The 114,083-nt window shown below is 72.6% G+C and carries 100 protein-coding genes and 1 tRNA gene (2 of these 101 cut by a window edge); 34 read left to right on the top strand and 67 right to left on the bottom strand.

All coding sequences use genetic code 11. The annotated features are described in order from the left end of the window. A protein-coding gene (locus AB0C84_RS06915) for an asparaginase (protein WP_258940695.1) crosses the window boundary here: on the bottom strand, nt 1-111 show its start. It extends 867 nt beyond the left edge of the window; the window shows 111 of its 978 coding nt (coding positions 1-111); its start codon is at nt 109-111; its stop codon lies off the left edge, out of view. A gap of 170 nt (nt 112-281) precedes the next feature. Next, nucleotides 282-1,109 (bottom strand): 3-keto-5-aminohexanoate cleavage protein, encoded by an 828-nt coding sequence (locus tag AB0C84_RS06910; RefSeq protein WP_361061984.1) that lies wholly within the window; start codon nt 1,107-1,109, stop codon nt 282-284. Nucleotides 1,110-1,129: 20 nt separating this feature from the next. Between AB0C84_RS06910 and dtd the strand changes: the two genes are divergently transcribed. After that, nucleotides 1,130-1,555, top strand: coding sequence for a D-aminoacyl-tRNA deacylase (gene dtd / locus AB0C84_RS06905; protein ID WP_361061981.1), 426 nt, complete (start codon nt 1,130-1,132; stop codon nt 1,553-1,555). Nucleotides 1,556-1,593: 38 nt separating this feature from the next. Here dtd and AB0C84_RS06900 read toward each other — a convergent pair whose 3' ends face one another. From AB0C84_RS06900 to AB0C84_RS06885, 4 genes are all read right to left on the bottom strand, one after another. Then, nucleotides 1,594-2,085: a hypothetical protein gene (locus AB0C84_RS06900; RefSeq protein ID WP_179844350.1), complete on the bottom strand. Its 492-nt coding sequence runs from the start codon at nt 2,083-2,085 to the stop codon at nt 1,594-1,596. A 79-nt stretch (nt 2,086-2,164) separates the two neighbouring features. After that, entirely contained in the window at nt 2,165-3,151 is a 987-nt protein-coding gene (locus tag AB0C84_RS06895) for a glycine cleavage T C-terminal barrel domain-containing protein (protein ID WP_361061977.1), read from the bottom strand. A 43-nt stretch (nt 3,152-3,194) separates the two neighbouring features. Next, entirely contained in the window at nt 3,195-3,611 is a 417-nt protein-coding gene (locus AB0C84_RS06890; protein ID WP_141578642.1) for a transcriptional repressor, read from the bottom strand. A 635-nt stretch (nt 3,612-4,246) separates the two neighbouring features. Beyond that, the gene (locus tag AB0C84_RS06885) at nt 4,247-4,732 is read right to left on the bottom strand and encodes an FABP family protein (RefSeq protein ID WP_179844352.1); all 486 of its coding nucleotides are present in this window, start codon (nt 4,730-4,732) and stop codon (nt 4,247-4,249) included. 111 nt (nt 4,733-4,843) lie between these two features. Here AB0C84_RS06885 and AB0C84_RS06880 point away from each other — a divergent pair, with 111 nt between their 5' ends. The 3 genes from AB0C84_RS06880 (at nt 4,844) to AB0C84_RS06870 (ending at nt 7,838) form a co-directional block, all read left to right on the top strand. Continuing rightward, complete coding sequence (locus AB0C84_RS06880) at nt 4,844-5,506, top strand: GIDE domain-containing protein (protein ID WP_361061972.1); 663 nt, start codon at nt 4,844-4,846, stop codon at nt 5,504-5,506. A gap of 150 nt (nt 5,507-5,656) precedes the next feature. Next, entirely contained in the window at nt 5,657-6,019 is a 363-nt protein-coding gene (locus AB0C84_RS06875; protein ID WP_179844354.1) for a DsrE family protein, read from the top strand. A 799-nt stretch (nt 6,020-6,818) separates the two neighbouring features. Continuing rightward, entirely contained in the window at nt 6,819-7,838 is a 1,020-nt protein-coding gene (locus AB0C84_RS06870; protein ID WP_361061969.1) for a TerC family protein, read from the top strand. A 7-nt stretch (nt 7,839-7,845) separates the two neighbouring features. Here AB0C84_RS06870 and AB0C84_RS06865 read toward each other — a convergent pair whose 3' ends face one another. Both AB0C84_RS06865 and AB0C84_RS06860 read right to left on the bottom strand, forming a co-directional pair. Then, entirely contained in the window at nt 7,846-8,376 is a 531-nt protein-coding gene (locus AB0C84_RS06865) for a DinB family protein (RefSeq protein ID WP_361061966.1), read from the bottom strand. A 104-nt stretch (nt 8,377-8,480) separates the two neighbouring features. Further along, nucleotides 8,481-11,168: a LuxR C-terminal-related transcriptional regulator gene (locus AB0C84_RS06860; RefSeq protein ID WP_361061963.1), complete on the bottom strand. Its 2,688-nt coding sequence runs from the start codon at nt 11,166-11,168 to the stop codon at nt 8,481-8,483. Between the two features lie 107 nt (nt 11,169-11,275). Between AB0C84_RS06860 and AB0C84_RS06855 the strand changes: the two genes are divergently transcribed. After that, nucleotides 11,276-11,821 carry a cysteine dioxygenase family protein gene (locus AB0C84_RS06855; RefSeq protein WP_361061960.1) on the top strand — a complete coding sequence of 182 codons (546 nt, stop codon included), beginning with the start codon at nt 11,276-11,278 and terminating at the stop codon, nt 11,819-11,821. A 12-nt stretch (nt 11,822-11,833) separates the two neighbouring features. On the opposite strand, the gene AB0C84_RS06850 is transcribed toward AB0C84_RS06855, so the two are convergent. Both AB0C84_RS06850 and AB0C84_RS06845 read right to left on the bottom strand, forming a co-directional pair. Beyond that, nucleotides 11,834-12,487, bottom strand: a complete 654-nt coding sequence (locus AB0C84_RS06850; RefSeq protein ID WP_179844359.1) for a maleylpyruvate isomerase N-terminal domain-containing protein — start codon at nt 12,485-12,487, stop codon at nt 11,834-11,836. A 53-nt stretch (nt 12,488-12,540) separates the two neighbouring features. Next, entirely contained in the window at nt 12,541-13,434 is an 894-nt protein-coding gene (locus AB0C84_RS06845; protein ID WP_361061956.1) for an NAD(P)-dependent oxidoreductase, read from the bottom strand. A gap of 98 nt (nt 13,435-13,532) precedes the next feature. Here AB0C84_RS06845 and AB0C84_RS06840 point away from each other — a divergent pair, with 98 nt between their 5' ends. After that, a complete protein-coding gene (locus AB0C84_RS06840) occupies nt 13,533-14,132 on the top strand; it encodes a TetR/AcrR family transcriptional regulator (RefSeq protein WP_361061953.1) in 600 nt (199 codons plus the stop codon). An 8-nt stretch (nt 14,133-14,140) separates the two neighbouring features. Here the strand turns inward: AB0C84_RS06840 and AB0C84_RS06835 are convergent, their stop codons facing one another. From AB0C84_RS06835 to AB0C84_RS06825, 3 genes are all read right to left on the bottom strand, one after another. Continuing rightward, a complete protein-coding gene (locus AB0C84_RS06835) occupies nt 14,141-14,635 on the bottom strand; it encodes a pyridoxamine 5'-phosphate oxidase (protein WP_361061950.1) in 495 nt (164 codons plus the stop codon). Nucleotides 14,636-14,707: 72 nt separating this feature from the next. Continuing rightward, complete coding sequence (locus AB0C84_RS06830) at nt 14,708-15,796, bottom strand: alkene reductase (protein WP_361061947.1); 1,089 nt, start codon at nt 15,794-15,796, stop codon at nt 14,708-14,710. Between the two features lie 44 nt (nt 15,797-15,840). Continuing rightward, the gene (locus tag AB0C84_RS06825; RefSeq protein ID WP_361061944.1) at nt 15,841-17,055 is read right to left on the bottom strand and encodes an MFS transporter; all 1,215 of its coding nucleotides are present in this window, start codon (nt 17,053-17,055) and stop codon (nt 15,841-15,843) included. A gap of 82 nt (nt 17,056-17,137) precedes the next feature. Between AB0C84_RS06825 and AB0C84_RS06820 the strand changes: the two genes are divergently transcribed. After that, nucleotides 17,138-20,269 carry a BTAD domain-containing putative transcriptional regulator gene (locus AB0C84_RS06820; RefSeq protein ID WP_361061941.1) on the top strand — a complete coding sequence of 1,044 codons (3,132 nt, stop codon included), beginning with the start codon at nt 17,138-17,140 and terminating at the stop codon, nt 20,267-20,269. Here the strand turns inward: AB0C84_RS06820 and AB0C84_RS06815 are convergent. The 3 genes from AB0C84_RS06815 to AB0C84_RS06805 form a co-directional block, all read right to left on the bottom strand. Continuing rightward, on the bottom strand, nt 20,238-21,674 hold the full coding sequence (locus tag AB0C84_RS06815) for a metallophosphoesterase family protein (RefSeq protein ID WP_361061938.1): 1,437 nt from the start codon (nt 21,672-21,674) through the stop codon (nt 20,238-20,240). The two genes, AB0C84_RS06820 and AB0C84_RS06815, sit on opposite strands and share 32 nt — an antisense overlap. Nucleotides 21,675-21,750: 76 nt before the next feature. Then, a complete protein-coding gene (locus AB0C84_RS06810; protein ID WP_258940710.1) occupies nt 21,751-22,467 on the bottom strand; it encodes a glutamine amidotransferase in 717 nt (238 codons plus the stop codon). Continuing rightward, nucleotides 22,457-23,707, bottom strand: coding sequence for a MurT ligase domain-containing protein (locus AB0C84_RS06805; protein ID WP_361061935.1), 1,251 nt, complete (start codon nt 23,705-23,707; stop codon nt 22,457-22,459). Before AB0C84_RS06805 ends, AB0C84_RS06810 begins: the two co-directional genes overlap by 11 nt. Nucleotides 23,708-24,064: 357 nt before the next feature. Between AB0C84_RS06805 and AB0C84_RS06800 the strand changes: the two genes are divergently transcribed. Together AB0C84_RS06800 and AB0C84_RS06795 are read left to right on the top strand one after the other, a co-directional pair. Beyond that, nucleotides 24,065-25,672, top strand: coding sequence for a hypothetical protein (locus tag AB0C84_RS06800; RefSeq protein WP_361061932.1), 1,608 nt, complete (start codon nt 24,065-24,067; stop codon nt 25,670-25,672). 55 nt (nt 25,673-25,727) lie between these two features. After that, nucleotides 25,728-27,068, top strand: coding sequence for a hypothetical protein (locus AB0C84_RS06795; RefSeq protein WP_361061929.1), 1,341 nt, complete (start codon nt 25,728-25,730; stop codon nt 27,066-27,068). Between the two features lies 1 nt (nt 27,069). On the opposite strand, the gene AB0C84_RS06790 is transcribed toward AB0C84_RS06795, so the two are convergent. Together AB0C84_RS06790 and AB0C84_RS06785 are read right to left on the bottom strand one after the other, a co-directional pair. Further along, a complete protein-coding gene (locus AB0C84_RS06790) occupies nt 27,070-29,973 on the bottom strand; it encodes an ATP-binding protein (RefSeq protein WP_361061926.1) in 2,904 nt (967 codons plus the stop codon). A gap of 283 nt (nt 29,974-30,256) precedes the next feature. Then, on the bottom strand, nt 30,257-30,973 hold the full coding sequence (locus AB0C84_RS06785) for a phosphotransferase (protein WP_361061923.1): 717 nt from the start codon (nt 30,971-30,973) through the stop codon (nt 30,257-30,259). Between the two features lie 161 nt (nt 30,974-31,134). Here AB0C84_RS06785 and AB0C84_RS06780 point away from each other — a divergent pair, with 161 nt between their 5' ends. Next, nucleotides 31,135-32,079 (top strand): LysR family transcriptional regulator, encoded by a 945-nt coding sequence (locus AB0C84_RS06780; RefSeq protein ID WP_361061920.1) that lies wholly within the window; start codon nt 31,135-31,137, stop codon nt 32,077-32,079. A 15-nt stretch (nt 32,080-32,094) separates the two neighbouring features. Here AB0C84_RS06780 and AB0C84_RS06775 read toward each other — a convergent pair whose 3' ends face one another. Then, nucleotides 32,095-32,490 (bottom strand): ATP-binding protein, encoded by a 396-nt coding sequence (locus tag AB0C84_RS06775; RefSeq protein ID WP_361061917.1) that lies wholly within the window; start codon nt 32,488-32,490, stop codon nt 32,095-32,097. Nucleotides 32,491-32,633: 143 nt separating this feature from the next. On the opposite strand from AB0C84_RS06775, the gene AB0C84_RS06770 reads away from it, so the two are divergent. Both AB0C84_RS06770 and AB0C84_RS06765 read left to right on the top strand, forming a co-directional pair. After that, entirely contained in the window at nt 32,634-33,443 is an 810-nt protein-coding gene (locus AB0C84_RS06770) for a helix-turn-helix transcriptional regulator (RefSeq protein WP_361061914.1), read from the top strand. Further along, complete coding sequence (locus tag AB0C84_RS06765) at nt 33,434-33,622, top strand: DUF397 domain-containing protein (protein ID WP_361061911.1); 189 nt, start codon at nt 33,434-33,436, stop codon at nt 33,620-33,622. Before AB0C84_RS06770 ends, AB0C84_RS06765 begins: the two co-directional genes overlap by 10 nt. Nucleotides 33,623-33,775: 153 nt before the next feature. On the opposite strand, the gene AB0C84_RS06760 is transcribed toward AB0C84_RS06765, so the two are convergent. From AB0C84_RS06760 to glf, 9 genes are all read right to left on the bottom strand, one after another. After that, entirely contained in the window at nt 33,776-34,696 is a 921-nt protein-coding gene (locus AB0C84_RS06760) for a hypothetical protein (protein ID WP_361061908.1), read from the bottom strand. A gap of 631 nt (nt 34,697-35,327) precedes the next feature. Then, nucleotides 35,328-37,361, bottom strand: a complete 2,034-nt coding sequence (locus AB0C84_RS06755) for a hypothetical protein (protein ID WP_361061905.1) — start codon at nt 37,359-37,361, stop codon at nt 35,328-35,330. 244 nt (nt 37,362-37,605) lie between these two features. Then, a complete protein-coding gene (locus AB0C84_RS06750; RefSeq protein ID WP_361061902.1) occupies nt 37,606-38,496 on the bottom strand; it encodes a class I SAM-dependent methyltransferase in 891 nt (296 codons plus the stop codon). 49 nt (nt 38,497-38,545) lie between these two features. Next, nucleotides 38,546-39,634 (bottom strand): class I SAM-dependent methyltransferase, encoded by a 1,089-nt coding sequence (locus tag AB0C84_RS06745; protein ID WP_361061899.1) that lies wholly within the window; start codon nt 39,632-39,634, stop codon nt 38,546-38,548. Beyond that, a complete protein-coding gene (locus tag AB0C84_RS06740; RefSeq protein WP_361061897.1) occupies nt 39,624-42,299 on the bottom strand; it encodes an HAD family hydrolase in 2,676 nt (891 codons plus the stop codon). The genes AB0C84_RS06745 and AB0C84_RS06740 overlap by 11 nt, the downstream gene beginning before the upstream one ends. Before the next feature lie 63 nt (nt 42,300-42,362). Beyond that, the gene (locus AB0C84_RS06735) at nt 42,363-43,193 is read right to left on the bottom strand and encodes an ABC transporter ATP-binding protein (RefSeq protein WP_258940727.1); all 831 of its coding nucleotides are present in this window, start codon (nt 43,191-43,193) and stop codon (nt 42,363-42,365) included. A 3-nt stretch (nt 43,194-43,196) separates the two neighbouring features. Beyond that, nucleotides 43,197-44,066 carry an ABC transporter permease gene (locus tag AB0C84_RS06730; protein ID WP_361061894.1) on the bottom strand — a complete coding sequence of 290 codons (870 nt, stop codon included), beginning with the start codon at nt 44,064-44,066 and terminating at the stop codon, nt 43,197-43,199. Continuing rightward, a complete protein-coding gene (locus AB0C84_RS06725) occupies nt 44,063-46,111 on the bottom strand; it encodes a glycosyltransferase (RefSeq protein WP_361061891.1) in 2,049 nt (682 codons plus the stop codon). The genes AB0C84_RS06730 and AB0C84_RS06725 overlap by 4 nt, the downstream gene beginning before the upstream one ends. Next, nucleotides 46,108-47,277 carry a UDP-galactopyranose mutase gene (glf, locus tag AB0C84_RS06720; protein WP_361061888.1) on the bottom strand — a complete coding sequence of 390 codons (1,170 nt, stop codon included), beginning with the start codon at nt 47,275-47,277 and terminating at the stop codon, nt 46,108-46,110. Before glf ends, AB0C84_RS06725 begins: the two co-directional genes overlap by 4 nt. Before the next feature lie 136 nt (nt 47,278-47,413). On the opposite strand from glf, the gene AB0C84_RS06715 reads away from it, so the two are divergent. From AB0C84_RS06715 to AB0C84_RS06700, 4 genes are read left to right on the top strand one after another with little or no spacing between them, the layout of a single operon-like run. Further along, entirely contained in the window at nt 47,414-48,739 is a 1,326-nt protein-coding gene (locus AB0C84_RS06715) for a hypothetical protein (protein WP_361061885.1), read from the top strand. Nucleotides 48,740-48,747: 8 nt separating this feature from the next. Next, entirely contained in the window at nt 48,748-49,965 is a 1,218-nt protein-coding gene (locus AB0C84_RS06710; protein ID WP_361061883.1) for a hypothetical protein, read from the top strand. Continuing rightward, nucleotides 49,962-50,960 (top strand): glycosyltransferase, encoded by a 999-nt coding sequence (locus AB0C84_RS06705; protein WP_361061880.1) that lies wholly within the window; start codon nt 49,962-49,964, stop codon nt 50,958-50,960. The genes AB0C84_RS06710 and AB0C84_RS06705 overlap by 4 nt, the downstream gene beginning before the upstream one ends. Next, nucleotides 50,944-52,482 carry a glycosyltransferase family 39 protein gene (locus AB0C84_RS06700; protein WP_361061877.1) on the top strand — a complete coding sequence of 513 codons (1,539 nt, stop codon included), beginning with the start codon at nt 50,944-50,946 and terminating at the stop codon, nt 52,480-52,482. The genes AB0C84_RS06705 and AB0C84_RS06700 overlap by 17 nt, the downstream gene beginning before the upstream one ends. On the opposite strand, the gene AB0C84_RS06695 is transcribed toward AB0C84_RS06700, so the two are convergent. Next, nucleotides 52,464-53,948, bottom strand: coding sequence for a family 43 glycosylhydrolase (locus AB0C84_RS06695; RefSeq protein ID WP_361061874.1), 1,485 nt, complete (start codon nt 53,946-53,948; stop codon nt 52,464-52,466). The two genes, AB0C84_RS06700 and AB0C84_RS06695, sit on opposite strands and share 19 nt — an antisense overlap. Before the next feature lie 166 nt (nt 53,949-54,114). On the opposite strand from AB0C84_RS06695, the gene AB0C84_RS06690 reads away from it, so the two are divergent. After that, complete coding sequence (locus AB0C84_RS06690) at nt 54,115-55,608, top strand: sulfatase (protein WP_361061871.1); 1,494 nt, start codon at nt 54,115-54,117, stop codon at nt 55,606-55,608. A 105-nt stretch (nt 55,609-55,713) separates the two neighbouring features. After that, nucleotides 55,714-59,172, top strand: coding sequence for a hypothetical protein (locus tag AB0C84_RS06685; RefSeq protein ID WP_361061868.1), 3,459 nt, complete (start codon nt 55,714-55,716; stop codon nt 59,170-59,172). A 68-nt stretch (nt 59,173-59,240) separates the two neighbouring features. On the opposite strand, the gene AB0C84_RS06680 is transcribed toward AB0C84_RS06685, so the two are convergent. Together AB0C84_RS06680 and AB0C84_RS06675 are read right to left on the bottom strand one after the other, a co-directional pair. Beyond that, complete coding sequence (locus AB0C84_RS06680) at nt 59,241-60,209, bottom strand: glycosyltransferase (RefSeq protein ID WP_339156498.1); 969 nt, start codon at nt 60,207-60,209, stop codon at nt 59,241-59,243. Between the two features lie 186 nt (nt 60,210-60,395). Next, entirely contained in the window at nt 60,396-61,829 is a 1,434-nt protein-coding gene (locus tag AB0C84_RS06675; protein WP_361061864.1) for an LCP family protein, read from the bottom strand. A 142-nt stretch (nt 61,830-61,971) separates the two neighbouring features. Here AB0C84_RS06675 and AB0C84_RS06670 point away from each other — a divergent pair, with 142 nt between their 5' ends. Together AB0C84_RS06670 and AB0C84_RS06665 are read left to right on the top strand one after the other, a co-directional pair. Beyond that, nucleotides 61,972-63,399 carry a DUF1266 domain-containing protein gene (locus AB0C84_RS06670; protein WP_179844393.1) on the top strand — a complete coding sequence of 476 codons (1,428 nt, stop codon included), beginning with the start codon at nt 61,972-61,974 and terminating at the stop codon, nt 63,397-63,399. Nucleotides 63,400-63,635: 236 nt separating this feature from the next. Continuing rightward, complete coding sequence (locus tag AB0C84_RS06665) at nt 63,636-64,460, top strand: hypothetical protein (protein WP_361061860.1); 825 nt, start codon at nt 63,636-63,638, stop codon at nt 64,458-64,460. Between the two features lie 81 nt (nt 64,461-64,541). On the opposite strand, the gene AB0C84_RS06660 is transcribed toward AB0C84_RS06665, so the two are convergent. The 10 genes from AB0C84_RS06660 to AB0C84_RS06615 form a co-directional block, all read right to left on the bottom strand. Next, on the bottom strand, nt 64,542-64,721 hold the full coding sequence (locus AB0C84_RS06660) for a hypothetical protein (RefSeq protein ID WP_339156496.1): 180 nt from the start codon (nt 64,719-64,721) through the stop codon (nt 64,542-64,544). A gap of 237 nt (nt 64,722-64,958) precedes the next feature. Continuing rightward, nucleotides 64,959-65,267, bottom strand: a complete 309-nt coding sequence (locus tag AB0C84_RS06655; protein ID WP_179844395.1) for a DUF1416 domain-containing protein — start codon at nt 65,265-65,267, stop codon at nt 64,959-64,961. A 28-nt stretch (nt 65,268-65,295) separates the two neighbouring features. Beyond that, nucleotides 65,296-66,135 carry a sulfurtransferase gene (locus AB0C84_RS06650; RefSeq protein WP_258940743.1) on the bottom strand — a complete coding sequence of 280 codons (840 nt, stop codon included), beginning with the start codon at nt 66,133-66,135 and terminating at the stop codon, nt 65,296-65,298. Next, on the bottom strand, nt 66,132-66,569 hold the full coding sequence (locus AB0C84_RS06645) for a DUF4395 domain-containing protein (protein ID WP_179844397.1): 438 nt from the start codon (nt 66,567-66,569) through the stop codon (nt 66,132-66,134). Before AB0C84_RS06645 ends, AB0C84_RS06650 begins: the two co-directional genes overlap by 4 nt. 77 nt (nt 66,570-66,646) lie before the next feature. Continuing rightward, nucleotides 66,647-66,712, bottom strand: coding sequence for a putative leader peptide (locus tag AB0C84_RS06640; RefSeq protein WP_353819285.1), 66 nt, complete (start codon nt 66,710-66,712; stop codon nt 66,647-66,649). A 129-nt stretch (nt 66,713-66,841) separates the two neighbouring features. Then, the gene (locus tag AB0C84_RS06635) at nt 66,842-67,129 is read right to left on the bottom strand and encodes a thioredoxin family protein (protein ID WP_307809103.1); all 288 of its coding nucleotides are present in this window, start codon (nt 67,127-67,129) and stop codon (nt 66,842-66,844) included. Nucleotides 67,130-67,382: 253 nt separating this feature from the next. Further along, nucleotides 67,383-68,117 (bottom strand): zf-HC2 domain-containing protein, encoded by a 735-nt coding sequence (locus AB0C84_RS06630; RefSeq protein ID WP_361061854.1) that lies wholly within the window; start codon nt 68,115-68,117, stop codon nt 67,383-67,385. Then, entirely contained in the window at nt 68,114-68,629 is a 516-nt protein-coding gene (locus AB0C84_RS06625; RefSeq protein ID WP_179844400.1) for a sigma-70 family RNA polymerase sigma factor, read from the bottom strand. The genes AB0C84_RS06630 and AB0C84_RS06625 overlap by 4 nt, the downstream gene beginning before the upstream one ends. A gap of 46 nt (nt 68,630-68,675) precedes the next feature. Next, complete coding sequence (locus AB0C84_RS06620; RefSeq protein WP_258940747.1) at nt 68,676-69,386, bottom strand: DUF2993 domain-containing protein; 711 nt, start codon at nt 69,384-69,386, stop codon at nt 68,676-68,678. A 112-nt stretch (nt 69,387-69,498) separates the two neighbouring features. Further along, the gene (locus AB0C84_RS06615; protein ID WP_179844402.1) at nt 69,499-69,753 is read right to left on the bottom strand and encodes a MoaD/ThiS family protein; all 255 of its coding nucleotides are present in this window, start codon (nt 69,751-69,753) and stop codon (nt 69,499-69,501) included. A 221-nt stretch (nt 69,754-69,974) separates the two neighbouring features. Here AB0C84_RS06615 and AB0C84_RS06610 point away from each other — a divergent pair, with 221 nt between their 5' ends. Then, complete coding sequence (locus AB0C84_RS06610; protein WP_179844403.1) at nt 69,975-70,691, top strand: response regulator transcription factor; 717 nt, start codon at nt 69,975-69,977, stop codon at nt 70,689-70,691. Here AB0C84_RS06610 and AB0C84_RS06605 read toward each other — a convergent pair. Further along, on the bottom strand, nt 70,628-71,830 hold the full coding sequence (locus AB0C84_RS06605; RefSeq protein WP_361061849.1) for an MFS transporter: 1,203 nt from the start codon (nt 71,828-71,830) through the stop codon (nt 70,628-70,630). The two genes, AB0C84_RS06610 and AB0C84_RS06605, sit on opposite strands and share 64 nt — an antisense overlap. 33 nt (nt 71,831-71,863) lie before the next feature. Here AB0C84_RS06605 and AB0C84_RS06600 point away from each other — a divergent pair, with 33 nt between their 5' ends. After that, complete coding sequence (locus tag AB0C84_RS06600) at nt 71,864-72,910, top strand: LacI family DNA-binding transcriptional regulator (protein ID WP_361061845.1); 1,047 nt, start codon at nt 71,864-71,866, stop codon at nt 72,908-72,910. Between the two features lie 9 nt (nt 72,911-72,919). On the opposite strand, the gene AB0C84_RS06595 is transcribed toward AB0C84_RS06600, so the two are convergent. The 7 genes from AB0C84_RS06595 to mshD form a co-directional block, all read right to left on the bottom strand. Continuing rightward, complete coding sequence (locus AB0C84_RS06595; RefSeq protein WP_361061842.1) at nt 72,920-73,726, bottom strand: hypothetical protein; 807 nt, start codon at nt 73,724-73,726, stop codon at nt 72,920-72,922. A gap of 156 nt (nt 73,727-73,882) precedes the next feature. Then, nucleotides 73,883-75,439, bottom strand: coding sequence for an alkaline phosphatase family protein (locus AB0C84_RS06590; RefSeq protein WP_361061839.1), 1,557 nt, complete (start codon nt 75,437-75,439; stop codon nt 73,883-73,885). A gap of 240 nt (nt 75,440-75,679) precedes the next feature. Then, nucleotides 75,680-76,456 (bottom strand): phosphate ABC transporter ATP-binding protein PstB, encoded by a 777-nt coding sequence (gene pstB / locus AB0C84_RS06585; protein ID WP_179832263.1) that lies wholly within the window; start codon nt 76,454-76,456, stop codon nt 75,680-75,682. Nucleotides 76,457-76,516: 60 nt separating this feature from the next. Further along, nucleotides 76,517-77,422 (bottom strand): phosphate ABC transporter permease PstA, encoded by a 906-nt coding sequence (pstA, locus tag AB0C84_RS06580; RefSeq protein WP_361061836.1) that lies wholly within the window; start codon nt 77,420-77,422, stop codon nt 76,517-76,519. Continuing rightward, entirely contained in the window at nt 77,419-78,399 is a 981-nt protein-coding gene (gene pstC, locus AB0C84_RS06575; RefSeq protein ID WP_258940754.1) for a phosphate ABC transporter permease subunit PstC, read from the bottom strand. The genes pstA and pstC overlap by 4 nt, the downstream gene beginning before the upstream one ends. A 92-nt stretch (nt 78,400-78,491) precedes the next feature. After that, nucleotides 78,492-79,595 carry a phosphate ABC transporter substrate-binding protein PstS gene (gene pstS, locus AB0C84_RS06570; RefSeq protein ID WP_179844410.1) on the bottom strand — a complete coding sequence of 368 codons (1,104 nt, stop codon included), beginning with the start codon at nt 79,593-79,595 and terminating at the stop codon, nt 78,492-78,494. A gap of 395 nt (nt 79,596-79,990) precedes the next feature. Next, on the bottom strand, nt 79,991-80,860 hold the full coding sequence (gene mshD / locus AB0C84_RS06565) for a mycothiol synthase (protein ID WP_361062001.1): 870 nt from the start codon (nt 80,858-80,860) through the stop codon (nt 79,991-79,993). A 184-nt stretch (nt 80,861-81,044) separates the two neighbouring features. Between mshD and AB0C84_RS06560 the strand changes: the two genes are divergently transcribed. Continuing rightward, on the top strand, nt 81,045-82,724 hold the full coding sequence (locus tag AB0C84_RS06560; protein ID WP_361061832.1) for a bifunctional metallophosphatase/5'-nucleotidase: 1,680 nt from the start codon (nt 81,045-81,047) through the stop codon (nt 82,722-82,724). A 119-nt stretch (nt 82,725-82,843) separates the two neighbouring features. On the opposite strand, the gene AB0C84_RS06555 is transcribed toward AB0C84_RS06560, so the two are convergent. The 5 genes from AB0C84_RS06555 to AB0C84_RS06535 form a co-directional block, all read right to left on the bottom strand. Beyond that, nucleotides 82,844-83,869, bottom strand: a complete 1,026-nt coding sequence (locus AB0C84_RS06555; RefSeq protein WP_258940803.1) for an inorganic phosphate transporter — start codon at nt 83,867-83,869, stop codon at nt 82,844-82,846. Nucleotides 83,870-84,000: 131 nt separating this feature from the next. Continuing rightward, complete coding sequence (locus AB0C84_RS06550) at nt 84,001-84,618, bottom strand: DUF47 family protein (protein ID WP_179844413.1); 618 nt, start codon at nt 84,616-84,618, stop codon at nt 84,001-84,003. A gap of 322 nt (nt 84,619-84,940) precedes the next feature. After that, the gene (locus AB0C84_RS06545; RefSeq protein ID WP_218907727.1) at nt 84,941-85,132 is read right to left on the bottom strand and encodes a hypothetical protein; all 192 of its coding nucleotides are present in this window, start codon (nt 85,130-85,132) and stop codon (nt 84,941-84,943) included. A gap of 234 nt (nt 85,133-85,366) precedes the next feature. Further along, a complete protein-coding gene (locus tag AB0C84_RS06540; RefSeq protein ID WP_361061827.1) occupies nt 85,367-89,494 on the bottom strand; it encodes an AAA family ATPase in 4,128 nt (1,375 codons plus the stop codon). Nucleotides 89,495-89,619: 125 nt separating this feature from the next. Next, the gene (locus AB0C84_RS06535) at nt 89,620-90,141 is read right to left on the bottom strand and encodes a gamma carbonic anhydrase family protein (RefSeq protein WP_179844415.1); all 522 of its coding nucleotides are present in this window, start codon (nt 90,139-90,141) and stop codon (nt 89,620-89,622) included. A 236-nt stretch (nt 90,142-90,377) separates the two neighbouring features. On the opposite strand from AB0C84_RS06535, the gene AB0C84_RS06530 reads away from it, so the two are divergent. The 5 genes from AB0C84_RS06530 (at nt 90,378) to AB0C84_RS06510 (ending at nt 95,823) form a co-directional block, all read left to right on the top strand. Next, nucleotides 90,378-91,502, top strand: coding sequence for a DivIVA domain-containing protein (locus AB0C84_RS06530; protein ID WP_361061824.1), 1,125 nt, complete (start codon nt 90,378-90,380; stop codon nt 91,500-91,502). Nucleotides 91,503-91,599: 97 nt separating this feature from the next. Further along, a complete protein-coding gene (gene def / locus AB0C84_RS06525; protein WP_258940760.1) occupies nt 91,600-92,127 on the top strand; it encodes a peptide deformylase in 528 nt (175 codons plus the stop codon). Nucleotides 92,128-92,270: 143 nt separating this feature from the next. Beyond that, on the top strand, nt 92,271-92,999 hold the full coding sequence (locus AB0C84_RS06520; protein ID WP_258940761.1) for a response regulator transcription factor: 729 nt from the start codon (nt 92,271-92,273) through the stop codon (nt 92,997-92,999). Then, complete coding sequence (locus AB0C84_RS06515; RefSeq protein ID WP_361061820.1) at nt 92,999-94,525, top strand: ATP-binding protein; 1,527 nt, start codon at nt 92,999-93,001, stop codon at nt 94,523-94,525. Before AB0C84_RS06520 ends, AB0C84_RS06515 begins: the two co-directional genes overlap by 1 nt. Before the next feature lie 431 nt (nt 94,526-94,956). Beyond that, nucleotides 94,957-95,823: a trypsin-like peptidase domain-containing protein gene (locus AB0C84_RS06510; RefSeq protein ID WP_361061817.1), complete on the top strand. Its 867-nt coding sequence runs from the start codon at nt 94,957-94,959 to the stop codon at nt 95,821-95,823. A gap of 154 nt (nt 95,824-95,977) precedes the next feature. Here AB0C84_RS06510 and AB0C84_RS06505 read toward each other — a convergent pair whose 3' ends face one another. Further along, the gene (locus AB0C84_RS06505) at nt 95,978-96,820 is read right to left on the bottom strand and encodes an oxygenase MpaB family protein (RefSeq protein WP_361061814.1); all 843 of its coding nucleotides are present in this window, start codon (nt 96,818-96,820) and stop codon (nt 95,978-95,980) included. 109 nt (nt 96,821-96,929) lie between these two features. Between AB0C84_RS06505 and arfB the strand changes: the two genes are divergently transcribed. Next, entirely contained in the window at nt 96,930-97,355 is a 426-nt protein-coding gene (gene arfB / locus AB0C84_RS06500) for an alternative ribosome rescue aminoacyl-tRNA hydrolase ArfB (RefSeq protein ID WP_361061811.1), read from the top strand. A 38-nt stretch (nt 97,356-97,393) separates the two neighbouring features. After that, a complete protein-coding gene (locus AB0C84_RS06495; protein ID WP_179844423.1) occupies nt 97,394-97,882 on the top strand; it encodes an isochorismatase family protein in 489 nt (162 codons plus the stop codon). Nucleotides 97,883-97,972: 90 nt separating this feature from the next. Here the strand turns inward: AB0C84_RS06495 and AB0C84_RS06490 are convergent, their stop codons facing one another. From AB0C84_RS06490 to AB0C84_RS06465, 6 genes are all read right to left on the bottom strand, one after another. Continuing rightward, nucleotides 97,973-99,790 (bottom strand): M4 family metallopeptidase, encoded by a 1,818-nt coding sequence (locus tag AB0C84_RS06490; protein WP_361061807.1) that lies wholly within the window; start codon nt 99,788-99,790, stop codon nt 97,973-97,975. Between the two features lie 225 nt (nt 99,791-100,015). After that, nucleotides 100,016-102,817, bottom strand: a complete 2,802-nt coding sequence (locus AB0C84_RS06485) for an AAA family ATPase (RefSeq protein ID WP_361061804.1) — start codon at nt 102,815-102,817, stop codon at nt 100,016-100,018. An 81-nt stretch (nt 102,818-102,898) separates the two neighbouring features. Continuing rightward, nucleotides 102,899-103,642, bottom strand: a complete 744-nt coding sequence (locus AB0C84_RS06480) for a L,D-transpeptidase family protein (RefSeq protein ID WP_361061801.1) — start codon at nt 103,640-103,642, stop codon at nt 102,899-102,901. Between the two features lie 112 nt (nt 103,643-103,754). Continuing rightward, nucleotides 103,755-104,255: a hypothetical protein gene (locus AB0C84_RS06475; RefSeq protein WP_361061799.1), complete on the bottom strand. Its 501-nt coding sequence runs from the start codon at nt 104,253-104,255 to the stop codon at nt 103,755-103,757. Between the two features lie 122 nt (nt 104,256-104,377). Next, nucleotides 104,378-105,190, bottom strand: a complete 813-nt coding sequence (locus AB0C84_RS06470; protein ID WP_361061796.1) for a crotonase/enoyl-CoA hydratase family protein — start codon at nt 105,188-105,190, stop codon at nt 104,378-104,380. Nucleotides 105,191-105,198: 8 nt separating this feature from the next. After that, on the bottom strand, nt 105,199-105,972 hold the full coding sequence (locus AB0C84_RS06465) for an SDR family oxidoreductase (protein ID WP_361061793.1): 774 nt from the start codon (nt 105,970-105,972) through the stop codon (nt 105,199-105,201). A gap of 161 nt (nt 105,973-106,133) precedes the next feature. Between AB0C84_RS06465 and AB0C84_RS06460 the strand changes: the two genes are divergently transcribed. Next, complete coding sequence (locus AB0C84_RS06460) at nt 106,134-106,982, top strand: SDR family oxidoreductase (RefSeq protein ID WP_361061790.1); 849 nt, start codon at nt 106,134-106,136, stop codon at nt 106,980-106,982. Nucleotides 106,983-107,026: 44 nt separating this feature from the next. On the opposite strand, the gene AB0C84_RS06455 is transcribed toward AB0C84_RS06460, so the two are convergent. Then, on the bottom strand, nt 107,027-108,418 hold the full coding sequence (locus AB0C84_RS06455) for a family 1 glycosylhydrolase (RefSeq protein ID WP_361061787.1): 1,392 nt from the start codon (nt 108,416-108,418) through the stop codon (nt 107,027-107,029). A 625-nt stretch (nt 108,419-109,043) separates the two neighbouring features. Between AB0C84_RS06455 and AB0C84_RS06450 the strand changes: the two genes are divergently transcribed. After that, complete coding sequence (locus AB0C84_RS06450; protein ID WP_361061784.1) at nt 109,044-109,574, top strand: C40 family peptidase; 531 nt, start codon at nt 109,044-109,046, stop codon at nt 109,572-109,574. A 55-nt stretch (nt 109,575-109,629) separates the two neighbouring features. Here AB0C84_RS06450 and AB0C84_RS06445 read toward each other — a convergent pair whose 3' ends face one another. Both AB0C84_RS06445 and AB0C84_RS06440 read right to left on the bottom strand, forming a co-directional pair. Next, nucleotides 109,630-110,316 carry a dienelactone hydrolase family protein gene (locus AB0C84_RS06445; RefSeq protein WP_258940771.1) on the bottom strand — a complete coding sequence of 229 codons (687 nt, stop codon included), beginning with the start codon at nt 110,314-110,316 and terminating at the stop codon, nt 109,630-109,632. Nucleotide 110,317: 1 nt separating this feature from the next. Next, nucleotides 110,318-110,716: a PaaI family thioesterase gene (locus tag AB0C84_RS06440; RefSeq protein ID WP_361061781.1), complete on the bottom strand. Its 399-nt coding sequence runs from the start codon at nt 110,714-110,716 to the stop codon at nt 110,318-110,320. Between the two features lie 6 nt (nt 110,717-110,722). Between AB0C84_RS06440 and AB0C84_RS06435 the strand changes: the two genes are divergently transcribed. Together AB0C84_RS06435 and AB0C84_RS06430 are read left to right on the top strand one after the other, a co-directional pair. Beyond that, nucleotides 110,723-112,027, top strand: coding sequence for a cytochrome P450 (locus AB0C84_RS06435; RefSeq protein ID WP_361061778.1), 1,305 nt, complete (start codon nt 110,723-110,725; stop codon nt 112,025-112,027). A 44-nt stretch (nt 112,028-112,071) separates the two neighbouring features. Then, nucleotides 112,072-112,147 (top strand) — tRNA-Lys (locus AB0C84_RS06430). Nucleotides 112,148-112,636: 489 nt separating this feature from the next. Here the strand turns inward: AB0C84_RS06430 and AB0C84_RS06425 are convergent. From AB0C84_RS06425 to AB0C84_RS06415, 3 genes are all read right to left on the bottom strand, one after another. Next, nucleotides 112,637-112,759, bottom strand: a complete 123-nt coding sequence (locus tag AB0C84_RS06425) for a hypothetical protein (protein ID WP_361061775.1) — start codon at nt 112,757-112,759, stop codon at nt 112,637-112,639. A gap of 78 nt (nt 112,760-112,837) precedes the next feature. Then, nucleotides 112,838-113,710, bottom strand: a complete 873-nt coding sequence (locus AB0C84_RS06420) for an aldo/keto reductase (RefSeq protein ID WP_361061772.1) — start codon at nt 113,708-113,710, stop codon at nt 112,838-112,840. Between the two features lie 47 nt (nt 113,711-113,757). Further along, nucleotides 113,758-114,083, bottom strand: the 3' end of a protein-coding gene (locus AB0C84_RS06415; protein ID WP_361061769.1) for an alcohol dehydrogenase catalytic domain-containing protein. It continues 718 nt past the right edge of the window; the window shows 326 of its 1,044 coding nt (coding positions 719-1,044); its start codon lies off the right edge, out of view — the gene reads right to left on this strand; it ends in the stop codon at nt 113,758-113,760.

Raw genomic sequence — 114,083 nt, 5'->3', positions numbered from 1 at the left:
CGCCCGGAAGGCGACGCCCCCGTCGGCGGCCAGCCCGATCGCCGCCCCCCGGTGCCGGGACTCCACGAACCCGGAACGCTCCACCTCGACCAGCACAGGATTGACGTCCACCGCACCCCTCCATCACCACGACACCGGAGCCACCGGTGCTCTTCCCGCCCCGAACGGCATCTCCGAAGGTCAAGTACCCGGCGTCCCCCATGAAAGCGGCACCCGGCCCCACGAAAGCGGCCAGGTTGCCCCATCCCGGCTTGACTCGCCCGGAGGGGTGCTCGCGCCGGTCAGCGTGGTCTGGTGGCGAGGAGGGCGCGGGCCTCGGCGGGGGCCATCGGCGGGCGCCCGGCCAGGTGCGCCGCCTGGGCCGCGCGTTCCACCAGCTCGACGTTCGCCGTGACCGGGCGGCCCTTGGCGAAGGTGACCGTGTCCTCCATGCCGACCCGCAGGTGGCCGCCGGCCGACAGGGCCGCGAACAGGACGGGCAGGGACGTCCGGCCGATGCCGGTGGCCGACCACGTGGCGCCTTCCGGGAGGGCCTCGACGGCGGCGACCAGGGTGCGGGCGTCGCCCGGCATTCCGCCCGGGACGCCCATCACCAGGTCGCAGTGGACGTGGCCGCCGTAGGGGAGCCCGTGCTTGTCCAGGAGGCGGTGCAGCGACGTGATGTGGCCGAGGTCGAACAGCTCGAACTCGGGGACGACCTCGAGTTCCCGGGTGCGCTCGTACAACTCCACCATGAACGACCACGGGTTCATGAACACGTCGTCGCCGAAGTTGACCGTCCCGCAGGTGAGCGAGCACATGTCGGGTCCGGCGTCCAGGACGCGGAGGCGGTCCTCGTACGGGTCGGTGACCGCGCCGCCCGTGGAGAGCTGGACGATCAGCCCCGTGCTCTCCCGCAGCGCCGTCACCGTGTCCCGCAACCGGGACGGGTCGAGCGTGGGCCGCGCGTCGTCGTCGCGGATGTGCACGTGGATCACGGCCGCGCCGGCCGCCTCGCACTCCTTGGCCGTCTGGACCAGTTCATCCAGGGTGACGGGCAGGGCCGGGACGTCCGCCTTCGCGGACTCCGCGCCCGTGGGCGCCACCGTGATGAGCGTCGTTGCTCCCATGTTCGGCAGAATGCATGGTCATGCGTGCTGTAGTCCAGAGGGTGAGCCAGGCCAGCGTGTCCGTGGACGGGCGCGTCGTCGGCGCGATCGAGGGGCCGGGACTGCTGGTCCTGGTCGGCGTGACGCACGACGACGGCGCGGAAAGCGCCCGCAGGCTGGCGTCCAAGCTGTGGGGGCTGCGGATCCTGGAGGGCGAGAAGTCGTGTTCCGACGTGAACGCGCCGCTGCTCGTCGTGAGCCAATTCACTCTCTACGGGGACGCGCGGAAGGGCCGCCGTCCGAGCTGGACGGCCGCCGCGCCCGGTCCCGTCGCCGAACCCCTGGTGGACGCGGTGGTCCGGGAGCTGCGCGAGCTGGGCGCGAAGGTCGAGACCGGGGAGTTCGGGGCGGACATGAAGGTCGCGCTGGTCAACGATGGGCCGATCACGCTGATCCTGGACGTCTGACCGCGCGGCCGGCCGGACGCGCGGCTCGATCGCGCGGCTCAGCGGAACCCGTAGACCATGCCGACGAGCGCGGTGACGGTCCCGGCGGCGGCGAGGAGGATGAGGACGCGGTCCTGCGGGACGAGGCGGCCGCGCACGCCCGAGGACACCACGACGGTCCCGGTGTCGCTCTCGTCCCCGACGGGCCCCTGCTCGAACGGGTTGCGGAGCCCGGCGAGCCGCCACAGCGCGTCGTTGCGGAGCCGCTGGTGGGCCGGGCCGCAGGCGAACAGCCGGCCTCTGGTGCGCTCGGTGCAGGCGGCGCCCTTCGGCGTCAGCACCCGGCACAGGGTGGGGACGAGCGCGAACTCGTACAGGCACCAGGCGAGCAGGCCGAGCAGCGCGACGCGCCATGAGTGCTGCCACCACGCGATCCCGGCGATCGCCGCGAACAGGGCCCACCAGGTCAGGGCGGACTCCCGGCGCGGGCGGCGCCGGGTCCCTCCCCTCCGCGCCGCAGGCGGCTCCCCTTTCCCCAGGTTCGGGACCATCGGTAGGAATCCACCTTCCCCGGGCGGCGGTCGGTCAGAAATCGTCTTATCAGACGATATTCGTCCCAGGGGCGGGCTGCTACCCGTGTTTCGCGGGCCGGCGGCGCAGAGCGATCTGCGCGTTCGCGCCCGTCTCCGGTGACACGACGACCTCCTGGGCCGCCGCGACGCCGCCCGCGAGCAGCTCGGCGTCCACCGGGACGTTCCGCTTGACCAGCGCCAGCGCGATCGGCCCCAGCTCGTGGTGCCGCGCCGCCGACCCGACGAACCCGACGGTCCGGCCCCCGGGGACCTCCACCGGGTCGCCGTGCGCGGGCAGCCGGTCGACGCTGCCGTCCAGGTGCAGGAACACCAGCCGGCGCGGGGGCCGCCCCAGGTTGTGGACGCGCGCGACGGTCTCCTGCCCCCGGTAGCAGCCCTTGTTCAGGTGGACGGCCGTCTCCACGTACCCGGCCTCGTGCGGGATCGTCCGGTGGTCGGTGTCGAGGCCGGCCCGGGGGCGGTGCTCGGCGATGCGCAGCGCCTCGTACGCCCAGATCCCCGCCGGCTTCAGGCCCTCCGGGAACTCGCCGCGCGGGACGATCCGCGTCGTCGTGCCAGCGACGTCCGGCCAGGCGGGACGGCCGTCGCCGGGGCCGCCCGGCCCGGTGACCACCATGAACTCGTCCGACACGTCGGCGACCTCGACGCGCAGCATGAACCGCATCCGGTCGAGAAACTCCACCAGCGCCGGGGCCGCCCCCGGCTCGACGTGGGCCCACACGGCCTCGCCGTCGTCGACGAGGAACAGGTGGTGCTCGATGTGCCCGTTCGGGCCAAGCAGCAGCGCCTCGGTCGGCTCCGCCGGCTTCAGCCCGTCCAGGTGCTGGCTCAGCAGGCTGTGCAGCCAGCTCAGCCGGTCGGGCCCCGAGACGCGGACGACGCCCCGGTTGCTCCGGTCGACGAACGCCGTCCCGTCCTCCAGGGCGCGTTGCTCCCGCGCCGGGTCCCCGTAGTGCGCGGCGACCTCCTGGTCGGGCGCGTCGGCGGCGACGGCTCCGGGCGACTGCAGCAGAGGGCTCTCCATGCCGTCCAGACTATGTCGCGGACCGGCGGATCGCGCCGCCCGGCTACGCCTCGCGGCAGTCCTTGCAGCGCCCGTAGACGGTCAGGTGGTGGACGTCGGTCTCGAAGCCGAAGTCGCGCGCCAGGACGTCGGCCAGGCCGGCCGCCGCGCGCGGGTCGACGTCCTCCACGGTGTGGCAGCCCCGGCAGACGAGGTGGATGTGCTCGGCCTCGGCGGCGAGATGGTAGTTCGGCGGGCCGTGCCCGAGATGGGCGTGCTTGACGAGCCCGAGCTCCTCCAGGAGTTCGAGCGTCCGGTACACGGTGGAGATGTTCACGCCGCGGGCCGTGCGCTGCACCTCGGTGCAGATCTCCTCGGGGGTCGCGTGCTCCAGGTTGGTGACCGCTTCGAGCACCAGCTGGCGTTGCGGGGTCACCCGGTAGCCCTTGGCCCGCAGCTCCTCCTGCCACGACTCGACCATGCACCGAGTCTAGGCCGTGCTTCCGAAGTCCCGGCCCACTTCGCTCGCCTGGCGGCTCGCTGTGTTCTCGAAGTCCCGGCCCACTTCGCTCGCCTGGCGGCTGTGTTTTCTCAGTCCCGGCCCACTTCGCTCGCCTGGCGGCTCGCTGCGTGACCTGGCCTGGGCGAACGCTGCATCGCTTCGCGATCTGCCCGGTTCCGCTCGCCTCCGGCTTCGCTCCACCGGGCAGCTCACGCGTTCGCGCGCTTGGCCGAGGTCGCTTTGAGACAGGTTCCAGATCCCGGGCGGCGCCGGTCCGGATGTCCGATTTCAGCTCACGGAAAACCCGCTTGCCTCCCCGCGCGGGCGTCGCATACGTTCGGGATACGCGCGAAAGGAGGTGGTCCTAACCAATGGTTGCTTGTAGGACTCGCGAGGTGACTGTCCGCTAGTCGCCGTTCCGCCTCGGATCCTCCGCCCGCTGGGCAGAGGTAGCCGGTCGCGACGGTGACCGGCGAATACCAGGCAGTTACCCGGTCCCCGGACCGATGGACCCGTCCTGTCCGTCGCCCCGCCACCCGGCGGGAAGGTCCGGGGATCGATCATGTCCGGGGCCCATCCGGGCGGTCACCTCCGGGACCGGCCCGCTCCGCCGCTCAGGAGACCTTCTTCAGCTGGGCCGACAGGTGCGACTGGAGCTCGTGCCCCATCGCCGCCATGTCGTACGCCCAGCCGAGGTCCTCGCCGATCAGCCCGTAGAGGCGGTGGCCGCCGGTGACCTCCTTGGCCGACTCCGTCCGCGCGACGACGTCCGTGTGCAGCTCCACGCGGTTGAACGCCACGTCCCCCACGTAGATCTCGACGATGCCCGTCGGGTGGGCCAGCGTGACCTCCACCTGGTGGTCGGGCCGCGGCCGCCAGTACCCCGTCTCCATGCCCAGCGGACGCCCTAGCGTGCCGTCCTCCTCGATCTTCCAGGTCCGGCTCGCGTAGATCAGGAACGGCTTCCCGACGTGCGTGAACGAGATCTCCTGGCCGAAGTTGAACGACTCGATCGTGGGATAGCCGCCCACGCCGGCGCCCTCCCAGGTGCCGAGGAGGAACTTCAGCGGCTCAAGGTCGGGGTGCAGCTCAACGTCCATGGGCACCGAGGGTAGCGGCGCGCGCCGCCGTACGCGTCCCCGTGCGCCGTCCCCTCACGTCCGGGACCGGCGTCCCTGTCCGGCGCCGGGCGGCGCCCCGACCATGGGGACGTGACGCCCCTCACCATGAGCATGGTGGTCCCGCTGATCATCGCCGCGGGCCTGCTGGCCGCGGGCTGGGTCTGGCGGATCCGGTTCCGTAACCTGCGCCGCGCCGTCCAGACCGACTGCGCCGGCCTCGCCGGGCTCCACGCCGGCGTCCCGTGCCAGGTCAGCGGGACGGCGCTCGCCGTCCGGCCCGCGCCGTTCTCGGGCCGCCCCTGCGCCTGGTACAAGACGAAGGCGACGGCCAGCACGAAGACGGGCAAGCGGGTCTTCATCGACGAGAAGTCGACGACGCCCTTCCCTCTGCGGGACGGGACGGGGCACGTCGTCATCGACCCCGCGACCGCGGCCGTCGACGGCGCCGTCCGGACGATGGACGAGCGCCGCCCCGCGAACGGGGACCTGCCCGGCGTGGACGGGGAGGTCGCGGAGTACCGGTACGAGGAGTGGATCCTGCCGGCCGACCAGCCGCTCTTCGTCCTCGGCACCGCGACCGGCGGCTCCGTCGGCAAGGACAAGGAGACCGGCCAGTACGCCATCAGCACGCGGACGCGCCGCGAGTACCGGCGCCGGGCCGTGATGTTCATGGGGATCGGGTACGGCGGCGGCGCGGCCGTCTTCCTCGCCTGCGCCGCCGTCGTCGCCCTCGACCACCTCTACCTCCGCTGAGGCGCCCGGCCTACCGGAGCCGGCCCAGCTTGATCACGAGGAGGACGGCGGCCACCGCCATCAGCCCCAGGACGACGACAAGGATTCCCGCGTTCACCAACCCGGCCACATCGCAGGATGCTACGCGGGACACCGGACTAGAGTGCCTTCATGGCAAGACCACTGGTCATCAAGGTGACGGCTGGCGCGGACGCCCCCGAGCGCTGCAACCAGGCGTTCACGGTCGCGGCTGCCGCCGCGGCGAGCGGGGTCCCGGTCTCCCTCTGGCTGACCGGGGAGTCCGCGTGGTTCGCGCTGCCGGGACGGGCCGCCGGGTTCTCACTGCCCCACGCCACTCCCCTGGACGACCTTCTCGGCGTCATCCTCGCGGCGGGCCGCGTCACGCTCTGCACCCAGTGCGCCGCCCGCCGCGAGATCGGCCCGGACGACGTCCTGCCCGGCGTCCGCATCGCCGGCGCCCCGACCTTCGTCGAGGAGATCACCCTTCCGGACGTCCAGGCCCTCGTGTACTGACACGAGGAGGACGTCCGGGCCCGGGTTCGCCGGGCCGCCCGCCCGGGGACGCGACGGCCGCGCGCTCCGCAGGCCGAGACCGAGCCCCGCGGCGGCCGAGCCGGCGAGGCCGAGCATGAGGTCGCCGATGGTGTCGCGGTAGATCGTGACGGTCTCGGGGGTGTCGAGGATGAAGACGCCGTACTCGAAGAACTCCCACAGGATGGCCGCGGCGGCGCCCAGACCGGTGCACATCAGGGCGAGCGTCCACGACCTGAGGCCCGCCCAGCGGCGCAGGGCGGCACCGGCGGCGGCGCTCAGCAGGGCCCAGTTCCCGAAGTGGCAGGCGTCGTCGAACCAGCCGACCGTGTCGTAGAGGTCGGCGGCGTTCCCCGCGACGTCCACGACGAAGGGGGCGGTGACGAGGAGGTCGACGTCCCAGGGGAAGGGCCGCTCCCGGCCGCGCAGCGCCCAGACCAGCGTGACGATCATGACGGCGGCGGGGTAGGCGGCCACCCGCACGCCCATCGCCTTGTCCGCGAACCGGTCCCATCCGGGGAAGGCGACGGCCAGCGCCAGCAGCGCGGCGAGGGCGGCCTTGGCGGCGAGGGCGGGCGGGCGCCAGCGGGAGGTGTGCATGGCCGAAGCATGGCCGCCCGCCAGGTCCGGCGGCATCGGTGCGGGTACTCAGGCCCGCCTGAGTGCTTTCGCCCTGCTCCGGAGGCCGGAGTCTCGCGGCCGGGGCCGCGGGCCATCGCGGTAGAACGGCCGGAGAACGGAAATAGGACTGCCGACGTTCCCCCGAGACTGGAGCCGCCGGATGGCCGACATACCCGCATGGGCCTGGGGCGCGACGATCGCACTGATCATCGCGCTCTTCGTGTTCGACCTGCTGGTCGCCGTCCGGCGTCCGCACGCGGTCCACATCCGGGAGGCGACGTTCTGGTCGGTGTTCTACATCGCGGTCGCGGTCCTGTTCGGCGGCGCGGTGTGGATGCTCGCCGGGTCGGCGGCGGGCACCGAGTACTTCTCCGGCTGGGTCGTGGAGAAGAGCCTGTCGGTCGACAACCTCTTCGTCTTCGTGATCATCATGGCGAAGTTCTCGGTGCCCGCCGAGTACCAGCAGAAGACGCTGCTGTTCGGCATCGCGGCGGCGCTGCTCCTGCGGGTGGTCCTGATCGCGGTCGGCGCCGCCGCGATCAACCTGTTCTCCTTCACGTTCCTGATCTTCGGGCTGATCCTGATCTGGACGGCGGTCCAGCTCATCCGGCACCGCAACGAGGAACCCGACGTGGAGGACACCTTCCTCGTCCGCCGCGCCCGCAGGATCCTGCCGGTGAGCCAGGACTTCCACGGCGGGCGGATGCTCGCCCACGAGGACGGCCAGCGCGTGATGACGCCGCTGCTGCTGGTCTTCGTCGCCATCGGCAGCACGGACGTGCTCTTCGCGCTGGACTCCATCCCGGCCGTGTTCGGCGTCACCGACGACCCGTTCATCGTCTTCACCGCCAACGCGTTCGCCCTGCTCGGGCTGCGCGCCCTCTACTTCCTCATCGAGGGCCTGCTCGAACGCCTCGTCTACCTGTCGATCGGCCTGTCGGTGATCCTCGCGTTCATCGGCTGCAAGCTGATCCTGGAGTTCCTGCACCAGGACGTCTCCACGTCCGTCCCCGAGATCCCGACGCCCCTCTCCCTGGGCGTGATCCTGGTGATCCTGCTGTTCACGACCGGCGCCAGCCTGGTCCGCGTCCACCGCCACCCGGAGGAGAGGGCCCACGCCGGCTCCCTGCGCGGCCGACGGGAGAAGAAGCCCCGCGAAGAGGAGCCGGCGGCCCGCTGACCGGGGCTCAGCCCATGCTCTTGGCGCCGTCCAGCGACTCCCGGATGATGTCGGCGTGGCCCGCGTGCTGGGCCGTCTCGGCCGTGATGTGCAGCAGCACCCGGCGGATCGACCAGTGCGTGTCGGTGTTCCACGGGGCCTTGGGCAGCTCGTGCTGGAGGTCCAGGTCGGGCAGGGTCGGGACGAGCTCGTCGGTCCGGTGGGCCACCTCGGCGTAGGCGTCCAGGACCCCGGCCAGCGTCTCGCCGGGGAGCATCGTGAACTCGTCCGCGCGGCGCTTCCAGTCCTCCTCGGTCATCTGGGTGAAGTCGCCCATCGCGGAGGCGCCTTCGAGGATGAAGTCCACCCAGCCCCGCTCGCAGGACGTGACGTGCTTGACGAGACCGCCGAGGCACAGCTCGCTCGCCGTGGTCCGCCGCCCGGCCTGCTCGTCGGTGAGGTCCCGCGTGGTGAACCGCAGGAAGTGCCGCGCCTTGGCGAGCTCCGCCAGCAGGTCCGCCCGCTCCCCGGTGACCGCCCGCGCATTGTCAACGTTCATGGTTCCCGCCTTCGTTGGTGTCGTTCACCTGCGAGACAACGGTAGAAATCAAGGCGGTCAGATCCTGGCCTCGATCGCCGGTCCGGAGAACTTCTTTGGCCGCGTTAGGGCTGGGCCAGTAGCTGTCGTGTGAAGTCCCGTTCCGCTCGGGCTCCGAGGGCGTCCCAGCTCTTGGCCGCTCGCGCGAGACCGTCGGCGTCGCCCTCGGCACGGGCGCGGGCACGTTCGAGGCACGCCGCCGCCCACCGGTTCTCCTCGCCGAGCGGACCGGCCTCGGCCAGCAGTTCCGCCGCGCCGGGCAGCCCGGCGGCCACGGCGAGTTCCGCGCCCGCCGCCCGCGCGTACGCCAGGTACGGGTCCAGCGGCGTCCCGGCGGCGAACGCCTCGCGGACGAGCGGCTCGGCGTCGTCGAAGCGCCCGTCGTGCAGGGCGAGACGGGCGTCCACGAAGGCCACCGGCGCCGCCGGGCCGCCGGCCGCCCGTGCGGCCCGGGCCCGCCACAGCGCCGCCGGTTCCCGGTCGCCGGACATCCCGCAGGCGAGGGCGGTCGCGCACACCGACGCCAGCATCCAGCGCGGCGCCGGCCGTCCGGCCCGCTCCCACCGGTCCCACATCCGCTCGCCGTGCCCGATCGCTTCGCGGAAGCGCCCGGTCAGCGCCAGCGGCTGGACGAGGCGGCCGGCGGTGATGTGCGTGTCGCGCAGGAGGTCGTCCTCCATGCCCGCCCGCGCCGCCTTCATCCCGCCGCGCAGGTCCCCGGCCATGATCGCGTAGATGCAGGCGCGGCCGTAGGTGTTGCAGACCTCCGGCGCGCAGTACGGGTCGTCGCGGTCCATGGACGCGAGCAGGCGCAGCCGCTCCCGGGTGATCCGGTTCGCCTCCCGCAGCCGCCCGGCGCGCAGCGCCGCGGTGCCCGCCGCGCACAGCGCGGAACTGGTCAGCACCGGGTCCCCCGCCGCCCGCGCGGCGGCGACGGCGGCCGCCGCGAGCCCGGCGTCCGGGACGGCCTCGCCCGGCCCGGCCAGCCAGGCCCGGGCCACGGCCACGCGCGCGGCCACCTCGGGGTCGCCGCCGTGCCCGGCCGCGGACGCCTCGGCGAACAGGTCGTGCAGGCGCTCGCGCGGCACGCGGGTCTCGAACGCCTCCGGGAAGCGGCACGCGGTCTCCACCGCCCGCGCCAGGTCGACCGCCCGGCCGCGCTCGTCCCCGGCCCGCCGCGCCCGCTCGGCCGCCTCCAGCAGCAGGTCGAACACGTGCTGGTTGGACGTGGTGCTGACGTGCGCGCATCCGGCCCCGGCCCGCAGCTCCCGCGCCGCCGAGCCGGGGTCCCGCGCGAGGGCGGCGGCCGTCCGGTAGTGCGCGAAGGACTCCAGCAGGTTGCGGCGGGCGAACGTCAGGTGCGCCAGCGCGCTCGCCAGCCGGTACGTCACCTCGCCCGCGCCGGCGTCGTCCGGCGGGGCGGGCGAGGCCAGCGCGGCCCGCAGGTCCGCGGCCATGGCGTCGAAGTCGTCCCGCCACCCCGGGTCGCCGAGCCGGTCCTCGGCGGCGGACGCCGCGGCCGCGGCCCACCGGAGGCGGCGGGCCCTCGTCCCGTCCTGCTCCCCGGCGTCGGACAGCCGGGCGAGCGCGAACGCCCGGACCGTCTCCAGCAGCCGCCACCGGCTGACCCGGCCGCGCACGTGCACGACGAGGCTCTTGTCCACCAGCCGGCCGAGCAGGTCGGCGACGCCCGCGCGGTCCCCGCCCACCGCGGCGGCGGCCTCCCCGCCCACCGACGCCGCCGCGTCGATGTCGAACGCCCCCGCGAACACCCCGAGCCGCCGGAACAGCGCCCGCTCCTCGTCCGCGAGCAGGTCGTGGCTCCAGGACAGCACCGCGTCGAGTGACCGGTGCCGCTCCTGGCCGCCCCGGCCGCCGGACAGCACCCGCAGCGCGTCCTCCAGCGCGGCGAGCAGCCCCGTCGCGCCGAGCGACGCCGCCCGGGCCGCGGCCAGCTCGATCGTCAGGGGCATGCCGTCCAGCCGTGCGCACAGCTCCGCGACCACCTCGGGCTCCGCCACGAACCGCGGATCGGCGGCGAGCGCGCGGTCGCGGAACAGCCGCTCGGCGTCCGAGCCCAGGGCCAGCGGCGCCACCGGCACGCAGCGCTCCCCCGGGACGCCGAGCCGCTCCCGGCTGGTCACGAGCACGCGGGTGCCCGGGCAGGCGGCGAGGAGGCGCCCGGCGAGCGCGGCGGCCTCGTCGATCAGGTGCTCGCAGTTGTCCAGGACGAGCAGCCAGTGCCCGGAGCCGAGCCGCGCGGCGACCGCCTCCTCCAGCGGCTGGTGCGAGCCCTCCGTCACCCCGAGCGCGGTCGCGACCGCCCTGGCCGCGAACCCGGCGCGCACGGGGACGAGGTCCACGAACGCGCCGCCGGACGGGAACAGCGCGGCGGCGTCGCCGGCGACCGCCGCCGCCAGCCGGGTCTTGCCCACGCCGCCCGGCCCGAGCAGCGTCACCAGCCGCGCCTCCTCCAGCGCGGCCAGCAGGGCGGCGCGCTCGGCGTCCCGGCCCACGAACGTCGTGGCGGACGCCGGAAGGCCCGCGACACGGCCGGGGTCCCGCGCCCCGGAGCCGGCCAGCTCCGCCAGCGCCCACCGGTCCGGTACGCGGTACTTGCGCAGCAGCGACGACACGTGGCTCTCCACCGTCCGCACCGAGATGTGCAGGCGGTGGGCGATCTGCGCGTTGGACATCCGCGCGCCCAGGGCGGCCAGCACCTCGGCCTCGCGCTCGGACACGTGCTCCGCCACCGCGGCCCCTTTCCGTGGCGGCATCCGTGGTGCTCCGCGGGGGCCACGGATGACGGCGAACCTCCCCGGCGACGAGGCTGGAGGCGACCCGGTACGAGGAGGACGACATGACCACCCTAACCGCGCGACCCGCCACCGACCTGGACATCCTGACCGCCGCCGTGCGCGCGGCGACCGCCCGCGGCGCCGACTGGCAGGACACCGCCGACCGCGTCGCTGGCGCGCTGCGCGAGCATCTCCCGTCCCCCGGGCAGCTGCTCCGTCCGGACCAGCTCGTCGGCGAGCACGGCACCTCCAGCGGCCACATGCTGCACGTGGAACCGGACGGCTCGTTCTCGATGTTGGCCATCGTGTGGCAGCCCGGTGCCGAGACCCGCGTCCACGACCACGTGACGTGGTGCGTGTTCGGCGTCCTGGCCGGGGCCGAGCACGAGGACCTCTACACCCTCTCCGACGACGGCACGGCCCTGATCGAGGCGGGCGCGAACCCGAACCCGGCGGGCGAGGTCAGCGGCTTCGCGCCGCCCGGCGACATCCACCGCGTGCGCAACCTCGGGGACGCCACCGCCGTCTCCCTGCACATCTACGGGACGGACCTCGACCGCGTCGGCTCCAGCGTCCGCCGCTTCTACGACCTGCCGATTCGGGGCTGAGCCCGGCTCCGCTCAGCCGAGGACGAAGGGAACCCTCGCGGCGAGGCCGCCCAGCTCGGCCACCTCCGCGCCGGTCGGCGCGCGGCGTCCGGTGCCGACCAGCAGCACGTCCTCGTCGGAGAACGAGGCGGGGAAGGAATCCCCGGCGATCCTCTCCAGCAGTTCCCGGGCGGCCGCGAGGGTCTCGGCGGGCGGCTCCGGGCCCTCCGGCAGGTGCGCGATCAGGTCGAGGTGGTGCAGCGTCCACTCGATCACGTAGGCGGACAGGTAGTCGCCGGCCGTCAGGACCTCGTCCTGGGTCTCGACGCGGGCGGCGGGATCGGCGAGGGTCGCGGCGCGGCCCGCCGCCGAACCCACGTCGTCGAGGTGGAACTTGAGCAGCCGCGGCTCCTCGTAGGCGGCGGCCAGCCGCGGGATGAGCGCGTCGAGCGGGTCGTCGCCGGTCGGCGGCTCGACGAGCTTCCAGTAGGTCGCCGCGTCCACGGTCGGTTCGCCGTCGGCGGGGGTGACCAGGGTGATCAGGACGTCCTGGGCGTCGATGACCAGGTGGCACACCAGGTCCCGGACGAGCCAGCCCGCGCAGCCGGACGGGCGCGCGAAGTCCTCGTCCGGGAGGCCGGCGACCGCCGCGAGCAGGGCCGTCCACGAGCGTGAGAAGTGATCCACTTTCGGCACGGTAATACCGCGCCGCGACGGCGGACAAGGGAATTCGGGCCGCACTAGACGGCGGTCGCCGGGGCGGCGGTCCGGGCCTCCAGAGCGCGCACGACCGCGGCCATGTCGGCCTCGCCGTGCCCCAGCGCCACGGTCTCGCCGTAGAGGGCGTGGCACACGTCCAGCAGGGGCGAGGCGAGCCGCGCGGCGCGGGCGGCCTCCGCGATGAGGCGGTTGTTGTCCAGGACGTTGGCGATGGACGCCTGCACGGCGAAGTCGCGGTCGAGGAGCTTGCGGCCCTTGGCGCGCGACACGGTGCTGGCCATCGGCCCGGCGTCGAGCACCTCCAGCAGGCGCCGCCGGTCCAGGCCGTGCCGCTCGGCGAAGTGGAAGGCCTCCGCCAGCCCGGTGACCATGGTGATCAGGTAGAGGTTGACGGCGAGCTTCATCTGGAGGGCCTGCGGAACCGGCCCGCAGACGAACACCTCGCCGCACATGGGGCCGACCAGGGGGCGGACGGCGTCCACGGCCGAAGGTTCCCCGGCCAGCATCGCGATGAGCTCCCCCGACTCGGCCGGACCCCGCGATCCGGACACGGGCGCCTCGACGTACCGTCCGCCGACGGCCTGGACGTCGGCTTCGAGGCCGCGCGAGTAGTCCGGTGACGTCGTCCCCATGTGGACGACGATCCGTCCTCGCAGGTTCGCCGCGAAACCGGGGGTGCCGCGCCCCAGCGCGGAATCGATGGCGGGGCCGTCGGCCAGCATGAGGAACACCACCCGCGTGCGGCGGAGAACGCCGGCGGGGTCGTCCGCCACCACCGCGCCCGCCGCGCGCAGCGGTTCGCACTTGGCGGCGGTCCGGTTCCAGACGACGAGGCCGGTCCCCGCCCGGACGAGATTGAGCGCCATGGGCCGCCCCATGACGCCGAGGCCGATGAAACCGACGTCGCTGCCCACCGTCGCCTCCAGAGCTTGCGAGTTATGACAGTGGTCATGATAATGATCCAGGTAGATAGGGCAATAGCGTGCTAAGTTTTCCCTCTCAGGAGGCGATCGTGGCGACCGGCGAACGGGGCCCGCGGGAGCGGATGGTCTTCAGCGCGGCGCAGCTCATCCGCCGCGACGGCGTCACCGCCACCGGCCTGCGCGAGGTCGCCGAGCACGCCGGGGCGCCGCGCGGCTCGCTGCAGCACTACTTCCCCGGCGGCAAGGAACAGCTGGTCAACGAGGCCGTCGAATGGGCCGGACGCTACGCGAGCGCCCGCATCGCCCGTTTCATGGCCGCCATGGCGCGCCCCACGCCGGGGCGGCTCTTCGCGGCGATGGTCCGCCAGTGGACCGACGAGTTCGAGGCGACGGGCTTCGACCGCGGCTGCCCCGTCGCCGCCGCCACGGTCGACTGCGCGGAATCCGTGGCGTCCACCCGGACCGCCGCGGCCGCCGCGTTCGCCGCGTGGCGGCAGCCGATCGCCCGCGAACTGGCCGCCATGGGCGTCCCGCCCCGCAGGGCGACCGCCCTGGCGACCCTGATGGTCAGCTCCCTGGAAGGTGCCATCCTCCTGGCCAGAGCCGAACAGAGCGTCCGCCCGCTGCGCACCGTCGCCAGGGAACTGGCCCCCTACCTCGACTCCTGCGCCCCCGAGAACCCGACCTGACCCGTGTCTCAGTGCGCCATGAGGCTGGGGAGGCGGGTCCGGAAGTCGATGACGCCGACCCAGGTGGGGCGCAGGGCGATGCGGGCCATGCGGGTCTCGGGATGGTCGGCGCCGGCCACGTAGCCCGCGCCGCCCTCCTCGCCCAGGAACCGGCGGGCCGACTGGGCCTGCTCGGGCACCATGCCGTCCACCTCGGTGATCGAGACGCGGCCGCGCAGGAGGAGCACCTCCGGCGGCTGCGTGTCGGTGTCGATGGTCACGGCGACGTCGGGACGCTCGCGGAGCGCGCGGATGCGGGCGGCCGGGCGCAGGATGCCCATCGGCGGGCAGTGGACGTAGGTCGCCATCACCAGTTCCTCACCGGTCCAGGTGAACCACGTCGACATGATGCGGGGCGTCCCGTCGACGGCCGTGAAGGCGAGGCGGGCCGGGATCGTGGAGTCGAGCAGGCGCTTCGCGACGTCGGTCTCCAGCAGGCGCACGTCGCCCTGGGGCAGGTCCATGGTCATCTCCTTTAAGGCGGTCGAAGGGGATGACCACGGACGGCCCGGAAACTCATCGCCGGGCGACGAGATTCATCGCCGCGCGACGAGATTCATCGCCGGGTAGTCGGTGTAGCCCGTCGCGGCGCCCGTGTACATGAGGTGCTGCTCCCGGACCGGGTTCAGCGGCGCGCCGACGCGGAGCCGCTCGACGAGGTCGGGATTCGCCAGGAACGGGCGGCCGAGGGCGATGAGGTCGGCGCCCGCGGCGACGAGGCGGCCGGCCTCCCGGGCGACGTGCTCGGTGGTGACGCGGGGCAGCACCGGGTTGGCGATCAGCGTTCCGGGCCACATGCGGCGGATCGTGTGGAAGAGGGCGCTGTCCGGGTCGGCGTAGACGACGTGCAGGTACGCCGGGGAGATCTCCGCCAGCGCCCGGACGAGGGCCGGGTAGACGTCGTCCAGGTCGTCCTCGCGCATGGCGTTGGCGGTGACCCCGGGCGAGATCCGGACGCCGACGCGGTCCGGGCCGATGGCGCCGGCGACGGCGCGGGTCACCTCGACCGTGAACCGGATGCGCGCCTCGGCCGGGCCGCCGTAGGCGTCGGTGCGGCGGTTGGTGGCGCGGGACAGGAACTGGTGCAGCAGGTAGCCGTTCGCCGAGTGCACCTCCACCCCGGCGAAGCCCGCGTCGACGGCGTTGCGGGCGGCGGCCGCGAAGTCGGCGACGGTGGAGCGGACGTCGGCGGCGGTCATCTCCCGGGGGACGACGGCGGGCCGCGCTCCGGACGGGGTGTGGATCGTGTCCGGGAGCGGGACGGGCGACGGCGCCACCGGGTGCAGGCCGCTGTTGTCGGGGTGCCCGATCCGTCCGCCGTGCTGGAGCTGGAGGAACATGCGGCCGCCCGCGTCGTGGACGGCGCCGGTGACGCGCCGCCATCCGGCCACGTGGGCGGGGGCGTGGATCGCGGGGATGTTCGGGTACGTCTGGCCGACCGCGTTGGGGGTGGCGGCCTCGGCGATGATCAGCCCGGCGGTGGCGCGCTGGGCGTAGTAGGTCGCCATCAGGCCGGTAGCGACGCCCGAGGCGTCCGCGCGGTTGCGGGTCATCGGGGCCATGACCAGGCGGTTCGGGAGGACGAGTCCGCCGAGTCGGGCCGGTTCGAGAAGCGCGGTCTCCATGGTCGTGTCCCTTCGGTGAGAGGAGTCAGGGGTGGTGAGAGGACTCAGCGGTGGTGCGAGAGGTCGGCGGCGCGCGGGAATCCGTGGGTGCGGGCGGCGAGGACGACCGCGAGGACCGGGGCGAGGAGCGCGAGGGTGCTCCAGGCGAGCGAGGCCGAGCCGGACACGTGCAGCAGGACGCCTCCGGCGATGCCGCCGCCGGCCATGGCGACGTTCCAGAGGGTGACGAGCATGGCCTGCGCCGCGTCGGCGGCGTCGCCGCCCGCGTCCCCGGCGGCGGTCTGGAGCAGGGTCGGCGCGCCGCCCCAGCCGAGGCCCCACAGCACCACGGCGGCGTAGACGAGGACGGGGGCGTCCGCCCACAGGGCGAGGACGGCGGCGGCGGCGGCGACCAGCAGCGTCCCGGCGATCATGAGGGCGCGCAGGCGGCGGTGGATGTGCGCGCCGACCACCCAGATGCCGGCCAGGGACGCCGCCCCGAAGGCCAGCAGGACGAGGTCGGTGGACGAGCCCATGCCGACCCCGTCGAGAATCGCGGCGATGTAGGTGTAGAGGATCGTGTGGGCGAGGACGAACACGAGCGTCACGAACAGCACGGCCGCCACCCCGGGGACGCGCAGGACGTTCTGGCCGCCCGTCCGCTCCCCCGCGCGGCGGCCGGGGAAGTCCGGGACCGACACCCTGATCCAGCCGAGCAGGACGACGGTCAGCCCGGTCATGGTCAGGAACGCCGCCTGCCAGCCGAGCGCCGCGCCGAGGAACGTGCCGGCGGGGACGCCCAGGGAGAGCGCGAGCGGGATCCCCGCCATGGCGACGGCGATGGCCCGTCCCTCCAGGTGGGAGGGCACGAGGCGGCGGGCGTATCCGGCCAGCAGCGCCCAGGCGAGACCGGCCGCGACTCCGGCCGCGAACCGGGCCGCCATGGTCAGCGCGTAGTGGGTCGACAGGGCCGTGACGGTGTTGGCGGCGGCGAACCCGGCGACGGTCGTCAGCAGGAGGCGGCGGCGCCGCCACCCGGCGGTGGCCGCGGTCAGCGGGACGGCGGTCAGCGCCGTCCCGATCGCGTAGATGGTCACGGTCTGCCCGGTGGCGGACTCGCTCGCGTGCAGGCTCGCGCTCATCGCGGGCAGCAGCCCGGCGGGCAGCGTCTCGGTCAGGCTCGTGATGAAGACCGCCGTCGCCAGCGCCAGCAGCGCAGGCAGGGGCAGGCCCCGGTCGGACGTCTCGTCCGGAGCGGTCGTTCTCTCCGCGGTTCGCATGCCGCGACTGTGCCGGGCGGCGCTTCGGATGCGCTGACGGTCCGCTGACGGTCGGCGGGCCGCCGCCGAGTACCGTGCTGGCATGCGGTTTGGCGTGCTCGGTCCGCTCATGGTGCGGGACGGCGAGGGGGCTCCCGTCCGGATCCCGGAGGCGAAGGTCCGGGCACTGCTCGCCGATCTGCTGGTGCACGAGGGGCGGCCCGTCTCCGCCGACCGTCTCGTCCACGACCTGTGGGGCGACGACCTGCCCGGCAACCCGGCGAACGCGCTCCAGGCCAAGGTCTCCCAGCTGCGCCGCGCCCTCGGCCGCGACCGCGTGGTCCGCGAGGCGCACGGGTACCGGCTCCGCCTCGACCGGCCCGGCGACGAGGTGGACGCCGACCGGTTCCGCGCGCTCGCGGCGCGAGCCCGCACGCTGGACGCTCCGAGGGAGCGCGCCGCGCTGCTGACCGAGGCGCTCGGCCTGTGGCGCGGCCCGGCGCTCGCCGACTTCGCGGACGAGGAGTTCGCGCGCGCGGCGGCGGACCGCCTCGCCGACCAGCGCCTGGCCGTCCTGGAGGAGCAGGCCGAGGCCCGGCTCGACGCGGGCGAGCACCTCCTGCTCGCCGGTGAACTCGCCGACCTGGTGGCCCGGCACCCGCTGCGGGAGCGGTTGCGGGCCGTGCAGATGCGTGCGCTGTACCGGGCGGGACGGCAGGGCGAGGCACTCGCCGCCTACACCGAGTTGCGGAAGTTGCTGGCGGATGAGCTCGGCCTCGACCCGAGCCCCGAACTGGCCGCCCTCCACGAGGCGATCCTGCGGCAGGACGCGTCACTCGCACCACCGGAACGGGCGTCGCGCTCCAACCTGCCCGCCTCCCTCACCGAACTGGTCGGCCGGGACCGCTGCCTGGACGACGTCGGGCGGCTCGTCGCCGGCCCGGCGCGCCTGGTGACGCTGACCGGCCCCGGCGGCGTCGGCAAGACGCGGCTCGCGCTCGAAGCCGCCGCGCGGCTCGCCGGGGACGCCTTCCCGGACGGCGTCTGGCTTGTCGAACTCGCCGGCCAGCGCGGGGACGCCGCCGCGCTGGCGCAGGAGATCTCGGCCGTCCTCGGGCTCCGCGACGACGTCCCGCCCGGCGTCCCGGCGGCCGGAACGTCCGGCGGCGGGGGCGGAAGCGTGGAACGGCTGGCGGCGGCGCTGCGGGACCGCCGGCTGCTGCTCGTCCTCGACAACTGCGAGCAGGTGGTCGACCCGGCGGCCGCACTGGTGGAGCGGCTGCTGCGCGGCGCGGCGCGCCTGCGGATTCTCGCCACCGGCCGCGAGCCGCTCGGCCTGACGGGCGAGACGGTGTACCTGGTCGAGCCGCTGCGGGAGGACGACGCCGTGCGGCTGTTCGCCGCCCGCGCCGCCGCGTCCGCCCCCGGCTTCTCCCTGGACGCCGACCGGGCGGCGGTCGCGGAGATCTGCCGCCGCCTCGACGGCGTCCCGCTCGCGCTGGAACTGGCGGCGACCCGGGTCCGCGCCCTCGGCGCGCGGGAACTGGCGCGGCGCCTCACCGACCGGTTCGGCGTCCTCACCACCGGGCCGCGCGGCGCGCCGGCCCGGCAGCGGACGCTGCGGGGGATGATCGACTGGAGCTGGGAGCCGCTCGGCCCGTCCGAGCGCGCCATGCTGCGCAGGCTCGCCGTGCACGCGGACGGCTGCGGCCTGGACGCGGCGGAGGCCGTCTGCGCGGGCGGCGACGTCCGCGGCGAGGACGTCCTCGACCTGCTCACCCGGCTGGTCGACCGGTCGCTGGTCGTGATGGTGGACGGGCCGCGCGGCCCCCGCTACCGCCTCCTGGAGTCCGTGGCCGCGTACGCGATGGAGCGCCTGCGCGAGGCGGGCGACCTCGACGGCACCCGCGACCGCCACCTGCGCCACCACCTCGACCTCGCCGAACGCGCCGAACCACACCTTCGCGGGCCGGAGCAGCGGGCCTGGCTCGACCGTCTCGACGCCGACTCGGCGAACCTGCGCGCCGCGCTGGAGGAGGCGCTGCGGCGTCCCGGCGCGGCGGAGGCGGTGCGCCTCGGCACGGCGCTGTGCTGGTGGTGGCTGTTGCGGGGCCGCCTGCACGAGGCCCACCGCACGCTGTCGGCGGTGCTGGACGCGGCCCCGGGGGCCACCGAGTTGCGCCTGTTGCGGTCCGCGTTCGCGCTGCTGACCGGGGACCGGACGGCCCTCGTCGCCCAGGGCGGCGACGGCATCCCCGACCCCGTGCGCCGCGGCCGCGCCCTCTGGCTCCACGCGCACGGGCTCTACCACGCCGGTGACCCGGACGCGAGCGAGCGCGCCAACGAGGACGCGCTGCGCCTGTTCCAGGACGCCGGCGACCGCTGGGGCACCGCCGCCGCGCTCGGCCTCCGCGCGACGCTCGCGCTCGTCCGGGGCCGCCTCGACGTGATCGCGGACGCGGGCGAGCGCGCCGCCGCCCTGTTCACCGAGCTGGGCGACCGCTGGGGGCGGCTCCAGCCCGTGTCGCCGCTGGCGATGCTCGCCGAGATCAACGGCGACTACGCGGCGGCGGAGCGGCTCCAGCGCGAGGGGCTGCGGATCGCCGAGGAGCTGGACCTGCGCGCGGAGGTGTCCGCGCGGCTGTCGGGCCTCGGCCGCCTGGCACTGCTCGCGCGCGACTGGGACCGGGCGCGCGACCTGCACGAGCGGGCGCGGTCGATGGCCGTCGAGCAGGGCTACCGGTTCAGCGAGACGCACGCGCTGATGGGCCTCGCCCTCGGGGCGCGCCGCTCGGGCGATCTCGACACGGCCCGGGAGATCCTGCACCGCATCCGGGACGAGTACGACTCGTCCGAGATCGGGGAGCATCTGCTGCACGCGGAACTCGGCTTCACCGCCGAGCTGCGCGGGGACGCCGCGGAGTCCCTGGCGCACCACACCCGCGGCCTGGAGATCGCCCGCTCGATCGGCGAGCCCCGCGCACTGGCCCTGTCTCTGGAGGGCCTGGCGGGCGCGGCGGCACTGGCCGGCGACGCCGTGCGAGCCGCCGAACTGCTCGGCCAGGCCGACGCGGCCCGCCGGAGCGTGAACGCCCCCCTCCCACCCGCCGAACGCGGCGACGTCGACCGCATCACGTCCACCGCCACCGCCGCCCTGGGCCAGCGAGCCTTCACCGAAGCGTTCCGCCGGGGCGCCAGAACGATTAGCGGAGGCCTGAGAGGTCGCGGTTCGTGACCGTGTTGCGGTCGGTGGTGCGGTTGCCTAGGGAAAGCTGGGGCCACTGGCCGGAGAGTTCCTGGCGGCTGCGCTCGCTCCAGGCGCGGGCCTCGTCGCTGCGGGTCTTGTAGAAGTTGAGCGCGTACCCGCCGGTGTGGACGCGCAGGAGCGTGAATCCGCCCGGGTATTCCTTGACCGCCCCGACCTCCTGCTGGACGACCCTGGGCGCGAGCGGGAAAACGGAACGCTGGTTGCGGTGCGTGTGGCCCGCGTGGTGGAGGAACACGCCGGGCGTTCGGCCATAGGCCGTGAGGATTCGCAGGGACTGGCCCGCGTCGAGGGAATGGGCCCCGGTAATGGCGAGCGGGTCGTTCTCCGTGAAGAGCGGGTGGTGGCCGAAGACGATGGTGGGGCGCTCGGGGTCCTTCTCCAACTCCGCTTCGAACCAGGCATGCTGCTCCGCCGAGAGGCCGCCGGAGTCGCCGCCGTCGCCGGGCTTGTCGTAGGTGTCGAGCCCGATGACGCGCAGCCCCCGCAGGTCGTGGGAGAAGTACGTCCGGTCGGACGTCGAGAACGCGTCCTTGAAGCAGTCGTTTCCCTGGTGCTCGCCTGGGCTGCACGCACCGTACGGCGCCCCGGAGTGCGCACGGTCATGGTTGCCGCGGGCTATCAGGTAGTCGTCGCCCAGGGTTCCGAAGGTGTCGAGGATGCTCTTGGCGCTCGCGAGGTCGGCGGGGGCGGCCTCGCTCGACACGTCCCCGGCGGCGAGGAGGTAGTGCGCGCCCCTGGCCCGCGCGTCGGCGATCAGAGCCTTCGCCATGACCTCCGGATAGGGCGGATGGCCGGGCACCTGCTCGATGCCTTTGATCCAGGGAAGCTGGCCGACCAGCCCGGCCACGGTCTCACCCAGGTGAAGGTCGTTGCAGAGGGCGACCGAGAAAAGGTGCCGGCCCGGAGGCGGTTGCGGGGTCGTGAAAGCGAAGACGTCCCCATGGGGAGCGCCCGCCGCTTGGCCTGCGGCCAGCCATGTGGGCGCGGCGTCCCGTCCCCTGGAGCGGGCTCTGTAGTAATAGGTGCGCCCAGGCTCCAGGCCGGTCAGCTCCACGTAGTGGTACGGGGTGCCGGACGGGCCGTGGGCGACGCCGGTGAGGCGGGACGGGTGCGTGCCGTAGAGGACCTCGGCATCGGACGGCGCGGGCTCCATCCGCCCCAGGCCGTCGTCAGTCCCGGGGACGCCCGTGAACCAGGTGAGGACGGCCGTGGTCTCCGTCACGGTGACCAGTTCGAGGTTCACCGGCTGGACGTCGTCCGAAGCGCGCGCGGACGGCGGCTCGACGGCGGGCAGGAGCGAGGCGCCCGCGACGACGGCACTCCAGCGCAGGAGCGCCCGGCGGGAGGGCCGGCAGCAGATCACGACCGTCACGGTCGCAGCACGAAGCCCCCCGCACCAGACCCAAAGTCACCCGAACCGACGAACCCGGCCGTCCACCCCGGGTGGGTCAGCCCATCACGGATTGCAGGCGCTCCTCGCGGAGGCGGCCGGCCCAGGAGTCGTCCAGCGGGGGGATGTCCCTGCCGACGGCCCAGCGGAGCAGCAGGTCGGCCAGGCCGGGGTTGCGGACGAGCGCCGGACCGTGCATGTAGGTGCCGAGGACGCGGCCGCTGTAGGCGCCCTCGAAGCCGTTCCCGTCGCCGTTGCCGACGCCGTGCAGCACCTTCGCGAACGGGCGCGCGTTCGGGCCGATCTGCGTGACGCCCTGGTGGTTCTCGAAGCCGGTGATGCGCGGCACGTTCAGCTCGCCCGCGACGTCCCCGACGATCTCGCCGACGGCGCGCTGCTCGCCGCGGCCGGAGCGGATGTCGAGCAGGCCGAGGCCCGGCACGGGCTGGCCCTCCTCGCCGCCGAACTCGTGGCCGAGCAGCTGGTAGCCGGCGCAGACCGCGAACACGACCGCGCCGGACTGAACGGCCCGCGCGAGGCCGCCGTCGCCCCGCAGCCGCTGCGCGGCGAGGATCTGCGGCCGGTCCTCGCCGCCGCCGAGCAGGTAGATGTCGCCGTCGGCGGGGACGGGCTCGTCCGACCGGAGGCTGACGGTCTCGGTGGGGATGCCCCGCAGCGCCGCGCGCCGCTCCAGGACGATCGTGTTGCCCTGGTCGCCGTAGGTGCTGAGCAGGTCCGGGTAGATCCAGACGATTTTGATGCGGTCAGACGACACGGCCGTACCTCGTTCGGATGGTCTGGAAGGCGGTGTAGTTGGCGATCACGTCGAGGTGGCCGGGCGGGACGGCCATGACCGCCTGGTCGATGTCGTCCACCATCGTGAAGGACACCTCGGCGGCCTCCAGCCGCGCGGCGAGGTCGATGCGGCGCTCGCCGGTCACCCACACGGGACGGCCCCGCAGGATGCGGTAGTCGACGTCCCAGAGCCAGGACGTGTCGCGGCCGTCGGGGCCCTGCGCGTTGACCGACAGGGCGACGGGGCCGGGCGCGGGCTGCAGGACGTCGAAGGCCTCCAGCCAGCCGGCGGGGTTCTTCGACAGCAGCAGCCGGATCGAGCGCCCCTGGTGCTCGACGGTCGTGTACCGGCCGGCGACGGAGGTGACCTGCGACAGCAGCGGGAGGGCCTGCTCGGGCGCCACCCCGAACTGCGCGACGACCGCGAGGGCGATCAGGGCGTTCGAGCGGTTCGCGCGTCCGGGCAGGGACAGGCCCGCGAGCGAGTACGCCCGGCCGTCCGGCGCGGTGATCGTGTCGCCCCGCAGCGCCCAGTCGGGGCGGGGGCGGGCGAAGTGGCACTGCCGGCAGCGCCAGTCGCTGTCCTCGTCGGTGTCCTGCCGGTCGAGGGGGCCGCCGCACTCGGGGCAGCACCAGGAGTCCTCGCGCCAGTGCTGGCCGGCGGCGACCCAGGTGACGCTCTTGGCGGTGGACGCGCCCCAGGTGACGAGCGGGTCGTCGCAGTTGGCGATGACGTGGCTGGTCGGGGACGCCTCCAGCGCGCGCCGCCACTTGCCGGCCAGCAGCCAGATCTCGGCGGCGCGGTCCATCTGGTCGCGGCTGAGGTTCATCAGGGCGACGAGGTTCGCCCCGGTCTCCTTCAGGACCATCGGGACGTACTTCTCGTCACACTCCAGCACGCCGTAGCGGGCCGAGGGGGCGGACGCCAGCGCGGACACGTGCCCGGTCGGCATGTTCGCGCCGAACGCGTTGGTGGCGACCTCGCCCAGCGGCGTCATCGCCGAGGTGATCAGCCGGGTCGTCGTCGTCTTGCCGTTGGTGGCGCTGACGAGGACGAGCTTGCGGTCCTTGGCGAGCCTGGTCAGCAGCTCGGGGTCGAGTCGGAGGCCGACCCGGCCACCGATCACCGAGCCGTCCCCGCGGCCCGCCATACGGGACATCTTGGCGGCCGTACGACCGAGCGCGACGGCCAGCTGCGAACGCAGCGGAAGATCGCTCATGGACTCCGTCTTCTCTGGATGCGCCGGGAAACCGCTCCGAGCCTAGCCGCTGACTGCGGCTTTCGCGGCGCGCCGGGCGGTTCGGGGGACGTCCGCCGCCGCCCCGGTGCACAATGTGAGCAGCATCACAACGATCCCGGTAAACCACCGGCAGCAATCTTGACCAGTACCGACATGTCGTGATTGCGTGCGACCTCCGACTGCGGTGCGCCGGATTACCAACCACGCGTCCAAGAACGGCGTCACCCACTACTTTTGTCGGGAGCCCCGCTGATGATCGCGGGGAGCGGTGCCCGCCCCGGGCGGCGGGCCTGGATCGCAAGCGTGGACAAGCGGCTAAAAGGCGAGGTCTGAGCGATGCAGTGTCCGACGTGCGGCAATGACACGCCTGGGACGCTCGGCAAGTGTTCGCACTGCGAGGCCCCGATCGACGTGTACTCGGTCGGGCCCGCCCTTCCGCTGGCGTCGCCGGTCGCGGAGGCCGCTCCGGCGGGCACCGCGATGGGCGTGTCGGCCGGCGCCGACGCGATCGGCGACCGGACGATGACGGCGCCGCCGTCCTGGGCCGCGGGCCCGCCCGAGCCCCCGGCGCAGCCGCCGATCCAGCTGTCGGCCGAGCCGCCGATCCGGCTGCCCGTGGAGCCGCCCGCGACCGCCTCGGCGCCGACGCCCGCCGTCGCCTCCCCGATGCCGCCCCACGACCCCGACGACACCGCGGCCTGGGCGTTCGACCCCGACGCGGACGACGACTCCGGCGCCTTCAGCACCCCGGCCTCGCCGCCCTCGTGGGGGCGGCAGTCGCCGCGCGCGGCGGAGCAGCCCGCCCCGCCCTCGCCGTCGAACTCGTTCGGACTCCAGGACCAGGCCCCCCGCACGGAGTCGATCGTCCCGGACTCGTGGTTCGCGCAGCCGCGCAAGCCCGAGGCGCCGGACACCGACGCCACCCAGGCGTGGGGGCAGCAGCCTCCCGGCGGCCCGCAGTTCCCCGCCCTCCCGGACGCGGAGGCGACGCAGATCGCCCCCGGCGCCGGGGCGGGCCTGGCCATGCCCGGCGCCCACGGCTTCGGCGACGACCTCGACCGGACGCGGATGGACTCGGGCTCCCCCATGGGCGCCCCCGGCCCGATGGGCGGCATGGGCCCCATGGGCGGCATGGGCCCCACGGGCGGCATGGGGAACATGGGGCCGGGCCCGACGCAGACGATGCAGCAGGGCCCCATGCATCAGGGTCCGATGGGCCCCGGCATGCAGCCCATGGGCGCGATGGGGCCGGGTGACCCCGCCTACGGCGGCTACCCGCCGGGCCAGTTCCCGCCGGGCGGGCCGGGCCACCCGGGGCAGAACAAGAGCGGAACGAGCAAGCCGCTGATCGCCGCCGTCGCCGCGCTGGTCACGGTCGCGGTCGGCGCCGTCGCGTTCGTCGCGTGGCCCTCCGGTGACGACGCGCCGACGGGCGGCGACCCGTCGCCCGCGGCGTCCCAGAAGCAGGTCGCGCAGAAGAACGCGATCCCGCCCGAGATGAAGCAGCAGGCCGCGGCACTGAACGCGATCCTGAACGACAGCGTCGCCACCCGCCGCGTCCTCGCCGGGGCGCTCGGCCGGGCCGGCAAGTGCAAGACGCTCCCGCAGGCGATCCAGGGTTTCCAGACCGTCGCGCAGCGCCGCACGAACCAGATGCACCGCACGCAGGGCCTCAAGGTCGACAAGCTGGCGAACGGGGAACGGCTGCGCGGCTCCCTGAACCAGGCTCTGGGTGCGTCGCTCCAGGTCGACCAGGTGCTGCTGCGGTGGGCGCAGGCCAACCAGCGCAAATGCAAGGGCAAGCCGCGCCCGAGCGCCGCGCAGGTACCCGGCCGCGCGGACGCCGAACGGCGCGCGACCGCGGCGAAGAAGCAGTTCGTCGTCCTGTGGAACCCGGTCGCGAAGAAGACCGAGCAGCCGCAACGTAGCTGGAAACGGGTGTAACGGTCGGTCACGCAGTATTCTCTGACCGTTCGAACTCACCGGGCAGGGGGCCGTCATGCGGTGTCCGAACTGCGGAACCGAGTCCGCTTCGTCGTCGCCGAGGTGCGCGCTCTGCGACGCGCCCCTCGTCCCGCCGGGCGCGGCCGATGCGACGGCCCAGGACAACACCGCCGGGGCCGGCGACACGACCGCCCAAGACCAGACGACCCGCGACCCGTTCAGCGCCCCGCCCAGCACCTGGACACCGAACGAGGCCGACGCAACCGTCCAGGACACCCCGTACCGCAACCCCCCGCCAGGGGGAACCCCGCCAGAACCAGACGACGCGACCGTCCAGGGCAACCCCCACGGCAGCGCCCCCTACAGCGGCAACCCGATGGGCGGGGCACCGGCGAGCGGAGACGACGCGACCGTCCAGGGCAACCCCTACGGCAGCGCCCCCTACAGCGGCAACCCAATGGGCGGCGCACCGCCTAACGCAGAAGACGCGACCCTCCAAGGCGACCCCTACGGCAGCGCTCCTTACGGCGGTAGTCCGATGGGCGGCCCACCGTCGGGCGGAGATGACGCGACGCTGCGGGGCGATCCCTACGGCGGTGCCCTTTACGGGGGCGGGCAGCCGGGTGAGAGCGCTCCGGGTGGGGTGCCGGTGCCGCGGGATCCGGTGCCGCCGCCTTGGGCCGACCAGGGCCCCGTCCAGTGGGAGCCGCGTCCCGAGCACACGTTGCACATGGCGCCCGGCGAGGAGCGGACGACGCACCTCTCCCCCGAGCCGTGGGCGGCCGAGCCGTGGTCCGAGCCCGCGATCTGGCAGCCTCCGGCGCCGCCGAAGCGCAGCATGCTGCCCTACTTCCTGGGCGCGGCAGGGGTCGTCCTCCTGCTCGGGGTGGCGCTGGGGATCGTGTTCTGGCCGAGCGGGTCGAGCACTTCGCCACCCGCGGCCTCCGAGCCGTCCACGGGGCAGAGTCCGAGCGCCGCGTCCGCGAGCCCAGCGAGCAGCGGCGACCTCGAAGCGCAGGCCGGCGCCGTCAACGATCTGCTGGAGGAGATGGGCGGCACCCGCTCCGACCTCGGCTCCGTCGTCACCCAGGGCTGCCCGGTCAGCGGCGTGCGGCGCGTCCTCGACTCGCGGCGCGGCGAGCTGGAGAAGGCACGCGCGCTGGACGTGAGCGCGCTCGACAACGGCGCGGAGATGAAGGCCGCACTCGTCCGCGCCCTGGAGGCGTCGACGGAGTCGAACCAGCGCTACCTGGACGGCGCGCCCGGCTGCCCGTCCGACAGCGAGGTCGCCGACGTCAACCAGCGCGCCAGCTCCGCCAAGAGCGAGTTCATCGGCTACTGGAACCCGGTCGCGCAGAAGGCCGGCCTTCCCGCCCGCACCGAAGGCGACATCTGAGTCACTCGGCCTGCGGGTTGAGGAACGCGAGGCCCTTGGACGGGTCCTCGAACGGCGTGACGAAGCGGTCGTACCAGCTCAGGACGGGCTCCAGCCATCCGGTGACGCGCATCGTCTCGGCGACGTGCTCGATCTGGTCGTCCTCGTCGAAGCCGATCGCGACGACGGCCAGGTCCTTGAAGAAGCCCGTGTCGTCGTCGCCGTAGAGGGCGGTCGCGGCGATGGGACGGTTGCGTTCCAGCTCCATGGACAGCGGGTGGCGGCGCAGGGCGCGGAGCCGGTGGCCGAGCTTCGCGTCCGGCGGCTGCTTGAGACCGGGCAGCTGGTAGTCCAGGGGCGGCGCGAGGGCGTGCTTGTCGGGCGCGCCGTCACCGTAGGGGAAGAGCCTGTCGAGCTCGTGCAGCCATCTGACCTGCGGAATCACCCACTGAGGTCCGGGGGATGTCCCGGGCGGGCCGCCGCCGAGCAGCCGCTGCGCGACCTCGGCGACGGCAGCGGTGAGGTCCCCCGGCGGGAAAGCGGTGCGCAGCCCCCGCGACCGCCGGGACACCGCCCGTTCGAGGACGGTCGCCAGCGCGCACTCGCGCAGCCGGGGCGCCCGCCGCGACCAGGCGCGCCCCAGTTCGGGCGGGACGGAGGGAATCGGACGGTTCGTCACATGCGCCAGGACGAGCGTGTCGCCCCACAGGCGCAGCCACGCCCACTCCGCGTCGCCCGCGATCAGGTCCGCCTCGCGCAGCTCGTACAGGGTGCAGGCGCGGCCGGACCGGCACTCGCATCCGCACGCCGGGGAGCGCCGTCCGTCCACGGGCGGGGGCGGGCCGGGCAGTTCCGCCTCGCGGCCCTCGCCCAGCGGCACCCGCACGCGCAGGGGGCGGTCCATGCCGTCCGCGAACACGGCGGCGACGCCCGGACGCAGCGACACCACCTCGCGGGACTGGTCCGCGTCCAGGTTCATCGCCGCGCCGACCTGGTGCCGGTCGTCGAACGCGGGCAGCCGGTGCACGACCTTCAGCGCGGTGTTCTTGATGACGTCCGGGACGAGCTTCGTCGGGATCTGCTCGGCGACGATGATCCCCTCGCCGTACGCGCGGATCTCGGCGAGCATCCCGGCGAACAGCTCGACGGCGTGCGAGCTGCCGCGCTCCGGCCCGCGGTTGCGCAGCAGCCGGTGCGCCTCCTCGATCACGATGACGTGCCGCAGCGCCGGCCCCGCGGCACGGTCGCGCTTGCGCTCCCGCATCCGCAGGTGCTCGACGATGCGGATGATGAGCGTCCCCATGAGGAACGCCTTGTCCTCGTCGTTCGCGACGTCCTCGATGGCGAGCACGATGTTGTCGCGGAGCATCCCCCCGATGTCGGCCGGGTGGCCGCCCTCGAAGAACCGTCCGGCCGAGCCGATGCGCAGGGACCGCAGGCGCACGTCCACGAACCCCTGCACGTCGGCCATCAGCTCGCGCCCGTAGCCCACGTCCTGGATGACCTGGAGCGCCGCGTTCTGCAACTGCTCCAGCGTCGGCACCGCGGGGCCGATGCGCGACCCGGGCACGCCGCCGCCCGTCACCACGTCCCACCCGTTGTTCTCGTAGACGCGCTGCAGCGCCTGCGCCATGATCTGCGGGAACGGCTCCTCGGCGTCGAACGCGGCCTGGAACAGCGCCCGCACCATGTCGATGTGCGCCTGGACGGGGTAGCCCGGCTCCGGCGCGAGCGGGTTCACCGACAGCGGCACCGAGTCCGGGTCGGACGGGTTGACGACCGTGACGGGCCCGCCGAGATCCTGGATGCGCCCCGCCATCGCCGCGTACTCCGACTTCGCGGGCTCGATCGCCAGCCACGGGACCCCGGCCCGGGTGAGCTGCTCCAGCAGGTGCCGGACGGTCTGCGACTTCCCCGCGCCGGTCGCGCCCGTGACGAACACGTGCCGGTTGATGGTCGAGCGGGGCACCGCGAACCGCCCGACCTCGCGGTCCTGGCCGTCCAGGATGGCGCCCAGTTCGATCTGCGTCTCCCCGCTCGCGGGCGCCGTCTCGGACGTCACGTCGAAGTACCCGGCGTCCAGCACCCGCAGCCCGGGGACCTCCCGCCGCGGCAGCCCCGCCAGCGCCGCCAGCGCCCCGGCCGTCGCGGTGAACGGGAACCGCTGCTCCGCCTCGCCCATCGGCCGCGCCGGCGCGGGCGCCGTCCCCGGGCCCAGCATCTCCGCGAAGGACCCGCTCCCCTGCCCCGACCTCAGCCGGTACGGATGGTGCCCGAGCTCCATCGACCCGACCAGCACGGGCGCGATCTGCCCCAGCTCCGCCTGCGACGCGGCCCCGGCGACCACCCGGACCTGCCAGAGCCCGGCCTCGCGGAACGCGTCCAGCTCGGCGAGCCGCCGATCGGCCCGCGCGACCGCGAGCCGCGCGTGCTCGTCCTCGCCCCGCCGCAACATCCGCAACTCGTGGTGCAGCTCGCGCATCTCGGCGTCGATCATTCGCTCGTCGCACGGATCGGCGACCACGAACCATCCGAACGGCCGCTCCATCAACGTGACGAGCGTCGCCTCGAACAGCCCCGGCCCGGAGCCGGACCCCTGCGGGGCGAGCCGCCCCGGACACCGCGTCCATTCCATCCGCTCGGCCTGCCGCAACCACGCGTCCCCGATCGGCACACCCCGCGCACCACTCGGAAACAGCAGCCCGTACGTCTCGGCCCCGGTCTCGGGCGTCCCGATCGGCCCCGCATTTGTGATCAGCTCCAGCGGCGCCCCACCGCCCGCCGACAGCCACCCGACGACGAACGGCCTCCCGAGCCGCGCCGCCGACAGAGCCGCGGGCAGAACGCTGACGAAGTCCCACTCGGCAGACGCCTCGCGCTGCGGACTCGGGATCGCCTGGATCCGATACCAAGGCCCCGGAAGCACGAACGGCGCGCCTTGCGCAGTGGCCGGCGGCCCACCGGACCCCCACCCGAGGGGCGGTCTGCCGGCACCAGACGAACCAGGGGGCATAGTCACCCCAGCATCCAACCCCGCCCCCACCCCCCACGCCAATGCCCCTCCAGGAAGAACCCGCCCCTCCCAGAGGCGAAGTCGCCTTGCCAACCACGACCCAGGACACCGCCGGGTCGCTGCCGGTGCCGGGTCAGCCCGGGGGGCGGCCAGCCGAGGCTTGCCGGAGCATCCGCGCTCGCCCTTGCGGCCTTTTTCAGATTCGGATCCGCAGCATGCGGTCGATGGCGTCGGCGTGGTCCTTCAACCACGCGATCTCCTGGTGGAGCCAGGTGTTCGGGGCGGTGATCCGGCCGGCGCGCTGATGCATGGCGAGCTCGTCCTCGACCCGGCCGACGACGAGAGCGCCGAAGCCCTCCCGCCGCTCGTCCTCAAGCCCGTACACGTCGAGGAAGGTGCGCAGGAGGCCCACCTGCCGGTCGAGGGGCGCGGCGGCATCAGCACCGAACAACCACAACCAGGCGGCGTAGGCGAGATCACGCGTTCGCGGGCCGGGCGCGGCCTGGTCGAAGTCGAAGGCGGCGGTGGGCAGGCCATCGACGAAGGTGACGTTCAGCGGGGAGAAGTCGTTGTGGCACACGGTCTCCTGATCGCCCGCGATCACCGCGCCCGCACTCGCGTCGTGCAGCCGGCGCAGCAGCCGTGCCGCAGCGGTGATCTGGGCGGACGTCCATTCCCGATGCCTGAACTCCGTCCGGGTCTCACCGTCCTGAAAGCTGAGGATCTCGCGGCCCCGGCCATCGGTCCCGAGCAGCCTGGGCGCGGCGTCGCAGCCCACCGCCTCGAAATGCCGGAGCAGCCGATGCACGAACGGTGAGTGCGGCCCCACCGGGCGCCGCACCGTGCCGCCGACCCGGACGACCCCCTCCGTGATCCGGCCCCCGCTCAAAGGGATCTCCACCTCATCGGTCACCCCAAGGGCCCCGTTGTGCAGGGATGCGCCCGGTTCAGCCGACGGCCCCATCTACACTCCTCCGCGTTGTCCCACTGATTCCCGGCACCGGCATCAGACCCGAAACGGCCGCGCAGCGTCCAACAACCGACACGCGGGACTACGACAACCAGGAGTTGTTGATGGAGCTGGACCTCGGTAGCGTCCGAGCCTTCCTCGCCGTCGTCGACGACGGACGGTTCACCGATGCCGCCGATCGCCTGGACATGACCCAGCAGGCGGTCTCCAAGCGGATCGCCAAGCTCGAAGCGGCCCTCGGCGTCCCGCTGCTGCACCGCTCCCGCGCGGGCGCCAGACCGACCGAGGACGGGGCGGCCTTCCTCCCCCAGGCCCGCGCGTTGATCGGCCTCGCCGACCAGGCCACCGCGATGCTGCGCGCCCGCCGCCGCGCCCTGCGCATCGACGTTCTCGGCCACAACGCGGCCCCGATCGAGATCGTCCGCTCTTTCTACGAGACCGGCGGCGCCGAAGTCGACATCGTCGTCTCCCGCGGCACCGGCTCACGCTGGACGGCCCTCACCGACGGCTCGATCGACGCCGCCTTCGGCCGGGTCACCGCGCCTCTCCCACCCGGGATCAAGCGCGTCCCGGCCGCCCTGGAGCCCATCCCCATCCTGGTCGGCCACCGGCACCGCCTCGCCGAACACCGCCGGGTGCCGATGAAAGAGCTCTCGGGATTGACGGCATGGATGCCCGGCAACGCGCCGGAAAGCGAATGGGCGGACTACTACCGCCATCTCAGCGCGGAATTCGGCGTCCACATCGACGCCTCAGGCCCGGTCTTCGGCCAGGACCACATCATGGAAAGGATCGGCGCCTCCCCCGATCTCATCACCTTCGGCAACAAGACCCAGTTCCCCGGCCACCCGGACGTCGTCCAGATCGCCCTGACCGACCCCACCCCGGCCTACCCCTGGTCCCTGATGTGGCACGAGGCCAACCGCCACCCGTCCCTCGCAGGCTTCGTCGCCCACGTACAAGACCACTACCGTCCCCACGCCCAATGGCTCCCCGCCCCCGACCGCCCCCACTTCGCGAATGACGAGCGAGAGGGCGGACGAGGGTAGATCCGTCCCTGGTCTTCAGGCATCGAGGACCGCGAAGACGACCTTGCCGGCGTTACCGGCCAGCGGGCGGACGCCCCAGCAGCGCGCGAACTGGTCGACGATGAACAGGCCGCGGCCCGCCTCGCTGATGGTGTCCGCGTACTGGATGCGGGGCAGCTCGCAGGTCGCGTCCTGGATCTCCAGCCACAGCGCACCGTCGTCGTTGCGTCCGATCCGGAACGTCACGCCGCCGTCGGGAGCGGACGCGTAGCGCAGAGCGTTGGTGACCAGCTCGCTCGCCACCAGGCACGGCACGAAGTCGTCCATGCCCCACTGACCGGTGACCAGCCGAACGAACCTCCGCACCTCGGCAACGACCGAGAGATCGTTCTTCACCACGATCTCGTTCTCGTGACACCCCGCCTCACCCATGATCCTTCTCCTCACTCTGTGTGGCGAATACCACACAATTAGCAAGGTTGCGGAGTATCGTGATGTTGCCAAGTCATGTTGGCGACGACTGACAACAGTCGCGCCTTTCTGGCGAGCCGCCGAGGAAAGGAAACGTTGCGTTCATGCCCCCACGACGCCAACGCCCCAAGGAGTCCCCCGCCCTGATCGCCTTCGGGGGCCAGATGCGCCGGATGCGCGAGGGAAAGAAGATCACGCAACAGTCCATTGCTGATCACACGAACATCAGCAAGGGCCAGGTGAGCCGTATCGAGAACGGCACCAGGCGCGCCACTCGCTCGTTCGTCGAGGCGGTCGACCGGATTCTCGAAGCCGACGGAGCTCTGATCAAGTTATGGGCGGACCTGAACAGGAACGGCCACCCGGTCCCGATCTGGTTCGACTGGCCCAAGGTCGAGGCGGACGCGGCCACTCTGATCTCGTGGGAGCCCATGCTGATCGCCGGTCTCGTCCAAACTCCGGCGTACGCATCGGCTCTCCTGAATCACAGCCAGGAAGCAGTAGAGGCGCGCCTCCGCCGCCAGGACATCATCACCGGCAACGAGGAACGAGTTCCTCCGAACCTGGTCCTGTTGGTGGACGAGCAGGCGCTCCATCGGCCCGTTGGTACGTCCGAGACGACCAGGGAGCAGCTTGAACACCTCATCGAGATGAGCATGTTGCCCAACGTCACGGTTCAAGTAGTGTTGGCAAGTGGCGAACATGACGGCAACATGGGCGCGTTCGTGATCGCGACTATGGACGACCGCAGCGAAGTCGCCTACATCGAGACCGCCATCCGCGCAATAACAACGGACGATCCCACAGACTTGTCCATGCTTACGCGAACTCTGATCGCGCTTCGCTCGCGGGCGCTCACCGAAGACATGTCACGCGAGCTGATCAGAAAGGTCATTCAGGAGAGATGGACCTGACGAACGCCGACTGGCGAAAGAGCAGCTACACCGGCTCCAACGGGGGCAACTGCGTCGAGTTGGCGGACGTGGCCGGCGCTGTGGCGGTGCGGGACAGCAAGGATCCGGACGGGCCCCTCCTCCTGCTCACCCGCGCGGCCCTGCGCGCCGCCGTGAACACCTACCCCACGCCCCGCTGACCACCCCTTGGCCCTCGGCAACACCGACTCTCGGTGGCCGGCATCGGGCGCTGTGGCTGGAACGCAAAAGGGAACCCGGTGGACCGGGTCCCCTCTCCTTGCGGATGCGCGATGGCGCCTCGACGTTCAACGTCGCGGCGCCGCCGCCTGGGATCACTCCCTGCTCAGCACCTTCCCTTGCGTCTTCTCAGTGGGATCAGCGGCCTGAGCCGCCGCCGAGTCCACCTTGACCGCGTAGGTCGACGCGATTGCGACGATCGCGAACGCCGTCCACTGGGAGGCGTCCGGGATGAGCGTCGGCACCTGGATGAACAGCGAGACCAACGGGGCCACGAGCATGGCCACGATCGGCTGTACCGCAGGAGCGGTCGCTGCCCAGGCGCCCATGTCCGAGCGGCTGATGTACTTGGACGCACGGGTCTGCATGACGGCGGCGAGCGCCGTCGCCAGCAGCCCTGCCATCGCCATCGCCACGATCTCGGTGTAGCCCCACTTCCAGTCCCCGATCGGTGCGCCGAGGTAGCCGGAGAGCGGGATGCACACCGGGAGGACGACGATCAGGCAGATGACGTTCGCCTGAGCGACGCACTGGTCGCGCTTCTCCCCCATCAACTTCGCCTGGTTCGGCAGGTCGAACGGGTGGGTCGCCGCGGCGAACGCCGCGACGAGCCCGAGGAGATTCACGTTTCCGGGCTCCGCCAGGACATTGGTCGCCTGGAGCACCCCGAGGATGACGATGACGCGAAGCCAACGCCCCATGATCGAGGTCAGGGCGGCCCCGGCGAGAAGGCTGCCCAAGGTGGTGATGGAGGAGTAGGTGCCCGCGCCGATCGCGGCGAACGCGAGCGGCCCTCCGATCTTCATGAGTGAAGAGGTCACGGAATGCCGCAGCATTCCCTTCCTCTGGGTCGGCGTCAGCCGACGCGGGTCGAGTCCCCCGAGTCCCTCCCGCAACATCGCGAAGAAGATGAGGAAGCCCCCTCCGAAAAGGGTCATCCCCACCGTTCCCTGGATGGAGGGCAGGGGACGGGTGAACACGAAGCCCGCACCGACGATCGCGAGCGAACCCAGCATGAAGGTCCGCCCCTTAGCGGGGTCCCTGAGCTGGGACCAATATGTCAATCTCATTTGGTTTCTGCTCCCGGCTTGGCCGGGACGGTCCATGGCCGATCAGGCCATGGATCATTCCCGTGGAGATCCATGGCCTGTCTGGCCACGTTTCCCAGAACAGTCCCCGGAAGATCAAGATCGGCAACCGCCGCACCCGGGGAGTGCCGCACCGTCCCAGCGCCCGCCGGACGCCCCGCGCCCTCGACCACGAGGAGCGGCAGGAGGTGGACGGGCGGTCGGCATTGCGGCGCCCGGCGGGTTTCAGGGGTGGAACCTGGCGGGGCGGTCGCCGGGGCCTCTGGGGAGGGCGTGGCGGCTCGACGCCGAGTGGAACCGCAAGGGCGAACCTCTCGGCCACGCCGACATCGGCGTCACCGCCACGGTCAGGGGCGTCTCACCATCACTCTGCGAGCGGTTCATCCCTGATTTCGCGATGAATGAACACCTGATCGCCAGCGGACCTCTCAAACGACAAGTTGGCCGGCCGGATGTCGCTTCGCAGCACGGCCTGCCTCAGTCGTCAGAATATGCAGGAAAGGCAACCGAAACAGAATCACCGACGCCGACCATCAGGGCCGCGTGGTGATGCGCGTCGTCAGGGGGTGGACGGGGGGTTGGCCTTGTGGCGGCCGTTGGGTTTCAGGGGTGGGACCTTGCGGGCCGGGCGCGGGGCGGTGCCTCTGGGGAGGGCGTGGCGGGCCTTGGGGAGGCGCGGCGGCTCGGGAGGGTCGGGGGGCCGTGGGGGCTCGGGCTTGGCGGGCTCGGGCTGCTCCGGGGTCTGCTGCTGTTCGCGGAGGTACTCCTCGAACTCCATGGAGTGGGCGGTCGGCAGCGTGATGATGCCCGGGTTGGCGTCCACGAGGAGGGTGCGGCGGCCCGTGGCGCCCGAGTGGGTGAAGACCATCGCGGTCGGCGGGAGCTCCTGGAGTTGCAGGGGCTCGATGAGGAGTTCGCGGAAGCGCTGCTTGTCGGGACGCGGCCGGGCGACCGTGCGGCCCCAGGCGGTCGCGGAGCTGATGCCCTCCACCAGGACGGAGTCGTCGGCGGCGGGGGCGGGCAGCGGCGTCCAGACCGGGTCGGTGAGGCCGTCGCCGCGGGGGCGGGCGTAGGCGACCGTGCTGGCGTAGGTCTCGCCCGCGACGTCGAACAGCGTCTCCGCGGCGGAGTCGGTGATCTCGGCGACGAGCAGGGGCTGGCCGGCGCCGATGTGCTCGGCGGCGACGCGGGCGTCCTCGGGGTTGCCGAGGCGCATGAACCCGACGGCGGCGTGGCCGCGGCGGCCGAGGCGCTCGCGGACGTGGCCGGGGATCGACCGGTACATCAGGACGAGGCCGGTGCCGGTGGCCTCGCAGGCGTCGATGAGGCGGTCCAGGACGTCCCCCCGCAGCTTCTCGGCGCCGCAGAGGAAGAGCGTGTGGTCCCAGCGGCCGCCGGGCGGGGACTCCCGGATCCGGTGCGTGAGGGCGGTCGTGACGTAGGTGCCGAGGATGCGGTTGGTCAGGACGCCGGCCCGCCGGTCCATCGAGACGACGTGCAGGCGTGAGGGCGGCAGCCGGACGGGCTCGGTGGCGAGCTTCTCCAGCTTGCGGAGCTGCGCCTCCAGCGCCCACGCGCGGCGGACGACGATGCGGTCGGTGGCGTCGCGGCCGAAGAGTGTCGCGATGCGCTCGTGCTGCTCGTCGGTGAGCAGGCCCTTGCGCAGGTCGTCGCGGGGGTCGCCGACCTGGGCGAGGACGCGCAGGGCGGCGGTGATCCTGGGGATGGTGGTGTCCGGGCCGAGGACCTCGATGAGGCGTTCCAGGATCGAGTTGTCGAACGACAGGTCGCGGGTGCCGCCCTCCTCCTCGCCCGCGCTGACGACCAGGGACAGCACGTCGGCGAGCGCCTCGGGGTTGAGGCCGCGGGTGGCGTCCAGGCGCGGCAGGTCGGCGGGCAGGACCCAGACGAGGGGGTCGTCGCCGCGGTTCGACGCGAGCCGGAGAAGGTCGTGCGCGACGGCGCCTTCGGACAGGTCGATGACGGTCAGCCGCGCACCCACCGCGAGCCTGGCAGCGCCCATCGTCGTGACGGCCGCGGACCATCCGGCGAGCGTGCCGCCCACGACGTCCACGCGGTCGACGCCGGGCGGGACGGCCACCGGGTACCACTCGCGCTGGCTCTCGTACGCCGACTGGCGGCGCTCCCACTCGGCCCGCTCCTTGGCGTAGGCCTCGTCGGCCTTTCTGCGGGCCCGCTCACGTGCGGCCCGGTCGCGCGCCTCCGCGTCCCGCTCGTGGGCGAGCCGTTCGCGGACGCCTCGCTCGTCCCGCCAGAGGGCGCCGCCGGTGATGGCCAGGACGACGCCGCACGCGAGCAGCGCCACGATGGCGAACGCCCACGGGATGACCCCGGCGGCGCCGCACACGAGGAACAGGACGACGAACACCAGCGTGCCGCCGAACGCGATGCGCAGCGGCTTCCCGGCCATGTCCTCGCCGGGGCGCCGGGCGGGCGGCGGCAGCGGCGGCCGCGCGGGCTCCTCAGGCCGGTCGGGGGGCGGCCCCGGGTCGGGGTGCATCTGCGCGTAGCGCCAGCCCACGTAGACGCGGTCGGCCTGTGTGAGCCGCGCCATCGCGGACCCGCTCGCCATGTCCGTCACGTCGAGAGACCCCTGGGAGTCGCGGGAATGTGGGGAACGCCTGGGGGTGGCCGGTTCGGTTGCTTACGGTCGGTTTCCTACACAGCACAGGGTAAAGAGCTTCCCGCGTTCCCGCGCCACGTTCAATGGAAGACCCCCGCGGACGACCCGTCGGGCTCGTCAAATCGGTCACCAGGTCAGCCCGCGGGAAAGATCGGACACGCCGCCGCGCACGGATGGCCGGATCCGGCCACGCTCAGCCGGCGGGCGGCGCCTTCACCGGCAGGAACGTCTCCAGCTCCATCGTGGGATGCGGGTACTTCCACTTCACCCCGTCGAACGGGACGTACATCCCCTCCGGCGTGTCGGCCAGGAAGTAGTTCCCGTTCCACTGGTTGGGCGCGGTCACCGGCGAGCCCTCGGGGTACCGGGAGCCCAGCGCGTCGTACTTCACGTCGACGCCGAACATGGCGTAGACGGCAGCGTCCACGAAGTTGAAGTAGCCGATCTCGCCGCGCAGGTGGGTGTCCTGGAGGGCGACGCCGTGGATCTGGTCGCGGGCGTAGTACAGCGAGCTCAGGTCCTTGACGACCTGGTTGAAGTCGTGCGCCCCGTCGTGGTGGATCAGCGCGCGCGTGCCCTGCTCGCCGCGCAGCACGTTCGCGACGTACGTCGGCAGGTCGCCGTGGAACATGCGGACGCGGGTCATGGCGCGGGGGAAGACGCGGCGCACCCGCTCCCGGGCGAACTGGAGGAACACCGGGTTGACGTCGACGAGGTCGAGTTCCAGCCCCATCGGCTCGACGCACCCGGCGAGCACGGTCGCCGAGCCGCCCATGAAGACGCCGACGTCCACGAGGCGGGTCACCGTGCCGTGCTCGCGTTCGACGCAGCTGAAGACGTCGTAGTAGTGCTGGGCGCTGCACTGGTCCTCGTACGCGAGGTTCACGTCCTTGGCCCGGGTCGCGATGCGGTCGAAGACCGAGTTGTGCCCCTTGAACACGGTGAGGTCGGCGTGGTGCCCGCTCAGGATGGGGATGCCGAGCCTCTCGTGGAGGTTCTCGGCGTCCTCCAGGGCGGGGTCGGGTTCGAGGAACGTCCCCCAGGACTTCTCGTGCATCGCCACGCTCGCGACGTAGTCCGTCATCGTTGACTCCCTCTCCTGAAGTGTCGTACGTGCGGAGATGACGCCGAGGTCATCGCGCCCGGCCGGGAGGCGTCCTGCGCAGGCGGGCGGAGAGCGCTCGCCCGAGATGCGACATCGCCTCCCCCAGTTCGGGATCCGGCGCCGCCGGACGGGCCGGGACCTCGCGGTGCTCCTGGGACTCCCGGCGCCGCGCCGCCAGTTCGGCGGTGGAGCGGTCGAGTTCGGATCGCAGGCGGGCGATCTCCTGCTGCTGGGCGTTGACGGTCTCGGTCAGCCGGGTGGCGTCGTCGGTGCGGGCCGCCGCCTCGTACTGGAGTTGCAGGACGCGGGTGTAGAGGGCGACGCGGTTGTTCTCCATCGCGGCGAGCAGGCGCGAGGACGTGTAGGGCGCCAGCGCGTCGAAGACGGCTTCCGTGGCGGGCGCGCCCGTCCTGGCGAGGACGCCGAAGCCGAACACGGCCGGGACGATCTGGAAGCGCCAGTCGCCGGCCTCGTCCAGCGCGTCCTCGACGGCCGTGAGGACGCCGTTGCGCGGCCCCCCGGCCCGTCCGGCGACGGTGTAGGCGCCGTCGCCGACGAACCCCGCCGGAGTGAGCTCGTCGTGCCACACCGTCGGGCCGTCGGACGTGGCCGGGTGCGCGTCCTCCGGCGGGACCGGTGACGGCTGGTAGTAGAAGTCGCGGCGCCCGCACGGCCACAGCACGTCGTGCAGGACGACGACCGCGTCCGGGGCGTTCGCCATGATCCAGGCGAGCTCCTCGCGGACGACGGCGTAGTTGTGGTCACCGTCGAGGATGTAGAGGTCCGCCACCGGCAGCTCGGGCAGGACGGCCGGGGACAGGCCCTCCACGAGGTTCAGGCGGGGGTCGCCGTCCAGGACGGCGCGCAGCTCGTCGGCGGGCGCGGGCTCGACGCAGTGGACGGTCGCGCCGAGGTCGGCGTACACCGCGCTGACCTGCCCCGACTCGACGCCGACCTCGACGACGACACCGACGTCGCGGCAGCGGAAGACGGTCTCGAACAGCTCGCGGAACACCGCCATCGAGTGCAGCAGCAGCGGCTGCTCCCGGGCGGTGCGGGCCTGCTCGTGCGGGTCGTCCGGGGACCCGGTCACGGCCGCCCCGAAGTCACGTGTCACCGAGCTTCCTCCTGGCCACTCGTCCGGCTCCGGCGGCGATCCCTCGGACGCCGGCGCTCCGGTACTCCTCGCGGACGCGTTCGGTGAGCCGCGCGGCCCGGGCGGCCCGCTCGGCCCTGCGGTCCACCGGCATGCGCGGCGCCATGCCGGTCGCCGACTGGGGCAGCATCGCGAACGCGATCGTGACCTGCCCGGACGACACCGCCGGCACCCCGGCGCGGCGGGCCAGCGGGAGCCACACGGCCGCGTAGGAGGTGTCGAACTCCATCAGGTTGCCGCCGAGGTAGCGGCAGTCGGCGTAGTGCAGGCCGACGAAGTCCTCCGGCTTGTCCCAGCGGAGCACCTCCTCGCGGCGCCGCCCGCCGGCGATGACCCGGGCCTCGATCCAGTCGACCCGCACGATGGCGGGACGGCCGGGGATCGCGAGCGAGATGTCGATCGTGTCGTGGTGCTCGAACGACAGCCGGCAGAACGACAGGCCGTTGTGGTTGATCCGGACGCGGCGCCGGACGGGGTCGTGCCACCGGTCGTCGGCCGTCCGGTACCGCAGCCGGGTCTCGTGCTTCTCGCCGGAGGGGTCGAACGCCTCCGCGTCGATGGCGCCGTCGGCGACGGCCCTCGCCATGGCGCCGAGCCCGGTGTCGGACGCGGCGATCAGGGCGGGCCAGAACGAGTCGCGCATGTGCAGGTCGCCGAGGTCGCCCGGCGACAGGTACGGGACGGCCGCCTTGAGGTCGGCGGGCAGCAGGGTGGTGACGAGGGACGAGCCGAAGTTGTCCTCATGGGTCCAGTTCCCGAAGACGGCGGCCTCGTCGGGGGTGGGCGACTCCAGCGCGGCCACCAGGATGCGCGCCAGCCGGTTCCGCGCCGCCGGCGGGCGGGCGAGGTCCGGCCAGGCGCCGTCGGAGGCGGCGGCGTACCTGTTCCACATCTGCTGGAACGCCAGGACGCCGTCCTGGACGGTCCGGCGCTCGGCGTTCTGGGACGGCGAGTCGGCGGTCGGGCCGAGGACGGGCGCGCCGTCCTCGGTGTAGCCGATGAGGGAGCCGCACAGCGCGTTGACGCACTGCTCCACGATCTCGGGGCTGCGGGTGATGGTCGCGGCGATGCTCGCGGGGTGGCCGCACTGGGTCAGGTAGCCCTCGGCGCGCAGCCCGGCCATGGCGACCCGCTCGGCCCTGCCGTCGGTGGCCAGGTAGAGCCCGGCGGGCCGGACGTCGATGCGGGCGATCTCCAGGGCGCGGGCGAGCTGGCGCTGGATCGTCCCGCCCCAGCCGAGGTCGACGAGCGTCAGATCGCCGGCGGCGAGCGCCTCCTCGTCGAGCGCGCCCGCGTCCCGCAGCGACTTGATCAGGCGTTCGCGGGCGGCGGTGACGGTGACCGCGAGCCGGTTGCACAGGTGCGGCGTCTCGGTCAGCGCGCGGGCGACCCGTTCGGCGATGTCGCCGTTGTCGATGACGGTGTCCAGCTCGGTCGCGAGGCCGGGCACGTCGCCGGGTCGCAGTTCCAGGACCGACAGGGCCTGCCGGACGGTCAGCCGGTACCCGGTGCGGACGAAGGCGTGCACCGCGGCGGTGTCGTGGGGGTCGAGCCCGGCGAGCGAGGTCGTGAACCGCGACAGCCACACCGGGGCGGCGCGCACGTCCCAGCCGCGCGCCTTCGCCGCCTCGTTGATCAGCCGGGACAGCAGCTCGCCCTCGCGCATCGGGCACCACAGCCGGCGGGTGCCGGTCTCGTGCGCCCGCCACGCCGCCCATTCGGCGAAGCCGGTCAGCACGGGGCCGAGGACGCCCGCGCCGTACCGCCACGCGACGTCCAGCGCCGACGTGGTGAACGGGACGCCGGAGTGCACCGCCTTGGCGCGCAGGCTGGTGAGGCCGAAGTCACCGTGCCGGTCGTCGAGGTCGGGGGCGTGGTCGCCGAACGGCTCGACGGGTTCCTTCTCGCGTCCCAGCACGTCGAGGTAGGGGTCGTCGAGCCTGCGGTAGTGCACGGTGCGGATGCCGAGCTTGCCGGGCACCTCGTGGTCGGCGATCTCGTGGTCGCCGATGTGCACGATCTGCTCCGGGCCGCGGCCGAGGTCGCGCAGCACGATCTCCCAGAGGCCGGACGCCTTGCCGGTGCCGTGCTGGTTCGAGCGGAAGACGCGCACGCCGTCCAGGGGCCCGAGTTCCGGCCGGTCCAGGAGCAGGGACAGCTGGTCCTCGGTGAAGTAGGTGTCGGACACCAGGACGACCTGGAGGTCCCGTTCGCGCGCCGCCCTGACGACCGCGGCGACGTCCAGGTCCACGACGGTCAGTTCGCGCTCCAGCCGGACCTCGGCCTCGACCAGCTCCTCCAGGGTCGCGTCGCCGAAGATCCCGTCCGGCATCGCGCGCCAGATGTCGAAGAGCGACACCTCGGTGCCGAGGGCGTCGCGGCCGCGGCGGGCGGCGTCCTCGGCGGCGATCCGCATGCGGCGCAGGGTCGCGTCCGTCACCCAGGACGGGCAGAGGCCCGACTCCCGCATCCGGGAGCCGAGCAGGCCGAACACGTCGGTGGGGCGGGGCACCCGGCGCCACAGCACCGTGTCGAAGACGTCCAGGGACAGGACGGCGCACGCCCGGTCGGCGATGACGCGATGGACGTCGTCGAGCAACGGGCTGCCGGTCTGCTGCTTGGTCAACGCCGCACCTCTCCCCTGGTCCTGCACCGGCGTGCGCGGCCCCCGGCCGCGGCTCGGGACACCCTATCCACCAAGATCTCCGATTCCCCCGGAAACTCCCGGTGCGGCGGCCGTTCCGGCGGCTGTTCCGGCCTGCGCGGCGGCGCGGCGGGCGGCGCGGTCCTCGCGGACCAGCCGGCCGGCCTCCTCCGTCGGCCCGTCGAAGATCACCCGGCCCTGCCGCATGGTGACGCCGCGGTCGCAGAGCCCGACGAGCATCCGGATGTCGTGCGCGACGACGACCATGGTCCGGCCCTCGCCGCGCAGCTCGCGGATGCGGTCCAGGCACTTGTCCCGGAACGGCGGGTCGCCGACGGCCAGCACCTCGTCGATGAGGAAGACGTCCGGCTCGGTGTGCGCCGCGATCGAGAAGGCCAGCCGCATGAACATGCCGGACGAGTAGAACTTCACCTGGTCGTCGAGGAAGCGCCCGACGCCGGAGAACTCGGCGATCGCGTCGAACTTGCGGGCGATCTCGGCCTTGCGCATGCCGAGGATCGCGCCGTTGAGGAACACGTTCTCGCGGCCCGTCAGCTCGGGGTGCAGGCCGGCGCCGACGTCGATCAGCCCGGCGACCCGGCCCCGGACGAGGACCGACCCGGCGTCGGGGCTCATCACCCCGGAGATCAGCTTGAGCAGGGTGCTCTTGCCGGACCCGTTCAGCCCCATGAGCGCGACCGTCTCGCCCTGGCCGATGGTGAGGCTGACCTCGTCCAGCGCCCGGAACCGGTCCGACAGGCGCTGCCCGCGCAGCGCGCGGACGCTCATCTCCTTGATCGAACGCGCGTGCCGCAGCGTGAAGTTCTTCGTGACGCGGTCGATGACGATCGCCGGGGCCGGGTGCGGGGAGGTCAACGGCTACATCTCCTGCGCGAAGCGCGCCTGCATGAGGGAGAACGCCGCGTGCCCGGCGACGAACACCAGCGCGCTGACGGCCAGGGAGATGCCGGCGTGGGCGTAGAGGTGGGGCGGGAACGCGAAGTCGCCGCCGGTCCCGGGGTGCCAGAAGGCCCGCTGGAACAGGGAGACGGCGCTGACGAGCGGGTTGGCGAGGTAGAGGTCCAGCACCCAGCCGGGCGCGTGCGTCTGGACGTGGGTCCACGGATAGATCATCGGCACCGACCAGGTGATGACGATCATGGAGATGTCCACGACCTGCTCCAGGTCGCGGAAGAACACGTTCACGGCCGCGCAGAACAGCCCGAGCCCGAAGCCGAGGACGATGACGATCGCGAACCCGCACGCGGCCGCGGCCAGCTCCGCGGGGGCCGGCCGCCACCCGGCGGCGACGGCCCCGCCCAGCAGGATCATCAGCCCGGGCAGGAAGTGGACGAGCGAGACCAGCACCGACGCGGTCGGGAAGAGCTCGCGCGGCAGGAAGACCTTGCGGACGAGCGCGGCGTTGCCCGTCACCGAGCGGGTCGTCGAGTGCAGCGTCTCGGTGAACAGGTTGATCAGGACCATGCCCGAGAACAGGTAGACCGGGAAGTTCTCGACCCGGTCGTCCATGCCGAGGAAGACGCCGATGACGTAGAAGTAGACGGCGAAGTGCACCGCCGGACGCACGTAGGACCAGCCGAGGCCGAGCAGCGAGCCCTTGTAGCGGGCCCTGAGCTCCCGGCGCACCAGCAGCCGCAGCAGGTACGTCTCGCGGAACGTGCGCCGCAGGCCGCCGTCCCCTCCCGGCGCCCGCAGTCCCTCGTCCGCCCGGAACGGCGCGACGGTCATCCGGACCCGCCCCCGCCGGGGCCGCCCCCGTCCGGGCCGGCCGCGGCGTCGAACGTCGCCCGCCAGGCCTCGGCGGAGGCGAGGTCGGCCATCGCGGCCCGGTAGCGGCGGCTCAGCTCCGGCCACTCGCGGCCGAGCCGGGCATGCAGCAGCGACGTGCGCCGCAGCAGCGCCCGGAAGCGCTCCGGGTCGCGCTGGTACCAGGCCACCCGGGTGCCGTCGGCGGAGGAGACGAGCGCGCTGTCGACCTGCGACAGCAGGCTCCAGTGCCGGTCGATGTGCGGGACGACGGCCTGCGGGTTCCCGCGCGAGCCGGGTTCGACCGGGCGGAGCTGCCTGACGGTGCCGAGCATCGCGCTCGCGAGCACGTTCACGGTGCCGCGCGGCGGCTTGAAACCGCGCCCGCGCTTCGGCGGCCTGGCGCGCCGGACCTGCGGGAACTCCTCGTGGCTCGCGCGGTTCTGCGCGTCGGGGAAGTCGGCGCGGAACGCGAGGATCTCCGGCAGCTTCGAGACGATCCCCGCGTGCATGTGCTCGGGCCCGCTGAGCACGTCCTCGATCGCCGACAGCATCAGCTCGGCGGTGGAGTACTGCATGGCCAGCGCGTGCTTCACCGAGATGATGAAGCTCTCCTTGAGCAGGTTGCCGCCGCGCTCGTACGGGGAGTGCATGAGGGCGGTGACCAGGCGGTTGCGCTCGTGGAAGTACGCCTGCCAGTCGATGCCGTCGTCCTTGTCCTGCCAGGGGACGTGCCATGCGGCCATGCCCGGCAGCGTCACGGTCGGGAAGCCCGCCTCGCCGGCGCGGACGCAGTACTCGGCGTCGTCCCACTTGATGAACATCGGCATGGACAGCCCGACCTTGCGGACGACGTCGGTGGGGATGAGGCACATCCACCAGCCGTTGTAGTCGACGTCCACGCGCCGGTGCAGCCACTTCGTCTTGAGCAGGCTCCCGGAGCTGGTCCGCGCTCGGGGGCTCGGGTCGGGGGCCTTGGCGAAGTCGTGCTCGCGCTTGGTGTGCGCGGCCTCCTCCCACCACCAGCGGTACCGTCCGATGGTCTCGCCGTAGGCGTGCAGCTGCGAGCGGACGAACAGGTTGAACATGTGGCCGCCCACGATCGTCGGCGTCCGGGCGAAGTCCGCGAACGCGACGGCGCGCAGGACGCCCTCGGTCTCGGTGACCACGTCGTCGTCCAGGAGCAGGACGTAGTCGCTGGTCCCGGCCTTGAGGGTCTCGTCCATCGCCCGGGAGAAGCCGCCGGACCCGCCGAGGTTGCCCTGCTCGATGACGCGCAGCTTCGGTCCGAGCAGTGCGGCGGCGCGCTCGAAGGCCTCGTCGTCGCGGACGCGCTGGTTGCCCTGGTCGACGACGTAGACGGCGTCCACCACGTCGAGTGCCTCCGGAGCGCCGCCGAGCGCGACGAGCTGGTCGACGCAGAAGCCAGGGCGGTTGTACGTGGTGATGCCCAGGCTGACCCGGCCCTGCCGGACGGGCCCGGTGGCGCTCGTGTCGGCGCACCAGTCGGCGCGCTCCAGGACGGCGTTGCTCTCCCCGGCGAGCACGTCCATCCAGTACCAGCCGCCGTCGATGAACGGGCGCAGCGTCAGCCGGAACGTCTCCTCGCGGGACGTCTCGGAGTCGACGCGGACGGAGTCGACCCGCTGGACGTGGCCCTTCGCGCTGGACCGGTAGACGATGACGGTGGCCTGGCCGCGCACCCGGACCCGCAGCACGACCTCCTCCACCGACGTCCAGCGGCGCCAGTAGCTGGCCGGGAAGGCGTTGAAGTAGGTCGCGAACGAGACCCGGCGCCCGACCGGCACGACCACGCTGCGCCGGCCGGCGCCCTCGGCCGCGTCCGCCGGGGCCCCGGCCTCGGCGGTCGTCTCGGCGGCGAGGGCCTCGGCCCCGCGGGCGATCTCGCCCTCGACGTACAGCTTGAGGACGTCCAGGTCGCGGTCGACGGGCATCACGACGCGCTGCAGGACCCGCATCCCGGGGGCGGCGCCTGTCTTCCCGGACGTCTCGGCGTGTTCGGTCACTCGTCCATACCTCCGCTAGTGAGACGCGAGCCCTCGCCGAAATGGGGACGCAGCCTGTTGTCGACCATGGTGAGCGCGCTGGCGATGGCCATGTGCATGTCGAGGTACTTGTAGGTGCCGAGCCGCCCGCCGAAGAGCACGCCGTCCTCGCGCCTGGCCAGCTCACGGTAGGCGAGCAGCCGGGCCCGGTCGGCGGCGGTGTTGACGGGATAGTACGGCTCGTCGCCGCGCGCGGCGGCCCGCGAGTACTCCCGCATGATGACAGTCCGGTCGGACGGGTAGCCGGCGCGCTCGGGATGGAAGTGCCGGAACTCGTGGATCCGGGTGTAGGGGACGTCCTCGTCGGCGTAGTTCATGACCGGGGTGCCCTGGAAGTCGCCGGTCGGCACGACCTCGGTCTCGAAGTCCAGCGTCCGCCAGCCGAGGTCGCCCTCGGCGTAGTCGAAGTAGCGGTCCAGCGGGCCGGTGTAGACGACGGGCACGTTGCCGGCGAGGTCGTCCCGCAGGTCGAAGAAGTCGGTGTTCAGCCGGACCTCGATGTTGGGGTGGTCGGCCATGCGCTCCAGCCAGGCGGTGTAGCCGTCGGCGGGGAGCCCCTCATGCGTGTCGTCGAAGTACCGGTTGTCGAAGGTGTAGCGCACCGGCAGCCGGGTGATGATCTCCGCGGGCAGGTCGCGGGGGTCGGTCCGCCACTGCTTGGCGGTGTAGCCGCGGATGAACGCCTCGTACAGCGGGCGCCCGATCAGCGAGATCGCCTGCTCCTCCAGGTTGGCCGGGCGGCGGATCTCGGCGGCCTGCCCGGCGATCAGCGCGCGCGCCTCGTCGGGGGTGAAGACCCGGCCGAAGTACGCGCAGATCGTGCCGAGGTTGATCGGCATCGGGTAGACCCGGCCCTTGTAGGTGGAGTACACGCGGTGCCGGTAGCCGGTGAAGGCGGTGAACCGGTTCGCGTACTCCCACACACGCTCGTTGGAGGTGTGGAACAGGTGCGCGCCGTAGCGGTGCACCTCGATGCCCGTCTCCGGCTCCGCCTCGCTGTAGGCGTTCCCGCCGATGTGGTCGCGGCGGTCGAGGACGAGCACGCGCAGGCCGAGCGCGGCCGCGCACCGTTCGGCGACCGTGAGGCCGAAGAACCCGGCACCGGCCACCACGAGATCAACGTTCACTGGAGGGTGTCCATCCGACTCGTGCGGGGAGCGAAGGACCTGGCCGCACGGGGGCGCCGGCCGAATCCCTATGTACGGAATGCCGCTAAGATACCCGGCGTTCGTTCGGTACCGGCGCAGGAAGCCAAGGATCGCGGTGGCCCCACCCACTCCCGGCAGTGCGGCGCACAGCCCGCGCCGCTCGGTCTTCCTGCACGTCGGGGCCGCCAAGAGCGGCACGACGTTCCTTCAGCACGTGCTGTGGCACAACCGCGACCGGCTGCGCGCGCACGGCGTCCTCTACCCGGGCCGGGACCAGGCCGCGCACGTCCGCGCCGCGTTCGACCTGCGGCGGACGTTCTTCCGCGAGGCGTCCGATCCCGCGACGCGGGGCGCGTGGCGCGACCTCGTCGCCGAGGCCCGCGACTGGCCCGGCACCGTGATCATCTCGCAGGAGCTGTTCGCGCCCGCCCGGCCCCGGTGGATCCGCCAGGCCGTCGCCGACCTCGATTTCGCCGATGTTCACGTGGTCTTCACCGCGCGCGACCTCGGCCGGCAGATCCCGGCGCACTGGCAGGAGGACGTCAAGAACCGCTTCACGACCTCGTTCACCGAGTTCGTGACGTCGCTGCGGCGGCAGGACTGGCGCGCCTACGAGAGCGCGCGTCTGTTCTGGGGGCTTCAGGATCCCGTCGCGGTGCTCGGCCGCTGGGGCGAGAACCTGCCGCCGGAGCGGGTCCACGTCGTCACGCTTCCCAGGCCCGGCGCGCCCCGCGACCTGCTCTGGCGGCGTTTCTGCGCGGCCACCGGCCTCGCCCCGGACGACTACGACCTGTCCCGGAGTTTCGCCAACCCGTCCCTCGGGCTCGGCGAGACGCAGTTCCTGCTGCACCTCAACGAGACGCTCGGCGACCGCGTCGGCTGGCACGCCTACAACGAGGACGTCAAGCTCTACCTCGCGCAGCAGGTGCTGGCCGGGCGCCCGTACCCGGTCAGGATCGAACTGCCCCGCGAGCACGTCCCGTGGGCCACCGAACGGGCCGTCGAGACCGTCGAGGCGCTGCGCGCGGCGCGCTACGACGTGGTGGGCGACCTGTACGAACTGATGCCGTCGGCCGCGTCCGGGCCCGCTCTCGGAACCGCGCCCGCGCCGCCGCCCGACGAGGCCCGCTGGGCGGAGATGGCGGACGTGGGCGTCGACGCGATCGCGGCGCTGCTGCTGCGCGCCCGGGAGAGCCGGGAGCGGACCGAGGCGGTGCCCGGCGCCGGTCACCCCGTCCGCGACCAGATCGACATGCTGCGCGAGGAATCGGCCGGCCTGCTCGAAACGACGGAACGGCTCGTCCAGGAGGCCGCCCCGTTCGTCGAGCGGGCCAAGCGCACGGCGCGAGAGCGCTACCCGGCGGCGCTCCGGTTGCGCGGCGCCTACCGCAGGATCCAGGGCGGGACGGAACGGCCCGACGCCGAGACGAGAACGAGGTGAGCGCCCGCATGGGGGACCCGGGTAAGTCCGTCTTTCTGCACGTCGGGGCACCGACGGCCGAGGCGGCCTTCCTGCACCGAGCGCTGTGGAGCAACCGGCGGCGGCTGGGCGACGCCGGTGTCTGCTACCCGGTCGCCGGGCCGCAGGAGCACTTCGCGGCCGTGATGGACCTGCGCGAGATGAGCTGGGGCGGCCATCGGGACCCCGCCTGGGACGGCGCGTGGGACCGCGTCGTGCGGCGCGCCCGCGACTGGGACGGCCCCACCGTCGTCTTCTCCCAGCCTCTACTGGGCGGAGCGACCGAACAGCAGGTCGAGCGGGCCGTCTCGGCGCTGGAGCCGGCCGAGGTGCACGTGGTCCTCGCCACCCGCGACCTGGGCTGGCAGCTGATCCTCGACTGGCAGGAGCAGATCCGCCACGCGCACACCATCACGTTCGAGCGGTTCGTCGACGATCTCGTCGCGCTCGGCATCGACGCGCCGGAGCCCTACGGGCAGATGTTCTGGGGCCTGCACGACCCGGTGCGGGTGCTGCGGACCTGGGGGTCGGCGGTGCCGCGGGAGCGCGTCCACGTCCTCACGCTGCCGCCGCCCGGCGGCCGCGCCGGCGTCATGTGGGACAGGTTCCGGACGCTGGCCGGCATCGCGGACGGGGTGTGCGACCTCGGCGGCATCCCGGGGGACGAGCCGCTGTCGGCGGTCGAGGCGGAGCTGCTCCGCCGCCTGAACGAGAGGATGGGCCCGGCGCTGGGCGGCGACTACGAGCGCCTGGTCCACGACCACCTCCTCGGGCACGGGCTCGCCGAGCAAGGGGGATCGACGCGCCTCGCCGGAGAGCCGGCCGACACGGTCCGCACCGGGATGGGGCTGCCCGCCCGGCACGCCGACTGGGCTGCGCGCCGGACCCGCGAGCTGGCCGAGTCGCTGCGCGCCTCCGGCTACGACGTGGCCGGCGACCTGGACGAGCTGACCACGTCCCGGGCCCCGGAGGCCGCGATGCTTCCCGGCGACGTCCCGGAGGAGCTGGTCGCGACCGCGTCCGTCGGGGTGGTGGCGCACCTGCTGGAGGAGCTGTCGCTGGCGCGCGAGCGCGTCGGGCTCGCCCACCTGCACAGCGAGATGACGGGTGTGAAGGAGAACCTGGAACGGCTCATGGAGTCCGCCGCCTCGCCGTCGCCGGCGTTGCAGCGCGCCGCGCGCCGGGCGACGGGCAGGCGCAACCCGTGAACCGGGGCCCGGAGAGCCGCGGCGGGCCGTCCGTCACCGCGGTCGTCGTCACCTACAACCGGCGCGACCTGCTCGACGAGGCCCTGACCGCGCTCGGCGCCCAGACGCGCCCCCCGGACCGGATCACCGTGGTCGACAACGCGTCCGCCGACGGCACCGCCGCGATGGTCGCCGAGCGGTTCCCGGGCGCCGACCTGCTCGCCCTGCCCCGCAACATCGGCGGGGCCGGCGGGTTCAGCGCCGGGATGGTCCGGGCGATGGGCGGCGGGGCCGATCTGCTCTGGCTGCTGGACGACGACACCGTGCCCGAGCCGGAGGCCCTCCAAGCCCTGCTGGACGCGCGGCAGAGGGCCGCGACCGAGGAGGACGGTCCACCCGTGCTCGTGGCGAGCCGCGTCGTCTGGACCGACGGCCGGGACCACCCGATGAACACCCCCCGCCCCAAGCCGCGGGCGACGGCCGCCGAGTCGCGGCTCGCGCGCGCGGCGGGCTGCGTGCCGATCCGGTCGGCGTCCTTCGTGTCCGCGCTGGTGGACGCGGAGGCGGTGCGCGAGCGCGGGCTGCCGGTCGCCGACTACTTCCTCTGGAACGACGACTTCGAGTTCACGACGCGGCTGCTGCGCGGGCGCCGCGGGCTGCTCTGCCCCGGCAGCGTCGTGGTCCACAAGACCAGGGAGTTCGGCGGGGCGGACGCGGATCCGGGCGACCGCTTCTTCTACGAGGTGCGCAACAAGATCTGGCTGTTCACGGGGAGCCGCGGGCTCGCACCGCCGGAGCGGGCGCTGTACGCGGGGTCGACGGTGCGGCGATGGGCGCGCACGTTCGCCGGGTCCTCCGACCGCGCGGTGCTGCGCCGCGCCCTGGCCCGTGGCGTCAGGGACGGCCTGCTCACCCGCCCGAGGCCGACCGACGCGATCCTGCGGGATACCGGGGCCCTGCGAGAGACCGACGTCTCGTTACCTCACGACGGCAGCCGCCATGATCGCGACGGTTGACCGGCCGCGGGACGGCTCGGCGCGCGTCACCCGCCTGCTCGCCGGACCGGCGCCCCCGGTCGGCTGCGCCGCGCTGACGCTCGCCGTGGCGCTCGTCGGCATCGGCACCCCGTCGCTGTGGCTGGACGAGGCCGCCACGATCAGCATGACGACCCGGTCGTACGGCGACATGCTGCGCGTCTTCCCGCACCTGGACCTCGTCCACGCCCTCTACTACATGATCATGAAGCCGTGGGTGGCGGCGTTCGGAACGGGCGCGCTCGCGCTGCGGCTGCCCGGCGCGCTCGCCATGGCGGCGGCCGCGGCGGGCGTCGCCGTCATCGGCCGGCGCTGCCTCGGGCCGGCGGCCGGGCTCGCGGCCGGGCTGGCGTGGGCCGCCGGGCCGCAGACCAGCCGGTGGGCGCAGGAGGCGCGCTCCTACGCCATGACCGCCGCGGTCGCCGTGCTCGCGACCTACCTGCTCGTGCGGGCTCTCGACCGGGACGAGCAGCGCCGGTGGCCGTGGTTCGCGGGCTACGCCCCCACGGTCGCGGTTCTGGGGTTCCTGCATCTGGACGGAGCCCTGCTGCTCGCGGCGCACGGCGTGACCGTCCTGCTGTCCCGTCCCAAGGCCGGGGTGTGGCTGCGCTGGCTGGCGTCCGCCGCGGTGGCCGCCGCCCCGCTCGTGGTGCTGGCGGTCGCGGCGCAGGACCAGAAGCGCCAGGTGAAATGGCTCCCTCGGCCCTCGTGGGACGTCGCGTGGACGCAACTCCAGTTCCTGACCGGGGACCGCGCGCTCGTCGCGCCGGTCATGGCGCTCGCTCTGCTCGGCGTGGTGACGAGCGTGCTGGGACGCGCATCGCGCCCGCACCCCACGACCTCGCTCCCCGCCGTCGCGCTTCCGTGGGCGCTCGTGCCCACGGTGCTGCTGCTCCTCGTCTCGAACGTGACGGACCCGGTCTTCTACTACCGGTACACGACCTACTGCCTGCCCGCGGTCGCGCTGCTCGCCGGCGCCGGCGTGGCCGGACTGCTCACCGTCACCCGCCGCCCCGCCGCTCGCACCGCCCTGGTGTGCGCCGCCGCAGCGGCACTCGCCGTCCCGTCCCTCCCGGCCCACGACCACATCCGCCGCCAGAACAGCCGACCCGACGACATGCGTGCGGCCGCCGACGTCGTCCGCGCGCACGCCCGGCCCGGAGACGCCATCGTCTACCTCGCCGGGAGCGCCCGGTGGAGCGCCGCCACCTATCCGGGCACGTTCGGACGGCTGCGCGACGCCGGCATGAGCACGGACCCGGTGACCGCCGCCAACCTCAAGGGCCGCGACCTGCTCCCCCGCGAACTGCCGCCGAGGCTCGCCCGGGCGGACCGGGTGTGGGTGATGGACCACCGGTCACTCGACCCGCACGGCCCGGTCATCGAACGGCGGGAGCGGGCGGTGCAGTCCGCCGGGCCCTGGCGGAAGGCCGGGACGTGGACCTACCGGGGCGGCTGGCTCGCCCTGTTCGAGCGGACGGGCCCCTACCGCAGTTCCAGGTAGTCGACCTGCCCCTGACCGTCCAGGCGGCGCAGCCCGACCGTGTTCCAGCCCGCGGCCAGCTCCACCGTCGCCGTGACGGACCCCCAGCCGGCGCCCGCCGTGGCGCGCAGCCGCACGGACGTCGCGGCGTAGCCGTTCACCGACATCTCCAGGTCGGAGTCGCGACCGGAGCGGTTGGCGTACCGGGTCAGGACCGAGTAGCTCCCGGCGGTGGGCGCGAACACGGGGACCTCGACGCGGCAGTCGTCGCGCGCGAAGGGGCCGACCGCCGAACCGCCGGACGCGTTGGGCCGCGCCAGCGCCGAGACGCAGCCGTTCAGCCGTCCCCGCTCCGCCTCGTACCGGACGAGGACGCCCCGGACGGCGGGCCGTGCGCCGTCCCAGCCGAGGCGGGCGACGTACATGCCGCGGGTCACCCTGGAGCCGCCGCGGTAGTCGAGGATGCCGTGGAAGACGAGGTAGTCGCCGGTGCCGTCGCCGAACACGTCCGCGCTGCCCGGCCCCTCGACCTTCCCGCCGTACAGGCCGGTGGACTGGACGGGACCGCCCTTGACGTACGGCCCTTCGAGCGACGAGGCCACCGCGTAGCGCGTCTGGTAGTTCGACTTGAAGTACCAGCCCGCCGAGTACAGCAGCACGTACTTCCCGCCGCGCCGGACCATGTCGGGCGCCTCCACCAGGACGGGCTCGTCCGCCGACCGGCCCAGGATCTGCTTCGCCGGGCCGGCCGTGCGCAGCCCGTCCGGGCTCAGCTTGACCAGGTAAATCGCGGCCGTCTTCTGGTCGTCGGTCTTGTAGAGCAGGTAGCGGGCGCCGTCCCGCTCGATGTAGGACGCGGGGTCGATCGCGCCGCCGAGGTCCAGCGGGCAGACCAGCGGCCCGCCCTCCTGCGGGATGAACGGGCCCGCGGGCGAGGACGCGGTCGCGACCCCGACGCACTGCTGGTCGCCGTCCTTGCGGCGCGCGGAGAAGTACAGCACGTAGGTGCCCGATCCCCCGCGCGGCGGGACGACCTCGGGGGCCCAGGTCCAGCCCCCGGCGGCCCACGCCGGGAGGCGGGCCAGGCCGTCGCCGGGCGAGGTCTTCCAGGGGCCCGTCGGCGACGGGGCCGTCGCGACGGGCATCATCGCGTCCGCGTTGTTGGTGCCGTAGGCGAAGTACGTCCCCGCCACCTTGATCACGGTGGGGTCGGCGAAGGACCCGTCGATCACCGGTTCGGCGGGCGAGTAGCCGGGCGGGTCGATCGCCCCCGGGGTGCCCGCCGGGCTCGGCTGCGGCGCCCCCGCGGACGAGCCGGGGCCGGTCCGGGCGGGGCCGCCCTGCGGGCGGGCGCCCGGTTCGGCGGGCGGCGGGGCCACGGTCACGGCCAGCCAGACGACCAGCGCGACCAGGGCGCTGATCGCGGCCCCCGCGACCAGCGGCAGCAGCGGTGCGAGCGCCCGCGGGTCCCGGTTCGTCCACCTCATGGCACCCCGCATCATGCCAACAACCGAGGCGGGAGGGCCAACGGCCGCCGCATGCGCGACCGGCGTCCGGATCGTTACGCTTGCCCGGCCGTCTCATCACCGACACGCTCATCACGGACGCGCTCTTCACGGAAGGGACACGCTCATCACGGAGGAGACCCGGGGGTTGATCCGACATCGGCGGCTGGCGGCCGTGCTGTGCCTGCTCGGCGTCCTCGGCGCGACCGGCTGCCTCTTCCAGCCGGTGGAGCGTTCCGCGCCGAAGGCGACGAAGATCCCGAAGAAGCCGAACATCGTGTTCGTCCTCACCGACGACCTGTCCTGGAACCTCGTCGCGCACATGCCGCAGGTGGTGCAGATGCAGCGGGACGGGCTCACCTTCGACGACTTCATCATGGCCGACTCGCTCTGCTGCACCTCGCGCGCCACGATCTTCACCGGCCGGTACCCGCACAACACCGGGGTCCGCACGAACTTCCCGCCGGACGGCGGCTACGAGGTCTTCAAGGACAAGGGCGGCGAGCAGGCGTCGTTCGCCCCGTCCCTGCAGAAGGCCGGCTACCGGACGGCGCTTCTCGGCAAGTACATGAACGGCTACCAGCCCAACGACACCCAGGGCGACACGAAGCCGTACGTCCCGCCGGGATGGGACGAGTGGCACGTCAGCGGCAACGGCTACCCCGAGTACAACTACAACCTGAACGAGAACGGCCGGCTCGTCCACTACGGCGCCCGGCCGCAGGACTACCTGACCGACGTCCTGGCGAACAAGGGCGTGGAGTTCGTCCAGCGGTCCGGGAAGACCGGGCGGCCGTTCTTCATGGAGATCGCGACGTTCGCGCCGCACGGGCCGTTCGTCCCGGCGCCGCGCCACGCCGGGCTGTTCGGCGGCCTGACGGCGCCCCGCCCGCCGTCGTTCAACGAGGCCGACATCCGCGACAAGCCGTCCTGGCTGCGGTCGCATCCGCTGCTGCGCAGGCCGGGGATCGGCCGCATCGACCAGGGCTTCCGCGACCGGGTGCGGATGGTGCAGTCGGTCGACGAGATGATCGGCCGTATCCGGTCGGCGCTGAAGGAGCGCGGCCTCGACCGCGACACCTACCTGGTGTTCGGCTCCGACAACGGCTTCCACCTGGGCGAGCACAGGCTGGCCGGCGGGAAGATGACCGCGTTCGACACCGACATCCGGGTGCCCTACATCGTCGTCGGGCCGGGGGTCCCCTCAGGGCGCAAGGTCCGCGAGATCGCGCAGAACACCGACCTGGCCCCGACGTTCCAGGAACTGGCGGGCGTGCGCCCGCCGGCGACGACCGACGGCCGCTCGCTCGTCCCGTTCCTGCGCGGCGCCTCCCCGGCGGGCTGGCGCGAGTCGGCGCTGGTCGAGCACGTCAAGCCGCCGCCGTCCCCGCTGGACCCCGACCGGCAGGACTCCGCGCCCGGATCGCCGGCCACCTACAACGCGATCCGCACCGGCGACATGCTGTACGTGGAGTACACGGGCGGGGAGACCGAGTACTACGACCGGGTCCGCGATCCGCACGAGCTGAACAACATCGCCGCCGGGCTGCCGGAGCAGCGGCGGCGCCACCTGTCCGACCTCCTGTACGCGCTGACCCACTGCACGGGGTCCGGCTGCACCCCCGCAGGCCGGAGCCGGTGACGGAATTCCGTCCTTTATGCGCCGCTATCATCGCTGACGACTGCGGACGCGCCAGGGCGATGTGCAGGGTGATACGTGCAGAGTGACCGGAAGCTGGGAGAGGGCGTGACTCCAACCGGAAAGCCGGATGACGACCACGAGGGTGAGCGTCCCGAACCCGGGCAGGCGCCTCCCCCGCCGCGCTGGATGGACGACCAGGGCTCGTCCGGTCCGCTGCTGCTCCCCGCGGACGATCCGGAGGACGACCCCGAGGACGACCTCGAAGAGGATCCCGAAGGCGACGACTTCCCCGAGGACTCCCCCGAGGACGACCCGGAAGGGGACATGGCGGACCGCACCGTCGTGGACCCCAACGTCAACCAGACGATGATCCTGCCGAAGAGGCAGAAGCCCGCCGCCGACCGCTCCGCGGAGAGCGCCGCGGAGGGCGGCTCGCCGGCCCTGCCCGCCCCCGTCGCGGACGCTCCGGCCACGTCCACCGACATCCCCGCGCAGCCCTCCCCGTACGGGCGGGAGTCGACGGACGTGACGAGGATGGAGATCCCCCTCCCGCCGCCCTCCTCCTACGAGGAGGACATGGCGGACGTGACGAGGATCGAGTCACCCACTCAGCCGCCTCCCTCCTACGGCCAGGACGCGGGGGACGTGACGAGAACCGAATTCCCCACCCAGCCGTCCCCTTCCTACGGGCAGGACACCGGGGAAGTGACGAGGACCGGGTTCCCCACCCAGCCGCCCCCCTCCTACGGCCAGGACGCGGGGGACGTGACGAGGATCGAATCCCCCACCCAGCCGCCCCCCTCCTACGAGCAGGACGCGGCGGACGTGACGTGGATCGAGGCCCCCGGCCAGCAGCCGCCTCCTTACGAGCAGGACATGGCGGACGTCACCCGCATCGAGAAGCTGCCGCCCCCGCCGCCCGCACCCCCGCAGGCCGGCCACCAGCAGGCGGCCCATCAGCAGCCCGCGCCTCCGTCCCCCTCGCAGACTCCCCCGGCCCCCGAGCCGTTCCCGTGGGCGCAGGAGATCCCCGGCGCCCCCGCGCGTCCGGCCCCCGAGCCGTTCCCCTGGGCGCAGGAGATCCCGGGCGCGCAGGCGCCCCCGGCCCCGCAGGGCCCCCCGGCGGCGGAGCCGTTCCCGTGGGCGCAGCAGGTCCCCGGGACGCCGCCTCCCGGGCCGGAGGCCGTCCACCCGATCGCGCCTCCGCCGGCGATCGACGAGCCGTGGCGGACCGGAGGGCCGAGCGGTCCGAAGGGTCCCCGCAGGAGCATCAAGAAGCCGCTGCTCATCGGCGCGGCCGGGCTCGCCGCCGTGGCACTGGTCGCCGCGGGCGTGCTCGTGGTCCCCGGCCTGATCGGCGGCGACGACGATGGCGGCGGCGCGGGCGCCAAGCTCGCGGGCGCGCTGTTCCCGGTGGACGCCGCGGCCCGCACCGACGGCCGCGACCAGCAGGTCACCGGCGTCGCGGCGCGCGGCTCGACGGTGGTCGCGGTCGGCGGCGAGACCGACCCGCAGAACTCCCGCGGCCTGTTCCTCGTCTCCTCCGACGGCGGCCGCACCTTCGCGTCGGTCGACCAGCAGGACACCGACGGCGGCCTCGCGCCGCCCGGCGGGGTCCCCGAGGCGGTCGGCGCGTCGCGCCGCGGCTGGGTGGCCGTGGGCAGCCGGGCCGACGGCGGCGGCGCCGTGTGGCTGAGCAAGGACGGCAAGGAGTGGCGCCGCCAGCCCGACGCCGTCGGCGACGTCTTCGGCCCGCACGACCGGGTGACCCGGATCGTCGGCACCGGCGGCGGGTTCCTCGCCGTCGGCGAGAACTCCCCGAAGGGCGACTTCAGCGACGCGCGTCCGGCGGTGTGGCTGTCGAGCGACGGGCGCCGGTGGGAGGCACGGGTCGGCGACCAGATCGGCCTCCAGGTCCAGAACGGCGGGTTCTCCCTGGTCGAGGCCGCCGCGAACGGCGATGTGATCCTGCTGGAGGGGCTCATCACGCCCGACTCCAAGAAGCCGGGCCCCTACCGGAAGGTGTGGCGCTCCGACGACGCCGGACGGACGTGGTCGACGTCGGACGTGCCGGCGCCGAAGGGCAGCCGCGGCCTGATGATCGGCGGTGGCGGCGGCTCGGGCTTCCTGGCGATGCGCGAGATGTCGGCGTCCGGGAAGCTGTTCGGCCAGGCCTTCACGTCCAGGGACGGCAGGTCGTGGACCAAGACCGGCAAGCTCGAACCGGCCGGCTACCAGCGCACGAACGGGATCGTCTCCGACGGCCGGGGCTTCACGGCCGTCGTCGTCCGGGGCACCGACGTGCTGCTCGCGCGCACCGCGGACGGCGCCGCCTGGAAGGCGGCCGGCTCCGCCGAGTCGAAGGCGGGCCGGGAGGTGCTGGGCGCCGCGGCCGCGGGCGGCCAGACGGTGCTGGTCGGCCGCGAGCCCGGCGGCGGCGACCTGGACCCGATGCTCGGCGTGTGGGACGCGAACGGCGCCGCGGTCCCCGTCGATCTGGCGAAGATTCCCGGCGCGATCCGGCCCGACCACGCGGTGCGGGCGGTGGCCTCCACGAACGGCCTCACGGTCGCGGTGGGCAGTGCGAGCGGTGACGCCGCCGTCTGGTCGTCGCAGGACGGCACGTCCTGGAAGGCCGCGCAGGGGCTCGGCGCCGCGTTCACCCGGCCCGGCCCGCAGCAGCTGGACGACGTCGCCGCCGGCGGCGCCGGATGGCTTGCGGTCGGCTACGACCAGTCCGCGCCGCGCCGCCCCCTCGTCGTCACCTCCAAGGACGGCGCGACGTGGCAGGCCGCCGACGGCGCGCCCGCGTTCGCGGCGACCAGCCAGGGCGCGCCCGTCACGGCCGCCGCGGCGGCCGGCTCCGCCGGTTACGTCGTCGTCGGCACGCAGGGCTACTCGGTCGCGACCTGGTACTCGCCCGACCTGAAGAACTGGGCGCGGGGCGCGGGCGCGGACCCGAAGATGATGGCGGGCACCAAGGCCGCGAGCCGCTGGATGCTGGACGTCACGTCCGGGTCGTTCGGGTACGCCGCCGTCGGCGGCAGCCGGAACGGCAAGGGCAACCACCCGTCGGTGTGGCTGTCGCCGGACGGCAAGCGGTGGACGCTCCAGGAGCTCCAGCTCCCCGGGTCCGGGGTTACCGAGGGCCACCTGACCCATGTCGCCGCCAAGGGGAACACCCTCGTGGCCACCGGAGTCGCGGCCACCCCCAAGGGCCTCGACTGGCTCGGCTACGTGTCCACCGACGCCGGCAGGACGTGGCGTCCCCTGGCGTCGCCGAGCGGCGACACGACCGTCAGCGTCACCGCGCTGGCCGCGACCCCGAAGGGCTTCGCGGCGACCGGCACCACCGGGCGCGCGGGCGCGACCGACGTGGTGTCGTGGACGTCCGCGGACGGCTCGTCCTGGCAGGCCTCCACGCCCGGCGGCACCGGCCTCGGCGGCGTCGGCGACCAGGAGATCACCGGCCTCGCCGCCTTCGGGAACACGCTGCTCGGGGTGGGCCGCAGCGCTGACTCGGGCGGCGCCCAGCCCGTCCTGTGGAGCCGGCCCGTGCCGTGACCCGGCCCGTGCGGTGACCCAACTCGTGCGGTGACCCAACTCGTGCGGTGAGACCGCGCGCCGCCCCGCTACTTCTCCGGTTGCGGCGGGGCGGCGTCCAGGTCAGGGAGCCCCTGGTGACCGCCGCCCGCCGGGCGCGCGTGGCGCGGGATGTAGGGGACGGCGAGGCGGGGGCCCTCGCCGGCCCTGTCGCGCAGGCGGTTGCGGCGGGCGCCGTAGGGGGCGACGACCGCGCGGTAGAAGGGTTTGCGGATCAGGGTGGGGACGAGCCGGTAGCCGCCCCGGACCATGACGTTGCGCCAGTACTGGGGCTGGGAGATGAAGCCCTCGCGGAGCATCTCGCGCTGGAGCCGCAGTTCGGAGCGCAGCAGGTCGCGTCCGCCGCGGCGCTCGTAGGCGCCGGCGCCGACGCGGTAGTAGACGAGCGGCTCGGCCACGTTCACGATCCGCGCACCGCCCGCGATCATGCGGGCGAACAGCCAGTAGTCCTCCATCAGGGGGAGGTCGCCGTAGCCGCCGGCGGCGACGACGGCGCTGCGCCGGTAGACGACCGTGGGGTGGTTGAACGGGTCGTGCAGGCGGGAGTAGCGCGCGATGTCGGCGGGGTCGCTCGGCGGGATGCGGCGGCCGACGATGTCGGTGATGTCGGTGCCGAACTCCAGCAGGCCCGCGCCGACGAGGTCGGCGCCCGCGCGGACCAGCGGGACCTGCGTCTGGAAGCGGTGCGGCATCGAGTAGTCGTCGGCGTCCATGCGGGCGACGATGTCGTGGCGGGCGGCGTGCAGGCCGGCGTCGAGGGCGGGGCCGAGGCCGCGGTTGCGCTCCAGGTGGACGAACGCGACCTCGACCGGGCTGATCCTCACGAGTTCGCCCAGGACGGCCGCGAGCGCGGGCGGGACGGGCCCGTCCTGGACGAGGACGACCTGGTCCGGGCGGAGGGTCTGGAGGTGGACGGCGCTGCGGAAGGCGTCCCGGACATGCTCCTCACGATCACCGCCGTAGACGGTCATCAGCAGGGTGAAGGGTTCGGGCTGCATGCATCCGTTCCGGGGGGAGCGTGGCGGCCGAGGAGCACCGTGCGGGGCCGGGTCGAGGGCCTGGTCGGGGGCCTGGTCGGGGGGAGGGTGGGAGGCGCCGTCCTAGGTGGGACGCTTTGAACCGTTTGATGGTTTGCGCGGGACAAGATACCGGTGAGGGACCGTTAGATCACGTGCGGTGCGGAATCAGGTCCGCGCGCAGACCGCGCGGTCGGCGCGGATCTCACCCGCGATCTTCGGGACCATCGGGCCCAGCCCCCGCAGGGCGGCCCCGTCCCTGCCGACGATCAGGTAGACGTAGCCGGGCCTGGCGGACGCCCACGGCCGCGCCTGGTGGCCGGGCACCGCGATCGCCACGCGCGCGGCCTGCCGCTCGGCGCCCGCCCCGTAGAGGATCTGCGTGTGGGGGAAGGTCTTCCTGGCGGTGCCGACCTTGACGACCTGGAAGCCGCGCTCGGCGAGCTGGTCGGCCGTCCGCTGCGCGAGGCCGCCGGTGCCGGAGGCGTTGTAGACGCCGAGCCTGACCTGCGCGGGCGGGACGGGCTGGACCTTGTTCTGCGCGGGGACGGGCTCCGGTTGCGGGAGCTTGTTGTCCTCCCGGATGGCCCGGAACAGCGGCTCGGCGGCGGCCTGGGCGAACTGGACGCGGTTCTTGTCCTGCGGGAACGCCTCCACCGGGACGGTGACGAAGCGGACCTTCCCGGCGCTCATCCCGCCCAGGGACCCGGCGAGCTTCTGCATCACCGAGAGCGTGAGCCCGCTGTCGGCCTTGATGGACTTGGTGGCGGCCGAGAGGAAGGCGTAGGTGCGGCCGGGGTCGGAGAGCATCCCCTTGTCGGTGGCCTTCTTGACGACCGAGGCCATGAACGCCTGCTGCCGCTTGATCCGGTCGAGGTCGGAGCCGTCGCCGAGGACGTAGCGGGTGCGGACGTAGCCGAGGGCCTGGTCGCCGTGGACGGTCTGCCGGCCGGCCCGCAGGTGCAGTTCGGCCTTGGGGTCGTCGATCCGCCGGGGGACGCAGATCTCCACGCCGCCGAGCGCGTCCACGACCCGCTTGAACCCGGCGAAGTCGACCTCGACGTAGTGGTCGATGTGGATCTTGGTCAGCGACTCGATCGTCCGCCAGGTGCAGGCCGGGCCGCCGCCCGAGAACGCCGCGTTGATCATCCCGAACTGGGCGGGGACGGTCGTGCCGTTCCGGCGCTTGCACGGCGGCATCTGCACCATCGAGTCGCGCGGGAAGCTGACGCCGATGGCGCTCTGCCCGCCGGGCGAGATGTGCAGCAGGATCGTGGTGTCGGAGCGCTGCCCGGCCTCGGTGCCGTAGCGGGCGTTCTCCCCGGCGCGGCTGTCGGAGCCCATCATCAGGATGTTCAGCGAGTTGTTCAGCTTGGGCGGCCGGTGCTCGCCGAGCTTGCCGTCGACGTTCTCGCGGTCGATCTGGCCGTCGAGCCGCCGCCAGAACCCGTAGGCGGTGAGGCTGCCCGCCACCAGCACGAGCGACAGGCCGATCGACGCCCAGCCGAGCATGCGCCACAGGCGCCCCCGCACCGGCGGCTCCGGTGGCGTCGGGGCGCTGTCCGCGTAGTACACGGGCGGGGGCGCGACGGCTCGCTGCATCCGGAACATTTCAGCACAGATTGGACATGCGCCACGGGCGTCGCGAGAAAGAGCCAGGCCGGCGGCGGCGGCCCGCGCCGCCCCCGCGAACCCGGCACAGAGTAGATGATCTACCCGTAAGGGATGCTGTACGGTCCTGCCCATGGAAGAGGCCGGTCAGCTCGACGCGCTTGAGCGGGCCGTCGAAGGGACGCTCGCCGAGGGGTCGTTCGAGTTCGACGACGAGGAGGCGGTGCTCCGCATCGAGGGATCCCTCATCCTCACGACCGGCTGGTTCCTCGGCCTCGGCGCGGGCGGCGTGTCGCTGCTCCTGACCGGCGCCGTCCTGTCGCTGACCGGTCTGCAGGACCAGGCGCGGTGGGCGCTGGCCCCCGGCGCCGTCCTGCTCGCCCTGGTGGCCGGGTTCGTCCTGCTGCTGCGCTTCACCCCGCTGGCCGCCCTCTGGTCGGACCTCGAACTGCGGTTCGCCGAGCAGGCGGTGGTGCACCGGCGGACGCGGATCCCGTTCGGCGACCTGCGCCCCGAGCACCTGGTGTGGAAGAACGGCCGGTTCTTCCGGCGCCTCTACGTCCGGCACCCGGCGCTGCGCAAGCAGCTCGCCGGGTTCTTCGGCAGCGAGGAGCGGCAGGCCGAGGAGTTCCAGCGGCGGCTCTGGGAGCTGATCTCCACGCCCGACCTGAACGGCGTCCTCACCCACGGCAGCGACCTCACCCCCGTCCAGCGCTGGATCATCGCGGCCGGCGCCCCCTACGGCGCCGTCAACGGGTTCCGGGTGGACCGGCTCGGCGCCGCGCCCGGCGCGTCCGCCGCGGCCGCCGACCGCCGCGCCGCGCAGGACCTGCTCCAGGACCCCTGGGGCGCCTACGACCTGGAGCAGCTCCTCGGCGCCGTCAACTGGCTCGTCCAGGACGGGCACCGCGCCGACTTCACGCAGGACGCCCACCTCGCCGGCCGGTCCCCCGAGGCGCGGCGGGAGTACGAGTCGCTGCTGCGCGAGGTCGACGGCCTCATCGCCGGCGACCGGCTGGAGCCCCCGTTCGTCGAGCGGCTGATCGAGCTGGTCCGGGTCCGGTACGGGGACGAGGGCGGCTCGTACGCGCGGCTCGTCCCGCCGCTGCTGCGCGACGAGCCGGGCGCGGACGCGAGCGAGGAGGGCGCCGAGCTGGCCCTGTTCCTCCACCAGCTCTTCAACGACCGCAGCCACGCCGCGGAGGAGTTGCACCGGCTGAAGGCCCTCGCCGACCCGGCGCTGCGCGCCAACGTGGGACGGTTCCTGATCTGGGACTACGGGCGCGCGCTCATGCTCTACCGGTGGGGCCACATCGTCGGCTGGCTGACCGAGGAGTACTGCTGGGACCGGATGCTCCCGCTCGCGCTCGACATCCAGCGGCGGTACACGTCCTGGCAGGACATGGCGACCTGCTACCTGCAGGGACGGCTGCTCTGGTCGGGCGGGGGCGGCAAGGCGCAGGCCGAGTACGAGCGGCTCGTCGAGGAGCTCGCCGCCGAGCCCCGCAGCCCATGGAACCTCGTCCCCTGGGACCTGGACCTCACGCGCGACTGGGCCTAGAGGGCCTGTCTCGAAGTGGGCCGGGACTGTGAAATACGGCCTAGTCCGGGAATCGGGTCGGGTCGCAACCCGACGGTGGCGTGATCTATCTCTCACGCGCCGGAAGGCCCGCCGTGGAACGGCTGTACGGATGCGGTCATCTGTATATGGGAAATCAGCCGTGAAATCACCATTCACCACCCATAGTCTGGTCCGACCTCAGTCGGCACCCCGCACGTGAAACGCCCGGAGCGACCATGAACCCCCCACCTTGGCCCGGCCAGCAGCCCGGTCGGCCGGGATTCCCGCCGCCCGCCGCGCCGGCCGGCCCGCCCCCTATGCCCGGCGGACCCGGATTCCCGCCCCCGTACCCGCCGCCGCGGCGCGGCGGCGGCGGCAGCACGCTCGTGTGGCTGCTCGTCGTCGGCGCGGTGCTGGTCGTGGCCGTCGCGGGGACGTGCGCCGTCCTCGTCTTCAGCGGCGATGACGACGACCCGGTCCGGCCGGTGTCGATGCCGTCCACGACGCGCCTGCCGTCCTACGGGTCCACGACGGAGCCGACGACCGAGCCCTCCCCCACGTACTCCAGCGGCGGCGCGGTCGACCCGTCCGGCGTCCTCAAGCGGACGATCACGACGGCGAAGGGCAACATGTTCACGCAGGCCGGGACGCGGACCGAGTCGTGCACCACCCGCGCGAACTCCGTGCTGCTGCCCGCGCTGCGCCGGCACCCGTGCGTCGGGAGCATGTACTCGGCCGTCTACGCCAGCCCGTCCAGGCAGATCATCACCTCGGTGTCGATCCTGAGGTTCGCCACCTCCACGGACGCGTCCCTCGTCAAGGGCTACACGAACCAGGAGGGCTGGCCGAAGCTGCTGACCCCGTCGGACGCCAGCGGGCTCCCGCAGCCGAAGGCCGACCCCGCGTACTGGACGCGGACCTGGGCGCAGGGGTCCACGGTCATCTACGCCCAGTCGTACTGGTCCAACGGGGGCCCGACGGGCGACCGCACGGGCAGCGTCTTCGCCACCGCCGGCGAGCTCGGCGTCGAGGTCACCAACACGCTGACGTTCAGCAACTGACCGGAAGACCGGCGACCGGAAGAGAAGTCGGTCCTTGCGCTCGGCGGAGGGCAAGGACCGACAGCGGTGCCGCCGGCGGCGTCAGCCGCTGACCTCGAAGGTCAGCGTGGCCTTCCTGCCGCCGGCCCGTCCCCGGTGGGCCGTGCTCGTCACCCTCTCGTGAGGGGCGAGGGCCGCGTGGACGCTCTCCATGGCCTCCCAGCAGAGCCGATCGGTCTCCCGAGCGCTCCCCGCGGAGATCTTGACCTTGATCCTTCTCATCAGGGTTCTCCCGACCTAGTGAGAGGACCCGGCCGCGAGGGCCGAGCCCCCGGTTCTTGTTTGGACTGCAAGACAAGACCGTCCACCACCGGCGGATCCGGGCAGACCGGGTGGGGTGAAGACCACGGGAACACCTGTTGGAGACACCGTTAACGACGGCGCCGCGAGACCGCTCCGGACACGGCGAACCCCGCCGCCCCCCGAGGGGGACGGCGGGGTTCGCGGACCCGGCGCGGGTCAGATCGTGACTTCGAGACCGGCGACCTCGCCGGTCTTCGCGGTGACGCCGGTGTCGACGCTCACACCGCCGGCCGCAAGGACGCGGACCGTCCAGTCGCCGTCGGCGGCGAAGAAGCGGAACACGCCCTCCTCGCCCGTCACCACCTCGGCGGTGAACTCGCCGGACGAGTCGAGCAGGCGGGCGTAGGCGCTCGACACCGGGGCGCCGTCACGGGTGACGGTCCCCTGGATGACGGCCTCGTTGTTCAGGTCGACGGTCGCCGGAAGGTGCGCCGTCTGCTCGGGCGCTGCGCAGCCCTGGGTCATGGTTCCTCCAAGTGTGGTGCTGCGGGACTTACTTGCCTGCGCCGAGCTCGATCGGCACGCCGACCAGCGAGCCGTACTCGGTCCACGAACCGTCGTAGTTCTTCACGTTCTCCAGGCCCAGCAGCTCGCGCAGCGCGAACCACGTGTGCGAGGAGCGCTCGCCGATGCGGCAGTAGGCGATGGTGTCCTTGCTCAGGTCGACCCCGGCCTCGGTGTAGAGGGCGCGGAGCTCCTCGTCGGACTTGAACGTGCCGTCGTCGTTGGCCGCCTTCGACCACGGGATGCTGGCCGCGGTCGGCACGTGGCCGGCGCGCTGCGACTGCTCCTGCGGCAGGTGCGCCGGGGCGAGCAGCTTGCCGCTGAACTCGTCCGGCGAGCGGACGTCGATCAGGTTCTGCTTGCCGATCGCGTCCACGACCTCGTCGCGGAAGGCGCGGATCGACAGGTCCTGGTCCTTGGCCGTGTACTCGGTCGCGGGACGCGTCGGGACGTCGGTGACCAGCTCGCGGGAGTCCAGCTCCCACTTCTTGCGGCCGCCGTCGAGGAGCTTCACCTTGTCGTGGCCGTACAGCTTGAAGTACCAGTACGCGTACGCGGCGAACCAGTTGTTGTTGCCGCCGTACAGGATGACGAGGTCGTCGTTCGCGATGCCCTTGCTCGACAGCAGCTGCTCGAAGCCGGTCCTGTCGACGAAGTCGCGGCGGACCGGGTCCTGCAGCTCGGTCTTCCAGTCGATCTTCACGGCGCCACGGATGTGGCCCTTGTCGTAGGCGGACACGTCCTCGTCGACCTCGACGAGCACGAGCCCGGGGTCGTCAAGGTGGGCCTCGACCCAGTCGGTGTCCACCAGGACGTCTGAGCGGCTCATGCGGGAACCTTCCCTTCGGAGCGGACTTTCGCGGTGATGCGGCGGAAGAGCGGATACATCTCGCAGCCGAGGCAGAACCCGAACGCCGCGTTCAGGAACGCCGCCGCCAGCGCGAGGGCGGTGGCACCGATGCCGAGCCAGGTGGTCCCCGTCGCGTACCCGGCCGTGCCCAGGAGGGCGAAGGCGAACCCGACACCCTGCGCGAAGCGGGGCGCGGCCTCGTCCTCCAGTTCCCTGGGCGGAGCGAGACGGGGACGGATGAGCACTTTGAACACCAGTCCGTACGGGGCGTACCGGAGGCCGAGGGAGGTCGCGATGGCGAACACGACGGCCTGAGCGGCGAGCAGTGCCCAGCTTCCGGTCACCAGCACCACGACGAGGACGACGGTGGTGACATAGGCGCCGAAGCGCGGCCCACGCGGATCGACCTGCATCGGGGTGCTCCTGGCGGAGTGGAAGCGTGCGTACGAGCTAGAAGGAGAAATGCTCGGGGGCGGACGGGCTCGATGCCTCAGGCCATGCGACAGAGCGAGGCGGCCACGCGGCAGAAATCGACCGCGCGGCGCTTCGTGAGCATCTGCTCTGTCCAGTAACGCACGGACACGATGTTAAGCCGACAATCCACGGGCTGTCACATCCGTCTCGCCTTGCGAGACAGTGACATTCGTCTTAGCGCAGGTCATGAGGCTGCTGCTCATGTAGTGGCTCATGTGATGGCCTCCCCCAGAGCGGCGATGACATCGGGTTTGCGGGGCGCGCCGGCGGCGCGCCGGACGACGCGGCCGGCGGCGTCCAGGACGAGGACGGTCGGCGTCCGCACCACGTTCAGCCGCCGGACGAGGTCGAGATGCGCCTCCGCGTCGAGTTCGACATGGGCGACGCCCTCCACCATCTGGCTCACCTCGCCGAGGACGCGGCGGGTGGCCCGGCACGGCGCGCAGAACGCGCTGGAGAACTGCAGCAGCGTGGCCTTCTCGCCGAGCTCGGCGCCCATGTCGTCCGGGCCGACGGTCTCGCCCACCTGCTCGCCCTCCTCACGCCGGGCGCGCAGCACACCGTCGCGGCGCCGCCTCACCAGGCCGAACGCCGTGGCGGCGAGGAGGACGCCCGCTGCGGTCAGTGCTCCGATCATCCCCAGTGACAACCCCCGGGGCCTGCGCGTTCTTCCCGCGGCCCGCTAACTTTCCCGCCGCCTTCCTTCCCGCGGCGCGCTTTCCCGCGGCCTCCCGCCTGCCCGGCGGCCCCGGTCAGGTGGGGATCGTGAGGAGGGGCCGCCCGTCCAGGCCGACGATCTCGAACGAGAACAGCTGGCCGCGCGGGAACATCGTGGACCCGCGGTACTCACCGTAACCCTCGTCGTACGGGACGTACCAGCTGCCGAGCGCGTCCCGGCGGCCGTCCCGCGCGATCACCAGCAGCCGGCAGTGCGACCCCTTCGGGACGCCGGCCAGGTGCAGCTCCACCTCGGTCCCCCACGCCTTCCGGCGGAGCACCACGTAGCCCTTGACCGCGCTCCTGGGGTCGCTCGCGGTGATCCGTTCGCCCGCGACCACCGGCGCGGCCGAGGTGGACGCCGGCGGGGTCGGCGGCGGCCCGGCGCCGGGCCCGTCCGTCCGCGAGGGGAACAGCAGGCCGCCGAACAGGCCCCCGACGACCAGCAGCAGGCACGCGGCGGCGGCCAGCGGCGCCCATCCGGCGCGCCCTCGGGACAGGCGCCCCAGCGGCCCGAACCGTCCCCTCCGCCGTTCGGCGGCCCTGGCCAGCAGCCCGTCCAGCAGCTCGGGCGGGGGCCCGGCGACCCGTTCGAGCTGCGCCTCGTCGACCCGTCCGAGCAGCGCGGGCAGCCCGGCCATCCCGGCGAGCTCGTCCCGGCACGCGGGGCAGCCCTCCAGATGGGCCTCCAGCCGGCTCCGCTCACCGGGATCGAGCGCGCCGAGCACGTAGGACCCGAGCGCCGTGCGCGCCTCCGTGCAGTCGGTCATGGCGCCAGCCCCCGCTCCTCCAGCGCGAGTCTGAGCGCCCGCAGCGCGTAGTAGGTGCGGGACTTCACCGTGCCGGGCGGGATGCCCAGCGTCTTCGACGCCTCCGCGACCGAGCGTCCCCGGTAGAAGGTCTCGACCAGCACGGCCCGGTGCGGCGGGCTGAGACCCGCCAGCGCCTCGGCGACCGTCCAGGACTCCAGCGCCCGGTCGATGTCGTCGGAGCCGTCGGCGGTCATCAGGACGTGCTCGTCGATGCCCGTCTCCGGCGGCCGGGCCCGCCTGGCGCGGTGCGCGTCCACGACGAGGTTCCGCGCGACCGTGAACAGCCACGGCCGGACGGGCCGCCCAGCCAGCGCCTCCGGATGCTTCCAAGCGCGCAGCAGCGTCTCCTGCACCACGTCCTCTGCCTGGGTTCGGTCTCCACCGGTCAGCCGCAGGACATAGCCGAGGAGGGCGCCCCCGTGCTCGCTGTACAGGGCGCGGAGCAGCCCCTCGTCGGCGGTCGGTCCCACACCACTGTCACGTACGCTCCCCCGGACCGGTTCACGGGTTCCGGGATTACTTCTGCGTCGGCGCCTGGAGATCGTTCAGCCGGACGTTCTCGGCGGTCGCCGCCACGCGCAGCCCCTCCGGCGTGGGCTGGATCTTGCTGATCCGCGACCCGACGGGCAGGTCGGAGACGGGCACCACCCACGTGAGCCTCTGCCTCACCAGCGCCAGCGGGATCTGCGCGGCGCCGTTGGACCCCACCGACACGGGCGTGATCGCGATGCCCTTGGCGGTCGGCTTGACCTCCACGACCGCGGTGCCGTTCAGGGAGAGGCCGAGGAGGTTGCCGGTCAGGTCCACCGACAGGTCGTCGCCCTTGGGCCCGATCCGCTTGACCTCCTTGGGGGCCTGCTTCTGGATCACGTCGTAGGGGACGACGGCCGAGGCGGTCGCGGTGCGCGCGGTCACGTTGGCGGCGCTGCCCTTGGTGACCTCCGACAGCGGCGCGTCGACGCCCCGCATGTCGACCTTGACGCCGGTGACGGTCACGCCCTGCTGCGTCCAGTCGCCGATGCCCACCTCGATGTGCTTGTACTCGCCGCCGACCGCCTGCGTCAGGAACGGGATGCCGTGGATCGTGACGTCCGGCCGCTCCTGCAGGTTGTACTGCGCGGCCACCTGCTCGCCGATCTTGTCCTCAGCGACCCGGACCCCCAGCCGGTCCGCGGCGACCAGCCCCGCGGCCACGAGGATCAGCAGGACCAGCAGTACTTTCCGCATGTCTCTCCTTAGGCCTGGGGCATGCGTTCGCCACACGATAGTGAACGAACAGCCCACAAAGGGTCGCCCAGGAGAATGACCTCCCGGGCCGAAAAATCACCCGGCTGTGAGATCAGCCACCCGCGAAGGGCGGCAAGACCTCCACGACACCGCCCTCCGGCAGCGCCACGGACGCGTGCGGCCGCGTCCCGACCGGATCCCCGTCGACCAGGAACGAGCTCCGCCCGACGACCCGGGCGAACTCGTCGCCGCGCCCCTCACCGGCCGCGGCCACCGCGTCCGCCAGCGTCGCCGCGTCGTACGGCTCCTCATGCGTCCCCGCCGCGGCCTTGGCGGCCGCCCAGTACCGCATCGTTCCCTTGGCCATGGTTACAGGCTCTCATCTCCCGCTGACACGGTCCGGCCAGGTCGCGACATGGCCGCCGGAGGCACCTCGGTTATGCTCAGGGGTGAGGGATCCGGGCGACGAGGCCATGGAGTTCATCCGAAAGGCCCTGCATGGCCGCCTCGTCTTCGAGTCCCGGCCGTGCGCCGGTCTTGGGGATGAGCCGCCTGGGTCCTACGTCTTTTAGAGACGGGAGGCGGCATTTGAGCAGCTTGCTCTTGCTGACCAACGCGTTGGAGCCCTCCGACGAGGTTCTGCCGGCGCTGGGACTTCTGCTGCACTCCGTGCGCGTGGCGCCCGCCGAGGGGTCCGCGCTCATCGACGCTCCACCTGCCGACGTCGTCCTGGTGGACGCCCGCCGCGACCTGGTCCAGGCCAAGGGCCTGTGCCGCCTCCTGCGCACCACCGGACTCGACTGCCCGCTGCTCGCGATCGTCACCGAGGGAGGCCTCGCCGCCCTGAGCTCCGAATGGGGCCTGGACGACGTGCTGCTCCAGACCGCCGGCCCCGCCGAGGTCGAGGCGCGCCTCCGCCTGGCCGTCGGACGGGCCGCGGCGGGCGCGGAGGCCGACGACGTCCCGGGAGAGATCCGCAGCGGCGACCTCACGATCGACGAGGCCACCTACACCGCCCGGCTCCGCGGCCGCGTCCTCGACCTGACGTTCAAGGAGTTCGAGCTGCTGAAGTACCTGGCCCAGCACCCGGGCCGCGTCTTCACCCGGGCCCAGCTCCTCCAGGAGGTCTGGGGCTACGACTACTTCGGCGGCACCCGCACCGTCGACGTCCACGTCCGCCGCCTCCGCGCCAAGCTCGGCGCCGAGTACGAGTCCCTGATCGGCACCGTCCGCAACGTCGGCTACCGCTTCGTCCCCGACCACCGCCCCGGCGACGCCGAGGAGAAGACGCCCGCCCGTGCCTGAGCGCCGCGCTCTCCTCCAGCGAACCCGCTGAGACGGAGCAGCACCGGAGCCAGGACGAACAGGACGACCGCGAGCGCGGCGACCGCGACCATGGCCCCGCGCAGCCCCACGGCGTCCGCCCAGAGCCCGACATAGACGGGCCCGGCGAGGAACCCGAGGTAGGACACGGTCGTGACGACCGACGTCGCGCGGCCCCGGTAGTCGTCCTCGACGTTCCGCGCGACCAGGCGGAGCAGTGTCGGGAACAGCACGGCGGTCCCGGCGGCGGCGACCGCGAGCCCGATCGCGGCGACCGCCAGCGTGGAGGCGACCGAGATGACGAAGGCTCCGCCCGCGGCCCCAGCCGCCCCCGCGAGAAGGGCCCCGCGGACGGCCCCCACCCCACCCGCCGAGAACCGGGTGACAGCGACCGTCCCCGCGAAGACGGCAGGCGCGACGGCACTGAGCCCGCCCGAGCGCAGCTCGTCGTCGACGAAAACCGCGCTCCAGCTCTGATGCGCGTTCTCGCTGGCGAACGCGAGCGCCCCCAGCACCCCGACGAGCACCAAGGGGACGATCCGGCGCCGCCCCAACGGCGCCACCGCCTCACGCCGACCGACGAAGCCCCCAGGGGACGCCCACAGACACACCCCGGCGGCCAGACAACCCACACCCGCCACCACGAACGGCACCACGAACGGCAGCGATGACGCCGCCCCACTGGCGAGGCTCGCAAGAACCACCAGACCGGAGAAGACGCCATGGGCCCGGGTGATGACGGCCTTCCCGGCGTCCCCCTCGGCCCGTCCGGCGATCGCGTTGATGCCCACGTCGGCCGCCCCGCTGGAAGCGCCCACCACGGCGAGCCCTAGGCACAGGCCGGCCAGGTTCACTGCAGCGAACGCCACGACGACTCCGGCTCCGCCCAGCGCCACGATGGCCGCGCCCGCCACTCCCGGCCCCCACCGATCCAGCGCCCGCCCCATCAGCAGCATCGCCGGGAGGGCACCCGCCCCCACGAACAGCAGCGCGAAGCCGAGCGCGCCGTCCCCGATCCCCGCCCGCTCCTGGACGCGAGGCACGCAGGCGCCCCACACCCCCCAGAACGTCCCGAACGCGGCGAACCCGGCGAACGCATGCCACGATGCCTCGATCTTCATTTGTGTAACGATACACAAGTAGCATGCGGCCCTATGGAACCGTCCGGAGGCGCGAAGCGCGTGACCCTGGCCCAGGTGGCGGAACGGGCCGGCGTATCGGTCATGACCGCCTCCTACGCCTACAACCGTCCGAACCGCGTCTCGGACCGGGCCAGATCGAAGGTGCTCGCCGCGGCGGCCGAACTCGGCTACGCCGGCCCCGACCCGAGCGCCCGGTCCCTGCGCCGGGGCAGCACCCGCACGCTCGGCGTGGTGATGGGCGAGCATCTGAGCTACGCGTTCGAGGACCCGGCGGCGGTGTCCTTCCTTGCGGGCATCGCCGGCGTCTGCGCCGATCACGGCTACGGCATGACGATCGTCCCCGCCACGGGCGCCGCGGACGACGCCACCCGGATCACCGACGCCGCCGTCGACGGCTTCATCGTGTGGACCACGTCCGACGACGACCCCGTCCTGGCGGCCGTCCGGGCGACCAGGCGCCCCGCGGTGGTCCACGGGGGCCCGGCGGTCGACGGCATGGGCCTGGTGAGCATCGACGACCGCGCCGCGGCCCGCGCGATCGGCGCCGCCGCCTGGGCGGGCGCCGAGCGCCCCGCCATCGTCAGCTTCCCGCTTTCCCGAGACCGGAGAACCGCGATCACCGACGGCGCGGCCCTCCCCGACGTCACCTTCCCCGTGACGCGCGAACGCCTGGAGGGCTACCGCCGAGCGGCCGAGGACGCCGGCTTCGCCTGGCAGGCCGTGACCATCGCGGTATGCGCCCGCAACGACGCCGCCGAGGCGGAGCGGATCGCGGCGGCCCTCCTGGCCTCCGCGGAACCACCCGACGCGATCGCCGCGATGAGCGACCAGCAGGCGTCCGGAGTCGTCCGCGCGGCCCGCGCCGCCGGACGCGCCGTCCCCGACGACGTGGCGATCACCGGCTGGGACGACGCGGCGGTGGCGACCCAACTCGGCCTGACCACGGTCGCCCAGTCCCTGCGCGACCAGGGCGCGGCCTGCGCCCAGGTCGCCCTAGGCCGCCCGGCCCCGGGGACACCGGCCTGGTCCCTCATCCGCAGGACCAGTACCCGCCCCTGACAAAGGCGTTCAGGCCCCGGAGTTGCTGTTGAAGCAGAAGCGAGGCGGCGCCTTCAGCGTGGGCGGCTCAGAGCCGGGAAGCTCGGCGATCTCGATGCCCTCGCGCTCCGCCATGGCCGTCACCGTGGGCAGGTGGTCGTGGTAGAACACCGGGACCCAGCGGTCGGACGGCTCGCCGTCGCCGGCGGGCAGTTCCACCAGCCCCTCCTCCCGGGTGACACCCGCCCGGGCGGCCACATCGAGCGCTTCGCGCGGGTCGGCATCCTGCACGTCCAGGGCCGCGAGCAGCGCTTCGACGACGGGACGTTCGACGTTCCCGGCCGTCACCGCGCGCATCAGGTCCTGGTAGGCCAGCGCCGACGGAGAGCCGTCCTCGTCGATGAACTCGTCCATGCGCTCGGCCCCGTCGGCCAGGATGATGGCGAGCCCGTCGTCCACGTGGTCGGGAAGCGGGGGGCCGCCCCACGAGCCGTCCCACCAGCGCAGGAAGGCCACGGAGTAGTCCTCGTTGACCAGCAGGTCCTGGAGCCATGCCCAGGGCAGCCATGCGGGGCCACCGGCGAGCAGGTCGACGGGCAGATCCTGGATGTGCGTGTCGGAGGCGTCGTTGTCGTACCCGTAGAGCAGCGCCCGTCCGCCTTCCACCCAGCGCAGTGCCCAGTAGCCGTTTCCGATGTCCTCGGTACGCAGAGTGCCACCGTCCACGAGCACGTGCCCGGAACAGTCGTCGAGGTAGGGAACCATCATGGCCTTGACCACGCCCTGAGCCCAGAGTTCGTCGGGCGGCGGCACGTCGGTGGAGACTTGGTCGAACACGGCGCTCCTTCTCATCGGACGTTTTCCGGCCGTCCGACGCTCGGGGAACCAGGCTGGTTCCCGACGCGCTCGCAACGTTAGGCCGCCCCTCCGACGCTGACCTGGCCGCCCAGCCGGCGTCGCTCCCCGAAGCACGACCGTCTCCCCCAGCTGCGCTCAGGATCTCTCTGATACCGCTCCGGTGTTCGGGTCGAGGAGGATGCGGCGCGCCCTTGCGCCAGAGAAGTCGAGCATCGAATCCAAGGTGTTGGCACGAGCATCGAAGGAGGCGTCTCCGATACGACCGACGCCCCAGTTGTCCTCGATGAAGCGCAGGATCGATGCCTGCTCCAGGGGACGATGGTCCACGTGGTTCACCTTGGCGTACGGCGAGATCACGATCAGGGGCAGCCGCTGGCTGGGCCCGCAGCGGTCCTGGTAGGCGCCGACAGCCCTGACCCTCTGGCAAGCCGGCCCGTCCTGCGCGGGGTCGTTCGAACCGTTCGTGATGCGCGGAGGGACGTGGTCGTACCAGCCGTCGGAGTCGTCGTAGGCGAGGATCACCGCCGTGGATGCCCATTCGGGCGACTTCTCGATCGCGTTGACGGTGGACGCGACGAACCTCTGCTCGTCCAAGGGATCGGAATAACCGGCGTGGCCGTCCTGGTACGCCGGGGCCTTCAAAAAGGAGACGGACGGCATCCGGTGCGCGGCGAGCGCGGCGTGGAAATCGGCCAGGTCGTACTGATGGTTGGCCTGGTCGGTGTGGCCGATCGCAGCCACCCCTGACGGGGGCAGATGCTTCTCGTTCGCCGTCGACTCGTAGTACTGGAACGGCTCGTGGTGCGGGCTGTAGTCGACGACCCGGTTCTTGCCGATGTTGGCGTGCGCGGCACCGCAGACCTTGTAGCCGTCCCTCACGCCGGTCGGACGAAACCCGCCCTGGAACCAGCCCCACGTCACGTGCTTCGCGTTCAGAAGGTCACCGATATTGCGACCGGTCATGACGGTGAGATTGCCGTCGGACGCATGGTTGTCGCCAGAGCAGTCGTCGAACGCCGGATCAGGGTCATTGATGACCGTCCCCACGCCCTCCCTGTCCGGAGAGGAGACCACGGACGGATCCGAGACCTTCTCGTGCGTCCTCGGATCGACCGCGTAACCGCCGTGCGTTTGGCCCGAGACGAGATTCAGGGCGCCCGGGGTGGACGGCCCGAACACCGAATCCCAGGAGTTGTCGCTCATCGCATAGTTCTGCGCGTAGTTCCACATCGCGGTGACCGTGTTGCCGTCGAAGTAGTCCATGACGAGGCCGGGCTCACCGAAGAGGGACCGGCCGCTGCACTCACCGCGCTCGGTGAACTCGGCGAACTTGTCCATGCGGCCACCGTTGACGGCCTTCTGCTCTGCGGCGTACCCATGGTCCTGGTCACAGGTGAGCGCCTGGGAAGGACCGAGCCGCTTCGGGTCGTACCGGTTGGGGTTCCTCGTCAGCAGTTCTCCGCTCAGGCCGTTGACCTTCGGCGTCCCCGGAGCGGCATGGAACGGCGTGCCGTCGGTGTTGGCGGCCTTCGGATACGTCCCGAAGTAGTGGTCGAAGGAAACGTTCTCCCCGTAGATGACCACGACGTGCTCGATCGGGCTGCGATGCCCTGCCGTGGTGCGCGGGGAAGGCGCGACTTCCCCGCCGCCGCAACCGGCTCCAAGAGCCGCGACCATGCCGACCGCGGCCATGGACGCGCCCAGCACTGAGGACCTGCACATCTCTCCTCCCCCCGAGCGCGTAGACGACCACGACCCACACCACCCGGAGCTCCCCGATTACAGGAGCGCCGAGCTATATGAGCAATGCCCTGCCGAAGAAGTCGGCACCGCCCACGACACCGGGAAGTGCGAAGAAATGGCCTCCACCGAACGAAGAGATGCAGTTGGTCCGTCCCGGCGGGACGGTCGGCGCCCGCCGCGCAGAGCGGATCAGCCGAAGCGGCCGGTGATGTAATCCTCGGTGGCCTTCTGCTCCGGGTTCGCGAAGATCTTGCTGGTGTCGTCGATCTCGATGAGCTTGCCGGGCTTGCCCGTCCCCGCGATGTTGAAGAACGCGGTGCGGTCGCTGACCCGGGCCGCCTGCTGCATGTTGTGCGTGACGATCACGATCGTGTACTGCGTCTTCAGCTTCTCGATCAGGTCCTCGATCGCGAGGGTGGAGATCGGGTCGAGCGCCGAGCACGGCTCGTCCATCAGCAGCACCTGCGGCTGGACGGCGATCGCCCGCGCGATGCAGAGCCGCTGCTGCTGCCCGCCCGACAGGCCGGCGCCGGGCTTGGCGAGCCGGTCCTTGACCTCGTTCCACAGGTTGGCCCCGCGCAGCGACTCCTCGACGACCTCGTCCAGCCGGCCCTTGCGGCGGACGCCGTTCAGCTTCAGCCCGGCCGCCACGTTGTCGTAGATCGACATGGTGGGGAACGGGTTCGGCCGCTGGAACACCATCCCGACCACGCGCCGCACCGCGACCGGGTCGACGGACGAGTCGTACAGGTCCTCCTCGTCCAGCATGACCTTGCCCTCGACGCGGGCGCCCGGGATGACCTCGTGCATCCGGTTGAGGGTGCGCAGGAACGTGGACTTGCCGCAGCCCGACGGCCCGATGAACGCCGTCACCGAGCGCGGCTCGACCGTCATCGAGATGTCCTCGATGGCGTGGACGCCGCCGTAGTAGGCGTGCAGCCCGGATACCTCGATCCGCTTGGCCATGGGGTCAGGGTTCCTTTCTCTGGATCAGGGGGCTCCGCATATGCGCGGCTGTCGAGGGGGTCAGCGCCCCGCGGGCGCCTTGCGCCGCGCGACGATCCGGGCGGCCAGGTTGAGCAGCATGATGATTCCGATCAGCACGAGCGCCCCCGTCCAGGCCCGGTCGATCGAGTTCTGGTTCGGGTCGGAGGCCTGCTCCCAGATGAACGTGGGCAGCGAGGCCTGCGCGCCGTTGAACGGGTCGTTGTTGATCGCCTTGGTGAAGAAGATCGTGAGCAGCAGCGGCGCGGTCTCGCCCATCACGCGGGCGACGGCCAGCATCACGCCGGTGACGATGCCGGTCATCGCGGTCGGCAGGACGACGAAGCAGACCGTCCGCCAGCGCGGCACCCCGAGCGCGTAGGACGCCTCGCGCAGGTCGTTCGGGACGAGCTTGAGCATCTCCTCGGTCGCCCGCACCACCGTCGGGATCATCAGGATCGTCAGGGCGAGGGACCCGGCGAACCCGGAGAAGTCGAAGCCGAACGTCAGCAGCCACAGCGCCAGCACGAACAGCCCCGCGACGATCGACGGGATGCCGGTCATCACGTCCACGGTGAAGCTGATCACCTTGCCGAGCCGCCCGTTGCCGGCGTACTCCACCAGGTAGACGGCGGTGAGCACGGCGATCGGCACGGCGATCAGGCTGGTGATCAGCACCTGCTCCAGCGTGCCGATGATCGCGTGGTAGGCCCCGCCGCCGGCGTCGCTGCCGCTGACGGCGTTCATCGAGAACTGGAAGAACGTCGGGTCGAGGCGCTCGGCGCCGTTCACGACCACGGTCCACAGCACCGACACCAGCGGGATGAGCGCCAGCGCGAACGCGAGATAGACCAGGCCCTGGACGGCCCGGTCCTTGATCTTCCGCCCGGCGGACAGCGGCGCCAGCCGGGCGCCGGGGTCGGGCTTGCGGGTGGAGACGGCGGTCACACGAACTCCTTCCGGCGCGCGACGACCGCGCGGGCGGCCATGTTCACGAGCAGCGTGATCACGAACAGCACCAGGCCGGAGGCGATGAGGGCCCCGCGACCGGTGCTGGACGCCTCGGCGAAGCTGTTGGCGATGTTGGAGGCGAACGTGGCGCCGCCGTTCTCCAGCAGGTGGATGTTGATCCCGGGGACGAAGGTGAGGACCATCGCGACCGCGATCGTCTCGCCCATGGCGCGGCCCAGCCCGAGCATGGCGCCGCCGATCATGCCGGAGCGGCCGTAGGGCAGCACCGCCAGCCGGATCGTCTCCCAGCGGGTGGCGCCGAGCGCGAGCGCGGCCTCCACGTTGGCGCGCGGCACCTGCAGGAACACCTCGCGCGAGATCGACGAGATGATCGGCAGGATCATGATCGAGAGCACCACGGAGGCGGTGAAGATCGAGTTCTTGCCGGGGGAGTCCCCGCCGAACAGCGGGATCCAGCCGAGCGCCCCGTTCAGGAACTTGCTGATCCCCTCCATGTGCTGCGACAGGAAGGCCAGGCCCCAGAGCCCGTAGACGATGCTCGGCACCGCCGCGAGCAGGTCCACGACGTAGCCGAGCCCGGAGGCGAGCCGCCGCGGCGAGTAGAACGAGATGAACAGCGCGATGCCGACCGCGACCGGCGTCGCGATGAGCATCGCCAGCAGCGACGACACGACCGTCCCGAACGCGAGCTGCGCGATGCCGAACCTCGGCGGCGCCGCGTTCGGGTTCCATTCCTCGGCGGTCAGGAAGTTCGCCTTGTTGTCCTGCAGCGCCGGGACGGCCTTCCACACGAGGAAGACCGCGATCGCGGCCATGATCAGCAGCACGATGATGCCGGAGCCGCGGGCCGCCGAGACGAAGATCTTGTCTCCGGCCCGTCCGGTGCTCATCCGGCTCGCGGCGGTTCGGCGGTCGACGCCGGCGGCCGCGCCGACACCGGTCTCGCTCGTCACGGGACGTCCTCCTTCGATCATGTCGCCGGAACCCGCGTCGGCCCCGCCGCCGAAGTGCTCGGCGGCGGGGCTGCGGTTCCCGTCTTCTGCTGTCAGGACAGGGCCTTGACGGACGCCTGGACCTTGGTCAGCACGCTCTGCGGAAGCGGCGCGTAGCCCTTGTCGGTCAGGATCTTCTGGCCGTCCGCGCTGGAGGTGTAGGTGAGGAAGGACTTGACGAACTTGCCCTGCTCGGAGGGCAGCCCCTTCTCGCACGCGATCTCGTAGGTGACCAGGACGATCGGGTAGGCGCCCGGCTCCTTGGTCGCGTAGTCGATCTTCAGCGCGACGTCGTTGCCGGTGCCGACGACCTGCGCCCCGGCGACGGCCTTGGACGCGCTGTCGGGCGACAGCTCCGCGAACTCGCCCGCGCCGTTCTTGACGTGCGCGGTCTGCAGCTTGTTGTTCTCCGCGTACGACATCTCCACGTAGGAAATCGCGCCCGCGGTGCTCTTCACCTGGCTGGTGACGCCGTCGGACTTCGGCGCGCCCTGGCCGGTGGAGTTCGGCCACTTCTTGGCCTTCTCCCACGTCCAGGTCTTCGGCGCGGTGGTGTGCAGGTAGTTCGTGAAGTTCTCCGTGGTGCCGGACTCGTCCGAGCGGTAGATCGGCTTGATCGGCTCGGACGGCAGCTTGGCGCCGTCGTTCTCCTTGGCAATCGCCGGATCGTTCCAGGTCTTGATCTTGCCGGAGAAGATGCTCGCGAGCGTCTCGGGCGAGACCTTGAGGCCGTCCACGCCCTGCACGTTGTAGACGACGGCGATCGGGCCGACGACCATCGGCAGGTTCAGCGCGTTGCTCCCCTGGCAGCGCTTCTGCGCGGCGGTGGCCTCTTCGGGCTTGAGAGACGAGTCGGAGCCGGCGAACGCCACCTGCCCGCTCGTGAACGCCTGGATGCCCGCGCCCGAGCCGCTCGGGTTGTAGTTCAGGTTGGCGCCCGCGCACTTGGACGAGTAGAGCTTCGTCCACTCCTCCATCGCGTTCTTCTGCGCGCTCGACCCGGCAGCGTTGACGCTGGCCTTCGCGCAGTCGATGTCGCCGGACGGCGCAGCGCTGGAGCTCGCCGTCGTGTTGTTGTCGCTCCCGCAGGCGGAGAGGGCCAGCGCCCCCGCTACGACAACACCGCCGAGGGCGGCGAGTCGGGAACCGTTCTTCACCGGAGGGTCTCCTTGAGTTTCGTCGGGCGGGTCCCCCGAACCGCCCCGGCCCATGTCGACCGGACGACGGGTTCGCCGTCGAATGCGACGCTAGGCAGGCGAGGTGACCAGCCGCCCCGATCCAGGTGAACGGCAAATGAACGCAGACGAGCACAGTTGCGAAGAATGCCCCGATTTGCCGTGGCCGCCGGGTTAACATCGCAGCTCACCAGCCCAAAATCCCGGTCGGGCCGCCACCAAGGAGGGTTGGCCGACCGACATCCGGGTAACCACGGGATTCCCCGGTGACAGGCGCCTTCCGAACGGCACGACGCCCCAACGCCCCCCACTCAAACCACCACGAACACCCACGCAGCCCAGCGGCCACGACGGTGGGTGCTTATGCGGTGGTGGGCTTATGTGGTGGTGGTGGCGTACATGACGTCGACGGCGTGGCGGGTGAAGCCCAGGGACTCGTAGAGGCGGACGGCTGCGGCGTTCGACTCGTCCACGTACAGCATGATCTGGTCCATGCCGATGTCGCGCAGGTGGTGGAGGCCGCGCAGGGTGAGCGTGCGGCCGAGTCCGAGGCCCTGCGCGGACGGGTCGACGCCCACGACGTAGACCTCGCCGACGCCGCCGGGGTGCACCTTCGTCCAGTGGAAGCCGGCGAGCCGCCCGTCCCGCTCGGCGAGGAAGAAACCGGCCGGGTCGAACCAGTCCTCGGCCTCGCGCTCGCGGACGTCGTCGATCGTCCAGGCGCCCTGCTCCGGATGGTCGGCGAACGCGCGGGCGTTCACCTCCAGCCAGGCGGCCTCGTCCCGGCCCGGCTCGAAGGCGCGGATCGTCACGCCCTCGGTGACGCGCGTCTCGGGCAGCGGATCGGCCGCCGGACGCCGCATCTGGAACAGCGCGCGGGCACGTTCCATCTCCTCGGCGGACGCGAGCGCGGCGGCGGCCGGGAGATCCCCGTGCGCCCACACCCGCAGCGGCCCGCCGGCCTCGTCTCGCAGGGCGCGCAGCAGCGCACGTCCGTGCCCCTGGCGCCGGTGCTTTGGATGGACGACCAACTCGCCCGCCGCGGGCTCCTCCGCGGAAGCCGGATCGAAGTGGGCGTAGGCGACGACGGCCCCGCCGTCGGTCACCGCGAGCCCGGACCGGCCGCCCCGCAGGGCCAGCAGAGCGTGCTCGGACAGCGGCCCCACCCCGTCGGCCTCGCTCGCGGCCGCCGCCAGATCCAGCGCCCCGGCCACCTCGGCGTCCCCCAGCGTCCCGCGCGCCCGCAGCTCACTCACGATCCACACCCTATGCCGCCACCACCACCCACCAAGCGAACGCCCACCCGCCCCATGACCGAAACCGCGCCGCCTTGAGCACGTCCCTGATCACGGTGTTGTCCTGGTCAATTCGTCATGGAAACGTCATCGGGTCGCCGGGTTCCGTATGCCGGGTGACTCTAGCTTCCTCAGAATGATTCGACGACGCACCTTTCTGGCCTGCGCCGCGGCTGGGCTGACGGTCGTGGGCGTGACCGCGCAGCCCGCCGCCGCGCGCCCCGCGCCGACCGCGTCCGTGCGGCTCCTCGCGCTGAACGACTTCCACGGCAACCTCGAACCCCCGTCCGGAAGCTCGGGGACGGCCATCGACGAGAACGGCAACGCCGTCCCCGCCGGTGGAGCCGCCTACGCCGCCGCCCACCTCAAGCAGCTGCGCAACCGCGACACCCTCACCGTCGCGCAGGGCGACCTGATCGGCGCCTCGCCGCTGATCTCGGCCGCCTACCACGACGAGCCGTCCGTGCAGTTCCTCGGCGACGTCGGCGTCACGGCGTCGGCGGTCGGCAACCACGAGTTCGACGAGGGCTACCAGGAGCTGCGGCGCATCCAGAACGGCGGCTGCCACCCCGTCGACGGCTGCTCCCCCGCGGGCACGTGGCCTGGCGCGAAGTACGACTACCTCGGTGCGAACGTCCTGCTGAAGAAGAACGACAGGCCCGCGATCAAGCCGTGGACGATCCGCCGCGTCAACGGCGTCCGGATCGGCTTCATCGGGCTCGTCACCAAGACCACCCCGAACATCGTCACGGCCGAGGGCATCAAGGACCTGAGGTTCCAGGACGAGGTGGAGGCCGCGAACCGGGCCGCGCGCGAGCTGAAGCGCCGGCACGTCCGCGCGATGGTCGTCCTCGTGCACGAGGGCGACCAGGTCAAGTCGGGCGAGCGGCCGGACGAGTGCGGCGTCGTGCCGGGCGCCGGGACGCGCATCGCCCAGCAGGCCGACCCCGAGATCGACATGGTGCTGTCGGGGCACACACACCAGCAGTACGTGTGCTCGGTCAAGGACCCGGCGGGCCACGCGCGGCTGTTCTCCTCCGGCTCCTCCTTCGGCCGCGTCATCACCGAGGTGAACCTCAAGGTGGACCGGCGGACCGGCGACATCGTCCGGTCCTCGGTCAACGCCGACAACCACGTCGTGACGCGGGACGTCCCGCCGGACCCGGCGACGCAGACGTTCGTGCAGACCTGGAAGGACCGGGTCTCCGTGATCGCCGACAAGCCCATCGGCAAGATCACCGCTGATCTGACCCGCGCCCCGTCCGCCGCGGGCGAGACCGCGCTCGGCGACGTCATCGCCGACGGCCAGCTCGCCGGGACCAAGGACCTCGGCGCCCAGGTCGCGCTGATGAACCCGGGCGGCGTCCGCACCGATCTCGTCTACAAGGCGAGCGGCTCGGAGGGCGACGGGGTCGTCACCTACGGCGAGGCGTTCGCGGTGCAGCCGTTCAGCAACGTGATGGGCGTGACGTCGCTGACCGGCGCGCAGATCGACGCGCTCCTGGAGCAGCAGTGGACGGCCGCGGGCGAGAAGATCCTCCAGCCGTCGGCGAACCTGCACTTCGCCATCGACCGCGGCAGGCCGGTCGGCGACCGCGTCTCGGCGATCACGATCGACGGGGCTCCGGTCGACCCGTCCGCCGTCTACAAGGTCGCGGCGAACAACTTCCTCCTCGGCGGCGGTGACGGCTTCTCCGTCTTCACCGAGGGCAAGGACCAGGTCCTCGGCGCCATCGACCTGGACGCGTTCGTCGCCTACTTCGCCGCCCAGGGGACGATCTCCCCGCCCGCGCTTAACCGCATCTCGGGCCAGTGAGCACCGTCTCTGGACGGTGAGCACGGGCGTGGCCCGTGTGCCGGGACGCCTCGGGGCGTCCGGCGCACGGGCCACGCGCATGTCGGCCCGGCGTCGAGATCAGGGGTTGGCCCCCGAGATCACGCGCCGAAGAAGTGGACGACGTAGTAGACGACGGCCGCGACCGCCGCGGCGGCGGGCATCGTGAGCACCCACGCGACGAGGATGTTGCCGGCGACGCCCCAGCGGACCGCGGAGAGCCGCTTGGTGGCGCCCGACCCCATGATCGCCGAGGTGATCGTGTGGGTGGTGGAGATTGGAGCGTGCCAGATGAAGGCGGTCGCGTACAGGACGACCGAGGCGGTCGCTTCGGCGGCGAACCCCTTCGGCGGATCGACCTCGATCACCTTGCGGCCCAGCGTGCGCATGATGCGCCAGCCGCCCGCGTAGGTCCCGGCCGACAGCGCGCCCGCACACGCGATGATCACCCACCAGGGCACGGACTTGCCGTCCGAGTGCCCGGTCGTGACCAGCGCGAGGACGATGATGCCCATCGTCTTCTGGGCGTCCTGCAGCCCGTGGCCGAGCGCGAGGGACGCCGCGGACATCGTCTGCGCGATGCGGAACCGGCGGCCGACCCTGCTCGGGTTGGACCGCCGGAAGATCCACAGGATCGCGACCATGACCAGGTAGGCGAGACAGAACCCGACCACCGGGGACAGCACCATCGGCACCGCGACCTTGTCGATGACGCTGGTCCAGTTGACCTCCGACAGCGAGGCCAGCCCGGCGCCGACGACCCCGCCGATCAGCGCGTGCGAGGACGACGACGGCAGCCCGAAGTACCAGGTGATCAGGTTCCAGGTGATCGCGCCCAGTACCCCCGCTGCGACGACGGTGAGGCCGTGCAGGCCGGTCGGCGGCGTGATCACCTCGCTGATCGTCTTGGCGACGCCGACGCCGAGCAGGGCACCGATCATGTTCATCGCGGCGGCCATGCCGAGCGCCACCCGCGGAGTGAGCGCCCGGGTCGAGACCGCCGTGGCGATCGCGTTGGCCGCGTCGTGGAACCCGTTGGTGTAGTCGAACACCAGGGCCACCACGACGACGAGGATCAGCACCGCCGTCTGCGCGCCCGAGCGGAGCCCGAGCGCGCCCGCGACCATGACCACCAGCACGCCGGCGAGCAGGAGCAGCCAGGCGCGACCGCTCACCCGGCGGGTCGCCTGCTCGCCCAGCGTCTCGGCGGTGGCCGGGGACTCCTTGGTGAGGGTGGCGCCGGGGTCCTCGGCAGCGCTCATGATTCCTTGACCGCGATGGTCTCGACCGTGTTCGCCACGTGCTCGAAGGCGTCGGCGGCGTCCTCCAGCCGGTCGATGATCTGCTTGAGCTTCAGCACGGTCAGGGTGTCGTACTCACCGCTGAACAGCTGGGCCAGCAGCTTGCGGTAGACCTGGTCGCCCTGGTTCTCCAGCCGGTTGATCTCGATCCAGTACTCGTTGAGCTCCTTCATCGACCGCAGCCGGGGCATGGCCTCGGCGGTCAGTTCGGCGGCGCGCTCCAGGACCTCGACCATGTGGACGATGCCCTTGGGGAACTCGTCGATCTTGTAGAGGACGACGAGGTCCGCGGCCTCCTCCATCTCGTCCATGACGTCGTCGATCGTGGAGGCCAGCCGGTAGATGTCCTCACGGTCGAAGGGCGTGATGAACGTTTCGTTCAACCGTCGCATGATCGCATGGGTGTTTTCGTCGCCTGCGTGTTCGCAGGCGCGCATCTTCTCCGCGATCGCCGCCCGGTCGGCGCCGTCGCTGATGAGTTCCACGAGCAGCCTGGCGCCGGTGACCAGGTTGTTCGCCGAGTCGGCGAACATGTCGTAGAAGCTGTCCTCACGCGGCGTGAGACGCAAGCGCACGTCGTTCTCCTGATGTGCCGGAACAGTCCGCTGAGGATCGTAGGCGCAACCAGCCGTAAAAAGAACCTTTGCCCCGGCTTCGGCTGCTGTCCGCCATCCTCTCACCTACAAGGTTGCCCTAGATCAGGAGGTACATACCCCGCGAGAAGCCCCCTATCTGGAGGAACGTCCGCCGTTTCGGGCCGTTCCGGGGGTCTGAGCGCACCGACAGGGGTGATCATGAGTGAGATTCGTTACAGTGCCGCGACCTGGGCGGCGAGCTACGGCGGGGCTGAAATGACGAACCGGGGACGCCCCGAAACGGCGTCCCCGGTAACGGTGCTCAATCTCGTGGCGTCAGCTCACGTCGACCTGCGTCGCCGGACCGCACTCCGAGTACCAAGTCGATCTCGGCGATGGTCAGCGGCCGCTCCGCGTCCGCCACCGCACCGAGCATCTCGGCATAGAGTTCGATCTCATCCAGCGCAACGCGGTCGTGGACGCGCAGATCAAGGTTCTGGCGCACCGCGTCCACCTCCGTTCGTTCCCCACACCCGTCGTCGAGGCTACGCGTCTCGTCGCGACGGGCACATGACCCAAGAGGGCCATTCGAGGGCCACCTCGGCCCTGCCCGTCCGGGGGAGGTCCGCATGCGCCGCCGCACGGCCGCGCACACCGGTTTCGGGAGCCGCGCCCCGGACTGGCTAGCCTTCCCAGGTGGTGCCGATCTGATGCCTATGACCCATTGCCCATGGGACGAACGGACCGGTCACCGCTCCTGCGGGAACCCGGGCCGGAACCCCGGCTGCGTCCCCTGGTGGAAACCTCCGAGCATCTGCTCCAGCGGCGATTCTGGCAGGTCGCGGACCGTCAGCCGGGCCACGGTCGCGGCGTTGACGTCGGCCCCCGCGAGCCGGGCCGCCTGCCGCGCCACCGTCTGGTCGAACAGCGCGCGGACCGTCCGCGCGTAGGCGAACTGCGGGTCGTCCCGCAGCCGCGAGAACCGGTTGAGCAGCTCGACGCGCAGCTCCTCGTCCAGCATGTAGAGGTCGCGTTCGGCATAGCTCTGGAAGAGCTGGACCATGTCGCGGTCGCCCATCCCGGTGAACTCCAGGGTCCGCCCGAACTCGGCGCGGAACGCGGGGTTGCCCGCGAGGAAGCCCTCCATCTCCGCCGCCGGGCTGGAGCAGACCACCATGAACCGGGCCCTGCCCTGGCCCTCCGCGCCCCGCTTCATGTGGCGCAGCAGCTCCCCCACCACGGCGGGAGACCGGTCGAGCAGGTACGCCTCCTGGATGAGCAGGACGCCGCCGAGCGCCTGCTCGATCATGCCCGCCACCCGGTTCTCGGTGTCGACCCGGTCACGACCCGCCAGGTGGACGGGGCGGCAGGCGACCACGTGGCCGGAGTTCAGCAGCCCGAGCGCCGCGTAGACGCCGCCGACGAGGCCGGCGACGGTCGTCTTGCCGGTGCCGGGCGGCCCCGTGAAGACCAGGTGCCGCGCGTCGTCGCCGGACACCCCGTACCGGGCCCGGTCGGCCGCGAGCCCCGCCTCCTCGACCAGCTCCGCCACGGCCGCCTTGACGTCCTCCAGGCCGGTGAGCTGGTCGAGCCGGTGCAGGTACCCGTCGATGTCGCCCGGCGGGCGCAGCGCCGGCTCGATGCCCTCGGCGACGCCCGCGAGATCGTCCGGGGTGAGCACGAGCCGGTCGTGGGACGCCCCGGCGCGCTCCATGTTCCGCTGGGCCGCCTGGTCCAGGTACGCCTCGACGAGCCGCGCGTTGACCAGGTCGCCCGGTCCGCGCAGCCGCTCCAGGTCGGCGCGGACGACCTCCAGGGCCGCCGCGCCGATCGTGACGCGCCGCTCCTCCGCCAGCAGGTGCAGCAGCGTCATCCGGTTGTCGAGGTCGCCGAAGTCGGGCAGCCGGTGGACGCGGAACGCCTGCACGAGCTTCGGATGGTCCTGCAGCAGCCGCTTGTAGGCGCGCGGCTCGCAGGTCGCGATCACCGGTGTGGTGTTCACCGGGTCGCGGCGGGCGCGGCGCACCGCGCCGACCAGCGCGGCCGGGTCGGACGCGCCGGCGACGGCCACGTCCAGCCGCTCGAAGAGGATCACCGGGCCCGGCTGGCCGAGCAGCCGCCCGAGCCCCTCCGGCGGGGCGTTGCGTACGTCCTCGGCGTCGTGCGCGCGGATCGACCCGTCGCCGAGCCCCGCGTTGGCCAGCGTCAGCGCGATCATCCGGGCGAGCCGCCGCTGGCCCGAGTGCGGGGCGCCGACCAGCAGCACGCCGGGGACACCGGACCTGATCGAGCTGGGCGCGCCGTCCACGCGGGTGCGCTCGACGTCGTCGCCCGACGGGGCCCTCCACTCCTCGGCCTGCGCCTTCAGGTCGCCGAGGAGCACGGCCGCGTCGTGCTCGCCGTACACGAAGCCGAACCCGAACCGCTCCAGCACGCGGCGGGTGCTGCGGTCGCTCGGCGGCGGGATCTCGTGGACGGGCTGGTCGGGCGACGGCGTGTCGTCCAGGAAGTCGAAGCCGCCGACCATCGTGCCGGACATGACCTTCGTCCCCGGCCCGCCGCCGGGGGCGGGAGGCACGGGTCCGGGCGGGGCGTCTTCGAGGTCGCCCGGGCCGAGGATGCGCGTCCCCGGCGGCTGGCCTGGCTGACCCTGCTGGCTCGGCGGGCTTGGCTGACCCGGCCGGTTCTGCTGCGGAGGCCCGCCCTGGCCCTCCACGCGCGTCGCGTACGGGTTGAACGGCTGCTGCTGCGGCTGCGGCTGCGGGTCGGGCGCGGGCGGCGCGGGGTTCGCCGGGCCCGGCTGGACGTTCGGCTGGGGCGGCGGAGCGGAGCCCGCCGGCTGGTATCCCAGCACCGTGTACGGCGGCACGAAGTTCTCGTCCTGCTCCTCCTCGGGTGGGGAGAAGCCGCCGAGCTCCTGCGGGGGCGCGGGCGTATGGCTCGCCTGGACCGGCTCGGGCGCGGCGGGCTGGACCGGGGGCGAAGGCGGTGGCGACGGCGGGCCCGGCACCGGCGGGGGCGGCGCCGGGCTCTGCATGGGCGCGGGCGGCGCCGGATTCTGCATGGGCGCTGGATTCTGCAAGGGCGCGGGCGGCGCGGCACCGGGACGCTGGAACCCCAGCTCGGTGTACGGCGGCGCCACGTTGCCGTCGTCCTTGTCGTCCTCGGCGGGCGAGTGGCCGCCCATCATCGGTTCCGGGGACGCGAACCCCGGGGCCGGCGGGGAGGCGAACGCGGCCTGCTGGCCCTGACCGGGCACGGGCCCCTGGGCATGACCGGCGGCCGGGCCGGGCGCGTTCTCCCAGCCGGGCTGCGCGGGAGGCTGGACGAACGGGCGGTCGGGCTCGGACGGCGCGAAGTTCGCCCCGGACGCCTCCTGCGGCGACGCGCCGGGGGCGATGCCGGGCTGGCTCGGCATGTTGAACGGGGACGGCTGCGGCGCGGCCGGGTTGGGCGGCGGCGTGGTCGTCGGCGCGGCGGCCGTGGCGCGGGCCCGGTTGCGTCCGATGATCCCGGCGACGACCGCGGTCGGGACGGGGAAGCCGCGCGGTCGGGCGGGCATGCCGCCGAGCCGGCACCACGCCAGGTCGACCTCGTACATGGCGGCCAGCAGCGACTCGGCGCCCGGACCCGATCCGGCGGCCGACCGCAGCGGCTCCGGGAGCCGCATGTCCTGCGGCCACAGCCGCCGCAGCGGATGCCCCTTCTGCTGCGACACCGCCTGCACGGTGTAGCGGATCTCCGGGTCGAGCCAGGGCACGATCGTGCCCACCATGTCCTTGCGGACGACGTCCAGATCGGAGGCGAGCAGCGCGGCGGCCACGAGCCGGGGCTCGATGTAGGCCGGTTCGGCGGGGTCGCCCGACAGGTCGGCTATCAGCTCGCTGAGCGTGTAGAAGGCGTGCCGGAAGTTGTCACCGGGCGAGCTCTCGTTCCGCAGCGCGGGCACCAGGTTGGGCGGGCACCGCGTCAGCCACTGCTGGACGATCGCCTGGTCGCCGTAGGGCAGCGCCCCGTAGTCGACGGTCGGGTTGGACAGGGTCGTGCCGAGGATGGCGAGAAGCGCGTCCGCCCTCACCTGGAACCGGACGTCGTCGCGGAGCGCGCTGGCGACGGCCCACATCGTCCGCAGGACGACCACCGCGGCGTCCACCCGGCTGGCGCGCAGCCGCTCGGCGTAGAGCGCGACCAGCGTCTCCAGGGCGGGCGGGGTGAGCCAGCGCGGACCGTCCACGTCGGGGAGGGGCCTCGCGCGGTAGGGCTTCCACAGGTCGAGCATCTGGGCGTCCAGCCGCGAGTCGAACGCGGGCGCGGCGGAGCACCACAGCATCACGCCCCAGGCGACCGCGACGGTGGACGGCGTCTCGCTCGTGAACTCCCGCCACCAGTGCGGGTAGTCGGGCGCGGCCAGCGTCGCGGCGGACTCGACGGTCGAGCGGACTCGCGAGGTCAGCTCCGTCGCGAACCCGTGCGCGACGAAGGGCAGCCCGGACGGCGGGTCGTAGGAGAAGTCGGGCCCGGCCGGGATGACGTGCGGCGGCAGCGCCGGGACCTGCCCGGCCCCCTGCTGTGCGGGCCTCGCGGCCATCCGGACGGAGGGGATGCGCGGCGGCGGGCACAGGTACCACTGCCCGTCGGAGGGGTGCAGCCGGTACCAGCGGGCCCACGCGCCGAACAGCCACCACGTCCCGTCCGGCAGGACGAGCATGCGGCCGGCGATGGCGTGATGGCGCTGCTGCGGAGGCGCCGACGGCCACCACGCGGCGGCCACCATCGCCCTCGTGTCGCGCTCCGCCTCCGTGAACGGATCGTGCCCCGCCTGGGGGCTGGGCGGCGGAGCGCTGCCATAGCCCGGTCCCCACACCACGATGGTCATCGTAGTCAGCAGAATCCGGCCGAGGTTCCCCCCAGCGGCCGTTTCCTCGCGTTTCCGCAGGTCAAAGAATTATGAGAGGGAGGGAAACGGCCGGACCAGGCAAGGACGAAGCACCGTTGGGGTGTTCAGGCCCACTCGGCGGCGCGGTGCCGTTCGGCCTTCTGCATGTAGACCTCGGGCGTGTACCGCAGGACGGCGCGGTCGTCGTCGGTGAGCTCCCGGACGATCTTGCCGGGGGTGCCCGCGACCAGCACGCCGGACGGGATCTTCTTGCCCGGCGGGACGAGCGCGCCGGCCGCGATGAGCGTTCCGGAGCCGATGCGGGCGCCGTTCAGGACGATGGCGCCGATCCCGATGAGCGAGCCGGTCTCGACGTGGGCGCCGTGCACCATCGCCTTGTGGCCGAGGCTGACCCGGTCCTCCAGGACGGCGGGCATGCCCGGGTCCGAATGCATGCAGCTGAGGTCCTGGATGTTGCACTCCTCGCCGACGATGATCTCCTCGTCGTCGCCGCGCAGCACCGAGCCGTACCAGACGCTGGACGCGCGGCCCAGCGTCACCCGTCCGACCACGACCGCGCCGGGCGCCACCCACGCCGTGGGGTCGATCTCCGGCCTGTCCTCGCCCAACGCTCCCAGGTAGCTCATGGCGCCGATGGTAGCCGCCCCTGGGTGGAGCGATTTATCCGTAGATTGGATAGTTTGTCGCGCACGTCCGTGTGACGAAACGGCAGCGAGAAGTGCGTTCCGGTTGCGCGAATAGGGTGGACCGGACAAGAGTCGTCCTGACGTTTCCCACCGTGGGCCGCTCACCGGCGGGTGAGGATCGCAACTCAACCGACCCTGACGGGGCGCCGACCCCCGCCAACGACCCCCAAGGCATCATGAGCAACGAAGCCGAAATCCTGCCGAACCTCCTCCAAGAAGAGTCCTTCGAGATCGTCATGCGCGGCTACAACCGCCGCCAGGTCGACGACTACATCGCCCGCGCCCAGCAGAAGCACCGTGAACTAGAGGCGCGGCTCGCCCGCGCACAGGACGAGGTCGAGCGGATCCGCCGCGAGATGGCCGAGGTCCGGGAGGCCCGCAAGCCGACCGGCGACGACCTGAGCGACCGGCTCCGGCAGATCATCAACCTGGCCGAGGACGAGGCCCAGGAGAAGCTGGCCGAGGCCGAGGCCAAGGGCGAGGAGATCCGCAAGGACGCCGAGCACGAGTCGAAGCGGGTCATCGACGAGGCCCGCGCCCACGCCGACCGGAACCTCGCCCAGGCGCAGGAGAAGGCCGACCACGCTCTCGCCGCCGCCAAGAAGGAGTCCGACAGCGTCCTGTCGTCCGCCAAGCAGGAGGCCGAGCAGACGGTGACCAGCGCCCGGCTGGAGGCCGAGCGCACCCTCACCGCGTCCGAGCGCCGCGCCAGTGTGATCAACGAGGGCGCGACCCAGCGGCTCACCGCGCTCACCAAGAACCACACCCAGGCCCTCCAGCGCCTCACCGAGATCAGCGACACGCTGCACCGGCTGCTGACCGCCGAGAACGAGGCCGGCCCGCTGGAGAAGATGGTCGAGGACGCCGTCCGGCAGAGCCCCGCTCCCCGCACCCAGGCCAAGCAGGCCCCGCAGGCGCAGCCCGCGCCCGCGACGGGAGCCAAGCCGGCCCCGGCCCCCGCCAAGCCCGCCCCGGCCAAGCCCGCCGCCCCCGCCGCTCCGGCACAGGCGAGCCCGGCCCAGGCAGGCCCTGCCCAGGCAAGCCCCGCGCAGGCGAAGCCGGCACAAGCGAGCCCCGCACAGCCGAAGCCCGCGCAGGCGAGCCCCGCGCCGACGGCCCCGCCGCAGGCGAGCCCGCCGCAGACGGCGCCGCCGGTCAAGAAGCCCGAGCCGTCCCCGGCCTCCGACGCCCCCGCGCCGCAGGTCCCGCCGCAGGCCAAGCCCGCCCGCCCGGACGAGGACTCCGGCGGCCCCGCGACCACCCCCATCCCGCCGCAGCAGCGCGGCCCCATCGAGTTGTAGACAGCACGCCGCCGCGGGCGGTGCGCCGGGCCCTGAGCAGGCCGGGCGCACCGCCCGCGGCGTTTACGGGGATCTGGCGTTATATAGGATCTTGTTCGTGAGCACACGGACCCATCCGCGCGGAACCGCCCGCCCGGTGAGGCTTCTCGGGGACCCGGTCCTGCGCACCGAGTGCGACCCGGTCCGGACGTTCGACGCGTCCCTGGAGCGCCTCGTCGACGACATGTTCGCCACCATGTACGAGGAGGACGGCGCGGGCCTCGCGGGCAACCAGATCGGCGTCGCCCTGCAGATCTTCGTCTACGACGTCGAGGACGACCGGGGCCGCCGCCACGTCGGCCACGTCGTCAACCCGACGCTCGTCGCCGCCGACGGCGAGCGGGTGGTCGAGTCGGAGGGCTGCCTGTCGGTCCCCGGCCTGCGCTTCGACACCCCCCGCCACCATCACGCCGTCGTCGAGGGCGTGGACGTGAAGGGCAGGCCCGTCCGCGTCGAGGGCACCGGCTACTTCGCCCGCTGCCTCCAGCACGAATGCGGGCACCTGGCGGGCCGGGTCTACATCGACGTGCTGTCGGGGGACGCCCGCCGCGAGGCGATGCGGGCGATCCGCGCGCTCCGCGAGTAGTCGCCCGGCGAGGACGACCCGAGCGCGGTCCGGTGGGAACCGCCTGCTCCGGCGCGGGCGCTCAACCTGTTCTCGGCCCGCATTCAGGGGACGTTCAGGTTGGGATGGCAACCTCTGCGATGATGTGGAGGGGGACTGTGCCAGTGGTCGAACGTACGGCGAACGGCGGCAGGGCGGCGGAGGCGACGCTGCTCGTCGTCGAGGACGAGCCCAACATCCTGGAGCTTCTCGCCGGAAGCCTGCGCTTCACCGGCTTCGACGTGATCACCGCCACCAACGGTGCGGACGCGGTCCGGTCGGCGCGGCGGCACCGTCCCGACCTGATCGTGCTGGACGTGATGCTGCCCGACATCGACGGGTTCGACGTCGCGCGGCGGCTGCGGTCCGGCGGCGACCACACCCCGGTGCTGTTCCTGACCGCGCGGGACGCCGTCCAGGACCGGATCAAGGGGCTGACGATCGGCGGCGACGACTACGTCACCAAGCCGTTCAGCCTGGAGGAGGTCATCGCCCGCATCCGGGCGGTGCTGCGGCGGTTCCGCGGCGGCCTGACCGAGCCGCCGCCGCGCATGGTGTTCGCCGACATCGAGCTGGACGAGGACAGCCACGAGGTGTGGCGCGGCGGCAGGCCCGTCCAGCTGTCGCCGACCGAGTTCAAGCTGCTGCGCTACTTCATGGCCAACGCGGGGCGGGTCGTGTCCAAGGCGCAGATCCTCGACCACGTGTGGAACTACGACTTCCGCGGCGACGCGGGCATCGTCGAGTCGTACGTGTCCGCGCTGCGCCGCAAGGTCGACAACACCGAGCCACGGCTGATCCACACGCTGCGCGGCGTCGGCTACGTGCTGCGCGAGCCGTCGAGAACGGGCTGATGGCGAAGCGGGCCCCGGCGGCCGCCGCGGCTCCCGCGGCGCGCGGCGCCGGCGGCGCGGCGCCCGCGGGCGGACTCGCGCGGCTGTGGGCCCGCACGTCGCTGCGCGTCAAGATGATCGCCGGGATGCTCGTCCTGGTCACGCTCGGCATGCTGGTGATGAGCGCGGCGGGCGCGTCCGTGCTGCGCCAGTACCTCGTCGGGCGGGCCGACGACCAGCTGCGCGGTTCGGTCGGGCGGGCGATCGACCAGGTCGTCCCGCAGCTGCAGAGCGGGCAGACGCGGATCACGGTGCGGATACCGAGCGAGATGTACGGGCAGGTCCGCACCACCGACGGCCGCTCCCTCGGGCAGAACCCGGCGTGGAGCGAGTCCGGCCACCCGCGGCTGCCGGCCGACCTGAACGAGCACGTCGACCGGCCGTTCACCGTGACCGGGACCGGCGGGTCGACGTGGCGGATCCTCGCCGAGCCGATCCCGGGCGGCGCGGTGATCGTGCTCGCGTTCAGCCTGGAGGAGATCGACCGGACCGTGCAGCGGCTGGTGGTGATCGACGCGATCGTCGGGCTGGCGGTGCTCGCGGTGCTGGCGGTGGTCGGCGTGGGCGTGGTGCGGGCCAGCCTGCGGCCGCTGGCGGCGGTGGAGGAGACGGCGGGCGCGATCGCGGCGGGCGACCTGTCCCGGCGCGTCCCGGAGGCGGACCCGGGGACGGAGATGGGCCGGCTCGGGCGGTCGCTGAACACGATGCTCGGGCAGATCGAGGCGGCGTTCGGGGCGCGCGCGGAGTCGGAGGCGGCGGCACGGCGCTCGGAGGAGACGGCGCTGCGCTCGGAGGAGCGGATGCGGCGGTTCGTGGCGGACGCCAGCCACGAGCTGCGCACCCCGCTGACCGCGATCCGCGGGTTCGCCGAGTTCTACCGGCAGGGCGCCGCCCGCTCCCCCGCGGAGCTGGACCGGCTGATCGGCCGGATCGAGGAGACCGCGTCCCGGATGGGCCTGCTGGTGGAGGACCTTCTGCTGCTCGCCCGGCTGGACCGCCAGCGCCCGATCGAGCGGCGCCCGGTGGACCTGCTCGCCGTCGCCGCCGACTCTGTCCAGGAGGCGAGAGTCCTGGCACCTGAGCGCACGATCGACCTCACCGTCGAGGGAGGGCTGGCGTACCAGGTGCGGGGGGACGAGCCGCGCCTGCGGCAGGTGCTCGGCAACCTGCTCGCCAACGCGATCACGCACACCCCGGAGGGCACGCCCGTCGAGGTGCGGCTGTCGCCGGGCACCCTGCGGGACGAGCCGGCCGCGGTCGTCGCGGTCGCCGACCAGGGGCCCGGGCTTGCTCCCGACCAGGTGGAGCGGGTCTTCGAGCGCTTCTACCGCTCCGACGAGGGCCGCTCCCGCGACGACGGCGGCGCCGGTCTCGGTCTCGCCATCGTCGCCGCGCTCGTCGCCGCCCACGAGGGCGTCGTCCGGGCCGACTCCACGCCCGGCGAGGGCGCGACGTTCTCGGTCGTCCTGCCCTTGGCGGAAGACTAGAGGCGGCATTCAGCGAACGTTCAGGATCGTGGGTTCCAATGGATCCACAGGGCGCGCCCCGGTCTCGACGGGGAGCGGGAGGCCGCGCCCTGGCCAGCTTCGGAACGGCCGGTCCGCGCGGCCGAAGGGACGCCCCTTCGGCCGCTTTTTCATGACATGTAGGCGTTCAGCACACTTTCAGGTTGGCTCCAGGCGGCCTGCAGACCCGGGGCGCACTCTTCATGGTGAGAGAGCGACAGGGGGATCCGATGAACACCGACCGGCCGCAGCAGCCTTGGGAGCCCAGCAGACCCGGAGAGCCGAGCCACCACGAACAGCCCGGCGGACACGCACGGCCCGGGGAACCTGACAGGCCCGGCTTCGAGCCTCATCCGCGGTGGGCGGGGAACGTCCCGCCGCCCCAGCAGCCGGCGCCGCCGTCCCCTCCGGGGATGTTCGGCGGCCCGGGGCCGTCCGGCCCCGGCACGGCCGGCGCGGGCCCGTTCGGCACGACGCGCCGCAAGCTCGCCGCGGTGGGCGCCGCGATGGCGCTGGCCCTGGGGGCGGGCGGTGCCGGCGCGGGCGTGGTGCTGGCGCTCACCCACGAGAGCACCGTCTACGCGAGCCCGACGGCCGTCTCGGGGGTCAGCTCCAAGAGCACGACCGCGCAGGTCGCCGCCGCCGTCCAGCCGAGCGTGGTGTCGATCCAGGCGCAGACGGCGTCCGGCACGGAGGGCGGCTCGGGCGTGGTCCTGCGCTCGGACGGGGTGATCCTCACCAACGCGCACGTGGTGTCGGGCGCCCAGCAGGTCGCGGTGAAGTTCAGCGACGGCAGGACCGCGCCGGCGCAGGTCCTCGGCGCCGACAAGGCGGAGGACATCGCCGTGGTCAAGGCGCAGGGGGTGTCGGGCCTCAAGCCCGCGACGCTCGGCGCGAGCCGGAACGTTTCGGTCGGGGACGAGGTCCTGGCCGTGGGGAGCCCGCTCGGGCTGGACGGCTCGGTGACGTCCGGCATCGTCAGCGCCCTGGGCCGCGAGATCCAGGAGGGCGGCGACCAGCAGCAGCTCCCGCCGGGGCTCCAGGGGCGGCTGTCGCGGCAGCAGCAGACCGTGATCAAGAACGCGATCCAGACCGACGCCGCCATCAACCCCGGCAACTCCGGCGGCGCGCTGGTGAACGCCGCGGGCCAGGTGATCGGCGTCAACACCGCGATCGCCACGTCCGGGAGCAGCTCGGGGAACATCGGGGTCGGCTTCGCCATCCCCGTCGACTCCGCCAAGAAGGCCGCCGACGCGATCATCGCCGGCGCATCGGTCTGACCCGGGACGCCGTCCGGCCAGGGCTCTGGGGGGAGCGGGCGGCGGACGGCGACCCGGGCCGGTAGGTCCTCCCGGCCGGGCCGGGCGGGGGGACCGAGCAAAGGAGAGCGGCCGCGTGACCTGCCTGTGAGTCACGCGGCCGCTCAACCTCGTCCTACCGGCCCCGCACCCTCACCGCCGGGCGGCGCTTCAGCTTGGCCAGCATGCGCCGCGTCGTGAGCAGGTAGTACTCGCGCGGCAGCGTGCGGACCCGCAGCGGGAGGCGCGGATACACGAGCGCGATCACCCCGACCAGCAGCCGGAACCGGCGCTCCCGCCGCGCGTCCCACGTCCACCCGTACTGCTCGCGGATCGGCGCGGGCATCAGGCCCGCGGTGAGCAGCCGGATCGCCGCCAGTCCGGGCGCGTGCAGCGGCCCGCCCGGCAGCCTCGGGTTGAGCACCTGCTCGGCGATGGCCCGCGACGCGTCGGTGATCTCCAAGCTCCGCAGCATGTCCGCGTAGTACTCGCGGAACCGCGGATAGGTCTCCGGCATCCGCGCCTCCGGGCAGCCGAGGATCGTCGCGTAGACCTTCGTCTGCCGGTAGAACTCCTCCAGCTCCGCGTCGGTGAACGTCCGCCTGAAGACCAGCTGGTAGAACTGCACCGCCACCGCGAACAGCGTGGACGCGACCCACACCTGCAACTCCGGGTCGTTCGCCTCGTAGTCGGGGCCCGTGACGGCCGCGTGCCCCCTGGTGACCAGGGCGCTGAAGGTCTCGGCCTCCTCCCGCGTCCCGAACTGCACCGTGTAGAGCCACCCCATCGTGTTCCGCAGCCTGCGCAGCGGGTCGTCCGCGGTGTAGCTGTGGTCGTAGACGCCCTGCGCGACCTTGGGATGCGCGGTCTGGAGCAGCGACGCGGCCCCGCCCGCGGCGATCAGCACGCCCTCCCGCGTGATGACGCGGATGAGGTCGCCGTCCTGGAAGAGTCCTCGTTCATCGGCAAGCACGGTCATGGCGCCCAGTGTAAGTAAGTACTTTCAGTTGTCGCCAGTGGGGCGCACGGGAGCGAAGGGGCCGATATTGAACTGACCGGACCGATCCTTCCCTGCGACAATGGGGGGCATGCCCGCTCAGATCCACGTCCGTGGCTCGGTCTCCATCCCGGAGTCCGAGCTCGGCTGGCGCTTCTCCCGCTCGTCGGGGCCGGGCGGGCAGCACGTCAACACCAGCGCCACCGCCGCCGAGCTCTCCTTCGACGTCGCGAACTCGCCGTCCCTCCCCGAGCCGCTGCGCGTCCGCGCCCTGGAGCGGCTGTCCGGCCGCCTGGTCCGCGGCGTCCTGACGATCCGCGCCGAGGAGTACCGCTCCCAGCAGCGCAACCGGGACGCCGCCCGCACCCGCCTGGCGACCCTCCTGGCCGAGGCGACGGCCCCTCCCCCGAAGAAACGCATCCCCAAGAAGGTCCCCCGCGGCATCAACGAGCGGCGGCTGGAGAACAAGAAGCGCCGCAGCAGCGTGAAGCGCCAGCGCAGCGCCCGCTGGGACTGACCCCACGGCGTCCCGGGGACCGCCCTAAAATGATCTTCATGTCTTCCGGGCTCGTCCTCATCGACCTCATGCCGCGCATCGTGGCGCTGCCGCTCGCCCCCCACTCCGGAGAGGACGTGCTCGACCGCTGCCGCGCGCTCGCGGGCGCGTTCCGCGCGCAGGGGCGGCCGGTCGTGCTCGTGCGCGTCGAGCGTCCGAACATCGCCGAGCAGCCGGCGGGCAGCGAGCTGGCGCCCGGACTCGAGGAGCCCGGCGACGTCGTCGTCGTGAAGCGGACGATCGGCGCGTTCCACGAAACCGACCTGGACGAACGCCTGCGGGAGCGGGGAGTGCGGACGCTCGTCTTCGGCGGGCTCGTCACGAGCATGGGCGTGGAGTCGACCGCGCGGGTCGCGAGCGACCACGGCTACGACCTGGAGTTCGTCGCGGACGCGATGTCCGACCGCACCGCCGAGGAACACGACTTCGCCGTACGGCGCACCTTCCCAAGGTTCGGCACCGTCAAGAACACCACCGCCTACCTCTGACCCCCGCACCCCAACGCAAGTCATAGCGCGGCGCGAGGTAGAGCGCGGCGCCGCGGTGCTTGGGGGGAGCACCGCGGCGCGCGGGGTCGGTCAGACCCGTTCCCAGAGGGCGGGGACGTTGGGCGGGGTCCAGCCGGGCTGGGCGGTGTGGGCCTGGAGGCAGCGGTAGCTCGCGCCGTCGTAGGTCACCACGTCGCCGGCGTTGTAGGCGGTGCCCGCGGCCCAGCTGCCGCTCGGGTCACCCGGGTCACCGGGGCCGGGGTCGCCGGGGCCCGGGTCGCTGACGCGGCTGCCGACGTTGACGCCGGCCCACGCGTTCGCGGTCGCGGCGTACTCGGCGCTGGACTGCCCGTACAGCTTCGACGCGGCCGCGAGGGTGGAGCGGCGGGCGTCGGCGTAGTCGGTGGTCGGGCGCATCTCCTCGGTGAGCGCCTTGTACCAGATCGCCGCCGCCTTCTCCCGGCCGATGCCGGTGACGGGCTTGCCGTCGGAGGTCGACGAGTTGTACGTGGTGCCGTTGATCACCTTCGTGCCGCTGCCCTCCGACAGCAGGTAGAAGAAGTGGTTCGCGATGCCCGAGGAGTAGTGGACGTCCACGTTCCCGGCGTTCGGCGACCAGCTGTCCAGCGAGGAGCCGTCCTTGCTGGGACGGTCCATGTACCGCAGCGGCGCGCCGTCGCCGCGAAGGTTGATCTTCTCGCCGATGAGGTAGTCGCCGACGTCGCTGGAGTTGTTCGCCCAGAACTCCATGGCGCTGGCCATGATGTCCGACGTCGCCTCGTTCAGGCCGCCGGACTCGCCCTGGTAGACCAGGCCGGCCGTGTTGGACGTGACGCCGTGCGTCATCTCGTGGCCCGCGACGTCCAGCTCGGTCAGGGGCTTGCTGTTGCCCTGGCCGTCGCCGTACGTCATGCAGAAGCAGCTGTCGTCCCAGAACGCGTTGACGTAGCTGGTGCCGTAGTGGACGCGCGAGTACGCGCCGACGCCGTCGCCGCGGATCCCCGACCGGCCGAAGACGGTCTTGTAGAAGTCCCAGGTCTCCCCGGCGCCGTAGGCGGCGTCGACCGCGGCGGTCTGGCTGTTGCTCGCCGTGCCGTCGCCCCAGGTGTCGTCGGCGTCGGAGAACAGCGTGCCTCGCCCCGAGGTGGCGCGGTTCAGGTTGGTCGTGTCGTGGTTGCCCCGGCCGGTGTCGCGCAGGACGTAGCTGCCGCCGGACGAGCTCGTGCCCAGCTGGACCGTGCCGGAGTACTGGCTCCTGCCGGTGCCGGTCTGCACGCCCTGCCACTCGATGATCCTCATGCCGGAGACGGCGTCGGTGAGGACGTGCAGCCGGTTGGGCGTGCCGTCCTTCTGCGTCCCGCCGACCACGGTCTCCCAGGCGAGGATGGGCTCGCCGCCTTCGCCCACCCACACGACCTTGCGCGGCGCGACGCTGCCCTCGGCCTTCGGCGTGTTCGGCTTGGTGGGCACCAGGGTCTTCGGCGCGGTCTCCACCTGGAGCGGCTTGGTGAGCGCCTGCGAGACCCGCTCGATCGAACCGGACTTGGACCGGTGCACGATGAGGTCGCCGCCGAGGACGGGCAGTCCGTCGTAGGTGCTCTCGTAGTGCGTGTGGGTGGTGCCGTCCTGGTCCTTGACGACGGTCTTCACCTTCAGGCCGACCTTCTCGCCGAGCTTCAGCTCGGTCCTGGTCGCGTCCTGCCGCGCCTTGGCCTGGCCTACGAGCGTCCTGTACTCCTGCGCGCTCACCTTCGCCGGCATCTGGCCGGGGTGGCCCTTCGGCGCCGGCGGGGGTGCGGCCGACGCCGGGCCCATCGGCAGGCTCAGCACCGCCATGGCCGCGACGGTGACCAGGGTGGTGCTCAGGGCGACGCGCCTGTGGGCGCGTCCGGGGGTCGTGGATCTCACGGGGGGTACTCCTTGTCTGCCGGCCGTCCCGGGGGACGCCCGATGGGGAGCGCTCCGGTGGCCCGGTGGGGCCGCGGAACTCCGGAGTGGGGGGTTGCCTCGGGAACGATGACACGGCATATCCGGCATGTCACCGGAAAGTTCCCCCCCCGCACCTCAGGTGTAGGGAGGCGGCCCGGACGGCAAGGGAAACCCCTACACGGCCAGGGGGTGGACGAGGGTTCCCTAGTGCGGCGGCGACGCCCCGGGACCGGCGGGCCCGCCGCCCAGCAGCGACCCGAGCTGCGCCCGGGAACGGATGCCGAGCTTGCGGTAGACGCGGGTGAGGGACGCCTCGACGGTCTTCACGCTCAAATACAGCCGGTTGGCCACCTGCTGGTTGGTGGCGCCCTGGCCGACGAGGACGGCGATCCGCCGCTCCCCCTCCGTCAGCGACGCCCGCGCGACGGAACCGGGCGCGGCGGGGCCGTCCCGCAGGCCCGTCTCCAGGCGCGACAGCCGGTGCCGCGCCTGCTCGATCCAGGGCCGCGCCTCGCACCGCGAGAAGATCTCCAGGGCGTCCTCGGCCGCCCGCCGGGCGGGCGCGCCGCGCCGCCGGCGCCGCTCGACGCGGGCCTGGTCGAGCAGGCAGTGCCCCGCCTCCAGCGGCTGCCCGAGCCGCGCGAACAGCGCCGCGGCCTCGCTGAGCAGCGCGACCGCCGCGTCGGGCTCGCCGCGCGCGGCGAGCACCGCGGCCTCCGCCCGGTCCAGCCGCCCGGTGACGCCCGCGCCGCGGTACCCCACGGCCGCGCGGGTCGTGCGGATCAGCTCCGCGGCCCGCCCGGTGTCGCCGAGGACGGCGAGCCCCTCCGCGAAGTCGCACTGCCAGGGCAGCACCACCGGCGACGGCAGCCTGCGGTCCTGGCCGAGCGCTTCGATGCGCCGCAGGGTGTCCACGCCCGCCCGGACGTCCCCGCTCCGCATCTGGGCCACGCCCAGCACGTGCAGCAGGCGGCTCTGGAAGATGACGTCGTTCTCCTGCTCGGACGCCCGCACTCCGCGCTCGGCGAGGGCGACCGCCCGGTCGATCCCGCCGCCCGCCAGCTCCGCCAGAGCGCCGTGGTACCAGGCCGGGCCGGGGCTGAGCGCCGCCTGCTCGGTGACCCGCATCGCGCGGTCCGCGAAGTCGAGCGCCTCCCGGCACCGGCCCGTCCGCGCCGACACCTCCGACAGGTTCCGCAGGACGTGCACGACCTCCTCGCCGGAGCCGCGCTCGACCAGCGCCAGCAGCCGCAGCAGCTCCGCGCGGGCCTCGGTGAGGCGGTCCTCGAAGATGGCGCAGTACGCCGCCAGGTACCGGGGCGTCATGTGCAGCCGCCCGTCCAGTGCGGGCTCCGGAAGCCGCCGCGCCCGCTCCAGGTCGCCCGCGTAGTCGCCGCGTCCCTCGATCAGCGCGATGTTCGCCCGGACGGCGAGCGCCCGCGCCTCCAGGTCGGTGTCGCCGGTGTCGCGCGCGTGCGCCAGCGCGGCGTCGACCTCCTGCTCCGCGCGTCCGGGCGCGCCGGTCACGAGGGTGCCGAGCGCCATCCGCAGCCGCACCTGCCCGAGCAGCGCCGGATCGCCCTCCGCGTCCACCAGCGCCGCGGCGAACAACTCGCCCATCTCGGTGAGGCCCTGCCCGGACAGGTCCAGCAGCGCGAGCCTGACCCGCACCCGCTGCGCGCGGGTGGCGTCGGCGGCCAGGACGGCGTCGGCGGCGCGGTGCGCGAGGTCGGGCAGGCCACCGCTCGCCCCCGTCTCCGCGGCCGCCACCAGCCATTCCGTCCGCTCGGCCGTGGGCTCGGCGGGCGAGCGGTCCGCGGCCAGCAGGTACAGCTCGGCGGCCATCCGGTGCGAACCCTGCCGGACGGCCTGCTCGGCGGCGGTGACCAGCGAGTGCGCCAGCTCGGCGTTCGGGCCCGGGCCGGCGAGGGCGCGGTGCCGGGCCCGTCCCGCCGCGTCCGGCACCGCCTCGGCGAGGGCCCGGTGGACCCGCGCCAGGTGCGGGGCGTCGGCGGACTCGGCGAGGACGGTGCCGACCGCGGGCGGGGTGAACCGGATCCCACCGCCCTCGGCGATCAGCAGCCCCAGCCCGGCGGCGTGCCCGATGTCGCGCGCGGCCTCGGCGCGGCCGGCCCGGCGCAGCAGGTCGGTCGTCGGCCGGATCGCCAGCGCCGCCGTCAGCAGCGTCTCGCGGGCCCCCTCGGGCAGCCGCGCCAGCCGCTCGGCGATCACGGCCCGCACGCGCTGCGGCAGCGGGGCGGGCCGCCAGTGCCGCGGGACTCGCCCGGTGAACGCGCCGCCGAGCGCCAGCGCGAGGTACGGGTTGCCGCCGGAGTCGGCGTGCAGGGTGTTCACCACCCGCACCGGGAGCCCGTAGCCGTCGAACATCTCGGCCAGCTCGTCCGGCTCCAGCGGCGGGACGGGGATGTGCGCGGCGTCCGGCGCGGGCGTCCAGGTGTCGCCCGCGGCGAAGCCGTCCGGCCAGCGCCCGGCCACGACGGCGCGCACCCCGCGCGGGCCGAGCCTGCCGACCGTGTAACGGACGGCGTGCACGGACTCCGCGTCCAGCCATTGGGCGTCGTCGACGAGCAGCAGCACCGGCCGCTCCTCGGCGCACCGGGCGAGCAGGCCCCGGAACGCCAGCCGGCACGCGACATGGTCGGACGACGCCGCCGGATGCGGCTCCGGCAGCCCGGACAGCCGCTCGCGCGGCAGCTCGGCGGTCAGCGCGCCCGGCAGCTGGTCGAGCAGTTCGGCGAGCCCCGAGCACGGCACCCACCGCTCGGTCTCGGTGCCCGCGACCCGCAGCACGAGCTCCCCGCGTCCCGCGGCCGCGGCGCCGACGGCTTCGAGCAGCGCCGTCTTCCCGATACCGCTCGGCCCGGTCAGCACCACGCTGCCGTTCCGCCCGATACGGGACTCCACGGACGCGAGCAGTGCGGATCGCCCTGCCAGCTCGGGCGGTGCTCCGGCGCGGACCACCGGCGGTGCGGCGAGGACGTCCATGACTCGCTCCCCTCAGGAGGACTCGGACGCCGCCCCCGACGATAGCCAGCGGACGATCCCGTCACAACGCCCGCGTTCCGTTCAGTCGCGGAACAGGGCCCGGCTCGTCCCCATCATGATCCGGTCGTGCGGGCGCAGCGTCCGCATGACGGACTCCAGGACGGGCCGCGCCATCGACACGCACCCCGCGGTCCGCCCCGCGCCGACGTGCATGAAGATCGCCGACCCGTTGCCCTGGACGACGGGCGAGTCCGGAGGCCGGTTGTAGTTGATCACCACGGCCTGCCGGTAGGGCCCGCTCGCCATGATCCGCGAGAGGTCCTCGTCGGCGGGCAGGCACGCGCCCCGGTAGTAGCGGTTGTACCGCCGGTCGCCGATCGTCGACCCCCAGCAGTCGCCGCTCTCCCGCAGCCTGCGGTAGGGGAGGCGGGTACCGGGATCCCCTTCGCCGAACGCCTCGGTCAGGCTGTAGGAGCCGGTCGGCGACCTGCCGTCCCCCTCCCGTTTGGCCCCCGGTTCGGCGTAGCCGTTCCGTCCCACATGCCCCGGCGCGGTCAGGAGCGCTCTCCACGTGCGCCCCGTCCGGACGCACTCGGTGACGACCACCTCGGTCGTCCCGTATTGCGCCGCCACCGCGAACACCACGTGCCGCGCCGCGCCCGCCCCGTAACGCGTCTTCCCCTGGCTGAGCGCCTGGCAGGGATCCTCCGCCTTCTCCCGCGCGAGGGCCTGCGGGGCATGAACACCCGCCGCGACCAGCATCGCGACGGTGGAGAGGACCGCGCCAGTGGACAGAACCGTGACCCGCATGAACCCCGAACGCATGACGCAGCTCCCTGTTCTCCGAACGGGCATGCCGATGATCGCGTCCCGATCTCTACCCGGCCCGGGTTCGCCTCACCCCCCGCCGCTCCGGGAGGTCGCGGACCGCCCCGGCTCAGTCGCGTGCGGCCCAGTCGCTCAGGGCGGCCTCGACCTCGGCCAGGCACTCGTCGGCGGTGCGGACCCCGTCCCTCTCCAGGTCGGTCATCAGGCCGGCCGCGTACTCGGCGAGAGTGAGGATCAGCTCGTGGAAGCCGACGCGGCCCTCGCGGACGAGGTCCCCCATCACGACGAAGAAGGGGCGCGGGCCGGGGTCGAAGAGGGCCTGGACGACCTCAGGGACGTGCTCGGCGCCGGGCGGCGCGTGCCTCGGGAGGAGCTTGAGGAAGTCGTCCACGGAGCGGCCGCGCGCGGACGCCCACCCCTCGGTCACGATCCCCGCGGCGACCGCGGTGCCGACGGCGAGCCTTCCGAGCCCTTCCTCGCCCTCCGGGCCGGACCGGATGGCCGCGATGATCTGGTCGGCCGATGCCGGACCTTCTGGCGCGGCCCCCGGGTCCTGCCGGAGGGTGGCCCGCAGGAGGGGGACGACGGCGTTCTGACTGTCGAGCTGCATGATCAACGATTCTGACAGCGCGGACCGGGTGGTCCAGCCGTCCCAGCCGCGACCACAGAACGCCCGGAACCGAGCGGTTCCGGGCGTTCTGCGTGCCGACGTGCCGACGTGTCGCCGGAGGGCTACTCGCCCTTCCAGTTCGGCTTGCGCTTCTCGGCGAAGGCCGCCGGGCCCTCCTGGGCGTCCTTGGACATGAAGACCGGCAGGGTGATGTCCTGCTGCTTCTTCCACGCCTCGTCGGACGTCCAGTCCGCGGACTCGACGATGACCTTCTTGGTCGCCGCGAGCGCCAGCGGGGCGTTCTCGGCGACCTTCAGCGCCAGCTCCTTGGCCGCGGCGAGCGCGCCGCCGGGCTCGGCGAGCCGGTTGACGAACCCGAGCTCGGCCATCCGCTCCGCCGGGTACTTGTCACCGGTCAGGGCGATCTCCATGGCGATGTGGAACGGGATGCGCTGCGGCAGCCGCAGCAGCCCGCCGCCCGCGGCGACCAGCCCGCGCTTCGGCTCGGGCAGCCCGAACTGGGCGTCCCGCGCCGCCACGACCATGTCGCAGGACAGCGCCACCTCGCAGCCGCCGGCCAGGGCGTAGCCCTCGATGGCGGCGATCAGGGGCTTGGCCGACGGGCGCTCGGTGATGCCGGCGAAACCGCGTCCCTCGACGGTCGGGTTGTCGCCCGTCAGGAAGCCCTTGAGGTCCATGCCGGCGCAGAACGTCCCGCCGGCGCCGGTGAGGATGCCGATGGACAGGTCCTTGCGGGAGTCGAGCTCGTCGAGGGCCGCCGCGATCCCCTTCGCCACCTCGCCGTTGACCGCGTTGCGGGCCTCCGGGCGGTTGATGGTGATGATGAGGACTGCGCCGTCTTCTTCGGTCAGCACAGCGCCGTTGCCGGGGGGCGTGGGGGGTCGTCCCCCCTCGGGCGATACAGCGTCGGTCATTCAGTGCCTCACTTCGGCTGGAAGCGGATACCGCCGTCGAAGCGGATCGTCTCGCCGTTCATGTAGTCGTTCTCGATCAGGGACTTGACCAGGTGGGCGAACTCCGACGCCTTGCCCATCCGCTTCGGGAACGGGACGGGGGCGGCGAGCTTGGCCTTGAACGCCTCGGCTGCCTCGCCCTCGCCGTAGATCGGGGTGTCGATGATGCCGGGGCAGATGGTGTTGACCCGGACGCCGATCGCGGCGAGGTCGCGGGCGGCGGGGAGCGTCATGCCGATGATGCCGCCCTTGGACGCGGAGTACGCGATCTGCCCGGTCTGTCCCTCAATGCCGGCGATGGACGCGGTGTTGATCACCACGCCGCGCAGCCCGTCCTCGTCGGCGGGCTCGGTCTTGGAGATGGCCGCGGCGCCGATCCGCATCAGGTTGAAGGTGCCGATCAGGTTGATCCGGATGACGGTCTCGTAGGAGGCCAGGTCGTGCGGGCTGCCGTCGCGGCCCACGGTCCGCGACGCCCAGCCGATGCCGGCGCTGTTGACGATGACGCGCAGCGGGGCGCCGGAGTCGACGGCGGCCTGCACCGCGGCCTGCACCTGCTCCTCGTTCGACACGTCCGTCTTGACGAAGACTCCGCCGATCTCGTCGGCGAGGGCCTTGCCCCTGTCCTCGTTCAGGTCGGCGATGACCACCTTGGCGCCTTCGGCGGCCAGCGCGCGGACGGTGGCCTCACCGAGGCCGCTCGCGCCACCGGATACGACGGCGGAAACTCCGTTCAGGTCCATAAGCGACACCTTACGTGAGGGACCGAATGTGGTTCGGGGTGATGCTATCCAGACGCCGTCGCGCGCTCTGCTCACACCCCTGCGGATTGCGGAGGCGCGATGTTACTCCGGAGTCACAATAGAGAACGTTTGCTGCTTCGTGGCAAGGGCACCCGAACCCCATGAGCGAGCGTCCCGCACAGAGCCAGTCCTACCCCGGGCGGACCGGGGACATGACGCCCGAACCGCGCGACGAGATGCGCGGTTACACCGGAAGCGGCCTGCTGGACGGGCGCCGCGCGCTGATCACCGGCGGGGACTCCGGCATCGGGCGCGCGACCGCCGTCGCGTTCGCCAAGGAGGGCGCGGACGTCGCGATCACCTACCTGGAGGAGGACGACGACGCCCGGCACACCGCGGGCCTCGTCGAGGCCGCCGGGCGGCGCTGCGTGACGTTCGGCGGCGACCTGGCCGAGGAGCGGCACGCCCGCGAGATCGTCACGCACACCGTCCGCGATCTCGGCGGCCTCGACCTGCTCGTCCTGCACCACGGCACCCAGACGCCGGTGAAGGACGTCCGCGAGATCGACGACGCCCAGCTGCGGCGGACATTCGAGGTGAACGTGTTCTCGCTGTTCTGGACCGTCCAGGAGGCCCTCGACCACATGGGGCCCGGGTCGTCCGTCATCATCACCGGGTCCATCAACGGGCTGCGCGGCAACAAGACGCTCATCGACTACTCCGCCAGCAAGGCGGCGGCGATGGCGCTGACCACCTGCCTCGCCCAGAACCTCATGGACCGCGAGATCCGCGTCAACTGCGTCGCGCCCGGCCCGGTCTGGACCCCGCTCATCCCCGCCACGTTCGACGAGGAGAAGGTCGAGGACTTCGGGAAGCAGGCGCCCATGGGACGCGCCGCCGACCCCGACGAGATCGCGCCGTCCTACGTGTTCTTCGCCTCCGACCGCCAGTCGTCCTACTACACCGGTCAGACCCTGGTGCCCGCCGGTGGTGAGATCCACCCGGGCTGACGGAGTCGCAATGAGGGCGCTCCAGGCTCGTCGCGCCCGGCTCCTCACCCGGTGCGGCGGTAGGCGGCGGGCGGGGTGGGCGTCGTCCCGAGGCAGGTGGCGACCGGGTCCTCGATCGAGCACCAGCCGGGCTTGCGCACCGGCACGTAACCGGTGGGAACGCCCCGGTTCGCGATGATCGACCGGTAGGTGGGAACGGCGTCGGTCGGACGGCGCGCCAGGGACGGGTCGGTCAGCGCGTCCACCGTGTAGAGGCCGAACCGCGGCCGGTAGCTGCCCCACTCGTAGTTGTCGGTGAGGCTCCAGTAGTTGTAGCCCATCATCTTCACGCCGTCGGCCATCGCGCGCTGGATCCAGTAGATGTGGTCGCGCAGATGGTCGGAGCGTGTGTAGCCGTCCTGCCGCGGCTTGCCGTTGTCCGTGGACATGCCGTTCTCGACGATGTAGATGGGCAGGTTCGGCAGCCGGCGCTGGTAGTTCCTGAGGACGTAGTACAGGCCCTCGGGCTCGGGGTCGATTCTCCAGAACTCGCCCATGAGCGCGTAGGCCGCGGTCACGTTCTGCAGATTCGCGCCGTAGTAGTAGTCGATGCCGATGAAGTCGAGCTTGTCGGTGACCTCGTTGAACAGGGCCGCGTCGAAGATGCCGTTGACGGGCGACCCGTAGGCGACGTTGCTGGACACCGGGGCGCCCGGGTCCACCGCGTGGATCATGTCGTAGGCGGCGCGGTGCGTCCTGACCAGCGCGTCGCGCATCGCCATCATCTGCCCGAGGTCCATCGGGCGGGCCGTCAGCTCCTTGTAGATGTAGGCGCTGGCCTCGTTGAACGTGATCCAGACGACGCCCTGGCGCTTGTACCTGTCCACGACGAAGCGGGCGTTGCGCAGCCAGTCGTCCTGCGTGCGGGGGTTGTCCCAGGCGCCCTGGTCGGCCACCCAGCCCGGATACACCCAGTGGTCGAGCGTCAGCATCGGACGCATCCCGGTCGCCTTGATCCGGCGGACGAGGTCGTCGTAGTAGGCGATCGCCTTCGGGTCGCGGTGGCCGCGGCGCGGCTCGATGCGGGACCACTCGACGGACGTCCGGAACACGTTCGCGCCGAGCCCCCCGGCGAGCTTCAGGTCGCTCGGGTAGCGGTGCCGGAAGTCGACGGAGTTCCCGTACGGGTCGGTGACGCCGGTGGCCTTGCGGTCGGCGTACCTCGTCCAGTTGCTGTCGGGGAAGGAGCCTTCGCTCTGGAAGCCGGACGTGGCGACGCCCCAGAGGAATCCGGGCGGGAACTTGGCGGTGGCGGGCCTGGCGGGGGGCGCGGCCGCGGTGGCGGGCCTCGCCGCGGTCAGGCCGAGGACGGCCGACAGGGCGAGGGCCGACAGGAGGTGGACGGGGCGTGCTCTGCGGGGCCTGCCGAACACGGGACTCCCTCCGGAGACGGACATGAATCTCCTTCGCACTACAGGGGTCGCGCGGGCCCCCGTCAATGGCCGGACACGGCCAGATCCGGCAACCCCCGGCCCGCCCCCGGCTGTGCGGCGCATCACAGACCAATAAATTGATCATGCTTTTCCGGCGCTTGTGACTCACTTCACAAATGACGAAAGGGGTTGCTGATCAGTGCTGGCAGAGCGCTGGACCAGCGTCTCAAACGGACCGCCGGCACGGTGGGGAAATGGCGGGTGATTTGCCAGCGCCGTTCGCCGCTGGCTAGCTTCCTGCCCGGTTCATGCGGCGCCCGAGCCGCCCGGACAACAGAACACGCACCCCGACGCGCGGCGGCGGCGCGCCCGGCCTCTCACCGGAGGCCAGGCACGGACCCCCAGGTCGTCCCCTCCAGGGACCCCGCCCGGAAACCGTCGTCGGACGCCGAATCCGTGCAGACGAGAGGCACGGAACCGGAAGCAGCCGCCATTTCTCTGCGTCTCCCCTCAATGACGCTGCGAAATCGGCTGCGGCACCGAACCCTCCGAAGAAATCCGGCGGGTGACGGCTGCCCGGTAGGCATCAACCGCGAGGTCTGGAGACATTCTGCATACCCCTCGAAACCCCCTGAAGGCCGGATTCACCGTGGGCGGGCTCGTGCTCACCACGACCACCGCGCTCGGCGCGTCCGTCCTGGCGGCAGGGCCTGTGCAGGCCGCGGCGCCGCAGCGGACGACCCTCGCCGCGGCACCGGCCGCGACGGTCACCACCACGACCCTCACCGCCAAGCAGGCCCGGATCGCGAAGCAGAGGAAGCGCGCCGACTACGCCGTGAAGTACGCGGCCAAGCAGATCGGCGACCCCTACCGCTACGGCGGGACGGGCCCCGGCTCCTGGGACTGCTCCGGGCTGGCCGGCGGATCCTGGCGCAAGGCCGGGGTGAAGCTCCCCCGGACCACCCAGCAGATCTACAAGGCGGTCCACAAGAAGGTCTCCTGGAAGGGCGCCGTCAAGGGCGACCTGCTGTTCTTCTACGGCGGCAGGACCCACATGGGCGTCTACGCCGGCCACGGCTACATGATCCACGCGCCGAGCTCCGGCAAGCGCGTCAAGAAGATCAAGCTGAACGGCTACTACAAGCGCAACTTCCACGGCGCCGTCCGCCCCGGTACCTGACCCCGGACGCACGCCAGGCCCCGCGCCGCCCGCCCGGCGCGGGGCCTTCACGGCACTATGCCGGCAGGGTCCGTTGCAGGAACTCCTCGGTGAGCCGCCAAGCGCGCGCGGCAGGCTCCGGCTGGTAGAACATCGGCGCCTTGCGGTTGTGGAACGCATGGCCGCCGTCCTCCTGGACGTGGATTTCCATGCGTTCCCTCTGCCCGACCGCACGTTCCACCTTGGCGACGTCCTCACGTGCGATGTACGCGTCGTCGCCACCGAAGTGGAACTGCGTGGGCGCCTCGATGGCATCGAGCTTGTCCAGCATGTCCGGCACACCGGACCCGTAGAACGAGACGAGCGAATCGACCTGAGCGTTGGCGGCCACCAGGTACGCGAGCGTCCCGCCGAAGCAGAACCCCAGGACGCCCACCCTGCCCACCTCTGGCAGCCCCTTGAGAACCCCCAGCGCCGCCACGGCGTCCCCTACGCCCTTCTCCCAGTCGAACTGGGAGGCCATCGACATCCCCTTGGGCAGGGCCTCCTCGTTGTGCGCGGTCGACCAGTTCGGCTCGATCCGCCAGAACATGTCGGGCGCCGCCACGACGAACCCCAGCGCGACCAGGTCCTCGGCGACCGCCTCCATGTAGTCGCCGACCCCGAAGATCTCCTGGAGGAGCAGGATCCCCGGACCGCGCGTCCCCCACACCGTCAGGTCGAACTCGCCGTCCGGAACGACGACCTTCTCTGTACGCGTCATGTCAGCCGATGATGGCGTAAACCGCGCTGGCATGCGCGACGGTCCTCCCGTCCGCGGTCATGTCGATCTCCGCGAACGCCATCGTCCGGCCCAGCTTCGACAGCTCCGCGTCCACGAGCACGTCCCGTCCCGTCACGGGCCGCTGGAACGTCGTGCTGAGCTGCACCGTCGTCATCGGCACGAACGAACCTCTGGCCCCCGACACCGCCAGCACCACCGCCGTGTCGGCCGCCGCCATCAGCGCCTGCCCCGACAGCGCGCCGCCCTCCCGGGAGAGACGGTCGGACCAGGGCAGCCGCAGCACCGCCCTCCCGTCCCCGACCTCCTCGGGCACGAGACCCAGATCGAGAACCCAGGGGGCGAAGTTGTCACGGAGGATCTCTTCAGGCTTCAACGTCACCCCGTCATGATGCACGCTGAGGACATGCACGAGGAGATCTTCCTGCCCGCCACCTACGCCGCCGGGGTCCCCTACGCGACGTTCGCCGAGCTCCGCGCCGCGTCACCGGTCGCCTGGGTCGGCGAACCGCCCATCGGCCCCTGGCCCGCGGGCCCCGGCTTCTGGGCGGTCTTCCGGCACGCCGACGTCAAGCACGTCCTGCGCTCCCCGGACCTGTTCTCCTCGAACCTCGGCGCCACCCAGATCCGCGACCCCGACACGCCCGAGGACCTCGCCTTCGTCCGCGCGATGATGCTGAACCAGGACCCGCCGGACCACTCCCGCCTCCGCCGCATCGTCGCCGCCGCGTTCACCCCCCGCGCCGTCCGCGCCCTGGAGGACACGATCAACGAGCGGGCGCGGACCCTCGTGTCCTCCGCCCTCGGCGAGGACGCCGACTTCGTCGAGCTCGCCGCGGACCTCCCCGTCTGGACGCTGGCCCACATCATGGGCGTCCCCGAGTCCGACCGCCGCCTCCTCTACGACTGGGCGTCCCGCGTCATCGGCTACCAGGACCCCGACTACGCCGGCCTCTCCACCGCCGACTCCGCCTCGATGAGCCCCATGGCCCGCGAGGCGATGAAGCACCGCCCGTCCGAGACGCTGCGCCCCGACGGCCGCCCCGTCAACCCGCGCTCCTACACCGCCCTCGCCGACATGTTCTCCTACGCGCACGCCCTCGCCGCCGAGAAGCGCTCCCGCCCGTCCGGCGACATCATGTCCCGCATGCTCGAAGGCGGGCTCACCACCCACGAGTTCGAGAACATGTTCTTCCTCTTCGCCGTCGCCGGGAACGAGACCCTCCGCAACGGCATCCCCGGCGGCCTGCTCACCCTCCTCGACCACCCCGCCGAACTCGCCCGCCTCCGCGCGGACCCGTCCCTCCTGCCGTCCGCGGTCGAGGAGATGCTCCGCTACTGGCCCCCCGTCATGGACTTCCGCCGCACCGCCACCGCACCGCTCGAACTCGGCGGCCAGAACATCGAGGCCGGCGACAAGGTCGTCGTCTACCACGCCTCCGCCAACCGCGACGAGACCGTCTTCCCCTCCCCCGACCGCTTCGACATCGCCCGCACCCCCAACGACCACGTCAGCTTCGGCTTCGGCCCCCACTTCTGCCTGGGCGCCCACCTGGCCCGCACCCAGATGCGCGCCGTCTTCCGCGAACTCCTCCCCCACAACGTCACCCTCACCGGCACCCCCGTCCGCCTGGGCTCCAACTTCCAGAACGGCCTGAAGCACCTCCCCGTCCACCTGACCCCCACCCCCTAACCCCGTCGCGAACCCCCCGTCGATCTCGGTACCCTTGCCAAGACGGGTCGCTAGCTCAATTGGCAGAGCTCCGGACTTTTAATCCGTAGGTTGTGGGTTCGAGTCCCACGCGACCCACCACCCCCGACCAGGGGAAACACGAGGATGCCCCGGTTCGCCCGCCGCCCGGTTCGCCCCACTTCGTCCCAACGTCGGCTCCAGGGCGGCCCGGGGACACACTCCGGGCCTGGCCAACCTGGTTTCGAACGATGCGCCCCGGCATCCGGCCACCATGATGCAAAGGGCGCCGACGCCCCTCACCTGGAGTCTCCGGGGCACGCTGACCGAGCCGCACGGCAGCACACGGCACCGCGCCGAGCGGCCAGAGGGGGCTTCGGGCAGCGACGTCCGACCGAGTGATGTCGCTATTGGCGAGTGCGGTCGGACTGCGGCGATCGCCTGCGGCGTGCGTTCCAGGGATACCGGGCAGGCGGAGACCTGGGTGGTGACCAAATGATCAAGGCACGGTCGCCCCTGGACGCACTCGCACGTTCCGGCCCCCGGATACCTGGTACCCGGGGGCCGGAACTCGGAAGTCGCCGGCGTCTCAGGCGGCCTGAGAGGGCCTGTCTATCGCAAGAGAGAGACCGGCTCGGTCGTGAGGAAGTCTCCGTTCGGGTCTGCCCAATCGTTGAGATCGACGAAGACGTGCGGTTCCGAGCGGGTACGCCGCGCGGTTTCGCTGATCGCCATGGCGTTTTCTCCTCCGCTGCCTCGGACGCACGGATCTTTTCCGTGTGGGCGGCCTGCTCGCGCTTTTCCGAGGACAGGTCAGGCTTCGGGAATGGCCGTGCCGTAGCTCTCCAAGGTGATGTCGTCAGGTTCGGGGCCGCCGCGCACCCCGGTGTCGAGGGCGTCCAAGGCCGCGCATTGCGCGTCGGTGAGGTCGAAGTCGAACACCGCGAAGTTCTCGGCGATGCGTTCGGGACGCACCGACTTGGGGATGGCCGCCCGACCCTGCTGCAGGTGCCAGCGGAGCATGACCTGCGCGGGCGTCTTGCCATGCGTGGCGGCGATCTCACCGATCACCGGATCATCGAAGGTGCTGGTGCTGGTGCCGCGGTAACTGGTGATCCCGCCGATCGGCGACCACGCCTGGGTGACGATTCCGCGCGCGGTGTCGGCGGCCTGCACATCCGGTTGACGGAAGTACGGATGGACCTCGACCTGGTTCACCGCGGGCACGACCGGTGCCTCCCTCATCAGCGCGTCCAGGTGGCCGGGCATGAAGTTGCTGACCCCGATGGCCCGCACCCGACCGTCGTCCAGCAGCGTCTGCAGGGCGCGGTACGCCTGCACGGTCAACTCGAACCGGTCCGGCAGGGCCTGGTGGAGGATGAACAGGTCGATCGTCTCCACACCGAACTTGCCCGCGCTCTTGTCGAAGGCGTGCAGCGTCTCGTCGTAGCCGAAGTCGCTGATCCACACCTTGGTCTCGACGAACACCTCGTCGCGTCCCAGGTGCGAGTCGCGGATCGCCTCACCGACCTGGCGTTCGTTGCCGTAGGCAGCGGCGGTGTCGATCAGCCGGTACCCGGTCTCCAGAGCCGCCCGCACCGCCTCGGCCGTCTCCTCTGGCGGCGTCTGGAACACCCCGAATCCCAACGCGGGCATCACGACACCGTTGTTCAACGTCAGATCCATGATCTTTACCTCCCGGTACTTCACGGATCGGCCCTTTCCTCTGCGTGTTACGGGCGGATGAGGACCTTGATCGCCTGCCGGCCGGCCATCGCGCGGTACCCGTCGGGCACCCGGTCCAGGCCGATCGTGCGGTCGAACACCTGACCCGGCTCGACGCGCCCTTCCAGCACGTCGGGCAGCAGGTCCTCGATGTAGGCGCGTGCCGGAGCCACACCGCCGGTCAGGGTGATGTTGCGCAGGAACTCGCCGAAGCCCATCGGCACCGCCGGATACTGCGGGGCACCGACCCGGCTGACCGTGCCGCCAGTGCGGACCGCCCCGAACGCGGTGACGATGGCCTGCTCCAGCCCGACGCACTCCAGCACGGTGTGGG

Origin of the sequence: Actinomadura sp. NPDC048955 (assembly GCF_040649435.1) — a bacterium.
Lineage (GTDB): Bacteria > Actinomycetota > Actinomycetes > Streptosporangiales > Streptosporangiaceae > Spirillospora > Spirillospora luteofluorescens.
This window is presented reverse-complemented; position numbering and strand designations above follow the sequence as displayed.

What these genes read in the sequence shown, in the direction of transcription:
- AB0C84_RS06910 (WP_361061984.1), bottom strand. Translation starts at nt 1,109, where the DNA reads ATGGGAGCAACGACGCTCATCACGGTGGCGCCCACGGGCGCGGAGTCC.
- dtd (WP_361061981.1), top strand. Translation starts at nt 1,130, where the DNA reads ATGCGTGCTGTAGTCCAGAGGGTGAGCCAGGCCAGCGTGTCCGTGGAC.
- AB0C84_RS06900 (WP_179844350.1), bottom strand. Translation starts at nt 2,085, where the DNA reads ATGGTCCCGAACCTGGGGAAAGGGGAGCCGCCTGCGGCGCGGAGGGGA.
- AB0C84_RS06895 (WP_361061977.1), bottom strand. Translation starts at nt 3,151, where the DNA reads ATGGAGAGCCCTCTGCTGCAGTCGCCCGGAGCCGTCGCCGCCGACGCG.
- AB0C84_RS06890 (WP_141578642.1), bottom strand. Translation starts at nt 3,611, where the DNA reads ATGGTCGAGTCGTGGCAGGAGGAGCTGCGGGCCAAGGGCTACCGGGTG.
- AB0C84_RS06885 (WP_179844352.1), bottom strand. Translation starts at nt 4,732, where the DNA reads ATGGACGTTGAGCTGCACCCCGACCTTGAGCCGCTGAAGTTCCTCCTC.
- AB0C84_RS06875 (WP_179844354.1), top strand. Translation starts at nt 5,657, where the DNA reads ATGGCAAGACCACTGGTCATCAAGGTGACGGCTGGCGCGGACGCCCCC.
- AB0C84_RS06870 (WP_361061969.1), top strand. Translation starts at nt 6,819, where the DNA reads ATGGCCGACATACCCGCATGGGCCTGGGGCGCGACGATCGCACTGATC.
- AB0C84_RS06865 (WP_361061966.1), bottom strand. Translation starts at nt 8,376, where the DNA reads ATGAACGTTGACAATGCGCGGGCGGTCACCGGGGAGCGGGCGGACCTG.
- AB0C84_RS06855 (WP_361061960.1), top strand. Translation starts at nt 11,276, where the DNA reads ATGACCACCCTAACCGCGCGACCCGCCACCGACCTGGACATCCTGACC.
- AB0C84_RS06835 (WP_361061950.1), bottom strand. Translation starts at nt 14,635, where the DNA reads ATGGACCTGCCCCAGGGCGACGTGCGCCTGCTGGAGACCGACGTCGCG.
- AB0C84_RS06830 (WP_361061947.1), bottom strand. Translation starts at nt 15,796, where the DNA reads ATGGAGACCGCGCTTCTCGAACCGGCCCGACTCGGCGGACTCGTCCTC.
- AB0C84_RS06825 (WP_361061944.1), bottom strand. Translation starts at nt 17,055, where the DNA reads ATGCGAACCGCGGAGAGAACGACCGCTCCGGACGAGACGTCCGACCGG.
- AB0C84_RS06820 (WP_361061941.1), top strand. Translation starts at nt 17,138, where the DNA reads ATGCGGTTTGGCGTGCTCGGTCCGCTCATGGTGCGGGACGGCGAGGGG.
- AB0C84_RS06805 (WP_361061935.1), bottom strand. Translation starts at nt 23,707, where the DNA reads ATGAGCGATCTTCCGCTGCGTTCGCAGCTGGCCGTCGCGCTCGGTCGT.
- AB0C84_RS06800 (WP_361061932.1), top strand. Translation starts at nt 24,065, where the DNA reads ATGCAGTGTCCGACGTGCGGCAATGACACGCCTGGGACGCTCGGCAAG.
- AB0C84_RS06795 (WP_361061929.1), top strand. Translation starts at nt 25,728, where the DNA reads ATGCGGTGTCCGAACTGCGGAACCGAGTCCGCTTCGTCGTCGCCGAGG.
- AB0C84_RS06780 (WP_361061920.1), top strand. Translation starts at nt 31,135, where the DNA reads ATGGAGCTGGACCTCGGTAGCGTCCGAGCCTTCCTCGCCGTCGTCGAC.
- AB0C84_RS06775 (WP_361061917.1), bottom strand. Translation starts at nt 32,490, where the DNA reads ATGGGTGAGGCGGGGTGTCACGAGAACGAGATCGTGGTGAAGAACGAT.
- AB0C84_RS06770 (WP_361061914.1), top strand. Translation starts at nt 32,634, where the DNA reads ATGCCCCCACGACGCCAACGCCCCAAGGAGTCCCCCGCCCTGATCGCC.
- AB0C84_RS06765 (WP_361061911.1), top strand. Translation starts at nt 33,434, where the DNA reads ATGGACCTGACGAACGCCGACTGGCGAAAGAGCAGCTACACCGGCTCC.
- AB0C84_RS06760 (WP_361061908.1), bottom strand. Translation starts at nt 34,696, where the DNA reads ATGCTGGGTTCGCTCGCGATCGTCGGTGCGGGCTTCGTGTTCACCCGT.
- AB0C84_RS06755 (WP_361061905.1), bottom strand. Translation starts at nt 37,361, where the DNA reads ATGGCGAGCGGGTCCGCGATGGCGCGGCTCACACAGGCCGACCGCGTC.
- AB0C84_RS06750 (WP_361061902.1), bottom strand. Translation starts at nt 38,496, where the DNA reads ATGACGGACTACGTCGCGAGCGTGGCGATGCACGAGAAGTCCTGGGGG.
- AB0C84_RS06730 (WP_361061894.1), bottom strand. Translation starts at nt 44,066, where the DNA reads ATGACCGTCGCGCCGTTCCGGGCGGACGAGGGACTGCGGGCGCCGGGA.
- AB0C84_RS06710 (WP_361061883.1), top strand. Translation starts at nt 48,748, where the DNA reads ATGGGGGACCCGGGTAAGTCCGTCTTTCTGCACGTCGGGGCACCGACG.
- AB0C84_RS06700 (WP_361061877.1), top strand. Translation starts at nt 50,944, where the DNA reads ATGATCGCGACGGTTGACCGGCCGCGGGACGGCTCGGCGCGCGTCACC.
- AB0C84_RS06695 (WP_361061874.1), bottom strand. Translation starts at nt 53,948, where the DNA reads ATGAGGTGGACGAACCGGGACCCGCGGGCGCTCGCACCGCTGCTGCCG.
- AB0C84_RS06680 (WP_339156498.1), bottom strand. Translation starts at nt 60,209, where the DNA reads ATGCAGCCCGAACCCTTCACCCTGCTGATGACCGTCTACGGCGGTGAT.
- AB0C84_RS06675 (WP_361061864.1), bottom strand. Translation starts at nt 61,829, where the DNA reads ATGCAGCGAGCCGTCGCGCCCCCGCCCGTGTACTACGCGGACAGCGCC.
- AB0C84_RS06670 (WP_179844393.1), top strand. Translation starts at nt 61,972, where the DNA reads ATGGAAGAGGCCGGTCAGCTCGACGCGCTTGAGCGGGCCGTCGAAGGG.
- AB0C84_RS06665 (WP_361061860.1), top strand. Translation starts at nt 63,636, where the DNA reads ATGAACCCCCCACCTTGGCCCGGCCAGCAGCCCGGTCGGCCGGGATTC.
- AB0C84_RS06660 (WP_339156496.1), bottom strand. Translation starts at nt 64,721, where the DNA reads ATGAGAAGGATCAAGGTCAAGATCTCCGCGGGGAGCGCTCGGGAGACC.
- AB0C84_RS06655 (WP_179844395.1), bottom strand. Translation starts at nt 65,267, where the DNA reads ATGACCCAGGGCTGCGCAGCGCCCGAGCAGACGGCGCACCTTCCGGCG.
- AB0C84_RS06650 (WP_258940743.1), bottom strand. Translation starts at nt 66,135, where the DNA reads ATGAGCCGCTCAGACGTCCTGGTGGACACCGACTGGGTCGAGGCCCAC.
- AB0C84_RS06645 (WP_179844397.1), bottom strand. Translation starts at nt 66,569, where the DNA reads ATGCAGGTCGATCCGCGTGGGCCGCGCTTCGGCGCCTATGTCACCACC.
- AB0C84_RS06635 (WP_307809103.1), bottom strand. Translation starts at nt 67,129, where the DNA reads ATGGGCGCCGAGCTCGGCGAGAAGGCCACGCTGCTGCAGTTCTCCAGC.
- AB0C84_RS06630 (WP_361061854.1), bottom strand. Translation starts at nt 68,117, where the DNA reads ATGACCGACTGCACGGAGGCGCGCACGGCGCTCGGGTCCTACGTGCTC.
- AB0C84_RS06620 (WP_258940747.1), bottom strand. Translation starts at nt 69,386, where the DNA reads ATGCGGAAAGTACTGCTGGTCCTGCTGATCCTCGTGGCCGCGGGGCTG.
- AB0C84_RS06615 (WP_179844402.1), bottom strand. Translation starts at nt 69,753, where the DNA reads ATGGCCAAGGGAACGATGCGGTACTGGGCGGCCGCCAAGGCCGCGGCG.
- AB0C84_RS06605 (WP_361061849.1), bottom strand. Translation starts at nt 71,830, where the DNA reads ATGAAGATCGAGGCATCGTGGCATGCGTTCGCCGGGTTCGCCGCGTTC.
- AB0C84_RS06600 (WP_361061845.1), top strand. Translation starts at nt 71,864, where the DNA reads ATGGAACCGTCCGGAGGCGCGAAGCGCGTGACCCTGGCCCAGGTGGCG.
- AB0C84_RS06590 (WP_361061839.1), bottom strand. Translation starts at nt 75,439, where the DNA reads ATGGCCGCGGTCGGCATGGTCGCGGCTCTTGGAGCCGGTTGCGGCGGC.
- pstB (WP_179832263.1), bottom strand. Translation starts at nt 76,456, where the DNA reads ATGGCCAAGCGGATCGAGGTATCCGGGCTGCACGCCTACTACGGCGGC.
- AB0C84_RS06560 (WP_361061832.1), top strand. Translation starts at nt 81,045, where the DNA reads ATGATTCGACGACGCACCTTTCTGGCCTGCGCCGCGGCTGGGCTGACG.
- AB0C84_RS06555 (WP_258940803.1), bottom strand. Translation starts at nt 83,869, where the DNA reads ATGGTCGCGGGCGCGCTCGGGCTCCGCTCGGGCGCGCAGACGGCGGTG.
- AB0C84_RS06540 (WP_361061827.1), bottom strand. Translation starts at nt 89,494, where the DNA reads ATGACCATCGTGGTGTGGGGACCGGGCTATGGCAGCGCTCCGCCGCCC.
- AB0C84_RS06535 (WP_179844415.1), bottom strand. Translation starts at nt 90,141, where the DNA reads ATGAGCTACCTGGGAGCGTTGGGCGAGGACAGGCCGGAGATCGACCCC.
- AB0C84_RS06530 (WP_361061824.1), top strand. Translation starts at nt 90,378, where the DNA reads ATGAGCAACGAAGCCGAAATCCTGCCGAACCTCCTCCAAGAAGAGTCC.
- AB0C84_RS06515 (WP_361061820.1), top strand. Translation starts at nt 92,999, where the DNA reads ATGGCGAAGCGGGCCCCGGCGGCCGCCGCGGCTCCCGCGGCGCGCGGC.
- AB0C84_RS06510 (WP_361061817.1), top strand. Translation starts at nt 94,957, where the DNA reads ATGTTCGGCGGCCCGGGGCCGTCCGGCCCCGGCACGGCCGGCGCGGGC.
- AB0C84_RS06505 (WP_361061814.1), bottom strand. Translation starts at nt 96,820, where the DNA reads ATGACCGTGCTTGCCGATGAACGAGGACTCTTCCAGGACGGCGACCTC.
- arfB (WP_361061811.1), top strand. Translation starts at nt 96,930, where the DNA reads ATGCCCGCTCAGATCCACGTCCGTGGCTCGGTCTCCATCCCGGAGTCC.
- AB0C84_RS06495 (WP_179844423.1), top strand. Translation starts at nt 97,394, where the DNA reads ATGTCTTCCGGGCTCGTCCTCATCGACCTCATGCCGCGCATCGTGGCG.
- AB0C84_RS06485 (WP_361061804.1), bottom strand. Translation starts at nt 102,817, where the DNA reads ATGGACGTCCTCGCCGCACCGCCGGTGGTCCGCGCCGGAGCACCGCCC.
- AB0C84_RS06480 (WP_361061801.1), bottom strand. Translation starts at nt 103,642, where the DNA reads ATGCGTTCGGGGTTCATGCGGGTCACGGTTCTGTCCACTGGCGCGGTC.
- AB0C84_RS06475 (WP_361061799.1), bottom strand. Translation starts at nt 104,255, where the DNA reads ATGCAGCTCGACAGTCAGAACGCCGTCGTCCCCCTCCTGCGGGCCACC.
- AB0C84_RS06470 (WP_361061796.1), bottom strand. Translation starts at nt 105,190, where the DNA reads ATGACCGACGCTGTATCGCCCGAGGGGGGACGACCCCCCACGCCCCCC.
- AB0C84_RS06465 (WP_361061793.1), bottom strand. Translation starts at nt 105,972, where the DNA reads ATGGACCTGAACGGAGTTTCCGCCGTCGTATCCGGTGGCGCGAGCGGC.
- AB0C84_RS06460 (WP_361061790.1), top strand. Translation starts at nt 106,134, where the DNA reads ATGAGCGAGCGTCCCGCACAGAGCCAGTCCTACCCCGGGCGGACCGGG.
- AB0C84_RS06455 (WP_361061787.1), bottom strand. Translation starts at nt 108,418, where the DNA reads ATGTCCGTCTCCGGAGGGAGTCCCGTGTTCGGCAGGCCCCGCAGAGCA.
- AB0C84_RS06445 (WP_258940771.1), bottom strand. Translation starts at nt 110,316, where the DNA reads ATGACGCGTACAGAGAAGGTCGTCGTTCCGGACGGCGAGTTCGACCTG.
- AB0C84_RS06435 (WP_361061778.1), top strand. Translation starts at nt 110,723, where the DNA reads ATGATGCACGCTGAGGACATGCACGAGGAGATCTTCCTGCCCGCCACC.
- AB0C84_RS06425 (WP_361061775.1), bottom strand. Translation starts at nt 112,759, where the DNA reads ATGGCGATCAGCGAAACCGCGCGGCGTACCCGCTCGGAACCGCACGTC.
- AB0C84_RS06420 (WP_361061772.1), bottom strand. Translation starts at nt 113,710, where the DNA reads ATGGATCTGACGTTGAACAACGGTGTCGTGATGCCCGCGTTGGGATTC.